The following is an 85,704-nucleotide window of genomic DNA, read 5'->3' as shown; positions in this document are numbered from 1 at the left end:
TTATTCCGGCAGTCGTCAATCCGATCCTGGAAAACATCACCCAAAGCATGAATCACCAGGTTAGGACCGGCATTTAAAAAGTCGAGTGCAGCACCCGAGCCACGGCCACCACAGCCAATAACTCCGGCTTTAAGGGGTTTGCCATCCGGTGCCTGATCAAGCAAAGGAGGTAAGTTCAGTTCAACCGCTTTCTTCTTTTCGGAACACGATACCAGTGCATTCGCTCCTATCACACCTACAGCGCCTAGCGCTGCGGCATTGGTTAAAAATTTACGTCTTGAGAAATTCGATTTTTCTGTCATGATTCTTTAGATTTAGTTATGGATTTCCAGTATTTTCATCAAACTCACACACCACCCGGAAGCCAACCATGTTGGCATCAGAGTACCACCAGATACTTTTAGGCATTTGTGGATCGGTCTTCATCCAGGCTTCGGTTTTGGTAAAATCGCGATCAGCCGAACGTACATCTTCAGCCGAACTTTTGAATGAGCCTCCACGAACAACCCGCTCGGTGCCACTTGCCGGTCCTTTCGGGTCCTCAACACCATCGCGAAGTGCATTGTAAGCATCCGGAGCATACCAGTCCAGGCAAAATTCAGCGGCATTCCCCAACATGTTTTTCAAGCCAAACGGATTGGCCTTTACAGCTGAAGGTGGTTGGGTTTTTGCCATGCTGTTAACATCATAAATCACATAAGAACTAATATTGGTGGTGTCTGCTCCAAAAATCTTATTCCAGAATTTGGCTTGCGAGAAATCTGTTGGATCCCCTTCAAAGAAGTAAGGGGTTTGCGTGCCACCACGACAGGCATATTCCCATTCTGCCTCGGTGGGTAAGCGGTAGGTTTTTCCGGTTACTTGAGAAAGCCATTCACAATACACCATGGCTGCCCGATGCCGCATGGTAATAGCCGGACGATCGCCCAAGCCCCAGTTTTGGTCTGGTTGGCCATACGGTGGCGTTGGTCCGGTAATGGCATCCACATCACCTTCAGTACGCGAGCCTTCTGTATCGGTGCTTCTGCCTTCGGCGCCTGTCTGGCTATAGAAAGCCAAAAACTCGTTCCAGGTCACCTCAACTTTTCCCATAAAGAAAGGACTGATCTTCACTTCTTTTTGAGGCCCTTCATCTTCATCGCGGTATGGTTCGTCAGCCGGGCTACCAATCTTGAAGGTTCCACCTGGAATAGCAACCATTTCGAAGGAAACCGGAGTCTCCGGAATCTTTTCTTCAAAATCTTCGTGTTGATCTACCGGGGTGGGTTCATCATAAATCTCAATATTGGCCTGCATATCCTTTCCAAAGCCAATGTTGCTTTCGTGTGTCGCATTCGGGTCGAAATGACCGACATGCAGGTGACAGTTAATACAGCGCAATTCTTCTTCATTCTGAGAATAATAAAGGTGCGCATCCTGTCCTTCTTTCGATAAAGTTAAAGGGAATAAGTTGACATGACACTGAATACACGAAGCTTTGTACGTAAAATGCTGTGCCTGCTCAACGGTTGACTTGGCTTCCCAGTTAAAACTTTCGTGGTCTTTAAATAAATACCCGTAAATGTCTTTTGCTCCCAATCGGGCTTTTTCAATCAAATAGCCTTCGCCTTTGGGAGGCAGGTGGCAATCCACACATTTCACCTGAATCCCGCTTTTGTTGTCATAATGCGTTGACAGTTTCCAGGATTCTGTCACATGCGGATGAACATGACATGATTCACAAAACTCGTTCGTTGAAGTATATTCTACCGACTTGTTGAAACTGATAAGCGCCAACAAACCAAAGACAAATCCGATAAAAAGTACAAGGAGAATTTTTTCCTGAAAGAATTTTCGAAGTTTCCCAGCCATTGCTGTAATCATTTAGTTGGTTTGAATTAAGAGTAGTTTGCACCCAAATTTAGCAAAAACAAGTTCAAAAATAGTTTTTTTGTAAAAATTAAGTGAAAAAGGCCGCCTGAGAGCAACCTTCTTTTAGGAAAAAATGAAAGAGGTAATCAGAAAACCAAATGGTGATCCAGAAAAGACCTCCGGGAGCACTCCATGAAGACCTTCTGGGATGGTGGTGTCTTCATCATCTGCTTTCTGTTTCATGTTATTTAAAACTACCACAAGATAAGCACTCCCCTGCAAGCTAAGTTTAGCCATGGCTTATCTTCCTGTGAGTGAATTGTTAAAACAGAGTGCCCGATTGATCAATTTGCGTTATCTTTTCTTAAAAATTAGTTGTTCATGTTGAATCGGTCAAATTACCTAAATGCTTTTTTGGAGCTGTTTTATCCCCGTTTGTGCCTGGTCTGTGGCGACAAGCTGATTGCTACCGAAACTTACCTGTGCCTGAAATGCCAGCTTCATCTGCCCCGTACTAATTTCCACAACGAACCAGACAACCCCATGGAACAGCTTTTTTACGGGCGGCTGCCCATTGAACGAGCCTGTGCTTATTTCGATTTTAAAAAAGGAAGTCCGTACCAAAAAATACTGCATCAACTCAAATACCGTGGGCTGAAACAACTTGGAGAATACATGGGCGCTCAATTTGCTTTGGAAATTCAGGATACCAAATGGATTCAATCTGTCGATTTTCTTTGCCCGGTTCCCCTCCATCCTCGAAAAGAACGCAAAAGAGGCTATAACCAAAGCTATCATTTGGCCAAAGGCTTGTCGGATAAACTTGGCATCCCGGTTGAACAGGAAGCACTCATTCGCAAAAAGTTTTCGAGTACCCAAACCAAAAAAGGACGCTACGAACGATGGGAAAATGTGGAAACCATTTTCGAGCTCCGACATCCAGAACGGTTCGAAGGCAAGCACCTGTTACTGATTGATGATGTGGTTACAACCGGAGCAACGCTGGAAGCCTGTGGAGCAACCATTTTGAGGGACTGTTCGGCAAAAATCAGCATTCTGACCCTGGCTATAGCCTGATTTATAAGCTGACCAAAGCTCAATCGCTAATCGTAGCGCCTGTAAAAATAGTGGATGCCCGTTCAACCTCCATTACCGCAAAAAAACCAAGAGCTCCATTGCTGATATTTCCCTTAACATTGGCTGGCGGACCACTAAATAGCGGCACTTTTGTCCCGGTCTCCCGGTCAACCCCAACAAGAAATTCATAATAAGCCTTCGTAATTCCAGCCATTTCCAGAGTAATGGTGTCGCCTTTGGCAACATACTCCCCTTTCTCCTCATCAAAATACTGCACAAAGGCTCCTTGAAGTTCATTGCCATTAAAAAAACGATCATCCACAGCCCGGTAATTATGCAGCGAGTCGGTAGCAAGAACGCCGTTTTGATAAACTTTAAACAAATAATAGTCCTCAGTAGCCGGATTATCTTTACTGAACACCCCAACTTCCCAACCTTCCCAGCTCACATTATAAACCACGGCCGCTCCATAAACCGGCGCCGTTGGTTTCATCACCGTTTCGGCCCGGTAGGTTTCCCACTCCCCGTCTGAATTCACATCCACATTCGAAATGTCAAGCCGGTACTGCCGACCAACCACCCCAAAATAATTGGCCGGTGTTTGGTAAATGCCCGGCCGCATGGGATCTTCAGTCAGCTGAATGGTTTGTACTCCATCATTCAGGCTTAGCTGTGCATCCGACACCATTTCTACTTCCTGGTTCGAAAAATAAGGAGCCGATTTACTCAAGCTCACTTCATGAGCCAGGGTATCACTGGTTATTTCGCCAAAAACAACCAACAGCGGCTCGCCGGCTTCATCCAACTCAAAGTCAACCCGCTCGGTACAGGCCAGCAACAACATCAGCATTGAAATCAAGTATTTTGCGTTCATGGTGAATTAAAATTTGAAGTTATAGGTAACAGCCGGAATTATCGGAAACAAATAGGTCTTTTCAGCATAGGTTTGCGTCGGATTCTCGGTATCCTGAACGAAATTCAAGGCCCATGTGTTCTTGCGGTTATAAGCATTGTAGATCGAGAATACCCACTCCCCTTTCCAGGCTCGACTGTTGTTTTTTCGGTTTTGCAGGGTCAGCGACAAATCCAACCGATGATAATCATCGTAACGCGCCCCGTTTCGCTCTGAATAATGTGGAACAATGGTGCCATTTATTTCATAGCGCTGAACAGGTAAAGTTACGGGCTGCCCGGTGGAATAAACCCAGTTGGCCGAAAGCGAAACACGCTGGCTCAACTCGTAATTCAGGACCGAACTAAAGTCATGGGTTTTATCAAAAGGAGCCGCATAGCTGTTTCCATCATTGATGCCCGGAATCGTACGTTCGGCCCGCGACAGGGTGTACCCAAGCCATCCGGTCAATCTGCCTTCGGTCTTTTTCATCAACAACTCCAGCCCATACGCTTTGGAGTTGCCCACGCGTAATTCCCCTTCAAGGTATTTATTCAACAACAAATCTGCATGATCCGCAAAATCAACCGTATTCTTCATATCCTTGTAATAGGCTTCCATGGAAAGCTGATAACGGTTCTGCTGAAGGTTGTGAAACACTCCCAGCGCAAATTGGTCGGCAAGCTGCGGTTTCACATTGGGGCTGGCCGGAAACCAGATATCAAGCGGACTGCCTGCCGCCGTATTGGAAGCCTGCTGAATGGTTTGGCGTGAGCGGTTGTAGTTGAATTTCAGTGACCAATCCGGGGCCAGAAGGTAGTTTACGCCAAAGCGCGGCTCCATTCCCCAGTAGTTTTGGTAGACTTCGCCCGATGCGTAGCTGGTCGAATCAACTGGTTCATAATTTTCACCATACTCATAAACAGTCCCTTCGCCAATATTCTGAAAAAGGGATAGCCTTAGCCCGTACTTCAACACCAGTTTCTCGCCAATATGGTGCTGGTGCGAAAGGTAGCCGGCGTGCTCCAAGGCATAATTTTCACCCACTTGGTACTCACCAAAGATCGATTGCTCGCCAATCCCCATCGCCATTCCCGGATTAAAGGCATGGTGAAAACTCTGCAATCCAAATTTCAGCGAATGCCGCGGGGTGATGTAATAGCCAAAATCCACCTTTATGCCCAGATCTTCCAGGTCTGATTCCCAAAGCCATGATTCCGGGTCTTCTTCATCGGTTCCCAATTCATAGTCGTAGCGACTCCAGACCGCCGTTAAGTTCATAAACAGTTTGTTGGAAAAGATATGATTCCAACGCGTAGTCAAAGTTTTATTTCCAAACCCCATCCTGAAGAAATTGCTTTTCATGATATCGCGTCCGAGGTAGGAACTCACATATAAGCGATTATTTTCGTTGAAGCGATGCGAAAGTTTCAGGCTGGCATCGTAAAAATAGAGCCGGCTGTTTTTTACATCCTCATCCGACGAGAGCGGCAAAAACAGATCCAGGTAAGTTCGGCGTCCCGATAAAAGCACGGTTGTTTGGTCCTCTTTAAGCGGGCCTTCCAGCGTCAGTCGGCTCGAAATGGTGCCAATGCCACCTGCTCCCGCAAACGTTTTGGAGTTCCCATCCTTCATCCGCACATCAAGCAGCGATGAAAGGCGTCCCCCGTATTGGGCAGGCACATCTCCCTTGTATAGTTTGAGGTCCTTGACCGCATCGTTGTTAAATACTGAAAAGAAGCCCATCAGGTGAGAGGCATTGTAAACCGTTGCTTCATCCAGCAAAATCAGGTTCTGGTCAGGGCTTCCGCCACGCACACTAAAGCCCGAACCACCTTCAGCCGTCGAATGCACGCCCGGCAAAAGCTGAATCGCTTTAATTAAATCCACCTCCCCCATCAACGCTGGAATGGATTTTATGGTTTTCGTTTGCAGCCGCTCCACCCCCATTTCCACCCGGGTGATGTTTTGATCTTTTCGTTCGCCAAACACCTGAATCTCCTTCAGTTCTTCCGACTCCGGGGTCAAACCGATTTCCAGTCGCTGATCTTCCTTCAATACAAGCTGTTGCACCAAGTCTTCGTAACCGATATAACTGCATACCAGCGTATAAGTTCCGGGGGCAACAGCCAGTGAATAAAACCCATAGCTATTGCTGACAGTACCCATCCCAAGCTCCTGAATCATAACTGATGCACCAATCAGGCTTTCACCACTGCTGGCATCCACAACGTGACCACTTAAGGTTTTCCGGTTAAGTTTCTCCTTATCATTCCGGGCGTGCATCGAACCAACGGTACAGGCACATACAAGCAACAGGAAAATTAGTTTTCTGAGCATTGTTCAGGTTCTTTCAAATGGTTTGTATTTGTTTTCTGGCTTTCAATAAGACTCCCGTTCCCTGCAATCGTTTCACTTTTTTTGAAAAAATTGATCTTTTATTTTAAAAATCGAAAAGTGTTCGGGGAAGCAGCAGGAATTGTTAAACGGGGTTAAGCATGCAAACCACTAGAAATTTCGAAAATTCTGCAGCCTTTCATGCAACAGGCGAACGCCCAGCCCCGCCTTTTCTTCGATGAATTGCACCTTCTTCATGCTAACCGGAGGACGCTCCGGATCAACCACAAACACCGGGGTATCCTTGTGGGTATAATGCATGAGTCCTGCTGCCGGATAAACATTGAGCGAGGTTCCTACCACCACAAAAATATCGGCTTGCTCAACCATGGGAACAGCTTGCTCCATCGCCGGAACTTCCTCGCCAAACCAAACAATGTGTGGACGGAGCTGGTGTCCTTTCTCACACAAATCGCCAAATTTGAGTTCCCAACCATCCAGTTCGTAAATTAAATCGGGATACCGGGTGCTGCGTACTTTTTTCAATTCGCCATGCAAGTGAAGCACCTTGGAACTTCCGGCCCGTTCGTGCAGGTCATCCACATTCTGCGTGATAATTTGCACATCAAAATCCTGCTCCAACTCGGCTAGGCCAAGGTGCCCGGCATTGGGGCTACACTCATAAAGCTGCTTGCGCCGGTCGTTGTAAAATTGCATGACCAGCTCCGGATTCCGCTCCCAAGCCTCGGGTGTGGCCACCTCGCTAATATCATATTCTTCCCACAGTCCACCCATATCCCGAAAAGTACGAATACCACTCTCCTGACTCATTCCTGCCCCTGTGAGAACCACCAATTTCTTTTTCATTCCGCTGCGTTTTTTTGTTTTTAAAGATAAGCTGAAATGCCAGGACTTGCAATCATCTGTCCGAAACTCAAACGCCACGGCATGGCAAATCTGCTCTCTCTTCAAAAGCCTTGATCAATTTGTCGGGGCAATAGGCCCTCAGGTAGTTGTTCGCTAAAAGAGGAGAACTCCACACAGTAGCCGATTACTTTTCAACAGCCCAGTCCAATTAAGGACTATTTTCCTACTTTTGTGGGTATGATTGACCAGGCAACAATTGACCGAATAATGGATGCAGCCGAGATTTCAGATGTGGTCTCGGAATTTGTGACACTGAAGCGAAGGGGAGTCAACCAGCTTGGGTTATGTCCGTTTCATAATGAAAAGACACCATCGTTTATCGTGTCGCCCGCAAAAGGTATTTTTAAGTGTTTTGGCTGTGGAAAAGGAGGCAATGCCGTTAACTTCATCATGGAGCATGAGGCGCTGTCGTATCCCGAAGCCCTGAAATGGTTGGCCAAAAAATACCATATCGATGTTCAGGAAGAAGAGGAAACAGAACATCAAAAACAACTGAAAGACGACCGCGAAAGCATGATGATCGCATCGGCTTACGCACAAAAATATTTCACTCGTTACATCTGGGAAGAAAATGAAGGCCGCACCATTGGCCTTAGCTACTTCCGTGAGCGGGGCCTCCAGGACACCATCATCAAAAAGTTTGAATTGGGGTACTGTCCTGAGGGTAAAGACATTTTTACCCAGGCCGCACAAAAGCAAGGCTACAAAATGGAATACCTGGAAAAAACCGGGCTGACCATTAAACGCGATGACTGGGTACGCGACCGGTTTTCCGGACGGGTTATGTTTCCCATTCACAATGTGGCGGGACGGGTGACTGCTTTTGGAGGACGAACGCTGAAAAACGATAAAAATATTGCCAAGTACCTGAATTCGCCCGAATCGGAAATTTACCACAAAAGCCGGGTACTTTATGGCATTTTCCAGGCTAAACGCGAGATTACACGGCAAGACAAGTGCTACCTGGTAGAAGGATATACCGATGTGCTGGCCTTTCACCAGGCAGGCATCGAAAATGTAGTAGCTTCCTCGGGAACAGCTCTCACCCCGGATCAAATCCGACTAATCAAGCGATTCTCGCCCAACATCACCATTATTTATGATGGCGACGAGGCTGGAATCAAAGCCTCGCTGCGCGGAATTGACCTGGTGCTTGAAGAAGGCATGAATGTCAAAGTACTGCTCCTTCCGCAAGGAGAAGACCCCGACTCGTTTGCCCGTTCCATGAGCTCGACGCAACTGCAGGAGTACATCGAGGAACACCAAACCGATTTCATCCGGTTTAAAACCAAGCTGCTGCTCGAAAAGTCGGAAAACGATCCGGTAAGCAGAGCCCGCATGATCAGCAACATTGTGCGCTCCATATCGGTAGTTCCCGATACCATCACCCGCTCAATGTACATCAAAGAATGCAGCACGCTGATGGATGTGGGAGAAGATATTCTGTACACCGAGATCCGAAAAATTATGATGAAAGAGTCAGAGGATCATCGTCGGAAAGAGTACCGGGCAAAAGCTGTTCAACAGCAACAGCCAGCGACTCCTCAGCCGGTAAATACGGTGAAGAACCTCTGCGAAATTGAAGAACGCGAAATTCTGCGTGTCTTACTTAAATATTTTCACACCGAAGTTTTTGAGGAGGAAGGCGAAAATCCCGATGAAACGATTTCCATCTCGGTTGGGCGTTTTGTGTTGGAGGAAATTGAAAATGATGGGCTGAATTCCGACAATGCGCTGATCAACCAGTTCCTGGATTTTTTCCGCGAAAACCTGGACAATACCGATTTCAAGCCCATGCCGTTTTTCACCAATCACTCCGACCAGCGCATTAGCCAGCTTGCCAGCGACCTGCTTTCTGAAAAGTACACCGAGAGCAAACGTTGGACCCGTGGCGGCGCCTTTGTAGAGGCTGAAGATGAAATTCTGGATTTGATCGTTCCCAAGGTTGTGCAGGAATACAAACTCCGAAAAGTAAAAAACATGCTTGCCGAGTTGGAAAAAAGCATCCAGCAGGCTGCCTCCGACATCGAAAAGGTGATGAGCCTTCAAAACCAATACCTCAACCTGAAAAAAGTAGAAAAACACCTGTCGATCCAGCTGGGAAACCGGACCATTACCCGCTAAAAAAATAGAATCACATGAGAACTTTTTTTATTGAGAATCGTGAAGAAATAGACGACATTATCCGAGCTTGCAAAACCTGTTTTGTGGCCATGTCAGACGGTGATGTTCCCTACGTTTTACCCATGAACTTTGGCTATGATGGCGACACGATTGTCCTGCATTCGGCCCAGGAAGGGCGCCTTTGGGAAACCATCCGAAAAAACCCCAACGTATGCATTAACTGGACCCTAGGCGAAGAACTGGCCTGGCAGGATGTCCGGGTAGGCTGCAGCTACCGCGTCAAATCAAAATCGGTGCTTGTTGAAGGTGAAGTTGAAATTATTGATGACTATGACGAAAAGTACCGCATGCTTCAGCAAACCATGGCTCAGTACAGCGACCGCGAGTTTAAATTCGGTAAACCTGCTGTACTCAACGTTGGCATCATGAAAGTTCACATCAAAAAGATTACCGCCAAAGAATTTGGAGCCAAGGCCGTGACTCCCTGGAACCAGCATAAAGAATAAGAATAGCCGTTGGCCGGCTCGCAGGTTCTTGTTACTTTTAAACGCTTACTTTTGAATTGTAAACTATGATTTTTGTTACCGGAGGCACAGGGTTAGTTGGTTCACATTTGCTATTCAATTTATTAAGTTCAGGCAAACAGGTGCGCGTTTTAAAGCGATCCACCAGCAATGTGAAAGGGGTGAAAAAAGTGTTTGCCTACTACACCGACCAAGCCGACCAGCTTTATGAGCAAATTGAATGGGTGGAAGGTGATATTTTGGACAACCACAGCATGGAAGAGCTCCTTGTCGGAGTTTCTGAAGTCTATCATTGTGCGGCCATTGTATCGTTTCATGCCAACGACCGCGACAGCATGCTTAACAACAATGTGAAAGGAACAGCCAATATCATTGATGCGGCTCTTCATCATAACGTAAAGAAGTTTTGCCATGTTAGCTCCATTGCGGCCTTGGGAAAAACCCAGGACGGCAGCGAAATTAACGAAGAAACCTATTGGATTCCATCCAAGCGAAAATCGGGCTACAGCCTGAGTAAGTTCTTTTCTGAAATGGAAGTGTGGCGCGGCATTGAAGAAGGACTGGAAGCTGTTATTGTCAATCCATCCATTATTTTGGGGCCGGGCAACTGGGATATTGGGAGTCCCAAGCTTTTCCAGGCTATTGCCAAAGGCCTAAAGTATTACACCAAAGGCGAAACCGGTTTTGTGGATGTGCGAGATGTCGCTTCGGCTATGGTTCAACTGATGGATGAGCAGAACTTTATGAAGACTAAAAACCAGCGTTTTATATTGAACGCAGGCAACATGAGCTATCAGAATTTCTTCAATAAAATAGCTGATTCACTGCAGAAGCCACGCCCCCGAACCTTTGCTTCCGACCTTGTTTTACAAATGGCTTGGCGGGCTGCGCGTTTAGCCAGCTTTTTCTCAGGGAAACGTCCTCAAATCACGCGGGAAGCTGTTTCCGGCTCCAACCTGATTCATCGGTACAATGGAGAGAAAATTCAGAAAACAATTGATTTTCACTACCGCAACCTGGACGAAACCATTCGCGACATCGCTCATTTGTTTCAAAAAGATATTAGCTAAAAAAAAACGGGAGTTCTTTCGAATTCCCGTTTTTTATGGATCAAATTGACCTTATTTTTCAATTTCTTTCCAAACCAAAGCACTGGCACCTACAATAGCGGCATCTCCTTGTTTTAGTTCTGAAGGAAGAATTTTGATCTTATTTTTGAAGATTGGCAGCAAGTACTCTTCCATGCTAGCCTTAGTTGGCTTGAAGATATAATCGCCGGCAGCTGTTGGGCCACCAAACAGGAAGATTGCTTCCGGACTCAGGTGATGAACCGTATCAGCCAATCCTTGTCCCAGCCACTTACCAGTCAGCTCAAACACTTCCAACGCCACTTTATCTCCTTTTTCAGCAGCATCAAAAATCATTTTCGAATCCAATTCTTTAAATGATTTATCAGCCAACAAGCTGTCAACGGCATTGTCGCGTACCATAATTTCAAAAGCAGTACGTTTCATTCCCGGAGCTGAACAATAGGCTTCAAGGTGACCTTTCGTTCCACATCCGCAAGTACGACCTCCCGGAATCAGAACGGTGTGTCCGCATTCGCCGGCAAAGCCATCCGCACCATAAACCAAGTCTCCATTAACTACAACACCACTTCCTACTCCTGTTCCCAGTGTGTACATTACGAAGTTTTTCATACCTTTGGCGCCACCGTAAATCATCTCACCGATGGCAGCAGCATTTGCATCATTGGTCAAGGCCAAAGCATCCAAATTAGGGAAACTCTTTTTCAACAACTCAACCAATGGCACAACACCCCTAAATGAAAGGTTTGGTGCATATTCAATTGTTCCGCTGTAATAGTTTCCGTTGGGAGCTCCAATTCCAATTCCCAAAACTTCAATATCACTGTTCACCAATTTTACTGATTTGATCAGCTCTTTAATGGCTACAGTCAGTTCTTCAATATATTTTTCAAGGTTACCATGCGAAGGCGTAGGAATTGAATCTTTAACCATCACATTGCCCGCCTCGTCAACAACACCAATTGCAGTATTGGTACCGCCGATATCGACTCCTATTGCTACTTTTTTCATATAATTAAATTTATTAACTAACAAATTCTTATTAACTCTTCATGACCCTTTAATTGATTAGAGGGCCATGAAGTTAGTTCTGTATGTCAATTAGCCTTTTTGGTGCACTTTAGAACCAATCAAAGCGTAATATAAGATATAAAGCTCACCAATAACAACAAGCGTCCAGGTCCAAGCCCAGTTACCACCCAAAGCGTCAGCCATCATACCTTGCATCAGTGGAAGAATCGCACCACCAATTACTCCAATCATCAATGCTCCTGATGCTTTAGAAGTATATTTTCCAAGATCAGCTACTGCCAAAGAGAAAATACCACCCCACATAATTGAGTGTAATAGTCCGATACCAACCAAGAACCAAGGGTTACCTGTAATCATCGAAATCAAAACCAATACCGTTGCTCCTACCGAAGTAACCACTAACTGTACCTTGGCCGAAATCTTACTTAAAGTACTTCCTACCAAACGTCCAACAAGCATACCTCCCCAGTATAACATGGCCATGCGTGAAGCTCTTTCAGCAAAGCTTCCACCCAGCCAGTCAGCATACATGTTAATGTTAGCACCAATAGCTACTTCAACACCAACGTAAAAGAAGATACCAATAACACCCAATTTTAGGTGAGAGAATGACCAGATACTTTTTTCTAGTTTTACACCTTCGTCGTTTGTTGTTCCTTCAATATGAGGAAGTGTTAGTTTGCTTACAATAAAAACAACAACTGCAATCGTTACTGCTAACAGCACGAATGGTAATAATACCTGGTCGATTTTAACATCGGCAATAGATACACCACCAAACACAATACCTGCCACAAAATAAGGAGCGATAGTTGTACCAATAGAGTTTGAAGAACCTCCAATAGTAATACGCTGAATAGCACTTGTTCCTTTTACATCACAAGCAGTTAGGTAAGGGTTAATTACAACTTGCATTACCGTTGCTGCTGATCCGACAACAAATGAACCTAACAGGAATACAAAGAATCCAACAGGAATACCGGCAACTGCGGGTGAATTTTCCATTGAACCAATCCATGCTGAACCAGCACTGACTAACAAACCAAAAACCATTAAGATCAAGGCTCTGATCAAGGTTTTCTTATAACCATAGTTGTCAACCCACTTACTTCCAGTTCCACCCATTACCGGATATGCCAGGAACCAAGTAAAGGTTACTAATATTGACAAAGTGTTTTTGATCCCTTGGATACTATCAGCACCAAGGAATGCTGACTCTAAAGGTTTTTGAAACTGTTGAAAGACTACCGTCAAAAATCCAACGATAAAAAATAAAAATACCATTGTAAGAAATGGCCCTAAATAACTCTTCTGCTGATTCATAATTTGATTATTAATTCTTATAAAGTTGATTTATTGTTATAGTTTTCGTCTTAAACTCGATTGTTATCTTTTGATTAATAATTCCATTTTCAGTAACGAGTCCGAAAATACCAAAATGATTTTAATCTGCTCTTATAATTGTTCTAAATAAGTCAAAATATTAGTGATTCGACCTGAATCTGAGAAGTTTTTTAGATGCAAACCGCAAACCATCAAACGGTTTCATGGATTAAGCGAAAAAGAAAGGAGCCAATATTCCTGATTTAAAGAATCGCATGAAGTCCATACCAAAACACACACAGACAGCCAATTAGCAAGAACAATCGCCAAATCATTAACACTTTTCATTTCTGGTAATATTTCCGAAAAAGTAAGCTTACCAAGCCCTGTCTGTTGAGAAATCACCTTCACTGATCATAACAAGAAACTCATTTATCCTTGTTGTTGTCATCTTGTTTGCTTTCCTCACCAACTCCGGCCGGATTGATGGTATTCTGGTAGGGCGAAGTGATGCGCCGCCCACCATACTCGAAGCGTTCATTCATAATATTCAGAATTTCGTTGGCCGTAGACTCCACCGGCTTGTTCGACACATGCACCACCGTAAACCCTCCTTTTTTAAAGATGAAGGAGGCGTTGCGGATTTCATTTCTCACTTTTGCTTCATCGGTATAGTTTGAACTGTCGTGCCGTGGCAAACTCCGCAAACGCTTGATGCGATGGGCAATTAAATGTTGGTAACCAATGTGAAGTCCAAAAACCCGTTGCGGATCAACCTCAAACAATTCGCGCGGAGGACGAATGCCATTCACCAAAGGAACATTGGCCACCTTCCAGCCATACATCGCCAGGTAAACACTCAGCGGAGTTTTGCCCGATCGGGAAACACCACACAAAATGATTTCAGCCTTGTGCAAGCGCTCAGGACTCATGCCATCATCATGGTTCAAAGTAAACTCAATGGCTTCAATACGATCGAAATAGCGCTGGTTGATTTCCCGAAAAAGCCCGGGGGATTTTAACGATGGAATACCCAGTTCCTCATCGAGGTAATCGGCCAATTTCCCCATGAAATCCACCTGTTTCACCTGATGTTTTTGAGCCAGGGCAATCAATTTTTTACGCAGTTCCGAATTAACCATGGTATGGGTAATCAACCCGTTGTCTTTCTGAGCACGAAGCACCACCTCTTCTATTTTTTGCTCATCCGAAACATCGGAAACAATAATTACCGGCACTTTATTATCAGGATACTGAATGAGTAACGATTGAACCATATTATTCCCGGCAAGGCCTTTCCCTCCGGAAACAACATAAATCGGCTTTGTTTTTTTTCTTTTGTTTGAATCGGGCATGGCAAACAAGTTAGATTCCTGTATTATAGAAAACAAAGTAGCACTTAAAATGATCAGGCACAAAAAAAGGCCCCTAAAAAAGAGGCCTTTAAATCAAATTTCAATGCGATTTAAAATAATTTCTCTGCGCCCCTTTTGGGCAATGGCATCAAAGTAAAGCCGTAACTGTAGCTTTTCTCCAGCAAACGATAGGAGTTAATCGGCCGGGCACGCAATGACCAGCTATCAATTCCCCCAACTCCAGCCTGAGTCAGATCAATATTCAGGGTGAAGAAACCAGCCTCTTTCAGCTCATTGGTATGCCGTGCTTTATTCAACATATCTGCCGTATAAGGCCATACCGAAGTTCCCAACGGCTGATCACCAAAAACCATGATCCCCTGCCCTTTGGCATTCGACAGGTTCAACCAACGCACATCTGTGCGGTTACCATTTTCCTGAGGAACAATGTAGTCGAAGATGAAATCACTTACCTTGCCGCGATAAACATCCACTTCAGCTCCCTGATTCCGGTCAATGTAATTTTCATGCTGACCTTTTCCATAAAAAACCATGTTATTCATTGACTGAGGCACCGTGGTTGTCATTCCAATGCGAATGGGCTCCGAAACTTCTTCCGGAATCTGGATGGCATAAGCCACATGAACCCGTGCATCAGCCGTTACTTCGTAAGCCAATTGCAGCTGAACACCTTCGTTTTCCAAAGTGGTTTGAATACGAATTTTTGAATCCGTTGCATCGGTAGTGAAGTCAGTCAGGCTAAAGTTTTCAGCCAGCTCGGGCCACTTCGACAAACGCTCCTGAACACGCCAGCCCCGGCTGTCATTATCCGTCAGTGGACGCCAGAAGTTGGGTTTCAACGGAGAAGCAATTAAGGTTTCCCCATTCGCCTTATAGGATGTCAGGTAGCCCGATTGCTTATCAAACTGTACTTCAAAATTCTTGCTCCCAATCACCAGCTGTTGCGCATCATCCGTCAAAATACGAACTGTTTCACGTCCTTTTGAAGGTGCTAAAGCCATTGGTTTTGATCCAGGAAGCAGCATTTGCTCCTTGGCAATTTCGTAACCCGCTTTTTCCCATTTGGTATCCGATTTCAGGTGAGCACTCAAACGCAACCAGTATTCAGCATCATCAGACGCTTTGGTATAAGGTACCCGAATAACTTTCGACTCACCCGGCAGCAAGTTGATGTCTTCAAGAACACCACTTTCAATCTCAGTGCCGTATTTTGAAACCGACCAGCGAAGTTCATAATTACTCAGACTGGTAAAGTTGAAGCGGTTTTTTACAATCACCTGCTTATCTTCGAGTTTATAAGCTTCCCAGGCAACTGGTTGAAACACGTATTTACACTCATACATCTGTGGTTTCAAGGTTTGATCAGGATTAATCACCCCGTTCAGGCAGAAGTTATTGTCGTTCGGTGTATCGCCAAAATCGCCGCCATAAGCAAAATACTCCGTGCCATCTTCATCGGTTTTGGTGATTCCCTGGTCCACCCAATCCCAAATATGACCACCCATCAGGTTGTCGTGCTTACGGACCAGATCCCAGTATTCTTTCAGGTTACCCAATGAATTACCCATTGAGTGGGCATACTCGCACATCAAAATAGGCCGGTGAATATACGGACTGGTGGCCATTCCTTCCAGCTCCTCAAGTGTTGGGTACATCCGGCTCAACATATCCACAAAAGCCGGATCGGTTGGGTTGGATGAGTTGGTGATCGACCAGTACTCTTTACTTCCCACTTTCTTGTATTCAGGATGGTTAGGGGCTCCCTGCGCGCCTTCGTAATGAATGGGTCGGCTTGGATCGAAATCCTTCAGCCAGCCTGCTGCTGCAGCATGGTTGGGCCCTGTTCCCGACTCATTTCCTAACGACCAAATCACAATAGAGGCATGGTTTTTATCGCGTTCAACCATGCGGATTACCCGTTCGTTGAACGACTGGAGCCACTCGGGCTGGTTGGTAAGGAATCCGCCAGCATGGTGAGTTTCAATGTTGGCCTCGTCAACCACATACAAGCCATATTCATCGCACAAATCGTAGAAATAAGGATCGTTCGGATAATGGCTGGTTCGTACCGAATTGAAATTAAACTGCTTCATCAGCAAAACATCTTTCAGCATTTCCTCGCGGGTAACCGTTTTTCCTCCCTTCGGGCTATGATCATGGCGGTTGACTCCATACAGCTTCACACCTTTGCCATTAACCCGGAAGACGCCTCCATCCGTAGAAACATGTCGAAATCCTACTTTGGTGCTTCTGGCTTCCACCACTTCACCCTGCTCGTTTTTAAGTGTCAGAACAGCAGTGTACAAAGCCGGCGATTCGGCCGACCATTTTTGCGGACTTTTCACTTCTGCCTCCAACAGGCCAAAATACACATTGTCGCGTTGCGGATACCCTTCAAAGCGTACCCGGTTAACCGGTATTGAAAGCGGGTCTGCAAAAGTGGCTTCCTGATTCGGACCATACAACTGGGTTTCAAGCGTCCAGTCTTTGGTATCGATATCGCCAGCCACCGAAATTTCGGGACGCACCATAAACAAAGCGTCTTCGAACTGCTGGTCAAACTTTGTGCGCACAAAAAAGTCATTGATGCTTACTTTGGGTTGAGCCAAAAGCAGCACTTCCCGGTGTAAGCCGCTCATGCGCCAATGATCCTGATCTTCGAGGTAACTGCCATCGCTCCAGCGAAACACCTGAACCGCCAAACTATTTTCGCCTGCCTGAACCAGTGAGGTAATATCAAACTCTGCCGGCAAACGGCTTCCCTGCGTGTAGCCCACCAATTCGCCATTCAGCCACACATAAGCAGCCGAGCTTATTCCGCCAAAATGCAGGATGATCTGGTTGTCCTCCCAGGTTTCCGGCAAAGTGAATTTTTTGAGGTATGAACCCACCGGGTTTTCGCGCTCAATGGTTGGTGGCGTGTTAGGAAACGGATACGTTACGTTCGTGTAGATCGGGGTTCCGTAGCCCTGCATCTCCCAGCAAGAGGGAACAGTAATGTCATCCCATTCGCTGTAAAGCTGATCTTGCTGATAGAAATCCGTTGGCCGGTCTTTGGAATCAGCTGTAAAATGAAATTTCCAGCTGCCGTTCAGTGACAACATACGTGCCTGCTCCCGGTTTCCAGTCAAAGCCTCATCAGGCGTAGAAAATGAATAGGAAGTAGCCCGGGCCGGCAATTTGTTAATCCCAATCACCTGCTCGTTCTCCCAATCCTGTTGCTGCGCAGAAACTGCCCAGGAACACATGAAAAAAGTAATTAATGTTAATACAATTCGATTCATAGTATGAGTAGTTATTAATGTTGAATATTTTGAATGGACCTGAAAAATGTCCCCCTGTTGACAACCAGCCTGCCTAAGGTCTGGTTCAGGCTTTTCGTAGAAAAGGCCAACAAAATGGGGTCACCTCCAAATCCAGGATCAGTTCCTGTTAACTTTTCTCACCCAAAGCCATTGAAATTGAGCCGGCAGCTTTTTACGGGCTTCCACCTGCATCGAAATTTCATAAACTCCGGCCCGAGGAAAATACAGTATCCCCAAATCGTGTGAGCTGAAGTTGGGAATATGCCAATCGCTGTTGGGTTCCCCCACGGTCAGCCCTGTAGGGGCAAAAGGTTGCTCCAAACTACTTTCGGCTCCCAGTACCTTCAACCGTCCGGCTGATTTCTTTCCTTGAAAACTGTACGAAGCATCCACCCGATAGTTTCCCGGTTCATCAATAAATAGCTTCCAGCGCAGCTGGTAAGTATCCTCCACCAGCACATGTGGTGGAATGGTTCCTCCCCGTTCGTAATCAAACCGACTCACTTGCCCTTCTTCTGCAAAAGCGTTCTCCGCCTTCAACGAGAAACCGCCATCCACTGTTTTAGCAACCAGGTTTTCCTGAATCTCCGGCTTTTGATCATACTCCAGCACAATCACCGAAATCAGATTATCCGGTTGTTCTGCCGGAAGCTCAATGCTTGTCAGCACCTCTTGATGCTTCATTTTTAAAGGCATTTGCAATTTATCGCTCAATACGAAAGCTTTTTGTGCCTGAGTCGTCACTCCGGTAAGCGGAAGTTGGGAATTGTAAGGCCAGTTATACACATGCAGATAAAGCCGATGAATGCCATGGGCAATCTCCTTGTAGGTAATTTTTCCCCAATCATGCTGATTTTCGGGCAAATCAAAAGCTTCCGCCTTGTAAATTGATTCTCCGTTGACCTCCAGCCACTGCCCCACTTCAAGCAGGCGTTGGCTAATTTCATAAGGCACCTTACCGTTTGCCTTTGGTCCGATGTTTAGCATATAATTTCCATTCAGGCTCACATTCCCAATCAGCGCCTGCAACAAGCTGGTGGTTGATTTCCATTCGGTATCCAGCTGATGAAAGCCCCAGGAGTGCGCAACCGTTCCGGGTGATTGCCAGGGATAATCCAGTTTTTGTGTACCCAACTGGTTGTCGCCTAAGGTGCGATAGTCAATATCACTGTCTTCCTCCATGGAAAGGCCCAAGCGGGAGTTTACCAGGCAGTCGGGTTGTAAGGTTCGAATGAGGCTCTTAAGCTGAAGCAGTTGTTCCTTGCTGATAATGGATTCGGAATGGTTGATCCACATGTCAAACCAAATCATCCCAATGGGCCCGTAGTTGGATAAAAGCTCCCGCATCTGCGGCATCACTTTCTCCTGCCAATACTGGTCATATTGTTCCGCGGTAATGGGGTAAATTTCTTTGGTGTGATCCCAACCATAAGGATGCTCCCAATCCACCCAATGCGAGTAATAAAGCCCCAGCTTCAGCCCATGTTTCTGGCAAGCCTCGGCCAGTTCCTTCACAATGTCGCGTTTGGGCTGTGTGTATTCTGCAATATCATAATCTGACACCTGGCTATCCCAAAGCGCAAAGCCATCGTGATGCTTGGCCGTCAGGGTTACGTATTTCATGCCCGCCCGTTTGGCCAGCAACACCCATTCTTCCGGGTCAATGGATTCCCAATCGAAGCGATCCATTAATTCCAGGTATTCATCTTTTTCAATCCGGTTACGGTAGTAAATCCACTCCGCGTAATTGTTCGCATTCCGCAAAGGCTCTCCTTTCCATATTCCTTCGGTAGCGCTATACAGGCCCCAGTGAATAAACATGCCATAACGGGCATCAACGAACCACCGGGCCCGCTCATTGGTTTGCGACTGGCCATGTAGTTGTGTAAAGCCAATAAGGGATAACAGCAGAAAAAGTATGCTTCTGCGAAGTTCAATAAAAGGTTTTAGTTGGCTCATTTCATATAGTTTAGCAGAATAGAACAATCAGTGACAAGGTGCTTTTTCATTAAACTCCTGGGCTATAATGCAAGGTACGCTCCTTGCCAGCCCATGAAATTCTATCGAAAACTCAAATGTAGTACTTTCCTCGAAATCTGTAAAACAAGTCAAAAGCGTCCGATCACATTCATTTTCAGTTTTCGTCAAGCAGAAGTCAGGTCCTTAAAAAAACCTCATTCACGCCAGCGAATGAGGTTTTCAATATCTTACTTAAAAATGATTAGTCAATCACAGCTACCCAACCATAAGGGTCTGGCGCATCGCCATCCTGAATGGCACGCAGTTTTTCGTAAAGTTTCGTGCTCCAGGGCCCTGGCTCAGTACCATAGTTATATTCCTTATCCAAGTCGTCGTCGTAAATCCGCTTGATCGGCGAAATAACGGCAGCAGTACCGCAGGCACCAACTTCTTCAAAAGTTTCCAGTTCTTCCACGGGCACTTTGCGGCATTCTACTTTCAAACCCAAATCTTTAGCAATCTGCATCAGGCTTTTATTGGTAATGGATGGCAAAATAGAGTCCGATTCCGGCGTAATGTAGGTTTCATTTTTGATTCCGAAAAAGTTCGCCGGACCACATTCGTCAATAAATTTTTTCTCACGCGAGTCCAAATAAAGCACCGCTGAATATCCTTCGGATTTCGCTTTTTTACCGGCAGTCAAACTGGCAGCGTAATTACCTCCCACCTTGTATTTTCCGGTTCCTTGTGGAGCAGCGCGGTCAAACTTGCGCATAATCAGCAAATCAGTTGGTTTGAAGCCTTCCGGGAAGTAAGGGCCTACGGGCATTACAAAAATAATGAACAAGTATTCTCCGGCAGGTTTTACCCCAATTTCAGGCCCGGTTCCAATCAGCAAAGGTCGAATGTATAAAGAGGCACCAGAGCCATAAGGAGGGACAAAATCCTTGTTTTTTTCCACCGCTAATTTAACGGCTTCCTGGAATTTTTCAATTGGCAAACGTGGCATCAAAATCCCATCACAAGAGCTTTGCATGCGTTTGGCATTTTCATCCATTCTAAAAATTCGGATTTTACCATCTTTCCCCATAAAAGCCTTAAGCCCTTCGAAGGCCTCCTGACCATAATGAAGTGACGTAGCAGCCATATGCATGTTGATGTATTCAGAGTCATTCAACTCCAGGTCGCCCCATTCGCCATTTTTATAAGTGCAACGAACGTTAAAGTTTGCTTTACGATAGCCGAAGCCTATCTTCTTCCAATCTTGATTTTCCATAGTGTATGTTATTTGCTGAACCGCTTTTTTTGAATCCCTAAAATTAACGAAAAAAAAGACCAATTATACCGAAGAACCCTTCTAATTAGCGTCTTAAAAACGTGTTCTATAAACATATTCAAAAACAAGCAATTAGAAGACTAAAAGCGAAACACCAATAACACCTACGATTTAAAACAGAACAAAAGATACGAGCTACGAATTCGTAGAAAGGGTCAAAAAGTACCCATTATGCTTACGCATGTTCAACACTTGGTTTTTATCAAGCAGAAGATATTGTCCTTTGATCCCTTTCAGGGTTCCCTCAATCACCGGCTTTTTATCAAAACTAACGCTGCTCACCTTGGTCGGGTACTCAGTTACCGGATAGTGCAGATCAAGCACCTCGTTTTCATCCGAAAAGTATTGCTGCAACTCCAGTGGCATCAACTGAAGTGCTTTTTGCTTTTCCGTTACCAGATCAATCGAATTATCTACCTTATTGGTTAGCATGGCCCGCCAGTTGGTTTTATCGGTAAAATGCCTTTTCAGAAGTACCTCAATAATGCCGGCAATATGGCGGTTGGGCGTTTTAGCCAGTCTAATAGCGCGGCTGGCGCCCTGATCAATCCAACGGGTGGGCACCTGATGATGACGCGTCACTCCGATCTTCAGCTCACTGGAAACCGCAAAATAGACATAATGGTCAATCAGGTCGTGTTGCTCGGCCCATTCCAGGTCGCGGGCAAGCCCATACTGGGCTTTGGATAGTTCTGGACGCACAACCGATTCGTCGGCTTCCGGAACCGTCTGAAAGCAGGCATAACAAAAACCTTGTCCGAAGGATGTTTTTGTTTTCTTACCGCAGGAGATGCAGTTAATTTGTCCGTCAAATTTGAAATGAATATGCTGACCGATCAGCTCATTCATTGGAACAAGCTGGTCGCCAATTGGCAACTGGTACTGAATGGGCTCGCCCAATTCGGTCTTCATTTTAAGTATATTCCCTTGGTATTCCATTGGTTTTTCAGGTAAAGTTAAGCCTCTTCAAATAAAGTCAAAACATCATGAATTTCCTTTAGTTCAAAAAAGCGATCACTTTTAATCTCGGCCGGGTCCATCTGCTCAAATTCCCAGGTGGTGTGATACGGAACATGCACTCCGTAACCTCCGAGATTAACAACGGGCAACACATCTGATTTCAGGGAATTTCCAATCATCATAAACTTCCCGGCCTCCAAATCGAGGTGCCTGAGCAATTCGCAGTAGTTTTCTTCCCGCTTGTTCGACATCACTTCGATGTGGTGAAAATACTTCAGCAAGCCCGACTTAGCCAGCTTGCGTTCCTGGTCGAGCAAGTCGCCTTTGGTGGCAACCACCAACCGATAATGGGGAGCCAGTTTCTCCAGCAAATCACGGATGCCATCCAGCAAAACTACATCTTTGTGCAGCATGCTTTTGCCAATGGCAATGATTGCCTCCATTTGGTCGGGCCGTACCTGCTTATCCGACACCAGCAAAGCGGTTTCCATCATGGAAAGGATAAATGCTTTAATCCCAAATCCGTACATCTCCATGTTCTGGCCTTCAACACGGTATAGCTCAGCCATCATGTTTTCGGTGGACTGATATTCTTCCATGATGTGGCAAAACTCCTTTTCGGCATCACGAAAAAAGTTTTCGTTTTCCCACAAGGTATCATCGGCATCAAAAGCAATAACATCAATCTCTTTTAAACTCATAATATCAGGGGTTCAATCAGGCTAAGAATCTGCACAAAAACGATAAGCAACACCATAGCGATTGGATATACCGTGGCATAAGCAACTGAAGGCGCATCGGTGTCGGTCATTCCATCAATGGCAGCAAGCCCGGGGGTACTGGTCATACTTCCTGTCAGTGTTCCTAACAAAGTTAAAATATTCATCTTCAAAAACACCCGAGCGACCAAACTCGTAATTATCATCGGAACCAGGGTGATCAAAATTCCATAAATAAACAACTCGATCCCATATTCCTGGAACGTGTCAACCAGGCTGGAACCTGCACTGGAACCAACAGCTGCCAGGAAAAACAGCAGGCCAAACTGTCGTAATAACTGGTTGGCAGCCCCGGTCATGGTCCACATTACAGGGCCAGTCTTTCCGGTTCGTCCAAGTACCAAAGCTGTAAGTAGAATACCACCGGTCAGCCCCAAACTAAATGAGAAAGACCCAAAGTTAATGCTCAGCTTGCCAACTAAAATTCCAAGAATAATCCCTGTTGCAATGGGTAAAAAATCGGTATCAGACAGGCGGCGGTCGTCATCGCCAAAAATACGGTTAACCTGTTCCATATTTTCTTTGTTACAGGCAACAACCAATTTATCTCCAAACTGCAACTTAGACGAAGGGGTTGGAGACAAGTCGATACCCGACCGGCGAATACGGGTAATGGTTGCGTTATAGGTACTGAGCATATTAAGCTGGCCCAGTGTTTTATTGACCACCTCTTTGTTGGTTACCAGCACTGAACGTACATCGTACTGATTGCTCAATGGAATTTCAACATCCACCTCCGGGCCAATCAACAGTTTTACTCGGCCAAGCGCTTCAGCTGTTCCCACTGCTTTAATCACATCTCCTTTACGCAAAACGGTTTCCGGAGCAGGAGTGATGGCTTCCTCCCCCTGCATCACGCGCGACACAACAGCTTTGGTCATATAACGGATTCGTAGTTCGCGAATGGTTTTGCCCACCACATTCTCGTTTTCAACCAGGAAATTCTTTTTCATGATTTCCGGAAATCCGGCTGACATTTCCTTTTTATATTGTTCCTCAGCATCTTTAACATTTACACGCAGCAATCGTGGTAGGAAACTCACAAACAAAATAACGCCAATCACACCAAACGGGTAGCCGATACCATAGCCAATGGACGCCAGCGGCGAACCTGTTGTATCAATGGCGGCAGCCAAGCCTGGCGTACTGGTTAAAGCGCCGGTTAGCAAACCAATGCAAAGGCTTTTATCAATACCACCAAGTTGAAAAACTAGGTAGGTGATAACACTCGAACTTAGGATAAGCAAACTCGCTAGAATGGCCAGTTCCCGTCCATTCTTTTTGAATGAACTGAAGAACCCGGGACCGGCCTGAATGCCAATTGTAAAAATAAACAGGACCAGTCCAAGATATTGAAAATCTTTGGGGATGATAACTCCAAAATGGCCAAATACCAAGGCAACAAAAATGACTGCAGAAACATCCAATGATATTCCCTTGATTTTAATACGACCCAAAATGAAACCGATCAAAATGATCAAAAACAGGGCAAAATAGCTATTCCTCAACAATTCCATGACAATGTTTTTTTAGGCCGACAAAAGTACAAACTTTATGCTGTAAAGCATCTAATAGTCTCGGAATTGTCCAGAAGTCGCTATTCTTTTAACAGAAAAGAAAAGTCATCGCCCGCAGCCTTCTCACAAGGTGCTTCTCCTTTTAAAAACAGACGTGCTGAACGTTCTCCGATTAAGCTTAACTGACCATCTTCCAACTTCAACATTGTTCCTTCACGCAAACCAACCACATAAGTGTCTGGATTAATCTCCAAAAACTCCGAGATACGCTGTTCGCGGGTCTCTCCTCCATGCCCTTCCGGATTAGCATCCAAGTAGTGTGGGTTAATTTGAAACGGAACCAGGTTGATGGTGTTAAAACTTTTAGGATCGATAATTGGCATGTCATTAGTTGTGCGCAAGGTCGGACAGGCCACGTTTGAGCCAGCGCTCCATCCAATGTAAGGGGTTCCCTGCTGCACTTTCCGACGAATAGCCTCCATCAAATCCTGATCATGCAGCATACGCACCAGCTGCCAGGTGTTTCCACCACCAATAACAATGGCTTCAGCCTCTTCCACCGCCTTTACGGGGTCCTTAAACCGATGAATACTGGTAACCTCATGCCCAATTTCCTGCAAACTCTCATTCACTTTACGCTCATATTCCTCAAAGGAAAAAGTAACCGCTGCAAACGGAATAAACAAAGCCTTCACCTTTTGAGGGCCTAAAAATTGCTGAATTTCTTTCTTGGGATAAGCCAGGTAGTCTTCACCAGGCATGGTTGAGTTACTCAGAAGTAATAATTTCATGGTTCATCTATTTTGTGACCGACATCGGTCATTAAATCAGTTTTAAATCGGGGGACTAAAATACACAATGTCCTCCACAAAAACAGGAAATTTCTCAGCCAGCAACTTCTCATTAAAAGGATAACAAAGCCACCCCAACAGAAAAAGGATAAAGCTCAGGCCCTTTACCTTCTTTAAACAAAGGCTGAAGATCGTAGCTGGCGTAAAGATTGATCCATCGGTACCCCAAACGCACCTGCCCCGAGAAACGAAAATCATGCATGTGGAAGTCGTCGGGTGTTTTCAGCTTTTCCTTTTTTCCATTCTCCCGGTATTTCACCTTAGTATGGGTACTCAACCGCTTGCTGGCAACAACACCTGCTGACAGATGAATGCGGTTGCCATAATGTTTCACGGGTATCTGAAACTCAACCAACAAAGGAACAGTCAGGTAAAACGACGATAATTTTGATTTTTGCTTCGAATCATACAAGCGTTCAATGGGTTCAATCCGGTCGGGAGTTTGCTCAATACTGGTTTTCTTATCCAGAAAATAGGTCTGAAATTCCATCCCTACGCCGGTGACCAATCCAATGGTATTTCGGGTGTGCTGTAAACTTTGAGAAATCTGAATAAGATTGAGGTTCAATACGGTTGACCGTAAAAAGTTGACATCCAAAAAACCGGCTTCGTCTTCCGGATAAAGAGAGTAATCTTTATCCATAAAGCCATTCAATCCCAGGTAAATGCCCGACCAATGCCCCGTAAATTTATCTTCCCAGTAATTAAAGCCATCCGTAACAACACCTTCGAACTGAATAATGTTAGGTTGATTACCCCAGCCAGGTTGACTTACAGGAATGCTATCGTTCAACTGAGCGCTGGCACCCAAGCTCAACAAGGAAGATAAGACTATGGCGAAAAATTGTTTCATGACTCTAATCATCCAACAAAGTTACGCATGATTATTGAAAAAAGAAGCCTGCACCAGGCAGGCTATTTTGTTTTCTGAAAGTTGGTTTTAGAAATTAACGATACTGATTCCTACACTAAAGGGAAAAAACTCCGGGCCTCCCCCATCTTTAAAAATGGACGACAGGTTATAGGTCGCATACACACCAATGTCTTTCAAACCCACACGCCCGGTAACCGCATACTTGAAAGGATTGATATTGAAGTTGCCGTGATCTTTACTTTTCGAGCGATCTGTCTTTACTTTGGTGTGCGATCCCAGGTTGAATCCACCAATTAAACCGCCCGATATATAAACTTCATTGGAATGATCGTTCACTGGAATCTGGAATTCAAGCAACAGGGGAATGGTCAGGTAAGAAACCGTCAGTTTTGACTTTTTCAGGCCATCATGCTCCAATTCCAGAGGAACAATCTGCCCATCCACCTTCTGAAGAGTGATGGCATTATCAAAACGGTAGTTATTCATCGTCCAGCCCATACCAGTAACCAGACCAACACGCTGATCGCTCAAAACAATATTGTATTCTAGAAAGTTAATATTCACTTCCATGGACTTGGATTGGTTTAGCGACATAAAGCCGGTACCACCAAAGTGCCCGTCATCATAAAAGGTATTGATTCCCAATTCAAAACCACCCCAGTGACCATCAAAGCCTTTGTGCCGCCAGTTGTCTTTTTTCTTATCCCGGAAACCATCGCGATGCATGTTGACAGTGGTACGACCCTCTTTCTCGATCACTTCAACATTCCGATTTCCAATCCGGATGTGCGTTGTATCGTTGCTATAATCATCTTCAATATGAATACGGTCATTTAAAATTCCCACCTCGGTTCGGCCACTACCTTCCTTTACATCAACCAGGTTTCCCACCTTCGTTGAATCCTGAGCATAAGTCAGGGTCAGGCAAAAAATCATCAGACTAAGTAAAACTGTTGTTTTCATCTTTTTCAATTTAGCGTGTTACATGGTGTTTGTTTTCTTCCTGGCCAGGAGTAGTCAACCACTAATCATTGTTTAATTGCTTTCAGGAGTAGGACGGCCAACTGTTAAAAAAAGTTACAGCTTAGCGCTCTTTTTTCAGCGGAATGGAAAAGGCCAGCAATCGGGTATTCAAACTGATCTCTGAAAGTTTTCCCTTTTCATTGGTTTCGTAGTCCAACCGCTCGCTACTCACCGAAGAAACGACATTCAGTCCGGCATTAACCAGGTCCGAAAACTTCAGGGGTTCATCTTTGGCCTTGTGCAATACTTTTTGAGCCAGGTATTCGTCAACCGTAAGATAGTCGGGGGACAACGGTTCGGCCTGCTTGGTCGTCCCTGCCAAGGCAACAGGCGCACTACTGTCTGGTAGTTCCAACCGGCTTGAAATCGGAGTCAACTTTTGAGGAACTTCTTCCCGCTTAGGCTGTAGCCGATCCGTTGCTACAGGTTCCTGTCTGGCTAATTGAGGCTGAATGGGTGCTACTGGCTCCTTTGGCATTACGGTTTGTCCCTTTGATTCTGCAGCTGTTTCTTCAGGAGTTGTTGCCGGACGACTTGCCAGCTGTTCCTTTTCTTTCGAAGTTGTTGGCTCCATTGCTGGCGTAACCTGATCGGTGTATTGAATTGTCTGTTCCTTCTTAAACTCCGTATCCCAAACAGCCCATACCGCAAAAAGCAGAACCAGGGCAGCAGCCACCAGGCTTCCCCATAACAAAACAACTTTTCGCGCCGGCTTTTTATACAGAGACTTTTTATTGCTGAACTGAATGGAATTGTCTGGCTTCAGCTGGGTTTTCAAAAGCAAATCGAATTGCTGCTCCTTTTGGGGATCAGTGGTCAACTCCCTTAAAAAAGCGAGTTTATCGTCTTCTTCCAAATCGTTTTCCAAAAAGGCAACCGCCCGGTAATCGAACGAAGATTCTTCCGTAATTTCCTTTTTCAAAAGGGCCTTCTTATTCGGGAACATGCGCTCATCAACCGGAACCCGAATCGACGAAACCGCTTTCAGCTCTTCGTTCAAGTCGGGATTATTCGCCAAAAAGTCCAGGAAATCATCGACCTGACTATCCGGCAGATTACCATCCAGATAATCCAGAAAATAAATTTCGTAATTGGATCGGTTAATATTCATGGTTCAAACAAGCACATCTAATTTCCCAATATAATTTTTCAGAAACACCCGGGCCCGGTAAATGTATACCTTAACCTGAGCTTCGCTAAGCGCGGTTATGTCGCTGATTTCTTTGTACGAATAGCCTTCATAATCACGCAAGAGTAGCACCGCACGCTGATCATCGGATAACTGTTTAATGGCATGCTCCAGCACTTCTCCAACATCAGAGTAATGGGTGGAATGCCCCTCTTCGGGAAGCTGCGACTCCTCGCAACTCACCTGGCGCTGGTCTTTCCGAATCACATCGATGGTACGATGATAAGCCGTTGAAAACAAATACGACTTAACCTTAGCGGCATCTACCGAATACAAATGCATCCATAGTTTCTCGAAACTGTCCTGAACAATATCCCGGGCTTTCTCTTCATCCTTGATATTCTTCAGTACAAATCGAAAAACAGCATCGGCATGCCAATTTACGGCTTGATTATAATCGTCAACGGTCATTCTTTCATAAGGTCATTACAACCTTAGGACGACCAAACGACTAATTTGTTACAGCCAGCAACTGACTTAATTGTTTTTTTGAATGCGAAAGGCGAATAGCCTCCTTCAGTGTTTCATCAATATCCTTAATAATTGGGAAGAAGCCTTCCTCGCCGATGATATTTCGGGCAATGTAGGCTTTAATCTGGGTTTCGATAATTTTACCGCTGGCTTTAAGGCCTTTCGAATCGCGCTTGACACCTTCCTTCTCGGCATAGGCCACAAATTGATTCATAATCTGTTTTTTGTCGAGGTAGTCAACAAATTCGGCGGCCGTTTTCAACATGTTGAGCTGCTCTCGGTGTTCATCGCTGTATTGGAACGCAAAATGGTAAACCAAGGCTTTTTGAGTAATCTTCGAAAAGTAACCGGAATAGCCCGTGGTATCGGCCGAAACAAAGTAATCGGGCATAATGCCACCACCACCGTAAACGATTCGACCTCCAGCAGTTTCATACTTCAGCGAATCGGCAAAATGAATGCTGTCCGCCACCTGAAACTCGCCATGCTCGGCCCGGTTAATGATGTCGTGATAATAGTCCATATTGCCTTCTTCGTAAGGTTTCTGAATACTTCTACCACTTGGCGTGTAGTAACGGGCAACCGTTAGGCGAAGCGCTGAACCGTCGCGGAAAGGAATCTGTTCCTGCACCAGACCTTTACCAAACGAACGACGTCCAACCACAATTCCGCGGTCATTATCCTGAATAGCACCGGCAAAAATCTCGCTGGCCGATGCCGAATATTCATCAATAAGTACAATGACTTCTTTATCCTTAACGATTCCACTTTCGGTTGACGTGTATGTTTTTCGCGGTTGCGATTTCCCTTCGGTATAAACAATCAACTTCCCTTCCGATAAAAATTCGTTAACCATACTTACCACAGAAGCCAGGTAACCTCCTGGGTTTCCACGTAAATCAATAATAAACTTCTCGGCCCCTTCGGCTTTTAGTTTGGAAATACCATTGATGAACTCATCATAAGTTTTCTCTGCAAAACGGTTCACTTTAATAAATCCGGTGCTGTCATCAATCATATAACTCACGTCGATGCTGTAAATTGGAATGTCGCCGCGGGTAATTTCAAATTCAATTAACTCATCAATCGACCGACGTTTTATGCCAATCCGCACCTTTGTGCCTTTTTCGCCCCGAAGCACGGTAAGCACATCCTGGTTTTTAATATCAATGCCGGCAATCACCGAGTCGTTGACCGTAACAATGCGGTCGCCCGGCAAAATGCCGAGTTTAGAAGAAGGTCCGCCCGAAACCACATCAATAACCTGAACAGTATCGTTATGAATAGAAAACTGCACACCAATCCCCCCAAAGTTTCCCTGCATCTCTTCATGCACTTCCTGCATGTCGCGGGCCGGAATATAAGCCGTGTGCGGATCCAGGTTTTTCAGCAACTCCGGAATGGTTTTCTCTACCAATTCATCGGTTTCTACAGAATCAACATAGGCCTGATTGATCAGCTCAACAATGGTGCTCAGCTTGTTTCCCCGGGGAGGCGTCAAGTTCTGAAGCGATGGTTGGTGAAGCTGACTCAGGTTGTTGCCCAGAATGATTCCAATAATCACTGAAACAGCAATTAGAATGGGTAAGTATATGCTTATCTGTTTTCTGTTCATGACTTTTCTATTCTTCTATTTCAACCTGAACCACATCGATATCGGCTCGTTTCAACAGGGTTATTCCATCCTCCAGACGATAGTTATCGGTAAAAACAACCCGCTTAATACCAGCCTGAATGATCAACTTGGAACATTCAAGACAAGGAGACGAAGTAACATACATGGTCGCGCCCTCACTGCTGTTGTTCGATTTGGCGACTTTGCTTATCGCATTGGCTTCGGCATGCAGCACATAGGGTTTGGTCAGATTATTTTCGTCTTCACAAACATTCTCAAAACCAGAAGGAGTTCCATTGTATCCATCCGATATGATCATCTTATCTTTAACTAAAAGTGCACCGACCTGGCGCCGCTTGCAATACGAATTCTTGGCCCAGATTGAAGCCATTTTCAAATATCGTTGATCAAGTAAAAATTGTTTCTTTTCCATCAGATGAATTAATTAATTGTCCAAAAGTAATAAATCATCAGTCGCAAATTGCTGAATCAATTACAAAAAAACGTTCATTCCTGATTTCGAAATGAACGCTTCATCTTTAATTTCAGCTAAAATTATCAAACGTGAATAAATTTTTCCACCGTATTTAAAAGATCTTTGGATTTAATGGGTTTGGCCAGGTAATCGTCACATCCGGCTTCCAGGGCTTTCTCCCGGTCATCGGACATAGCAAAGGCGGTTTGTGCCACAATAGGCAAGTCCGGATCAATGGACTTCATGATTTTTGTTGCCTCATAACCATTCATTTCAGGCATCTGAAGATCCATCAACACCAAATCAATAGCTTCCTTCTTGAAGATATCGACAGCCTCTTTACCATTCTTTGCCCAATAAATCGTTGCTTTAATTTTGCTCAATACAGCACTTAAGTACAGGTAATTCGACTCAACATCTTCGGCGATAAGAATTTTAGGGTTGTCAACTATTGTCATTGCTTCGTGATTAATCTCCTTTATTTAATCAAAGATATTGAAAGATTTATTTAAATACCATAGTTGTATTTATTTTTTGAAAATCGAAGAACACCTCCATTTTCAGTCAGCCTATACGCTCAGCTCCCTTAAAGAACCTTGCGTGCAGCACACCCTTAGCCAGTACATTCACAGCCTAATCCGTTCACAATTCACGAAGCCGGTTCAACTCTGAGCCTCTTTCATCGCTCCATCATACTTTCTGCCTTGTCTTATTCTTCAAGTGCATCGTGATGAATCCTGTTAAATAGTTGCTGCATTCTGGTATCGGTATTCGCAATAACGTCAGCACATTCTTTCAACTCTTCAGAAACATCTTCCGGCTTATTATTCAAGAACTTATAGGCCAATTCGTGTTCCAGCGAGGCCCAAAAATCCATCGCAATCGTCCGTATCTGAACTTCAACACTTACCATCTCTGTGCGCTCCGATAGAAAGACAGGAATTGTAACAATCAGATGCAGACTCCGATAACCATTGGGCTTGGGGTTTTCAATGTAATCAGACTTCCGGATCAACTCAATATCGGACTGTGAAGACAACAGATTGGCAATAAGATAAATATCATGAATATAAGGACAAATCACCCGCACTCCGGCAATGTCTGTCAGGTTCTTTCGGGCCGATTCAACACTCATTTCCAGCCCTCGCTTGTGCAATTTTTTCATAATGCTTCGGGGCGACTTCACACGCGATTTAATTTCATGAATGGGGTTCCTGTCCTTGGTGTACTTAAACTCATCGTTCAGGTTCTCAAGTTTGGTTCTTATTTCACGAATAGCGGCTGCATATAAATTTTGAGTTTCAATTAATGAGCGGATAACTTGAAGGTCTTTAGACGTGAAGTGCATTTCAGTCAAACCTTCAAACAAGTAGGCTTCATCTGACAATTTATTGTTTTCCATTTCTAACTAGTGTTTAACTTTGGTGGAAATAAGTGAATTTGAAAGATCAAAGCAAGAACATCGGGCTTAAAAAAGGTTAAAAAGGAGGCGTTATAAAAACGCGGGGAGAGCTGACAAAGGCAGTTTCAAGTTTAACTCACTGGATCTTTGCACCTTAAAGCAAAAACGCCCGACTATCGTTAAATAGTCAGGCGTTTGTTGTACCCGGGGCGGGAATCGAACCCGCACTCTGTTGCCAGAACTGGATTTTGAATCCAGCGCGTCTACCAATTCCGCCACCCGGGCTTGAATTAGCGTTGCAAAAGTAATGGATTTTTTTTGAGCTCAAAGCAAAAATCGAAAAAATTTTCACTTAAAACGTATAACGGATTGAAAATGCTCCTCCATCACCCCAAAACCCGGAGTGCCCAAATACGTTCCATGCCGGTTTCCAGTCCAAACTTAAGGCAAACGGAACTTCTACAAAACTATATTCCAACCCTAAAATTCCGTCAATACCAATCACCGTATAGGTTTTATCATGATGTCCCCAATTAACATGGTCGCCATCCCAAAACCCGAGATGTCCACCAAAACCATAATACCAGCTCAAACCATCAACGGCAAAAGGATGGTTATGCACTTCATACAAGCCAGTCAGATTAAAGCCCTGCCAGCGGGTTGACAAAATTCCTTCCAATGCTGAATTGTTACTCAGAAAGTGCTTCACAGTTACCCCACTCGAGAAACCGCCTCGCAGACCAATCCCGGTGTTGTAATCATGCGCCCAGGCAGCTCCGGACAATAATAAGCTAAGTGCAAATCCTAAAATTATCTTTCTCATTCGATCTCTTTTTATAATTCGTAATTTCTTCTCAAATATTTTTTCTTGCAGAAATTGCAAGCAACGCATCAAAAATAATGGTTCTAAATCCAATCGCCAATTTCACCTCCCCTACCATAAAACCTGTACTTCATGTAAAAAACACGGCTTCTACCCTATCCCCGCATTCTTTTATTCCAAAGAATATTTTCTTTGCATAACATCTGTATTTTTTGATACCTTAGCCTGAAATCAGATGGACTGAAGGTAAAAAGCATGATGCTAGTCAACGAGAAAGCCCTCTTTAACAAGCTAACACAAGGCGACGAAAAAGCGTTTGAAACCCTATTCAATGCTTACTATGCGCCACTTTGCCTTTACGCCAGCCATGTTTTATCCAACGACGAAAAAGCCGAAGAAATTGTTCAGGAATTGTTTGTTTATCTGTGGAGCCAACGTAACAGTCTGACGATAAACAGCTCCTTGAGAAGCTATTTGTTTCGCTCAGTAAAAAACCAGTGCATTAACTGGATCCAGCACCTCAAAATCCGGGAAAAACATGCTTCAAAAATGAAAGAAACAGCACTTCGCGAATACCAGGAGGCCGACTATTTTCTGGAAGTTGGACTGGCGGAAAAGATCGAAGAAAGCATCAACTCCCTTCCAGAGAAACGCCGACAAATTTTTAAACTTAGCCGCGAACAAGGATTAAAATACCAGGAAATTGCCGACCAAATGGGCCTGTCGGTTAAAACTGTTGAAACCCACATGGGCCTTGCCTTAAAACAACTTCGCGAAAAGCTTAGCGACTACAAAGACTACTTCATCGGACTAGCCCTGTTTAAAATAAACAAACGATAAATTCAGGGTATCTTACTTCTGGCTTGTCTTTAAGGTGATGAAAACAAACAAAGACATCAGGCAAAAGGATTGGGAATTATTGGCCCGGGAACTTTTTGATGCACCCGGTGAGCCCTTCCAACAAGCTGAAATTGACGAAGCCGAAAAGGAAAAACTGAGTCGATTGGCACAGAAAATTGATCTGCATCTTCAGCTCAAAAAATACGACACCTCCCGGGCTTTCAGCCAGGTAAAGACACACATCCACACCGAACGCGCCAAACCAGTTAGCCGGCTCATACCGCTGCGGTTGCTTAAAATTGCTGCAGCAGTCCTTCTGGCCATCCTCATTGGCGGTTCGGCCTACTGGGTTGGCCAACAAAAGCACAGCGAGGCACACATGGCCGAAGTTGTGGTTGACGATTCAGGACTTTCTCAAATTGAACTGTCGGATGGCACATTAGTCACCCTGAACCGGGATACAAAAATTAATTATCCCGACAAATTTGGCAACGAAAACCGGGAAGTCTCTATTGAAGGTGAAGCCTTTTTCGAAGTGACACCTAATCCCAACAAACCATTCATCATTCATGCGGGGGAAGCAACCGTCAAGGTTCTGGGAACCAGCTTTACGGTTAATGCCTACCCGCAGAATGATCGGGTTGAAGTGATTGTGGCCTCCGGCAAAGTGCAAGTCTCTAAGCAACAAGCGATGGAGGATATCATTCTCGATCCGGGAGACAAAGGAACGCTTCTAACCGCCAGCAAGCAACTGATCAAAAGCCAAAATGCCGATCCCAACTTTTTAGCCTGGAAAACACGTACGCTGGTGTTTAACGAAAGTTCACTGAACGACGTGATCAAACAATTAAACAAGGTGTACCGGGTTCATATTGAAATTGAAGACCATAGCCTGGACAACCTGCTCTTAAATGCCCATTTTGAAAAAGAGCCCCTCGATTTTATCCTTGAAGTGATTTCAACAACACACGGATTGAAAGTCGACATCCGGAATGGGAACTACCTGTTGAAGAAAGATGCTTAATCAGAAACACTCAAGCCATGAAAACACAAAACATACAAGCCGCCGTTTCATTATTCACTTCCATCCTGCTGTTCTTCGTGATGGCCTTGCCATTGGCAGCTCAGGAAGAAAAACAAGGAGACCCCATCTTGGATCAAAATATCAGCCTCTATGCTGAAAACGAATCCTTGAGTAAGGTCGTGGAACAAATTTGCAACTACCTGGATCTGGATTATTCCTACAACTCGGAACTCCTTCAAGGAAAGAACATTACACTTAACATTTCAAACAAGCCTATCCGCTATGTTTTGGATAAGCTGATGAAAGACTTCTACCTGATTTTTGAAATTGAAAACAACCTACTTGTGGTGCGTGACTATGTCCCGCTAAAAGAAAGCGTTGACTACGAAAAAAAAATGCGCTTCAAGCCCAGCAAGAACCGGTTTGAATTTCAGAATCCGAGGCAGAAATCCATCACCTTCAAATTTAAATCAGCCAGTAACCTCATCATCATTCCGGTGCAGATCAATGAGTCTGACACCTTGAATTTCATTCTGGATACCGGTGTACGCACCCCCATTATTACAGAATTGCCCTACGTAAACAAGCTAAACCTGAACCTGCTGCAACCCGTCAACATCAGAGGGCTGGGCGAAGGCAGCACGCTTACTGCCTACCGATCGGGCAACAACACCATGAAAATTGACGGGCTGGTGGCCTGGAACCAGGAAGTGCACATGGTGATCAACGACAACTTCCAGATTTCGCAAATTCTTGGAATCCCTGTGCATGGTTTAATTGGCTTCGACCTCTTCAAAGACTTTGTTGTGGAAATTGATTATGATGCCCAAAAACTGACGGTAACCAAGCCAAAACATTACCGCGACCGGGTAAGAAACAGGGACATTGTAATGCCTCTGCACTTTGAGCACAACAAACCGTACGTCCGCACAACCATCATGACCGACGACAACAAGGAAGTACCCGTAAAACTGCTGGTTGATACAGGTGCCAGTGATGCCATCTGGCTATCAACCAAGTCCGACGATCGCATTAACATTCCGGAAAACAGCATCGAAACCTTCCTGGGGAAAGGGCTTAGCGGCGACTTACACGGACGAAAAGGCCGGATTGGCGGCATTTGGGTGGGACCACTCATTCTGACCGAACCCATTGTAGCCTTCCCTCACAACGATATGATTGAGGAACTGATTGTTGCCAACGACCGGAACGGAACGCTGGGCGCCGAAATTCTGAAGCGCTTTTACGTCACACTCGACTATCCCAATCACCAAATCAAGCTTCGCCCAACCAGCAAGGTGAAAGATGACTTCAACTACAACATGAGCGGCATGGAAGTATATAATCCCATGCCCGGAGTTCCCATTTACACCATTGACAACATCCGGGAAAATTCGCCTGCCGACCTGGCCGGACTACAGGTTAATGACCAAATTATATCACTCAACAACACCAGTCATAAATCACTATCTTTGAATGACATCAACCTGTTGTTACAAAGCAAGGAAGACCGAAAAATTAAGATGAAAGTACTACGGGATGGAAACGAAATAAAAACGAGTTTTCAACTGGAAAAAATCTTTTAGTGAAACCCAAAAAACTGATAACTAACCTGCTGCTCCTGTTTCTGCCATTTTCAATTTATGCGCAGGAGCAGCAAGTCATTGACCTCCAGGCCAAGGTCAGCGTTCAGGTGGAGCATGCCCCGCTTCTGGATCTTCTCAATCAGATATCAAGCCAAACCGGCATCTACTTTTCCTACGACCCCATGCTTGTCAACACCCACAAGCTCATCTCTATTCACCTGCAAAATCAACCGTTGGAGGCTGTTTTGAAAGCTGTGTTCAACGAAAAATATCACTTCAACCTGCTCAAGAACCAGCTAATCATTACTTCGCGAAAAGCTTCTGCCACCAGCCAGATTTCCACCCAACCACCTTCGATCCGATATAATTTATCCGGCTCCTTACAAGACAGCCAAAGCCGCGAATTGATTCCCTATGGAAGCATCTCGGTGCTGGGACATCCCTTTGGCACCATTTCCAACGTAGATGGCGAATTTAACCTGAAGATACCGCCTGAATATGAATCGGACACCCTAGTGATTTCGTGCATGGGCTATGCCCGCCGCTACCTGTTGCTGGACACCCTTCAGCACAACCCGCTCAACATCCTGCTCGATCCGGTTGAAATTAAACTGCGGGAAGTCAAAGTCACAGCCGTGGATGCGCTTCAAATCATGGATAAGCTGGATGAGAACATTGCGCAAAACTACCCCACCAACAACCAGCTGATGACCTCCTTCTACCGCGAAGTCCTAAAGCAGGACAATGACTACATCAATGTTTCGGAGGCCATTATGGATATTTTGAAGATCGATTACACCAACCGGTTCCGCGAAGACCAAATTCGCTTTTTGAAAGGACGCAAAAGTCCGGAAGTGGAGCCCTCGTTCCACCTGGTTGATTTCAAAATGCAAGGCGGGCCCTATTACATCAACAAGCTGGATGTCATTAAAACCATGGATTCGTTCATCGACAAAGAATTCCGCAACTATTACAGCTATGCCGTTGAGCAAGTCATCAGCTATGAGAACCGCCCAACCTATGTTGTCCTGTTTAAGCCTAACGCCAAGATTGACAACCTGACCTATAAAGGCAAGCTATATGTTGATCAGGAAACCTTTGCCTTGGTTCATGCTGAATTCAGCCTGAGCCGGGACGGGAAAAAAAGTGCCCGTCGATCATTAATCAAGAAAAAGCCCCACGGATTCCGGGTTCGTCCCATCGATCTGGATTATTCGGTCAGCTACAAGCAACATCATAATAAATGGTATTTCAGCACCGCCCAGGCCTCTGTAAAGTTTCATGTCAAAAGCCGGCACGACAAAATCAATTCCGTCTTTCACAGCGTGTCAGACCTTTTGGTAACTGATCATCGTGCAACCAACTTGAGGCGCTTTAAACGACAGGAAAACTTCAATTCTTCGGATATTTTCAGTGAAATTATTTCAGATTATGATGAAAATTTCTGGGGAAATTACAATGTAATCAAACCCAGTGAAGACCTACGAAAAGCATTGAAAAAAGCGCCTCAAACAGGAAGCGTGCCACAGCCCCACCCTCAACCACTAACCACTCAAAACAACCAACCATGAGAACCAGTCTGCTATTCCTTTGCCTGACAATTAGCGCACTAAGTACATCAGCACAAACCAATGTCATTGAAAACATCGCCCAAAAGCTTCGTGCCTATTACCAATTTTACCCCATTGAGAAGGTGCAGCTCACTACCGACAAGGAAGTTTACCAGCCCCGGGAAACCATCTGGTTTTCCACGCTTATTACCGATGCCACCGGGCAAACCAGTACCCCTTTCAGCAACGAGTGCCAGGTAGAACTTTACTCCAGCCAGGGCGAGCGTCTTGCCGGCGATGTTTACCGCACCCACTCCGGGCCCATAACAGGCGACCTACTCCTTCCTGAAAACCTGCAGGAAGGAAGCTACGTTTTGGTAGCCCGAACAACCCTGCTCAATTCGGCCGATGAAGCATTTTACAAGCGAATTGACATCAACTTCAAAAACGAAAATGCGTTCAGACTTCAGGAGATGAAAGTGTCCAACACGGAGCAGGCCAATGCTTACTCCTTCCGGCTTACCAACATGCAGGGCGATCCGGCAAAAAAAGAAAAGCTGGAAGCTACATTGTATAATGGTTCCGAAATGATTCAGAAACAAAAACTCCGAACCGACACTGGAGGCCAAGCCTCAGTAAACCTGAACTTTTCGGATCAAAATTTTGAACGCCCGCTCAGTCTAACGCTCAACTCCAGGAGACAGGAGCTAAACTACACCACAACACTTCCCGTCAAGGATGAAACCCTTGATATTTCTATTTATCCAGAAGGAGGGCAGTTGGTCGCTGGAACACAAAACCTAGGCTTCACCATACACAACCAACTGGGGCAGCCAGTGCTGGCCACAGCAACAATCACGGATGAGCAAGGCAACAAGCTTGCACAAGGCAAGACCTCAACGCCGGGCTTTGGCATTGTTCCGGCAAACTTTGAAAAAGACGGGCAATACAGCCTGGAAGTTACCAGCCAGACTGGAACAAATGAAATCATTGCACTACCTCCGGTTCAGGAGGCCATCGCCTTGTCGGTTATCCGAACCGATGGAGCTTTCATTTATGCGAACCTCATTCCTCCCTCATCTATACAGAATGAACCCATCTACCTGATTGCCAACAAAGGTGAACACATCTTCTGGGCTTCGAAACTCACCCCCTCGGGCCCTACCCGTCTAAAGATTCCGAAGAAAGACTTGCCCAATGGAATCAGCCAGCTAACAGTTTTCAATCAGGAAGAACAGGTGCTGGCCACCCGACTGGTGTATGTTGATCAGGAAGCAGAACAACCTTTTGAACTTAAAGCTCCCCGAGAGGTAAAGGCAGGCGAGGTATTTCACTTTACCTTGAAAACAAACGAAACAGAAGCTTCTCTTCCCGAAGTAAGCCTTGGCATCAGTGCTGCTGAAGAAAGCAAAGACTGGCCGACACAATGGGCTACATGGCTTGCCATCAACGCCGACTTGGAGAAGCCCCTGACTGAAGCCTCCAAGCTCCTGCAATCGCCCAATAGGGAAACCAGCATGAACTACCTGCTCATCGCCAATCGCATGAAAAATGCCTCTTGGTCACGCATTCTGAATTTTGACCGCGAACGGGAACAAAGCAAACACCTGCAATCCGGTGTGTCGGGCCAAATTGTTAACCAAAGCAATGAACCGGTTGCCAATGCCAAAGTCAGTTTCATTCATGCTCAAAACATGCAAATCATCCAGGCATCAACAGATGAAAACGGAACCTTCTTCCAACAAGCGATAGCCGCCAAAGACCTGAAAAACTTCGCCGTAAAAGCTATTGGTCCCGATGGCAATGAAAACCTCACGGTCAAATTTGACTTGTCGCTGACGGAGCAAATTGCAGAGCAGGTGCAGCATTTCATTCAAACCAGGGCACTGGACAAGCAAGCCCAGTTCAGCCCTGAATTCTACCAACAAAATAAAGCGCTTTTCACCCCGATTAAACGACCGGGAAATAACCTGCCGAAAAGCGAACCTTCCTACAAGAAATACCTTATGACCGGCACTCCGGTGCTCGAAGTACTAAAAACCATCAAATCCTACCGACTGGAAGGAGATAAAATTATTTTCCCGGGAGGAACAAATTCCATCAATGCTCAGGACGGAGCACTGATTGTTCTGGACGGTCATAAGCTGGGGACCAGCTCATCGGTGCTGAACACCATCAGCCCACAAGACATTGAGTCCATCAACGTATCGACCAGCCCGGTGGACATCCAACGCTACACCGGCTTAAATTCAGTTGGACTAATTGAAATCAGCACCAAGCGAGGAGAGCCACTCGAAGAACCTACCACCAAAAAAACAGAAAGTTTATATGAAAATGGCTACCGTATTCCACGCGATTTTTGGCAGCAGAAAGCCGAACATCCCAAACAGCAGCCAACGACACTCTTTTGGAATCCCGCCGTAAAACTGTCCCCTCTCGGTCATTCTGAATTTGAGGTGAATGCCGGACATGTTTTGGGCAAATTCATCCTGCGGGCCGATATCATCGATCCCCATGGGGAAATCAAAACTTTAACGCATGTTTTTGAGGTTGTTCCCTGAGCACTAGACCAAAACATCCAACAGTTGATCGACTGAGATTGGGGTCAAGCCGACCTCCACTTTTTTGAGCTTTCCGCTTAGCTCCTCAAAGTCATGCCGTGTACCGAGCAAGGAATTGGTGAGTAAAATAGCTTGTGTATTAGAAATCCGTCCTTGAAAGTCGATGGAGTTGATGATTCCCTTCACCACTTGTAAGGAAAAAGAAATCAACTGACCATCCATTTCTACTTGGTTGGTATAGGTATACTTGGGCGAGTAACCATAAATCCAGTCCCAGGTTGTGTACTTTTCTTCCCGCAATTGCTGAATGGCCTGAAGATCTTCTTCCGAAAACTGATACACACGTTGCTCAGGATATGTTTTCCGGATTCCCTCAAAAATGAAATCCGAAAACTGGCCAACCGTCATCGGTGTTTTCAAATAATCGGAAATGTTGGTCACCTCGCTGCGATTCGACTGAACGGCTTTGTCTTTAAAGCGTGACAGATCAACTTTCAGGGCATTCCGCAGCTGGCTCAATTCGCTATTGAAAAGCAAAGTACCATGATGCAATACCCGCTTTTTAAAAACATGCTCCGCATTGCCCGATATCTTCTTTCCATCCAGCAGCAAATCATTTCGCCCGGTAGTATAAGCTTCAAGCCCAAGCTCCTTCATCACAGCCACAATCGGTTGTGTGAATGTTTTAAAGTTAACCTGATCAATGCGGTCAACCGTTTGAATGAAAGTAAAATTCAGGTTTCCCGGATCATGAAACACGGTCCCTCCACCCGAAATACGGCGTGCAATTTTGATCTTATTGTCAGCCACATACCGATGGTTAATTTCCGCCAAGGCATTCTGGTGTTTGCCCACAACAATCGAACGTTCTCCTTGCCAAAGCATGAAAACATCTTCCGTGGAATTTTTCAGCAAATACTCCTCCGCTGCCAGGTTAAAGTAAGGATCAGTTCCCTTTTGTTGAATACAAATCACACTCATGAAGTAAAGGTAATTAAAATTCCAGAATGATTCCGATGGTTGGCAGCACGGTTCCGGCTGTGTTTTCAACCCTTTCCAGCACATAACGGGTGCCATTGTCGGTCGTTACAAACTGGCCATTGGCATCCTGCTTTCGCACCAAAATATCTTTATCCTGATTCTGGAAATTATACAAATTTTGAATGTCGATATAGAATTTAGCCGTGATCTTATCCAGGTAATAGGCCTTGTCAATCCGCACGTCCAACTGATGAAAAGCATCAAAGCGCCGAGTGTTCCACCGATCCGGATCCAGGTAAGGCCCTCCAGTCTGATTCCAAGCTTCAATCAAGCTTGAGCGATCCAGATCATAAGGCGTGTAAGGCAGCCCACCTACATAGCGCCAGCGAAGGCCTACCTGCCAGTCTCGTTTCAGTTTCTTCGTGCTGGTCAGCACCACTAAGTGCCGACTATCCCAACTCGACACCAGCTTCTCCCCATTTTTATCATCAAACTCGCTGCGTACCCAAGTGTAGGACAAGTTCAGGTTGAAGTTATTGGACGATGCCACCCGGGTTTGAAATTCAGCCCCATAAGCCCTTCCCTCCGAAATGGAACGCACCTCTTCATTGCCCACAACACCATAATCCGCTCCCAGGTTGGCCAAGCTAATGGAATCCCTCATTGAAAACGGATAATCGGAGTACTTCTTCAGAAAACCCTCCACCGAAAACAAAACATTCGGACGCGGCCGGTATTCAACTCCTCCAATCAAATGATCAGCCTGAATGTATTTTAAATCATTGGTTTTATTGATGAACTCACCATTCTCTTGATAACCTAAGGCGGTGTAAGGCGGGAACTGGAAGTACCGGCCCGTGTTGAAATTCAGGCTCCAATGAGGCGCCAGCTGGTAGGAAGCCGACAGCCGGGGCGAAACCTGATCAAGGAGCGAGCTCATACTGGACGAGTAACTGTTGGCGTCCAGACGAATACCCAAAGAAAGGGTCAGCCGATCCCCCAGCACCTTGTTGCTGGCATGCCCAAAAATGCCCCATTTCACCAGGTTCAACTTCGTGTCAAAGTTGACATCCAACACACCCTCCGGATAGTAGCGCTTTTGGGTGGTTGAATTGGTATAGGTTACGAAATCCAGGTTGGCTCCAAAGTTTAACTTCACTTGTCCAAAGCGAGCCGTATTTTCATAGCGAAACTTGTTTTCAATTTCTTCCGATTCATAGTCCAGTGTTTTGTTAGCTTCCGAGCTATCATCGTTGTCCAGGTATTTGTAAGCTGAATTATTGAGGTGGCTGCGGCTGGCGACCAGCGTTTGATAACCATTGTCCCGAAAATGCTTGTAAACCGCGCCTACCGTATAAGTCCACTGCTCATTTTGAGGTAAAAAGGCCAAAATGTAGCGTTGCTGTGCATCCGGCTCTTCCAAATCAAGGTTAAGTGCAAACTTGTCAATAGCTCCCAAGCCAATAAAGGTTAGCTCATTCTTGGCATCAAGCTTGGTTTTCAGTTTGAATTGAAAATCGTTAAAGGTTGGCAAAAACGGAAGCTCCAGCAAGCTAAACAGCAGCTGCAGATAGGATCGGCGGGCAGAAACAATGTAAGTGGTATTGTCGCCTAAAGGCCCATCAATGGTACCTGTCACTTCCGAGGCTCCCACCGAAGCCTGCGCCCGCAGCCGGTCCGCGTTGCCATCAACCTGGTAAAACTCAAACACCCCACTCAGCGCGTTTCCCCGGTTGGCCGGAAATGCTCCGGAAAAATAGTTCACTTCACGCAGCAAATCAGCATTGATAATGCCCACAGGTCCACCCGAAGCTCCTTGCGTTGCAAAGTGGTTGATGTTTGGCACTTCTACCCCATCCAGAAAAAAGCGGCTTTCGGAAGGCCCACCACCTCGGATAATGATGTCGTTGCGAAATGAGGGAGTTGACTGCACCCCGGCAAAAGACTGAATGACCTTGGAGATATCGCGATTGGCTCCGGGGCTGTTCTCAATTTCTGAAATCCCAATATTTTTTAAGGAAAGCGGGCTTTCTTCCGTCTTTCGGAACAAGGACGCCGAAACCGTTACCTCATCAAGTTCGGTGTTGCTTTTTTCCAGTTCAACATCAAAATAGGTTGTTTTCAGGTTACTCACTTCCACCTCCGGCGAGATGACCTCCTCATAGCCAACAAACGAAACCTTCAAACGAATGAAGCCTGGAGTCAGGCCTGTCAGAAAATAACGCCCCTGCTCATCTGTCACCGTCCCCAGAGAAGATCCGGCAACGACCACATTCACAAAAGGCAGGCTTTCATTACTTTCCGCATCATAAATCCGCCCTTGCACAGCGGCCTTCTGCGCCCAGGCAGAATGCACGACAAGCAACAAAGCAAGCGTTAAGATAAAAGTTACTTTATTTCGCATCATTTGTTGAATCATTATCTTTGTTTATCAAAAATCCGGAGCTCTTTAATTGTTTAAACAGCAACCGGAATAATTAAACAAAAATAAGGAAAGCTTGTTCGCAACCAGCTTTCTTTTCAATAAACAGACAAAAAATGAGAGTGGTTATTCAGCGGGTCGCCAAGGCTTCAGTCAGTATTCAGCAAAAAGTAAAATCATCCATCAACCAAGGGGTACTTATTCTACTCGGAATTGAAGACGCAGACCAGGAAGAAGATATTCAGTATTTAGTCCGGAAAATCAGTCAACTGCGCATTTTTGACGATGAAAACGGAGTGATGAACCGGTCGTTAACCGACATTGGCGGACAAGCGCTGGTGGTCAGCCAATTTACCTTGCACGCCAACACCCAAAAAGGAAACCGGCCATCATACATTCGTGCATCAAAACCAGAAACTGCCATTCCGCTTTACAAGCAGTTTGTCGAATCTCTGTCGGCCACCCTTCAACAGGAAGTGCCCACCGGTGAATTTGGTGCCGATATGAAAATTGAACTGCTTAACGACGGGCCGGTAACCATCATAATCGACTCAAAAAACAAAGGCTTATAGCAATCTAAAAGCCCCCTTTTTTGTTTAACCTACATTATCCTTTTTATTCAACCTATGAATACAGAATCGAAGGCAATCAGCTTACCCGAAGCCCAATTGATGGTAGACGAATGGATCAAGACCATTGGCGTACGCTATTTTAGTGAACTGACGAACATGACTATTTTAACCGAAGAAGTAGGTGAATTAGCGCGAATCATGGCTCGAACTTATGGTGATCAATCGTTCAAAAAGAGCGACCAGGAGCATGATCTGGCCGATGAAATGGCCGATGTTCTCTGGGTACTGATTTGTTTAGCCAACCAAACCGGCATTGACCTGAACCAAGCCTTCTTAAATAACGTAAACAAAAAAACAAAACGCGATCAAAACAGGCATCAGAATAATCCAAAACTTAAATAGCATCTCATGGAAGCTCAAAATCGTCTAACTGAAATAAAAGCAATAGCCCGGCAAAACAACAACTCCGATTGGCAAGAACTGGCTTTTTCCTGCATTGACCTAACCACTTTGAACAGCACCGATACCATTAGTCATGTAAAGGCATTCACCGAGCGGGTTAATGATTTTGAGAACGACTATCCCAACCTGCCCAATGTGGCAGCCATTTGCGTGCATCCCAATATGGTTCGTACCGTTAAGGAGAACCTGCAGGACGATCATGTCAACATTGCTGCCGTTGCCGGCGGGTTCCCCTGCTCCATGAGTTTCATTGAGGTCAAGGTGAAGGAAGCCCGGATGGCAGTAGACTATGGTGCCGACGAAATTGACATTGTCTTGCCACTGTGGGCTTTTCTGGATGACGACGATGTGATTTGCCGCGAAGAAATCACCACCATCAAAGAGGCCATTGGTGATGCACACCTGAAAGTGATTCTGGAGACCGGTGCTCTGGCCGAACCCGAAAAAATTCGGCATGCTTCGTTCTTAGCCATGGAATCGGGTGGAGATTTCATCAAAACATCCACCGGAAAGATGAGCCCTGCCGCAACTCCCGAAGCTGCTTTGGAGATGTGTTTAGCCATCAAGGATTTTCACCTCAAAACTGGCAGAAAGATTGGCTTTAAGCCGGCCGGTGGAATTTCAACAACCGAAGATGCTATTCTATACATGACGATTGTGAATGAAATACTGGGCGAAGCGTGGCTCACCCCATCCTTGTTCCGGATTGGCGCCAGTCGACTAGCCAACAACTTATTGAGCGACCTGATTGATGAAAAGATCAAATACTTTTAAGGCCACAAGACATAAAAAAAAGGGGTTTCACTTGAATGTGAAACCCCTTTTTTTTATGATGATTATTGCTGATCAGTTATCGTTTTTGATATTGCCCTTCATAGTATTTCAAGTAATCACCAGACGTTACATTGTCCAACCATTCACTATTGTCCAGGTACCAGTCAATGGTTTTCTCCAGTCCTTCTTCAAACTGAAGGCTGGGCACCCAGCCCAGTTCGTTTTGAAGCTTGGTGCTGTCAATGGCGTAGCGCAAATCGTGGCCGGCACGGTCTTTTACGTAAGTAATCAGCTTTTCAGAAGTACCTGCCTCACGACCCAACTTACGGTCCATTATGGCACACATCAGCTTAATCAAGTCGATGTTGGTCCACTCGTTATGTCCGCCAATGTTGTAGGTTTCGCCTACCTTGCCTTGGTGAAAAATAACATCAATCGCCCGGGCATGGTCTTCTACCCACAACCAGTCGCGAACGTTCTCTCCTTTACCATACACCGGCAAGGCCTTGTTGTTCTTGATGTTGTTGATGAACAGGGGAATCAATTTCTCCGGGAACTGGAACGAGCCATAGTTGTTGGAGCAGTTCGATACCAAAGCCGGCAGACCAAAAGTGTCGTGATAAGCCCGCACAAAATGATCGGAACTGGCTTTCGATGCTGAGTACGGACTGTGTGGATCGTAAGCGGTGGTTTCGGTAAACAAGCCTTCTTCGCCCAGCGAACCATACACTTCATCGGTTGAAATGTGGTAGAACAGCTTGCCCTCGGTATTGTCTTTCCAGATTTCGCGGGCCGCATTCAACAGGTTAACCGTACCAATCACATTGGTGAACACAAACTCCGTTGGGTTGGAGATGGAGCGGTCAACGTGCGACTCGGCCGCCAGGTGAATCACGCCATCAAACTGCTTCTCCCGAAACAGCTTAAGCATCGCTTCACTGTCCACAATATCGGCTTTGACAAACTCGTAGTTGGCCTTGCCCTCCAGGTCTTTCAGGTTCGCCAGGTTTCCGGCATAAGTCAACTTATCCAGGTTCACGATTTGATATTCGGGATATTTGTTGACAAACAAACGGACCACATGCGATCCGATAAAACCGGCACCTCCGGTGATAAGTATTGTTTTCATGATCTATTCAGTTTTTGCAAGGTCAAAATTAGCCATTCTCCCCCGATAAGAAAATGGGATGGCCATGACCACGTTTAATTACTCACTTTTGTAAAGCCAATTTGCTTCCATTCGCCCTTAATCGGGTCATTAGCCTGTGGCTCGCCCGGCGTGCTTCTTCCATTCAGAATATAGTCTGTAAGTAAGGTCTTAAGCTGGGCCACCAACTCCGGATGCTGAGCTTGCAAGTTCTGAGTTTCCGAAGGATCCTCTTTCAGGTTATACAACTGAATTGGCGGCAGCGTGTCAATCACAGCCTTATTTTCGGGTCGTGGAAAGCTCCAGCCCCCTGACCCGGGACACATGATCAGTTTCCAATCCCCCTGACGAATGGCAAAACTTCCGTTGATGGAATGATGAACCGTTGCTTCGCGCAAAGGCTTCTGAAGTGCGGCTTGTTCAAAAACAGGCATCAGGCTGTAGCTGTCTTCGCCTTCATTGTCAGCCAGCTGATAGTCCGTAATCTCAGCACAAGTGGCCATAAGATCTGTGGTACAAATTGTTTCATCCGAAACCAAACCCGCCTTAATTTTGGCAGGCCATTGTGCAATAAACGGCACCCGGTGACCACCTTCAAAAATATCGGCTTTATGTCCGCGGAAAACACCGCTCGGATAATGTCCTTTGGCGGTCAGCTCTTCAATTTTAGCAGCAGGTGAACAGCCATTGTCGGTGGTAAAAATGATTAAGGTATTTTCTTCAATGCCATTCTCCTCAAGGCTTGCCAATAGTTTTCCCATCCAGTCGTCCACCATCATTACAAAGTCGCCATAAGGATTTAAGCCGCTTTTATCTTGCCACTCAGCAGTAGGCAAAATAGGGGTATGCGGCGAAGGCAAAGCCAGGTACAAAAAGAAGGGCTTATCTTCCTGAGCCTGTTGTCCCACATGTGCAATGGCACGTCTGAAAAAATTAGGAGTCACATCTTCATGATCAAAATCACTGGAAGTTGGGCCTTTGCGCCACCACGAATACTTCCCGGTATTCTCCGAAACTGAATCCGGAATAGCAGTTGCCAGTCCATTTTCAACATACACATAGGGCGCCATATCTAGCGATCCCGAATGCCCGTAGGCATAGTCAAAGCCCAGGTCGTTGGGCGAATGGGTAACGGGTTTCGAGAAATCAATGTTATCAAAGTCCTGTGCGTCCCAACCTTCACCTCCAGCTTTTTCCGGGTCTTTCAGCTGCCAGTTCCATCCCAAATGCCATTTCCCAATAAAAGCCGTATGATAGCCTTGCTGCTGCAACAAAGACGCTACGGTAGTCCGTTCAGTTGGAATCAAGGCTTCGGATTTTCCGGTGAGCACACCACTTTTCAATGGGCTGCGCCAATTGTAGCGCCCGGTCAAAATACCATAGCGCGTAGGCGTACAAACCGATGATGAAGTATGTGCATCGGTAAACCGAACTCCTTGTTGAGCCATCCGGTCCAGGTTGGGGGTTTCAATTTTACTGTCTGGATTGTAAGCTGTCACATCGCCATAGCCCATATCATCCGCTAACACATAAATGATGTTGGGTTTTGGTAGTTGGCTTTCTTCAACCGAACAGGAAGTGAGCAGGTAACAGGAACTGATACCCAGCAGGGCAAATTTTTTAGTTACAGTTTGTTTCATGAAGAGTAGCTTAGTCGTTTTTTATTCTATAAAAAGTGAACGAGTAACACGGAAAGTTGAAAGTCCTTTTCCGCGCTACACATGAATTATCTCTATTTAGAATCTGAGGTAAAATGAAGGCTTAAAACAGTTTCAGGAAACTACCAGGGATGGATGTTTCAAACCTCAGGTTCTTGCCCGATACCGGATGCTTGAAAGCCAACACCCAGGCATGTAACCCCAGCCGTCCTATTGGATTGGATTTTGACCCATATTTTTTATCTCCGATAACCGGATGCTTCAGATCTTGTAAATGTACCCGAACCTGGTTCTTTCTTCCCGGCTCCATGTTCACCTTTAGCAACGAATACAACTCGTTACTTTTAATTGTTGAATAATGCGTAACAGCCAAGTCGCCCTTGTCCGGATCCTGGCTGGAGTGCACTTTAAAAATTTTACTTTGGAAAAGATAAGAGCGGTGTGTTCCTTCCGCCGGATCAAGCTTGCCCTCAATAACCGCCAGGTAACTCCGGCTGTCAGCAGACTGCTTCCAGGATTCCTGCAACAGCTCCTGCATTTCCTTGCTTTTGGCGAAGACTATCAGTCCGGAAGTTTCACGGTCCAACCGATGTACAACATAAATGTTGTTGCTCTTGTCTTGCTCTTTCAGATAGTTACTGAGGATGCTAAATACCGTTTCCCTATTCTCTTTGTCAGTAGCAGTGGTAAGCAATCCGGCGTTTTTATTCACCACAATCAGGTCCTTGTCCTCATGCACTACCACAACACCGCGCATTTGCCGGGCAATGGGTGCCGATGCGCTTTCAAGGGTTATTCTCTGTCCCGGTTTTAGTAAATGATTAAATTGAGTGATTGCCTTGCCATCAACCAAGACCTGTCGTTTTTTGAGTAACGACTTGATGTTGTTGCGGTTTTTATGCGGCAGCTGAGCAATCAGAAACTTCATCAGCTCTTCTTGTTCCTTCACCTCTAACACGTTGGCGCGAGGCTTTTTTGACTGGGGGCGTTGACCTCCCGAATGGTGTTTTTTCATGCACGAAATAAATTTAAATGGCAGGTTGATAATGAAATCCCACCGAGGCAAAGATAGGGCTAATCTTTCTTCTTTAGGGACCCCACGAACAGCTTTTTCAGGAAACAGGCATAAGCCAACGAAGTGGGAGAATTAGGAGCAAAAGTAGCCCCAATGAGATGGAAAGTATGAGGTTAAAAATCCTAATTTCCCCGTTTCCAGCTTGTGCTCAATCGATAGGAAGAGCAAAAAACAAAAGGCCTTGCCGGTTGAGACAAAGCCTTTGTAACTGCCTGCAATTCTTCTTTGTAAAAAAGAAACTGCAAATTTCTTATTGGATATTGCGTAGACGCTTTTCCCAGTTCCAGGCCGAAAGCAGCGTTTCTTCCAATCCTTTTTCCGCTTTCCAACCCAGCTCTTCGTTGGCATAAGTGGTGTCGGCCCAAATCTTTTCAATATCTCCGGCACGACGCGGCACAATTTTGTAATTCAATTTTACGCCAGTCGCTTTTTCGAAGCCATTCACAATTTGAAGAACAGAGTAACCATTACCGGTTCCCAGGTTAAAGACCTCGTAGCCAGTCTTATTTTTGTTTTCCAGCAAGCGTGTAATGGCAACCACATGCGCCTTAGCCAGGTCAACCACGTTAATGTAGTCGCGGATTGCCGAACCATCGGGGGTATCGTAATCATCTCCAAAAACGCTAAGTTGCTCGCGCACTCCGGCAGCTGTCTGCGTAATAAACGGCACCAGGTTTTGAGGAACACCTAAAGGCAACTCGCCAATCAAAGCACTCGGGTGTGCCCCAATCGGGTTAAAGTAGCGTAAGGCAATGGTTTTCAACTCAGGATAGGCATTCACACTGTCATGCAAAATATCTTCATTTACCCGTTTGGTATTGCCATAAGGCGACTCAGCATCTTTACGCGGAGTGTTTTCAGTTACTGGCAACTGATCGGGCTGGCCATACACCGTACAAGAAGAAGAAAACACCAGGTTCGCAACGTTGTATTTCCGCTGGCAGTCCAAAATGTTCATCAACGACACCAGGTTGTTGCGGTAGTAGTGCAAAGGCTGTTGTACCGATTCCCCCACAGCTTTGGAAGCTGCAAAGTGAATGATGGCAGCGATGTCCTGATTACGCTTGAAAAAATCATCTGTTTTGGCGGCATCGGCCAGGTTGAATTGCTCAAAAGCAGGTTTCTTCCCACTGATTTCTTCGATCTTATCCAACACGTCAACACTAGAGTTCGACAGATCGTCAACGACCACTACTTCGAAGCCTGCGTCATGCAGCTCAACAACTGTGTGCGAGCCAATGTAACCCGTTCCTCCGGTTACCAATATTTTTTTTGACATAGTAATTGATTGAGTATTTTTTTCAAAACTACAAATTTAAATGTTGTGCTTAATTAATAAGCCCCTGTAAGTTACGCCTGTCTTTTGAAAACTTGCTTAAATTGTTGAGAACTTAGGGTTGCCAGCGTGTTAATTTTTCTTTATTTTTGGGCATAAACAGAGACGAACGTGGAAATTTTAGCCTACATCAAAGAACTCTTATTGTTGAATGACTGTGTCATCATCCCCGGCTTCGGTGGTTTTGTAAGTAATTACAAACCTGCAACGGTCCGGACGGCACAATTCAATCCGCCATCCAAGGCTATCAGCTTTAATGAGAAGCTGACTTTTAATGATGGTTTATTGATCAATCATTTGGTTGAGAAAGAAGGGAGCAATTACCTGGCTGTCAGCAAACAAGTAGAATTGCTGGTTCAGGAGCTCAACTACCGGCTTACCGATGGTGAAACCATCACCATTGACGGAGTTGGCCGGTTAAGTTACGATGAGCATGAAAGCCTGACTTTTACCCCCGAGATGAACGAAAACTTCAACCTCGACTCCTATGGTCTGGCCACATTCAACTACGAAACCATTTATGCCAAAAACCTGGTTCGCAAGGAAATTTCACAAGAAGAGCGCGATGCCGTTCAGGTTTTCTTTCAAAAACGAACACTGAAAAAAGTTTTGGTAGCCATTCCGGTTTTAATTGCCTTAGCCTTGGTTCCTATTAAAAACAACACCTCCAATTTGCAAAGGTCAAACCTGACCAGCATTGCAGAGATGATGAACCGAACAGAAATGGTTCAGGAAATAGAGCCTATCCGGCCCATTGTTACAGAAAACGCTCAACCCGAAGTGCTCACTTTGAAGCATTCGTATTATCTTATTGGTGGCAGTTTCCGAAGCAAAACCAATGCCGGTAAGTTTATCCAGCAAAAGCAGGCTGAAGGATTTAAGGCCCAAAACATCGGGGTAATTAAAGGACTGCATTACATTGCACTTGACAGTTTTGCCAGCCTTCAGGAAGCTAAAACAGCAAAGCAAAAGATACAAACGGAATCCCCCGGTTCGGGAATCTGGATTTACGTTAAACGATAATTGAAGCCCCTCCACAAGGGGCTTTTTTATGCTTCAAACCATCTTAAAACGTCCCTCTTCAACAAGCTTTACAAACCCCGGTTAGATCAAAAAAAAAACCCTGAATTATTGAATTCAGAGTCTTTATGATATTATCGATTATCTTTTTACAATCGCTTAGTAAAATTTGCGGAAACCCACCAGTTTTTTCACCTCATTCAAGGTTACCAAAGCTGACTCACGGGCTTTTTCGGCTCCCATCTTAGCCACTTTGGCCAGGTAAGCATCGTCTTCCAAAATGGTCACAATACGCTCCCGGATTGGCGAAGTAAATTGAATAATATCTTCCGCCAACTGCTTTTTCATATCGCCGTAGCGAATTTCACACTTGTTGTAAGCCTCATCAAATTGGGCAACCACCTCGGGCTTCGAAACAATTTTCATCAGGGTAAACAAGTTTTGAATCGCTTCGGGCTTTTCCGAATTGGGCTCCGTTGGGCCTGAATCGGTTACGGCACGCATCACTTTCTGACGAATTTCCTTTTCCGTGTCGTACAGGTTAATGGCATTCCCTTCTGATTTTCCCATCTTGCCGCTACCATCCAAGCCGGGCACCTTAATCAGGTCGGCCCCATCAAAGGTGAATGGTTTTGGAATAGGAAATACCTTCGATTTATACATGCGGTTGAAACGCTTGGCAAATTTACGCGCCATTTCCAGGTTTTGCTCCTGGTCTTTTCCAACCGGCACATAGTGTGCTTTGTGAATAATGATGTCCGAAGCCATCAGCACCGGATAGGTCAATAAGCCTGCATTCACATTGTCGGGCTGCTGGCGGGCTTTATCCTTAAATGAAGTCGTGCGCTCCAGCTCTCCCAGGTAAGCATTCATGTTCAGAATGGTGTACAACTCGGTAATCTCAGGAACATCACTCTGAATAAAGATGGTTGACTTTTCTGGATCAATGCCACAAGCTAAATACTCGGCTAACACTTGCTTCACACCGGCCTGCAGGTTTTCAGGCGTTGGATGCGTAGTTAACGAATGAATATCGGCAATGAAAAAATAGCAGTTATAGTCTTCCTGCATGCGCAGAAAGTTTTGCACTGCCCCAAAGTAATTGCCTAAATGTAAAAATCCTGTTGGCCTGATGCCACTAACAACGGTTGCTTTATTCATGTGATCGTTCTTCTGTGAAAATGAGCTGCAAAAATAGCTTGAATCCTTGAAAGACAAAAATTTATTTTACCTGTTCAACTCCCTTCATATTCCTTAACCAGCTTAAGCAGCCAAACCCCTAAACCGGAAAACACCTTTTGAAAGAAACTGCGTTCCCTTTTTCAACAGAAAACAGAAGAGAGAGCTCTTCCTACCTCGACAGGTATTTGATAAGGCCAATTTCCGATCGTCGAGTTCTATTCAGAAAGGACAAAAAGAATCTGATCAAAATCTTCTTGAAAGAAACAACTCGGTGGCAGAAGGAAAGTGAAAACTGAAAAATAATAATTAGTTTTACGGAAAATTAAAGAACAGATGTACAAAATGCCTTTATACGGAACCGAATGGCACTGGCGTAACGTGAAAATGGAAACGCTGGACCAAGCTATTGTTTTACGATCATAGAGGCCGTGAAATGGGGTTTGTTGTATATGCAGCAAACCCCATTTTTAGTTTAAAATTTTCATTAAAAACCGATAAACATGGCACGACACAAAAAAATCTATCTGGACGAAGCAGACATGCCCAAACAGTGGTACAACTTAGCGGCTGATCTTCCATCGCCCTTAAACCCACCTTTAGGCCCCGATGGCAAACCAATTACACCGGAAATGCTGGCTCCTGTATTCCCCATGAACCTGATTGAGCAGGAAGTAAGCCAGGAACGCTGGATCGACATTCCGGAAGAAATCCGCCAACACCTTTTCCGCTGGCGTCCAAGTCCCCTGATTCGTGCCTACGAACTGGAAGAAGCGCTGGGAACACCAGCCAAAATTTACTATAAAAATGAAGGCGTTTCGCCTGCAGGAAGCCACAAACCCAATTCTGCAATTCCGCAAGCCTGGTACAACAAACAATTCGGAATTAAAAAATTGACAACCGAAACTGGTGCTGGCCAATGGGGTTCTGCCCTTTCCTTTGCCTGCTCAGTTATTGGCGGTATTGAGTGCAAAGTGTTTATGGTTCGAGTGAGCTTTGAACAAAAGCCTTTCCGCAAAATGCTGATGAACACCTGGGGAGGAAACTGCATAGCCAGCCCAAGTACGGAAACTCAGGCCGGACGTGATATTCTGGCCAAATACCCGGACACACCGGGATCACTAGGGATTGCAATTTCTGAAGCCATTGAAGCAGCTGTAACCGACCCCAAAGGAGAAACACGCTACACGCTGGGCTCGGTGCTTAACCATGTGATGCTGCACCAAACCATTATTGGGTTGGAAGCTAAAAAACAGCTGGCTAAAGTGGGCATCAACAAGCCCGATATTGTTATTGGCTGCTGTGGTGGTGGAAGTAATTTTGCCGGCCTCTCTTTCCCTTTCATCTATGATAAGATTAATGGTGCCGACATTCAGGTGATTGGAGCTGAGCCTTTCTCATGCCCCACCTTAACCAAGGCTCCATTTATTTACGACAACGGTGATGTGGCTCAGATGACCCCAATGATGGCGATGCACAGCCTGGGACACAATTTTGTGCCCGCTCCTATTCACGCCGGCGGACTGCGCTACCACGGCATGGCTCCTTTGGTTAGTGCCGCTTTGCGCGACGGACTGATGGAAGCACAGGCCATCCACCAAAGCGAATGCTTCGAAGCAGGACTGCTGTTCTCGAAAACCGAAGGCATCATTCCGGCTCCGGAAACCACGCATGCCATTGCCGCCACAATTCGCGAAGCTAAAAAAGCCAAAAAAGAAGGTAAAGAGAAAACCATTCTTTTCAACTTCAGCGGACATGGTTTGATGGACCTCGTAGGTTACGACAAATACCTGAACGGAGAGTTGCAGGACTACGAATACCCGGATGCAGAAATTGCCTTAAACCTGGAAAAACTGCAAGGGTATCCGCTACCCAAATAAGTATTCCAACAATTAAAACGCTTATAAAAAGCAACATACCACAAGTCCTGCCTCTCATTGGCAGGACTTTTTTTATGCTGGCAAGCGAAGCTTTCCACCCAAAAGCCATTGGATTTAACAGGCTCATTTTTAAATCTAAGCCGATGTCACAGCAAACTGACAAGCCCGCGAATAGAAGTTCATACCGAATTCGTTTGAAGCATGCAGCTTGGCTGTCGGATTTTTGGTAACTTTGCCGGAAATTCAAATCACATGGAATCAACACGTCAACAAAAAATAAGCCGGTTGTTACAGAAAGAACTGGCAGACATCTTTCAGAAAGAGAGCCGCAACCTGTTCATGGGCAAAATGATTAGCGTAACGGTCGTGCGCGTAAGCCCCGACTTAGCCTTGGCCAAAGCATACATCAGCATCTTCCCTACCGAAGAACGTAAAGAAGTATTGAAGCAAATCCGGATTGCCAATCCGAAAATTCGCGGGCTACTCGGACGAAAAGTGGGTAAACAATTGCGGGTTATCCCTGAATTGGAATTTTATATCGACGACAGTTTGGATTACATCGACAATATTGACCGCCTCTTAAACCAATAAGCATGCAGTACGATCCGATTAAGCGTTCTTTGGGCAAGGTATTTAACCAAAATCCGACCCTGCGGAAACTGTTTTATCTTTTGCTCGACTGGCTTTTATTGCGTTCGTGGCATATCCGGAAAGAGCTTCGTGCCTTGAAAAAAAACGGGCTACAACAGCCCAGTATTTTGGATGCCGGGTCGGGCTTTGGTCAATATACTTACCGCATGTCGAGGCTGTTTCCCCAAGCTAAAATTCTTGCTGCGGACATAAAGCCCGAGCAAATTGCAGATTGCAATCGCTTCTTTGAAAAAATTGATAAAGCCGGCCAGGTTAAGTTTCAATATGCCGATCTGACACAGTACAAAAGCGAGGCAAGCTACGACCTCGTGCTTTCGATTGATGTAATGGAGCACATTGAAGAGGACACCCGGGTGTTTGAGAACTTCTACCAGTCGATGAAAAAAGGAGGGGTTCTTCTAATTTCAACCCCTTCGGACCAGGGAGGTTCAGATGTGCATGACCATGATCATGAAGAAGAAGGCGTGCATGGTTTTGTGGATGAACATGTGCGCGACGGCTATAACATTCAGGACATTGCGGATAAGTTGAAAGCAGCCGGATTTAGCCGGGTCGATGCCCGTTATTCGTACGGTGCCCCCGGAAAAATATCGTGGAAACTATCCATGAAATACCCGATTTTGATGCTAGGAGCCAACAAGTTGTTTTTTGTGCTTCTCCCCTTCTATTACCTGATTGTTTTCCCCCTTGCTGCCCTGTTGAATTATTTTGATGTCAACCTGAAACACCCAACTGGAACCGGATTGATCGTAAAAGCCTATAAATAATTGAAACTCGCATTCTACATAGCACGCCGTTATTTGGTTTCTCCCAAATCAGCCAATATAGTTAACATTATATCGGCCATTTCCGTAGTGGGTGTTGCTATTGGAACCATGGCGCTGATCGTAGTGCTGTCTGCCTTTAATGGCATTGACTCCTTCATTGAGAATATGCTTTCCAGCTTCGACCCAGACCTAAAAATTACCGTGACCGAAGGAAAAAGCTTTACGCTTGAGGATGCCGATTTTGACGCTGTAAAACAGTTGGAAGGGGTAGCCCGTTATGCCGAAGTGGTGGAAGAAAACGCCATGCTGAGTTATGAAGACCGCTTAAAATATGGTGTGGTAAAAGGCGTAGCGCCCGACTATGGCTCTTTTTCGGGACTAGACAGCGTTATCCTTGATGATGGTCAATTCGTCCTGAAAAACGGTTCGCAAAACTTTGCGGTAATTGGCGAAGGCGTACGCTATGAACTCTCGGTTGGTCTCTCCTTTGTCAGCCCCATCTACATCCATGTGCCACGTAAAGATTTTAAAACACGCCTGAACATGGATCAATCACTCAACCGGGCGCATGTTTTTCCGGCTGGTTCTTTTTCGGTTGAACAAGAAATTGACAACAAATACATCCTCGTGCCCATTGATTTGGCCCGGTCGCTTTTTGAGATGGAAGGACGCCTTAGCTCCCTCGAGCTTAAACTTACTGACGGCGCTGATGTAGAAACCGTCAAAACGAAGATCCAGCAAATACTAGGACCTCAGTTTGTTGTGAAAGATCGCTACGAACAGCATGAATTTCTGTACCGGGTAATGAAGTCGGAAAAATGGTCCAGCTTCCTGATTCTGAGTTTCATTCTGGTGATTGCTTCCTTCAACCTTTTAGGCTCCCTAACCATGATTATCATCGACAAAAAGGATGATATTAAAATCCTGGAAAGCATGGGCGCCAACAACAAACTGATCCGGCAAATTTTCCTTTTTGAAGGTTGGCTGGTGTCCTTTTCCGGTGCCATTGGCGGATTAATTTTGGGAATTATTCTGGTCTGGGCACAAACCCAGTTTGAGCTTCTAAAACTCCCCGGCGACGGTTCTTTTGCGCTATCAGCCTACCCCGTCGAACTCCAGCTGATTGATGTGTCAGCCACTTTCCTTATTGTACTTTGCATTGGCTTCTTTGCGGCCTGGTATCCCGTTCGCAACTTGTCCAAAGACTTAGGCTAAGCCTTCTGAAAATCTACGAATCATAGTCATGGCGTTAATTAATTAGCCGATTTAATTTGTCCCAACCAATAGAAACAAGCTTATAGATTAAGAATAATAGGAGGAAGGTCAGCTTACTTCTTAAAAGCGCAGCATGCTACTCTTTCATTTTTGATCCGGCAACTGCTTAGCGTTTCATAATGCCGTAGCACAAAATCTTCAAGATATTGTCGACACTTCGCTCCAGGTTTACCGAGCCGTAGTTTCCGGCCGAAAGGGGCATTTCAAGCCCTTTAATGGCCGTAGTAATACCAATGGCTGCCAGGGTGAAGTCATAAATCTCAAACTCATTTTTACGAACCCCTTCAATCAAAATCCGCTTGATCATCCGGATTTCTTCCTGATCATACTTATCCTTGATGTTGTCAATGAATTCAATGGCTGTCACATCGTTCTCCAGGGCATGGTAAAAATTAGCCAGCCCGCGAAAGGTGGTTAGTTTGGTCAAAATGTAATCGCGTAGTTTTTCTACCGGATCCGTATTCCGAAGCACCACCTTCTCCAGTTCCCGCTTCAATACATCCACCTCTTTCATAATGACAGCCTGGAAAAGGTCTTCCTTGCTGTCAAAATAGTAGTATAATGAACTTTTTCCCTTCCGAACGGCATTGGCAATATCATCAAGCGTGGTTTTTTTATAACCGTATTTGCTGAAAATTTCCTGCGCAATTTTTAAAATATTTTCACGGTTGGCATCTCGTTTATTCCCGCCGTTTTGAGTATTCATTACCATTGGGTTGATTTTTATAAAACAGGGTTAAAGATATTCAATTTTTAGAATAATCAGTTTCTTTTTCTCCCTACAACGAATCTAGAGCTTTTCAATCAACTTAAAATCAAGCTGTTTTCGCTCAAGATTTGCCCGCGAAATTTCGACTTTAACATTCTCGCCCAGTTGGTACATTTTGTTACTATGCTTACCCACCAGGCAATAATTCTTCTCATCAAAAATGTAAAAGTCGTCTCCCAACTCCCGAATCGGAATCATGCCTTCACATTTATTTTCAAGTTCAACATAAATTCCCCAATCGGTAATTCCGGAGATCACTCCCGGGAAAGCTTCGCCGATCTTGTCTTTCATAAATTCAACCTGCTTGTACTTAATGGAAGACCGCTCGGCATTGGCTGCGCGTGATTCCATTTCCGAAGAATGATGACACATGTCTTCATACTTTTGCGCATTGGCCGAGCGCCCGTTGTCGAGGTAACGCTCCAGCAGGCGGTGAACCATGATATCCGGATAACGCCGGATGGGTGAAGTGAAGTGAGAATAATACTCAAACCCAAGTCCGTAATGCCCAATGTTCCGGGTAGAATATACCGCCTTCGCCATGGAGCGAATAGCCAGTGTTTCAATCACATTCTGCTCATTTTTCCCTTTCACATTGTTCATCAAATTATTCATCGATTTCGCAATAGCACGCGAACTGGTTGTTTGAATGCCATAACCAAACTTCTGGATAAAATGATTGAAGTTTTCCAGCTTTTCCGGATCGGGCCGATCGTGAATCCGGTAAACAAAGGTTTTAGCCGGCCGCTTTCCTTTGGCTTTACCAATAAATTCAGCCACTTTTTGATTGGCCAGCAACATGAACTCCTCAATTAGCTTATTACTTTCTTTGGACTCTTTAAAATAGACGGACAGGGGCTTACCGGTTTCCTCTTCGATTTCAAATTTTACCTCCACCCGATCAAATGCCAGCGAACCATGCTTGAAGCGACTGTTCCGAAGCTCCACCGCCAGTTTTTGTAAGGTCAGTACTTCGTCTTTCAAATCTCCCTCGCCGGTTTCAATAATCTCCTGAGCCTCTTCATACGAAAACCGCTTGTTGGAATGAATCACGGTTCGGCCAAACCACTGCCCGCTCACATTGGCCTGATCATCCAGATGGAAAACGGCCGAATAGCAAAGCTTGTCCTCATCGGGGCGAAGCGAACAAACACCATTGGATAACCGCTCCGGCAACATCGGAACCACACGGTCAACCAGATAAACGGATGTGGCTCGGGAGTACGCCTCATCATCCAGGATGGTGTTGGGACGCACGTAATGGCTAACGTCAGCAATGTGAATTCCAACTTCCCACAAACCATTGTCAAGTTTGCGCACCGACAAGGCATCATCAAAGTCCTTGGCGTCGGCCGGATCAATGGTGAACGTAACCACATCCCGCATGTCGCGCCGGTTTTTAATCTCCTCGGGCGTAATTTCTTCCGGAATTCTTTCGGCGGCTTTCAGCACATTTTCAGGGAAGCGAATCGGAAGGTCAAACTCGGCCAAAATCGCATGCATTTCCGTTTGGTGATCACCAACATCGCCGAGCACCTCAATAATTTCGCCAAAAGGATTCTTGGCTTTTTGAGGCCATTCTGTAATCTTGGCAATGGCCTTTTGCCCGTCTTTTGCTCCATTGAGCTTCTCGGCCGGAATGAACAAGTCGAAACCAACTTTACCAACCGGAACCAGAAATGCAAAGTTTTTGGAGCGTTCTACCGTTCCCACAAAGGTGGTCTTGGCGCGTTCCACAATCTCCGACACTTCGCCTTCCAGCTGGTGTTTTTTACGCCGGGCATACAGGTACACCTTTACCTTGTCGCCTTCCATGGCATGGTTCAGGTTGCGCTGCGAAACCAGCACAGGCCGGTCCACTTCATCTGAAATGATGTGTGCAAATCCCTGGGGTTGCAGTTCTACCAGTCCGCAGATATAACCTCCCCGCGATTTTACTTTAAACTTTCCCCGTTGAACCTGCTGCAGGTTTTCATTCTCCGCCAATTCATCAAGAACCACATTGATCAGTTTCTTTGTCTCCTGGTCCTTCACACCCAAAATTCCGGCCAACTGCTTATAGTTGTAGGTCTTTTGCGGGTCGCTGTAAAAAATATCGAGAATGGATTTTTTAAGTTGGGGTTTATTGAAGTTCGAAAGATTTTTCAGTTTCTTCTTTCTGTTTTTCTTTTTTGCCATTGATTTTAATTTTTCCTTGAAGTTAGCCTATTCCATAGAAATAAGAAAGGGGAAAGCATCAATTTGCAATCCCCGTCCTCGATTTATTTTTATCGAAAGCTAATCAAGCTCATACATTGATTTTAAGGGGTAGATTTCCAGTTGCTCGACCAAAAGCTCGCCACCGGTATTGTACAGAATGAGTTGCTGAGCTTCGGGATCAGCAGTGTAACAAGAACTTAAAACGGCTTTGCCATCATTGCCAAAAAGCTCAATGGAAGTTCGGTCAATCAGGATCTCCAGTTGTATTTTGTTGTCTTCCGGGCTAAGTAGCACGCCTTGTCCCATGCAGGATAAAACTTGCTTGGTGGCATCGTATCGAATTTCCACGCCTGTTTCCTTTCGCGAATTACGCACCACAAACCCAAAGCTATTCACCGTTTTCAGATCAAACGTGCCTTTAATATGTAAACAGTCGCCTTTGATTTTCCGTGTCAGGTTCTTATTCAAGCCCGGAATCAGGTTTTCATTTTCCCAGCTATGTCCTTTTTCATGCAGCAGTTCGATTTCCTTCACGGGAGTCCGTACCAGCCGTATTCCTTCCAAGTATTTTTTCAGGGCCAGTTCCGTTGGAAATGTCATTTGACCATTGAACGCCATATCCGGGTACTCTCCACCTCTCATCCAGGCCAATTGAATGGTCCGGTTCTGTTCGTCAGGTAGGTTATTGAAGGTTTGTGTGGCGTAAAAGTTCTTTCCGAAATCCCCTTGCATTTTGGGCGTTTCCGGCTTAAAGCGTTTCCCGTCAAAATCGCCAATCAGGTAAGAGCCGTCACCGTCAAAAATCACCCAGCGCGTATCATCTGCTCGTCGGTTCACCGGCAATTCCACCAGGTCCGGACATTCATAAAAACCGGCCAAGTGACTTTCATGCATCCAGTCGGTTAAATTTTCCGAAGAATAGATGGAAATTCCCTGGTTGCTTTCTTGTCCCTCCGGCATCCGCCACAAAACCATGACGTAACGTTGGCTATCTTCATGCCAGAACACCTTGGGATCGCGGGCATCATCCTCTTCATCAAAGGCAACCACCGGGTTTCCTTCATATTTTTCCCAGCTTCGCCCCTTATCGGTGCTGTAAGCAATGCGCTGCCCATTATCCTTGCTGGTGTAAAATGCCAACAGCGTTGGAAGCTCGCCCTGTTGTTTGCCCAACAGGTTGTTCCTGTCAACAATAGCAGAGCCTGAAAAGGCGGTCGCAAACTCTTTATCGGTCGATTCATTGTCCGGGTAAATAGCCAAGGGCAAATGTTCCCAATGAACAAGGTCCGGACTCACCGCATGCCCCCAGTGCATAAAACCCCACTCTTTTCCGTTGGGATTATGCTGATAAAAAAGATGGTATTCCCCTTCAAAATAGATTAAGCCATTCGGATCGTTCATCCAATTTTCGGCAGGCGTAAAATGAAATTGAGGCCGATAAGGCTCATCAAAACCATCGCTTTTAGCCTTTGCTGTCAAGGTGAAAAAGAATACACTAATTAAAATGAGTAGCTTAAACGAACTTTTCATGTCTTGCTTGTTAAGAAGTATAGAGAAACCACAAATTAACAAAAATAAGACAAGAATTCTTTTAATTTTGACCTTAATATTGAAGATAATCCAATGAGGCGATTTTTACTTTGTATGGTTATTACGGGGCTTGCGTTAAGCTCTTTGGCGCAAAACAAGTGGAAAAAGGAAGGCGTACAAATTCCGGCACCCATCTGCTATGGTTCTTCCCACAGTCACCAAAGCTTCATCAAAGCACCTTCTCAATATCTCAAACGTCTCAAATCCACGCAAGAAAAGAAGTCCTCCATTATCGTCACTTACATCGGCTTCGAGGATGAACCAAAACAGGCTTTTCAATATGCCGTTGAAATCTGGGAACACCTCATTGCCTCTCCGGTACCCATTTACATGACAGCACGCTGGACCGCCCTGGATGAAGGGGTTTTAGGAAGCTGCGGTCCTTACCTTTACTTTGAAAATTTTGAAGCAGCTCCAAAGAAGAACCGCTACTACCCGGTAGCCTTGGTTGAAAAGCTGGAAGCTATGGAAATAACCGATGCAACCGTTCCCGACCTGATTGCCCAGTTCAACAGCGATAATGACAACTGGTACTTCGACACCGATGGGCAAACACCGGACAATCAATATGACTTTGTTTCGGTTGTTTTACATGAAATAGCCCACGGACTGGGTTATACCGGCTTCTTTTATGAACAGGACCAACAGGGGACATACGGCGACATTCTCCCCTATCCCGGTATTTTTGATGAGTTTGTCATTAATGGGTCCGATGAACAACTGATCGACACGGAAATTTTCCCCAACCCATCGGCAGAACTTCTTCAGGCATTTACCTCCAACAATTTATATTTCGAAAGCTCAACAGCAAAACAAGCATCCGGAACAGACACGTATCCCCGGTTATACGCCCCAACCTCCTTTGATGAAGGATCCAGCATTTATCACCTGAACGAACGAACGTATCAGGTTGGAAATGCCAACTCCCTAATGACCCCTTTCTTTGACCAGGCAGAAGCCATTCACGATCCGGGTCCCTTAACCTTAGGCATGCTAGCCGACATGGGCTGGGTTTACACCAGCATTCGGCACCAACCCATTGAAGATCGCGAACTTGCCGGACCAATCACGCTGGAGGCAGGCATCAAGACAGATTCTGAAATCGACAGCACTTCCCTTATTTTCGTGTATTCAAACGATGCCTTTGCCAATGCCGACACCCTGCCATTATCCTATGTCCAGGAAAAGGATTTATTTGCGTTAACGATCAACGACTTAACTGAAGGTAGCTATCAGTATTACCTCGCGGTAACCGACACGAGCCAGCGCAACTATTACTTGCCGGGCACGGCTCCCAGCGACTATTTTGAATTCACCATTGGGGCTGACCTTATTCAACCCGTTGTAACACACACGCCGGTCAAATATATGCTTGAAAGCGAGCTTCGCGCAGAAATTTTAGTGACGGCCACCGACAACATCGGTATTGAGCAAGTAAGTATGACCTATTTAATCAATGACAGTGAAACGCCTAACACCCTTGCGATCCCCCACCAGGAAGGCGACCATTATCAGGCCACCTTGCAGCTGAGTGGACTAATGGATGGAGACTCCATTCGCTATCAGATCATTGCCACAGACAGTTCATCCAACAAGAACCAAACGGTTCTGCCTGCAGACGGATATTACACTTTCCGCGTTGATGGCCTTTACGAAGCAGTAAGAGCCTACACCAACAATTTCAATGCGGACACCCGCGATTTCATCTCTTCGGACTTTTTCATTGGTACTGAACCACGATTTAACGACGGCGCTTTACACAGCCCACATCCTTACCCCAGTCCTGACGAAGATGATTTAACCTATAATCTCACCTGTCTGCTGAAATACCCCATTGTGCTTACAGACCGGACGAAAATGACCTTCAACGAAGTTGTTTTGGTTGAACCCGGTGAAGACGGAAGCCTGTTTGGAGACGACGATTTTTGGGACTATGTCATTGTTGAAGGCTCATTAAATGGTACCGACAAGTGGCTACCTTTAATTGATGGTTATGATTCGCGCGAAAATACCACCTGGCTAAGCAATTACAACAATTTTATTCAAGGGAATAATTCAACGGCAACCGGCAGAAGCAATTACTATATTGCCCGTGAAATCAACCTTACCGACAATGGCAGTTTTGAAAAAGGGGATACCATCTTTATCCGTTTTCGCCTGTTCTCTGACCCCTACGCCCATGGCTGGGGCTGGGCCATTGACGACCTGAGTATTCAGGATCCGCCAACTGCCACCAATGAAATCACTTACTCGCCAGGCGAACTCATGCTTTACCCCAACCCGGTTCGCACCGATTTATTCATAAAGGGCAGTTTCAAATCGAAAGCAGACCGGGTAAAACTGAGCTTATTCAATAGTCACGGACAATTGCTCAATCAGGAGGAGCTTGCCGTAAACAACAAACAACTGACTCATTCCATTCAACTTGAATCGCTGCCTGCGGGGCTCTATTTTGTCAATTTCACTTTTGAAAACGGGCAGCTGATCTCCAGAAAATTTATAAAACACTAAGACCGAACAAAAAAAAAGGACATTTTTATCATTTTCCAAACAGCTCTCCCACTGCGAGTTACAAACACACCTGTTGACAAATAAGAAAAACTGAAACACCTTAAGTTCCAGTTTTAAAAGAAATCTCTATCTTTGCTTTCAAATTCAAAGAGAAAAAAATGGTTTTTAGCAATACATTTTATTACTGGTCTTATTATTTCGGTTCTCAAAACGGGGTCGAACAGTAGTGTATTGCTTAAACTGAAGATATATTACTTGAAAGGTCCCGAGAAATCGGGACCTTTTTTTTTATACCAATTTAGCATGAATGTAACCGTTATCGGATTAGGATTAATTGGAGGATCAATAGCTAAAGATCTTCGTAAGAATGGGTTTGCTACAGCAATTACTGGAGTGGATGCCAATAGCGAACATGCCGGAAAAGCAAAAGAAATTGGCTTGGTTGATCAGGTTCTGCCTTTGGAAGAGGCCTTAAGTGCAGCCGACCTGGTGATTATCGCTATTCCGGTGGATAAAATCAAACTCCTGCTGCCCCAGGTACTCGATCTGATCTCCGACCGGACAACGGTTACCGATATGGGATCAACGAAAAAATCACTGACAGCGGTCGTGGAAAATCATCCGAAGCGAAGAAATTATGTGGCGGCTCACCCCATGTCAGGAACTGAAAACTCCGGGCCTGAAGCTGCATTGGAAGGCCTTTTCAGCAACAAAATCGCCATTATCTGCGATCATGAAAAAAGTGGGCCTCAGCACCTGGCCTTAATCGAAAAAATGTTTCAATCCATGGAAATGAATATTGCATACATGTCATCGGACGAACAGGATCATAGCACGGCTTTCATCTCGCACCTGCCACACGCCGCAGCCTATGCCCTGGCCAACGCCGTGCAAGACAAGGAAGACCGCTCGATTATTCTTGACCTGGCAAGTGGTGGATTTCGCTCCACAGTTCGCCTGGCCAAAAGCACGCCTTCCATGTGGGGGCCAATCTTTCAGCAAAACAAAGAGTATGTAGTCGACTCGCTCGAAGTCTACATAAAACACCTGATCGACTTTAAGGAAAGTATTGAACATGACGAAAAAAGAATGTACGAACTCATGAACAATGCCAACAATATTCGGTCTATACTTGGTGGAGAAAATCCATCATTGATCAAAAACGAAGAGAAGATTGTTAAATTTTACACGAAATAAGATGGGAATTGAATTAGACATCAGACCAATGAAAGATTGGTTACCACAGCTGGACAACCCGCTGTTAATTTCCGGGCCATGCAGCCTGGAAACTGAAGAACAAACACTTGAAACAGCACACCAGCTGGCCAAAGATAAACGGGTTTTTGTTTTCCGCGGCGGCGTATGGAAACCCCGAACACGTCCAGGAAGCTTTGAAGGCGTTGGCTCTATTGGTCTGAAGTGGCTGCAGCAAGTCAAGAAAGAAACCGGCTTGCCGGTAGGTACCGAGGTTGCAAATGCCCAGCACACCGAAGAAGCCCTGAATGCAGGATTGGACGTGCTGTGGATTGGAGCCCGATCAACCGCCAGCCCATTTGTGGTGCAGGAAATTGCCGATGTGGTTAAGGGGACCGATGCCGTAATCATGGTCAAAAACCCAGTTAATCCCGATGTCCAATTGTGGATGGGAGCTCTTGAGCGCTTAAATCAGGCAGGAATTAAAAACCTGGTCGGTATTCACCGTGGCTTTACCCCATTTCGCGAAACAAAGTACCGTAACTACCCCAACTGGAAAACCTTTATCGAGCTGAGACGCTTGCTACCCAACCTACCCGTAATTTGCGACCCCAGCCACATTGCCGGGAAACGCGAATACCTGCAGGAGGTTTCACAGAAAGCCTTTGACATGGGCATGGAAGGACTGATGATTGAATCGCACCGCGATCCAAGTTGCGCCTTAAGTGATAAGGAACAACAGATTACGCCGGCTGAACTGGGCAAACTGCTCGATAAATTGATTATTCGTCAGGCTTCGTCGGACAACAAACAATTTGAAAACCAACTGGAGTTGATGCGTAACCGGATTGATGCCCTCGATGCTGAACTCATGGAAGTTCTTTCATCGCGTATGGAGATTGCCCGTGAAATTGGTCGGTATAAGAAGGAAAACAACGTAACAGCACTTCAAATCAACCGTTGGACGGAGTTAATGAACAACCGCATCAATTTGGGTGAGAAACTCAACTTGAACCGGACTTTTGTACAGATTCTATTCCAGCTGATTCACGAAGACTCAGTTCGGATGCAGACAGAAATTATGGATAAAGATTAGCCAATGGCTACTTAAAATACGGAAGGGATTGCCACGGGCGATCCCTTTTTTATTGCAGTAAATCGCTCAGTTTTCTCAGGGCTCGTTGCATCCCTTTTTCAATGGACTGGTAGTCTTTCACTTCTTTGCAGGTATAAATAAACATGACAGCGACTTGCCTCCCTTCCGGAAGTGATTCGTAAAAAGCGGGTTTATTTAAGCGATAAGCTTCACGCATGCGCCTTTTCAACAGGTTGCGAACCACAGCCAGCTTAAAGTTTCGTTTCGAGACCGAAAAGCTGACTTCAGCCGGATGACTCCCGCTTAAAGGCATAGGTAGATACACCACTTTCAAAGGAAAGATATAAAACGACGATCCTTGTTCAAATAGCTTCCCAATCATTTTGGTGCTGCAAAGTCGTTCCTTTTTGGTGAGTTTGAAAGCGTGCATCCTAAAAACGAAAATACAATAAAAAAAGGGGAAGTTTATTCCCCTTTCTATTCAATTATTTGTTGAAAAAGTCTTTAGTTTCCCTTGTTGTGTTCCTTGATAAACTGCTCCAAAGCCATGGTCATTGAAGGTGCCTGAGAAGTTGGCGCCTGAATATCCAGTCGAAGACCGGCATCAGTAACTGCCTTTGCCGTTGTCGGGCCGAAGGAAGCAATCTTGGTGCTGTTTTGCTCAAAATCAGGAAAATTCTGAATTAGCGATTTAATGCCCGAAGGACTAAAGAAAACCAGGATATCATAGTTTACATCCTTCAAGTCAGATAAATCACTGCTGACGGTTTTGTAAAGAATCGCTTTGGTGTAATTATAGCCTGCTTTATCAAGCAGCAACGGAATTTCTTGTTTGTGAATGTGCGACAAAGGAACAAGAAATTTCTCATTCTTGTGCTTCTTCATCACTTCCACCAAGTCTTCAAAACGACCACCGCCGTAGAAGATTTTCCTTTTGCGGTAAACAATATACTTTTGCAGGTAGTAAGCAGTTGCTTCTGAAATGCAGAAGTACTTCATAGAGTCGGGAACAGTGACCCGGGTTTCCTGACAAATTCGGAAGAAATGATCAATGGCTGTACGACTTGTAAAAACAACAGCGGAGTGATCAAGAATCTGAATTCTCGTTTGTCTGAATTCTTTCCCGGAAACACCTTCTACCTGAATAAATGGCCTGAAGTCTACTTGTACGTTCGTCTTTTCAGCCAAGTCAAAATAAGGTGATTTTGTAGATTCAGGTTTTGGCTGCGAAACTAATATTTTCTTGATTTTCAAGCTATAAAACTTTAAATTATTTAATCCCGTTTTTAACCAATACCAAATTGCAGATAAAAATCAACGGTAAAATTTCAAGGGTACAAAGGTATAAAATCAAATAAAAAATAGAAAAATGTTTTGTAATTAATATTTTAGCGCCACGAAATAACAACAAGAAATAGAAGGCTGCACAAATAAATAGCCCTGTAAATACGGCCAGCCGCGGATTCTGTAAAGCACCAAAAGAAATCACCAAACTCACCGGAATTAAAAATAATCCCAAAATCCGGCTATAAAGATGCATATTATACAGAAATTCTGTTGTTTCCGAGCTGGTTTCACCCACAAATCCAGCGAACAAATAAGCCAATCGCTTGAGGATATAATAGCCAATAACTACGCCTAAAATGATCAGGTAAGTATTAAAACTACTTGAGGCAAGCGACAAGTTAAACTCATCAAAAAACTGGAAGATAAAAACACTAAAGATCAAGTAAAAAATCAGGTCCAACCGAAACGAGGCGTGGGTAACACTTACCGACCGATCGCGAAACAGCCGGCTGGAAGTGGAATAATTGATTACTGCATGGAATAGCTGGCTCAAGTACTTGTTAAAGAACAAACGAACGGTAGCCAGTAAGATAAGTGCCAGAATAAAAACCCCAATAACCCAATCAGGCTTTTCATTCATAAAAGACTTCTCAGGCAAAGATATCCAGGGTTTCGAAGGCTCTTCGGTAAAGGTTTCCACCTTTTGTGCACGAATCGGTTTGGCTAACTGAAGGTCTTCAGCAGCTTTGGCTCCCGAGCGAACTGTTGCCTTATTGGTTGTTGTTTGTGCCGATCCGGCCCCCTGAACTCCAGCCGTAACCGTACTATCTTGTTGATTGATCGAATCCAGTTTACGAATAGCAGCTGGCTGAATCAGTTTTACCGGCACCTGAACCGTTCCGGAAGACTCGGTTTCAACAGGACGATTCAGCTGTTGCAAAAGAGTGTCATTTTGAAGTGCTTGTTCTAACATTTCAGCCAAAGCTAAATTTTCATACAAAAATAGAAATTTCCGAGGTTAAATAAGCGAGCTGACTACCTTTGTAGCAAAATAGTTATTAACCAAACGATGTTATTAGACCATCATTTCTATTTAGCGCCATTACAGGGATTTACCGATTTTGTTTACCGACGCTGCCATCATCAGCTGATTGGTTCCATCGACGAATTTTACATTCCCTATTTGGCTATTGGTCCGGGTAAAAAAATAAGAAACAGCCAGTTGCGCGACTGCTTACCCGAAAATAACATCGACATGCCCGTGGTTCCGCAAATCCTCTGTGCCAATGCTGACGAACTGAAGCTGCTTGCCAGCGAACTCCAACAAATGGGCTATTCCAAGGTCAACCTAAACCTGGGCTGCCCCTACCCCATGGCCACCAAACGCGGTCGGGGAACTGCCCTGCTGGAAAATACTACAGCGCTTAAAGCGGTTTTGGATAATTTGTTTTCAGACTTTAATTTTCAGGTGTCCGTCAAGTTTCGATCGGGAATGACCGATGAGCAAACCATTCTGAACCAGTTTGAGCTTCTGCAAAACTACCCTTTCGAAAAGTTGATTTTCCACCCGCGAACAGCCAAACAGCTGTATAAAGGCCAAGCCAATCGCAAGCTTTTTGCCCAGCTGGTGGCTTTGTCCGACAAGCCGCTGGTATACAATGGCGATATTTCTTCCAAAGCAGATATAGACGAAATTCTTCAACTCGTTCCCAGCCAACGAACCTGGATGATTGGGCGGGGAATTTTAAGCGATCCCCTGTTGATCAACCAATTGAAAGGAGAAACAATAAGCGAGCAGGAAGCGCTACAACTCAAAATGCAATTTCACCAGCAGGTGTTGGACGCTTACCGGGCTTGGTTGCAGGATGACGGTCATGTATTGATGAAGATGAAACAATTCTGGAGTTACTTTGCCAATAGTTTTCCCAATCCGGCCAAAACCTATAAGCCGATTAAAAAGGCATCAAAACTCGATCGTTTTCTTGAAGTTTACCCCTCAATTTTTCAGAAATCAGTCTGATTTTAAGCGTCCAAAGGCGCATAACATAAATTTAACATTCGTACTCCCCAATTCTAATCAGCTTGTCTTCAAAAAAGACAACACACTCTCCTTCAACTACTTCAGCAGCACCCAAAAGTAGAATGGATCACTGAAAATGTTAAAATGATAGCTGAAAAAACAGGCTCAATAATTCACATATCTACATTTCTATATATTTATATGAAAAAATACTATATTTGTCCCATCAGAAATCGATAACGACTGAAAAGTATGAAAAAGAGATTACACCTTTATGTTTTGTTCCTAAGCCTTGGCCTGCCATTGATAAGCATGGCACAAACAAGGTCGCTTAGCTTAGATGAGGCGCTGGAACTGGCTAAAAATAACAACCTGGCCGCAAAAAGCGCCGAAGCCAGACAAAAAGCCGCGCAAGGAACCTACCGAATGACCAACGCTGTCTTTTTACCCGGTTTGTCCGTTAGTCATACCGGCGTAAAAACCAACGATCCGTTGTCGTCATTTGGGTTCAAACTGAAACAGGAGATCGTCAACCAAGCCGATTTTAATCCGGCAACATTGAACGATCCGGATGCTATTGAAAACTACAGTACAAAAATTGAGCTTCAGCAGCCCATCCTCAACGTGGATGGTTTGTACGCCCGCAAGGCTGCCAAAAACCAGTACGAAGCCATGACTTTGCAAAGCAAGCGGACGCATCAACAAATCCGTTACGAAGTCAAAAGAGCTTATTTTCAACTGGAACTGGCGCAATCAGCGGTAAAGGTATTGAAACAATCCGTTGCTGTAGCCGAAGAAGCCCTAAAGCTCACCAAAGACAACGAAGCACAAGGTTTTGTGAAACATGCTGATGTTTTGGAAGCGTCTGTTCGATATGAAGAACGCCGCAACCAACTCAATGAAGCCGAGAACCAGCAGCAAGCAGCCGCTGAGTATTTGGCTCACTTACTGGGCATGGATCTAGGAACCAACATTTTGCTTACCGACTCGATGACCCGCGAACCTGCGCTGTTTAGCTGGAATGTGGGTGCCGAACAACTGGAACAACGCTCTGACCTCAAAGCCATACAGAAACAAATTGAAGCAGGAGAAAACAAACTACGTTCCGAGAAAATGAAATTCATTCCACGCTTAAATGCCTTTGGTGCTTACGAATGGAATGACCGGGAAATTTTAGGCATGTCGGCCAACAATTACATGGTGGGTGCCAGCTTAACCTGGGACTTGTTCAGCGGCTATAAAAACATTGGAAGTGTTCAGCAAGCCAGCTCACAGCTCGACGAAGCCGAATACCAATACCAGGATTACCTGTCTCAAAGCCAAATGCAGCTGAACCAGGCCAAACGGAAGCTGGAGCTAAATTTCAAGCAAGTTCATTCCAGCAAACTGGCCAAGGAACAAGCAGCGGAGTCATTACGCATTCGCACCAACCGCTTTGAGCAAGGCCTGGAAAAAACAACCGATTTATTAATTGCCGAAGCACTGGCATCAAAGAAAAACCTGGACTACATCCAATCCATTTATAATTACAAACAAGCAGTTTTCGAAATGGAATTGCTGCTTGAAAAAGACATAAACGAATAAAAGCCATGACCACAATGAAAACAAATAAGATGAAAAAAGCCACGCTAATAGCAACCCTTGCCTTAGGAATTCTGGTTTCTGCTTGTGGCAATAAAGACCAAAAACAAACCACTTCGCCAACCAAAGTTGAAGCACAACTGGCCGTTGCTGCGTTAAAAGACTATCCCGTCGTTCACAGCTTCTCGGGCAAACTGGAGGCTGAAAAAATAGCCAACCTGAGTACCCGTATGATGGGACAGGTAAGCCGGATATATGTGAAGCCGGGGCAACAGGTAAAACAAGGCGATTTGTTGTTGCAAATCCGCAACCAGGACATTCTGGCTAAAAAAGCCCAGGTGGAAGCCAACATGGTAGAAGCCACAACCGCTTTTGAAAGTGCCGAAAAAGACCTGAAACGCTTTGAAGCCTTGTATGCAGCCAACAGTGCATCAGACAAGGAAATGGATGACATTCGTACCCACTACCGGATGGCCCAAGCGCGCCTGGAAGCTGTTCAGCAGATGAAAAAAGAAGTGGAAGAATCGCTTCGTTATGCGGCCATTCGTGCCCCTTACAGTGGGGTAATTACCGGAAAATATGTACAGGAAGGCGACATGGCCAATCCCGGAATGCCTTTGTTGAGCATCGAAAGCCCCTCGCAATGGAAAGTGATTGCCCGAATTCCGGAAGCCGACATTGCCCGCTTACAGCTCAATGACCCGGTCAAAGTACAGTTTAACGCGCTGAATAACCAGCAGCTGGATGGAGTCATTGCCGAAATCAATCCATCGTCGGCCAACACCGGTAACCAATTCGAAGCCAAAGTAATTATTAACAAACAAGCAGACCAAACCACCAACTTATACAGCGGCATGTACGCCACCGTATTTTACGAAAAAGGAACACAACCACAGATTTTGGTTCCTCAGTCGGCCTTGGTTACCAAAGGACAACTGGTTGGGCTGTATGCCGTGGGACAAACCGGTCAAGCCTTGCTTCGCTGGGTGAAAACCGGTACAAGCGTAGGGGATTCCATCGAAATCCTTTCAGGCCTGGCCGATGGCGAAACATATATTCAATCTTCAAACGGAAAACTGTTTGATGGTGCATTAGTGGTAACCCAATAAGAAAGAAACATGAAGACAGGATTTGCAGGCGGTATCGCCAAACAATTTATAAATTCAAAGCTGACTCCCCTATTGATGATTGCCTTTTTGGCCATTGGGATTTACAGCTCTTACCTTACCCCGCGGGAAGAGGAACCTCAAATTGATGTTCCCATTGCCGATATTTTCTTCCGCTACCCCGGGGCCAGCCCTCAAGAAATTGAATCACGGGTGATGCAACCACTTGAAAAAGTGGTGGCCAATATTCCCGGGGTTGAATACGTCTACTCTACTTCCATGCCCGGACAAGCGATGCTGATCGTTCAGTTTTATGTGGGTGAAGACGTGGAGCGCTCGTTGGTGAAAATGTACAACGAGATTATGAAACACATGGACCAAATGCCTAAAGGAACCAGCCTTCCCTTGGTGAAAACCCGTTCGATTGACGATGTTCCCGTGCTTGGTCTGACGTTCTGGAGTGAAAACTACGACGACTATGAACTGCGCCGCATTGCGCAGGAGGTTAACAATGAAATAGAACAAGTCAGTGATGTTTCGGAAACCAAAATTATTGGTGGACGGTCACGTCAGGTGCGTGTGGTACTGAACAACGAGCAGATGGCCGGTTTTCAGGTGGATGCATTGAGCATTGCCCAGAAAATTCAGCTAGCCAATACCCAGTTCAATGCCGGTTCGTTCAACAGCAACGATCAGGAGTACCTGGTGGAAGCCGGTGAATTTTTGAAAAATGCCGACGATGTGGCCAACCTGGTGGTTGGTATTCACAACGGAAGCCCGGTGTACCTGAAACAGGTCGCTGAAGTGCTGGATGGCCCGCAAGAACCTGTTCAATATGTGAATTTTGGCTTTGGCGATATCCATGAGAAAAAAGACGAATTCCAGGGTGAATATCCTGCCGTTACCATCTCCATTGCCAAGCGTCGTGGTGCGGATGCCATGAAAGTATCGGATGCCATTCTGGAAAAAATTGACCTGCTGGAAAAAAGCCTCATTCCCGAGGATGTGCAGGTGGATGTTACCCGAAACTATGGCGAAACCGCTTCGCACAAAGTAGCCGAGCTGTTGATGCACCTGTTAGGAGCCATTGTTGCAGTAACCTTTGTGGTTATGCTGGCCATGGGATGGCGAGGCGGTCTGGTGGTCTTTCTTTCGGTTCCCATCACCTTTGCCTTAACCATGTTCAGCTACTATTTCCTGGATTACACGCTGAACCGGATTACCTTGTTCGCGCTGGTGTTTGTTACCGGAATTGTGGTGGACGACTCCATCATTATTGCCGAAAATATGCACCGTCACTTTAAAATGAAGAAATTACCGTTCATCCAGGCGGCACTGCGTTCCATTGATGAGGTTGGTAACCCGACCATTTTGGCAACCTTTACCGTAATTGCGGCGGTACTGCCCATGGTATTTGTGTCCGGACTGATGGGACCTTACATGAGCCCGATGCCCATTGGCGCATCCATTGCCATGATATTCTCCCTGCTGGTAGCCCTGACGATTACACCGTACCTGGCTTATCGCTTGCTTCGCACGGATGACAAGGATGACCACGAGAAAAAAGCATTCCGTCTGGAAGACAGCATGATTTACAAGCTTTACGCCAAGACCATGAGACCCATGTTGGAGTCGCCATGGAAACGCTGGACCTTTATCATTGGTGTAACAGTGCTGCTGCTGGGTTCAACAACCTTGGTTTACTTTAAGATGGTGGCTGTAAAAATGCTTCCGTTCGACAACAAAAACGAGTTTCAGGTGATTATTGACATGCCCGAAGGAACTACACTGGAGCGTACGGCTGTGGTTGCCAAAGAGCTGGCAGCCTACATTGCCACGCAGGAAAATGTGGTGAACTACCAAACCTATGTGGGTACGGCTTCGCCCATGAACTTTAACGGTCTGGTTCGTCATTATGACCTGAGAAGCGGATCCAATGTAGCCGATATTCAGGTAAACCTGACCGACAAAGGTGAGCGGAAATTGCAAAGTCATGATATTGCCAAACTGATGCGTCCGGAACTGCACCGCCTGGCAGAGAAATACCAGGCCAATGTAAAGGTTGTGGAAGTTCCACCGGGTCCTCCCGTAATGTCAACCCTGGTTGCTGAAGTGTACGGTCCGGATTACGAAGGACAGATGGAAGTAGCCCGCCAGGTAAAGGATTTGTTTGGCCAAACAGCCGATGTTGTAGACATTGACTGGCACATGGAAGACGACCAGCACGAATACAAATTCAATGTATTGAAAGAAAAAGCGGCCCTGCTTGGCCTTTCAACGCAGCAAGTGGTCCACAGCCTTCAAATGGCTTTGGGTGGTCATGAGGTCGCTCAGCTTTACCAGGAAAAGGAACATGAGCAAATTGGCATTGTTCTTCGCTTTAAGGAGCAGGAACGCTCTGGCATCAACGACCTGAAAAAGGTAAATATCATGAGTCCGACCGGACAAATGGTCGCCTTGGGTGATGTGGTGGAAATTGAAGAAGGCTTACAGGACAAGAGCATTTACCGCAAAAATCAAAAGCGCGTGGTTTATGTAACGGCTGACATTGCCGGAAAACTGGAAAGCCCGGTGTATGGCATCCTGGACATGTCGGAAAATCTGGGTCAGATTCAGCTTCCCGAAGGGTACACGTTGAGTGAGGAATTCACAGAACAGCCCTTTGTTCAGGACGATTACAGTCTGAAATGGGATGGTGAATGGCAAATTACCTACGAAGTGTTCCGTGATTTGGGAACTGCTTTTGCCGTGGTCCTGCTTGTCATTTATTTGTTGATTATTGGTTGGTTCCAAAACTTTAAAGTGCCGTTTGTGATGATGATTTCCATCCCGTTGTCGCTGGTGGGTATCTTAATCGGTCACTGGTTGATGGGTGCTTTCTTTACGGCAACATCCATGATTGGTCTGATCGCACTAGCCGGGATTATGGTCCGAAATGCCATCCTGCTGATCGACTTTATAAACTTGAGGCTGGCCGATGGTGTACCGCTGAAAGAAGCTGTGATTGAAGCCGGAGCAGTACGGACAACGCCGATTTTGTTGACTGCAGGTACGGTAGTGATTGGTGCTGTGGTTATTTTGTTTGACCCTATTTTCCAGGGACTGGCGATTTCACTGATGGGTGGATCCATTGCTTCCACCTTCCTGACCCTGGTGATTGTGCCGCTGATCTATTACATGACCGAGCGTAAAAAATACCCGGTAGCCGAAACGCCCGTCGACAATGGCGACCAAGAGCAAAATCAATCCAATGAACCTTTAAATGAACTGTCATGATGAAATTTGTAATTATTCAATGTGTAAAAGCCTACCATCCGGAGCTGCAGCAAATTCTGAAAAGCATTAAAATTAACGCCTACAGCGAGATGGATGTCGAAGGTTTTATGGAACAGGCAGATGGCAACACCGATTTTTCCAATTGGTTTGCCGCCCAAAAAAATCCTTACAACTACATGGTTTCCTTTATGTTTTTGGCCGACGACAAAGCCAATCAACTGCTGGAACGGATTGATCAGTTCAACCAAAGCATTGAAGAAATGAGTCCGATAAACGCCTACATTGTTGGAGGTGTCGAGAAATTTGTTTAACCCTAAAAGTGAAACACAATGAGAGAACGAATTGTACGGGCCGTAGCCGGCTTGATGATCACAGTAAGTGTTCTGTTGGCGGTATTTGTCAGTGAGTACTGGCTGATTCTAACGGCATTTGTAGGTCTTAACCTGCTACAGTCATCCTTCACCAGGTTCTGTCCGCTGGAGCTTATTCTGGAAAAGAGTGGTGTCGAAAAATAAATGGGAAAAAGGATTGCAGCCAAAGTGTTGCAATCCTTTTTTTTTACTCCAACCATTCTTTCGTAGTTGAAATTTCTGTCCAAAAGCTAAGGAAGGTTAAATTTTTGATGCTCAAAGAACAACCAATAGAAAGCATGCCTATATTTGCACAAAATTTAGCAGGATGATTAAACAACTGATTCGATTGCTGTTTTTTGCTTTGGGTATCTACCTGTTGGCAGTTACCACTTCCGAACATCCCACCCCATCGGTGGCCCGCAATCATATCGCTTTTGTTGAACATCAGGCTGCTATTCAGTTACCGGGCATGCCGCCCTTGTTCCTGTTCAACCAGGAAAGTAGCAGCGGTCAGACGACTGCTGAAAACCTGAAACCCTTTGTTCGTTCCCTGTTTCCAACACAGCGCGTTCCCCGGGGATTCAGCTTTCGAAACACCATCCGTTTAACCTTCTTATTAATTGACTATGAGGCCCCTGTTCCGCTCTTTATTCGCGAACATGCCTTGCGGTGTTAGTCTTTCTTTTCCACATGTACACCCCTGCCTCCTGAGTGGTTATTCAACGTTCAGGAACAAGTAATCTGATCTCCTGAAGAGATCACCCTAAGTTTAATCGTTTAATACAAATTGACATGGAAAAGCAAAATAAAACACCCGAAGTAGAGAAAAAATCAAATAAGGATTTCATCTGGTTTGGAATCGGAATGGTGGGTCTTATTACCGCTCTGGTTCTACTAAAAGTCATCATGCAATACTTTGGCCTGATCGGCTAAAACAAAAACGAGACGATTGCTGCGGCGATCGTCTCGTTTGATTTTATCTAGTGCGCTTCCATCCAGTTTGAAGCGGCATCCATTTCAACTGTGAGTGGCAGCCCAATGTCAACAGCGTGCTCCATTTGCTCTTTTACAATCTTCTTCACTTGCTCCAGCTCGTCTTTCGGAACATCGAAGTTCAATTCATCATGCACCTGTAAGGTCATTTTAGCCTTCAGATTTTGCGCATTCAGCACTTTCCAGATGTTGATCATAGCCAGCTTGATGATATCGGCTGCTGAGCCCTGAATAGGCGCATTGATGGCGTTTCGTTCAGCCACACCACGCACCACGGCATTGGCCGACTCAATATCTTTCAGGTAGCGGCGGCGTCCGCGTATGGTTTCCACATACCCTTTATCACGGGCCAGCTGGATACTTTCATCCATAAATTCCTTCACCCTTGAGAAGTTCTCGAAGTAGCCGTCAATCAGCTCTTTGGCTTCACTACGCGAAATATTCAAGCGTTCAGACAAGCCAAAGGCAGAAATTCCGTAGATAATCCCAAAGTTGGCGGTCTTGGCTTTCCGGCGCATATCCGAAGTCACCTCCTCCAGCGGCACCTTGTAGATTTTGGCAGCCGTAGCCGCATGCACATCCTGCTGGTTCCGGAAAGCTTCCAGCAAATGCTCATCTTTACTGAGGGCGGCCATGATCCGCAATTCAATTTGCGAGTAGTCAGCCGACAAAAACAGGTGATTCTCATCCGAAGCCGTAAAAGCCCGACGAATTTCGCGGCCGTTTTCATCCCGGATCGGAATATTCTGAAGGTTGGGGTTGGTCGAACTCAGGCGTCCGGTAGCTGCAATGGCCTGGTTGTAGCTGGTATGCAGTCTGCCGGTTTTCGGATTGACCAGCAGCGGCAAAGCTTCTACATACGTCGAAAGCAGCTTTTTCAATCCTCTGAACTTCAAAATTTTTGGAACAATCGGGTGTTTATCCACCAGCTTACTCAACACCTCTTCGGAAGTTGAATATTGCTTGGTTTTGGTCTTTTTGGCTTTGCTCACAATGTTCAGTTTCTCAAACAAAATGGGCCCCAGCTGCTTGGGCGACGAAACATTAAATTCTTCGCCAGCCAGTTCAATAATTTCTTTTTCGAGCGCAATGATTTGCGTGCGCAATTGATCTGCAAACACATCCAGCTCTTTCGTATTCAGGCTTACTCCGGTCATTTCCATATCGGCCAAAACCGGAATAAGTGGCATTTCAATTTCTTCGAAAACCGAGCGAACACCCGTTTTATCCAAATCCGGATCGAGGGCCAGCTTCAGCTGCAAGGTCAGGTCAGCATCTTCGCAGGCATAGTCTTTCAGCTTGTCCACCGGTACCTGCCGCATGGTTTGCTGCTTCTTTCCTTTTTTGCCAATCAGGCTTTCGGTTTCCACCTTCTGGTAGCCCAGGTAAGTCTCGCACAGGTAGTCGAGGTTGTGTCGCAGTTCGGGCTGAATAAGGTAATGCGCAATCATGGTATCGTAAAGCGGACCGCGAACCTCTACCCCATAATGTTTCAGCATCAGGATATCGTACTTGATGTTTTGCCCGATTTTACGCACGTTTTCATCTTCAAAAACCAGGCGGAATTCTTCCACCACCTTTTGGGCTTCTTCGCGTTTGCGCGGCAACGTTACACAGTAGGCTTCCCCTTTTTTAAAGGCAAACGACAAGCACACCAACTCGGCCGTATGGGTGTCCAGCCCGGTGGTTTCCGTGTCGAAACAAAACTCTTCCTGCACTGATAGTTCGGCGCGGAGGCTGGCCCGTTGCATCGCATTTTCAACCAGGAAATACTGGTGCGACGTATTCTCAAGATTGTTTAAGTCTTTTCGCATAACCGGTTCGGTGCCTTGGCTTCCGCCAAACAAGGTTCCTTGTTCAAAACTGGCCTGAGCCGGCTTTTCGGGTACCCCCAGCTTTTGAGCCATCGTACGAAACTCCAGCTCGTTGTAGATATCGCGCAGCACCTCCAGGTTAGGAGCATCTTTGGTCAGTGACTTTTCATCAAAGTCAACCGGAACATCCAGCACAATGGTGGCCAGCTTACGCGACAGACGCACCTGCTCTTCATGGTTCTCCAGGTTTTCCTTCTGCTTCCCTTTCAGCTCGTTAATGTGCTCGTAAATGCCGTCGATGGAATGATAGGCCGAAATGAGTTTCATGGCCGTTTTCGGGCCAATACCAGGGCATCCGGGAATGTTATCGGCCGAGTCGCCCATCAGGCCCAGAATATCGATTACCTGCTCCGGTGTTTCAACCTCAAACTTCTCCTTCACTTGCTCCACACCCCACACTTCCACATCGTTACCGGCACGTCCGGGTTTATACATGAAAATATTGTCGGAAACCAGTTGCGCATAATCCTTGTCCGGAGTCATCATAAAAACCTGGTAACCGGCTTTTTCGCCTTTCTTGGCCAGGGTGCCAATCACATCGTCGGCTTCAAAACCTTCTTTTTCCAGAATCGGAATGTTATAGGCTTCAATAATCTTCCGAACCCAGGGAATGGCTTTGCGAATGTCTTCGGGCATCTCATCACGCGTGCCTTTATATTCATCAAACAGCTCGTGCCGGAAAGTGGGTGCATGCACATCGAAAACCACGGCAATGTGCGTGGGGTTTTCCTTGTTCAGCAACTGCTCCAGCGAGTTGACAAACCCCAGCATGGTAGAAGTGTTTAGCCCCTTCGAGTTGAAGCGCGGATTTTTGATGAACGCGAAATACGAGCGGTAAATCAACGCGTAGGCATCGAGTAGAAAAAGTCGGTTATTTTGTTCATTCTGTTCAGGCATGTTGCTATTTTTTAAGGGTTATCGGAAGCGAACCACTCGGCAAACGAGTTCTTGGTTTCATACAGCCGAACACTAAATAATTCAAGATGTTCAGGCAAAATATGCTTAAGCTTATCAGCAATAAAAATAACCATATTTTCCGTTGTTGGCTGAAAATTAACCAAGTGCTGCCGCCTATACAGCTCGCCCAGCTCGCTTAGCTTATTGTGGGCCGCCACATTGTTGAGCATGATGGAGTGATCCAGGGGCTCGACAATATGCTTTTCAACCAGCTTTTTCAACACACTAAAATCCATTACCATCCCGTCTTTTGGGTCGCCTGCCTTGTACAATGGTTCTCCCATAATGGTCACCTGCAGCTTATAAGAATGCCCGTGCAGGTTACTGCACAGCCCATCGTAATTGGTCAGGGCATGAGACATTTCAAACCCAAATTGCTTGCTTACTCTGATTTTTGTCATCGATAAATATTAATGCCGCGAAATTAAGAACTTCCAGTCAATAAACGAAAAAAGCCGGCTTTCCGCCGGCTTTTAAACTATCGTAGTTTTCATCCATTATTCTCCGCAAGTACAGCGTTCCAGGCAATCCACCACCTGGCTTAACACATCATGTTTCAGGTAGTAAAACGTGTTTTTACCTTCACGACGTGAACACAAAACACCTTTATCTTTCAAGATACCCAAATGATGGGAAGTCGTGGATTGTTCAATCCCCAAAAGCTCATGAATTTGCGTAACGGTCAATTTCTTGCCTCCTTCCAGGTGTTTCAATATGGCAATCCGCATGGGATGTGCAATTGCTTTTAGCATATTGGCGGCCATTTCCAACCGGTCGGGGTCTATTTCCTGAATCTTTATCATGTTGTTTTCTAATTACAAATGCAAATATATAAATATTTAATATTCAAGTGAAATAAAAGTTCCGGAATAGCCCCATTTTAGAAAGAATACAAATATCCCCCGGCCGGCCAGCCATGAACAAATCCAGTTGAAATTTGTGTTAGACGGAGACATTCAAGCAAAAACTTAATTAATTTACTATTTTTGAACCGTTCCAAAATCAAACAGATGACTTCTTTGGATATCATTAAAGCCCCCATACAAACTGAGTTGGAAGCCTTTGAAGATTACTTCAAGGCAACAATCCAAAGTGATATCCCCTTTTTATCACTCATCATCAATTACCTTTTGCGAAAGAAGGGCAAGCAAATGCGCCCGATGTTCGTTTTTCTGGCGGCTAAAATGAATGGTGACTTCAATGAATCCACCAACATGGCGGCCTCGTCCATTGAGCTTTTGCACACCGCTACCCTGGTACACGACGACGTGGTGGACGAATCGTATGAGCGACGCGGAAGCTTCTCTATCAATGCGTTGTGGAAGAACAAACTGGCCGTACTGGTGGGCGACTACATCCTGGCCAAAGGCATGTTGCTGAACATTGACAACAAAAAATACAACTTCCTGCATTTAATCAGCCGCTCAGTTAAAGACATGAGCGAAGGCGAGATTTTGCAGATGCGTAAAAGCCGCAAACTCGATATTGATTACGATACCTACTTCGAAATTATTGAAAAGAAAACCGCTTCGCTGATTGCCACCAGTATGGCTATTGGGGCGGCTTCTGTTACCGATGATGAGGCAGTGGTTGAAAAAATGTTCCGGATTGGAATTGACGCGGGAATTGCCTTCCAGATTAAGGATGATATTTTTGACTACCAGGCCAAAGGCTTGCTGGGCAAACCCACCGGAAACGACATCAAGGAGAAGAAGATTACCCTCCCCTTGCTTTATGTGCTGAGCAATTCGGACGAAAAGGAAAAACGCCGGATTTTGCACGAGGTGAAGCGTAAAAACAAGAACACGGCCAAGGTGCAGGAACTGGTTAAGCTGGTGGTGGAACGCGGCGGACTGGATTATGCCACCGAGCAAATGAATTACTACCGCGACCGCGCCATTACGGCCATCAACGAATTCCCCGAGTCGGACTCCCGCACCGCGCTGATCGAGCTGGTAAACTACGTAACTACCCGAAAAAAGTAGGCTCGCACAATTGGATTTTCGGATTGCTGGATGTTCGGATCTTTGGATTGAAGAACCAGGATTCAACGGATGACTTTCCCTATGCCTATGCCTATGCCCTAGCCTTTTTAATTCAAGCCCTCGTTACAAAGACGAATTCCTAAGTTTCACCCCAATGCCCGGCCAGTCATTCAAGACCACCTTCCCATCCACCACCTGAACGCCTACAAAGGGATCGTTGGCGATAAGAAGGTTGCCATCCAGGTCGGCCCAGTCTACCCGAGGCGACAATTGGGCCGCAGCAGATACGGCGCAGGAAGTTTCGGTCATGCAGCCCATCATCACTTTCAAATCGAGTGCTTTGGCCAGGTTAATCATTTTGTGGGCCTCGCGCATTCCCGTGCATTTCATCAGCTTGATGTTAATGCCGGCATACACCCCGTGCGCTTTTTGAACATCATCCAACCGCTGCAAAGCCTCATCGGCAATGGTTGGCAGCGGACTGTGCTGCGTTAGCCAGGCCATATCGTCCAGCGCCGTCTTGGGCATCGGCTGCTCAACAAAGACCACCCCTTTTTCCTTCAGCCAATAAATCATATCCAGGGCAGCTTGCCGGTCGTGCCAGCCTTGGTTCACATCCACACACAAGGGCACGTCCGTCACTTCGCGGATGGTTTCAATCATCGCCTTATCGTTGTCGCGCCCCAGCTTCACTTTCAGAATTTTATAGGGTGCCGCCTCCTTCACTTTTTGAAGAACCACCTCGCGGCTGTCAATCCCAATGGTGAAGGAAGTATTGGGTGTCAGCGCCGGATCGTACCCCCATATTTTATACCAGGGCCGCCCCATCAACTTCCCGAGCAGGTCGTGCAAGGCAATGTCCACCGAGGCTTTGGCGGCACAATTTCCGGCTGCTGCCTCATCCACATAGTCCAGTATCTTTTCCACCTGAAAAGGGTCCTTAAACTGCGCCAAATCGAGCGAGGCCAAAAAGCGGGCAGCTGTTTCATGACTTTCACCCAAATACGGGGGCATGGAGGCTTCGCCATAGCCTGTAACACCGTCATACTCCAGCTCGGTCAGCATTACCGGTGTGGTGGTGCGCGAACTCCCTGCCAGGGTAAACGCATGCTTCAGCGTCAACTCAAAAGGCTTAAAGCGCAATTGCAAGCCCCGGGCAACTGGTTGGTTCTTCGTTGGATTCATGGCCGCTGCTGTTTTAATTCCGGACAGCCCAAAAATGCTAGCCAATCCGGTGGTACGAATAAAATTCCGTCGGTTGTGTTTCATAATCGTTCAGTTATACCAGGGATGATCCCTGGCAAGGGTGATTTGCGTTGTTCCCAAGGCATTGAATACCCGGCATGCGGAAACCAGATCATCTTTTCGCGCCGCATCAAAACTGGCATGCTCCGGGTTCAGGCTATTGATTTTTACCCTTCCGGAAGCATGAATATAATGATCGTTCTCCAGGTACAAAGCGACATGGGTAATCCGCTCTTTACTGCCCCCAAAAAACAACAAATCGCCCGGCTCAAAACGCGTGGAATCCGTCAGAGGCAGAACTTGGCCATAGCGGGCTTGTTGCGAAGCATCGCGGGCCAGAATAAGGCCTTGCGACAAGTAGGCGGTCTTGATCAGTCCCGAGCAATCGACGCCTTTAGCGGAGGTGCCGCCCCATAGATAAGGCCGCCCCAACAGACTTTTGGCGGTAGCTATAACCGCCTCAACCTGCGGCTGATCAACGGCCCATTGTTCAAAAGTCATCCAGTCAGCTATTTTGACAAAGCCCTTGCGTCTATCGGGCAACTCAACCTGCCAATAGCCGTTTTGCTTGCCAAGGCCCTTCACCATACATCCCAGCGCCAAGTCAGACACCGGGTCGCTCAATTCATCCGCATCGCTATAAACCGTTCCGCTAATTTCAGTAAAAACGAGGCGGTTACTCTTATTCCAGGCCTTTAATTCCTTGTTTGTTAGTCGTTGTAAGCTGCTTCCCGTTATCCAGCCCACATACTGGTCAGGTGTTTGAATCAGGTACCAGCTACCCTTCCGGTCGAGCAAGGCAACCGGGGTGCCCATAATTGCCTGCGAAACCATTTCAGAAGCAAAAGAAGGTCGTTTCCGAATGGGGCTAACCGACAGGCTTGTTAACGCCCAGGTGTGCTCGCCCAATTCAGCAGCCGGAAGCTGCTTCAGCGAGTCAATCACCGAGAGTCCCAGCACTTCCAGACTGTCCAGAAGCGCCCGATGCGCCTCAACAACATTGGTTTTACCACGAAGGACCACCTGCCCCGCTTCCTGCCGGGCTTCTACCTCGAACACCGCCACCCGATGATCAGGCACAATGTGCTTGTCCACATTCAGCACTATCCGGTTAACCGGCTCCTTTAACGGCTCAACCATGCAACCTGATCCAATGCCCAGGCTGACAATCCAAAGAAAAACGAAACGCAGCTTCTTAGTCATTCCAAATTCTTAAGTTATTCTCAGACTCCCCTAAAGTTACACCCTCTGCTTTAAGAAAACAAAACCTTTGCAGCCCCAGCGGTGCATAAGGTACGTACTCGGTGTCAGCTTAGCCTAATCGTATTCTAAACAAGCGACCTTGCCGTCAAGCACCGAAACCAATACCCGGTTTTTTCCCACAGGCAGCACATGGTTAATCAAGGCATGCGACACTTTGTACTTCCAAAGCACCTGGTGGCTCGTTTTATCGATGGCGCAAACCACTCCTTCCGTAGTAGGCACAAACACCACATTTCCATCCTCCGTGATAGGTGAAGGGGCTATTTCGTAGCCCAAATCTGCCTGGCATTCCCAAGCCAGCTCCTGGGTATCAGCAGCCGTATAAAAAGCATTCACATTGCCTTCGTACATGTTTTTGATGTATACCCACTGGCCATCCTCCGAAATCCCAATAGACTCGCGACAACTGTATTCGCCCGAGTCCCAGATTTCCTCACCTGTTTCGGCATTCAGGGCAGTCATGCGGCGGTCGGGAGCCACAATAAAGATTTTATTGTTGGCTGCAACAGGCCATA

The 85,704-nt window shown here is 45.6% G+C and carries 72 protein-coding genes and 1 tRNA gene (1 of these 73 running past the window's edge); 29 read left to right on the top strand and 44 right to left on the bottom strand.

Annotated elements, in window-relative coordinates; translation table 11 throughout:
- The coding region (locus tag Q1A18_RS08985) for a twin-arginine translocation signal domain-containing protein (RefSeq protein ID WP_299578658.1) at positions 1-302 on the bottom strand (302 nt) is incomplete at its 3' end.
- Between the two features lie 16 nt (positions 303-318).
- On the bottom strand, positions 319-1,851 hold the full coding sequence (locus Q1A18_RS08980; RefSeq protein WP_299578656.1) for an SUMF1/EgtB/PvdO family nonheme iron enzyme: 1,533 nt from the start codon (positions 1,849-1,851) through the stop codon (positions 319-321).
- Positions 1,852-2,232: 381 nt separating this feature from the next.
- Here Q1A18_RS08980 and Q1A18_RS08975 point away from each other — a divergent pair, with 381 nt between their 5' ends.
- Positions 2,233-2,928 carry a ComF family protein gene (locus Q1A18_RS08975; protein ID WP_299578654.1) on the top strand — a complete coding sequence of 232 codons (696 nt, stop codon included), beginning with the start codon at positions 2,233-2,235 and terminating at the stop codon, positions 2,926-2,928.
- 19 nt (positions 2,929-2,947) lie between these two features.
- On the opposite strand, the gene Q1A18_RS08970 is transcribed toward Q1A18_RS08975, so the two are convergent.
- From Q1A18_RS08970 to Q1A18_RS08960, 3 genes are all read right to left on the bottom strand, one after another.
- The gene (locus Q1A18_RS08970) at positions 2,948-3,802 is read right to left on the bottom strand and encodes a DUF4249 domain-containing protein (protein WP_299578652.1); all 855 of its coding nucleotides are present in this window, start codon (positions 3,800-3,802) and stop codon (positions 2,948-2,950) included.
- Positions 3,803-3,808: 6 nt separating this feature from the next.
- Entirely contained in the window at positions 3,809-6,160 is a 2,352-nt protein-coding gene (locus tag Q1A18_RS08965; protein ID WP_299578650.1) for a TonB-dependent receptor, read from the bottom strand.
- Positions 6,161-6,328: 168 nt separating this feature from the next.
- Positions 6,329-7,024 carry an NAD-dependent deacylase gene (locus tag Q1A18_RS08960; protein WP_299578648.1) on the bottom strand — a complete coding sequence of 232 codons (696 nt, stop codon included), beginning with the start codon at positions 7,022-7,024 and terminating at the stop codon, positions 6,329-6,331.
- A 237-nt stretch (positions 7,025-7,261) separates the two neighbouring features.
- Here Q1A18_RS08960 and dnaG point away from each other — a divergent pair, with 237 nt between their 5' ends.
- The 3 genes from dnaG (at position 7,262) to Q1A18_RS08945 (ending at position 10,802) form a co-directional block, all read left to right on the top strand.
- Positions 7,262-9,208: a DNA primase gene (dnaG, locus tag Q1A18_RS08955; RefSeq protein WP_299578646.1), complete on the top strand. Its 1,947-nt coding sequence runs from the start codon at positions 7,262-7,264 to the stop codon at positions 9,206-9,208.
- Positions 9,209-9,222: 14 nt separating this feature from the next.
- Positions 9,223-9,714, top strand: a complete 492-nt coding sequence (locus Q1A18_RS08950; RefSeq protein ID WP_299578644.1) for a pyridoxamine 5'-phosphate oxidase family protein — start codon at positions 9,223-9,225, stop codon at positions 9,712-9,714.
- 65 nt (positions 9,715-9,779) lie between these two features.
- Positions 9,780-10,802, top strand: coding sequence for an NAD-dependent epimerase/dehydratase family protein (locus Q1A18_RS08945; protein WP_299578642.1), 1,023 nt, complete (start codon positions 9,780-9,782; stop codon positions 10,800-10,802).
- 51 nt (positions 10,803-10,853) lie between these two features.
- Here the strand turns inward: Q1A18_RS08945 and Q1A18_RS08940 are convergent, their stop codons facing one another.
- From Q1A18_RS08940 to Q1A18_RS08845, 20 genes are all read right to left on the bottom strand, one after another.
- Positions 10,854-11,831: an ROK family protein gene (locus Q1A18_RS08940; RefSeq protein ID WP_299578640.1), complete on the bottom strand. Its 978-nt coding sequence runs from the start codon at positions 11,829-11,831 to the stop codon at positions 10,854-10,856.
- A 90-nt stretch (positions 11,832-11,921) separates the two neighbouring features.
- Positions 11,922-13,175, bottom strand: a complete 1,254-nt coding sequence (locus tag Q1A18_RS08935; protein WP_299578638.1) for a hypothetical protein — start codon at positions 13,173-13,175, stop codon at positions 11,922-11,924.
- A gap of 428 nt (positions 13,176-13,603) precedes the next feature.
- Positions 13,604-14,530 (bottom strand): pyruvate, water dikinase regulatory protein, encoded by a 927-nt coding sequence (locus tag Q1A18_RS08930; RefSeq protein WP_299578636.1) that lies wholly within the window; start codon positions 14,528-14,530, stop codon positions 13,604-13,606.
- A gap of 110 nt (positions 14,531-14,640) precedes the next feature.
- Positions 14,641-17,835 carry a glycoside hydrolase family 2 TIM barrel-domain containing protein gene (locus Q1A18_RS08925; RefSeq protein WP_299578635.1) on the bottom strand — a complete coding sequence of 1,065 codons (3,195 nt, stop codon included), beginning with the start codon at positions 17,833-17,835 and terminating at the stop codon, positions 14,641-14,643.
- A gap of 138 nt (positions 17,836-17,973) precedes the next feature.
- Entirely contained in the window at positions 17,974-19,815 is a 1,842-nt protein-coding gene (locus Q1A18_RS08920; protein ID WP_299578633.1) for an alpha-L-fucosidase, read from the bottom strand.
- A 262-nt stretch (positions 19,816-20,077) separates the two neighbouring features.
- The gene (locus tag Q1A18_RS08915; RefSeq protein ID WP_299578631.1) at positions 20,078-21,154 is read right to left on the bottom strand and encodes a branched-chain amino acid aminotransferase; all 1,077 of its coding nucleotides are present in this window, start codon (positions 21,152-21,154) and stop codon (positions 20,078-20,080) included.
- A gap of 132 nt (positions 21,155-21,286) precedes the next feature.
- Positions 21,287-22,063, bottom strand: coding sequence for a DUF2797 domain-containing protein (locus Q1A18_RS08910; RefSeq protein WP_299578629.1), 777 nt, complete (start codon positions 22,061-22,063; stop codon positions 21,287-21,289).
- Positions 22,064-22,107: 44 nt separating this feature from the next.
- Positions 22,108-22,812 carry an HAD family hydrolase gene (locus tag Q1A18_RS08905; protein ID WP_299578627.1) on the bottom strand — a complete coding sequence of 235 codons (705 nt, stop codon included), beginning with the start codon at positions 22,810-22,812 and terminating at the stop codon, positions 22,108-22,110.
- Positions 22,809-24,407, bottom strand: coding sequence for a TrkA C-terminal domain-containing protein (locus Q1A18_RS08900; protein ID WP_299578625.1), 1,599 nt, complete (start codon positions 24,405-24,407; stop codon positions 22,809-22,811). Before Q1A18_RS08900 ends, Q1A18_RS08905 begins: the two co-directional genes overlap by 4 nt.
- A gap of 80 nt (positions 24,408-24,487) precedes the next feature.
- A complete protein-coding gene (gene pepE, locus Q1A18_RS08895; protein ID WP_299578623.1) occupies positions 24,488-25,198 on the bottom strand; it encodes a dipeptidase PepE in 711 nt (236 codons plus the stop codon).
- A 112-nt stretch (positions 25,199-25,310) separates the two neighbouring features.
- Positions 25,311-26,111 (bottom strand): outer membrane beta-barrel protein, encoded by an 801-nt coding sequence (locus Q1A18_RS08890; protein WP_299578621.1) that lies wholly within the window; start codon positions 26,109-26,111, stop codon positions 25,311-25,313.
- A gap of 87 nt (positions 26,112-26,198) precedes the next feature.
- Positions 26,199-27,095: an outer membrane beta-barrel protein gene (locus tag Q1A18_RS08885; RefSeq protein ID WP_299578619.1), complete on the bottom strand. Its 897-nt coding sequence runs from the start codon at positions 27,093-27,095 to the stop codon at positions 26,199-26,201.
- Between the two features lie 121 nt (positions 27,096-27,216).
- Positions 27,217-28,266 (bottom strand): hypothetical protein, encoded by a 1,050-nt coding sequence (locus Q1A18_RS08880; RefSeq protein WP_299578617.1) that lies wholly within the window; start codon positions 28,264-28,266, stop codon positions 27,217-27,219.
- A 3-nt stretch (positions 28,267-28,269) separates the two neighbouring features.
- Positions 28,270-28,755: an RNA polymerase sigma factor gene (locus Q1A18_RS08875; protein WP_299578615.1), complete on the bottom strand. Its 486-nt coding sequence runs from the start codon at positions 28,753-28,755 to the stop codon at positions 28,270-28,272.
- A gap of 40 nt (positions 28,756-28,795) precedes the next feature.
- On the bottom strand, positions 28,796-30,430 hold the full coding sequence (locus Q1A18_RS08870; RefSeq protein ID WP_299578613.1) for a S41 family peptidase: 1,635 nt from the start codon (positions 30,428-30,430) through the stop codon (positions 28,796-28,798).
- 7 nt (positions 30,431-30,437) lie between these two features.
- Positions 30,438-30,863 (bottom strand): dCMP deaminase family protein, encoded by a 426-nt coding sequence (locus Q1A18_RS08865; RefSeq protein ID WP_299578611.1) that lies wholly within the window; start codon positions 30,861-30,863, stop codon positions 30,438-30,440.
- Positions 30,864-30,988: 125 nt separating this feature from the next.
- The gene (locus Q1A18_RS08860) at positions 30,989-31,363 is read right to left on the bottom strand and encodes a response regulator (RefSeq protein ID WP_299578609.1); all 375 of its coding nucleotides are present in this window, start codon (positions 31,361-31,363) and stop codon (positions 30,989-30,991) included.
- 251 nt (positions 31,364-31,614) lie between these two features.
- Positions 31,615-32,307 (bottom strand): GTP pyrophosphokinase family protein, encoded by a 693-nt coding sequence (locus tag Q1A18_RS08855; RefSeq protein ID WP_299578607.1) that lies wholly within the window; start codon positions 32,305-32,307, stop codon positions 31,615-31,617.
- A gap of 201 nt (positions 32,308-32,508) precedes the next feature.
- Positions 32,509-32,592, bottom strand: a tRNA-Leu gene (locus Q1A18_RS08850).
- 67 nt (positions 32,593-32,659) lie between these two features.
- On the bottom strand, positions 32,660-33,130 hold the full coding sequence (locus tag Q1A18_RS08845; RefSeq protein ID WP_299578605.1) for a hypothetical protein: 471 nt from the start codon (positions 33,128-33,130) through the stop codon (positions 32,660-32,662).
- A gap of 255 nt (positions 33,131-33,385) precedes the next feature.
- On the opposite strand from Q1A18_RS08845, the gene Q1A18_RS08840 reads away from it, so the two are divergent.
- The 5 genes from Q1A18_RS08840 to Q1A18_RS08820 are packed head-to-tail and all read left to right on the top strand — an operon-like array spanning position 33,386 to position 40,691.
- Positions 33,386-33,970, top strand: a complete 585-nt coding sequence (locus tag Q1A18_RS08840) for an RNA polymerase sigma-70 factor (protein WP_299578603.1) — start codon at positions 33,386-33,388, stop codon at positions 33,968-33,970.
- 37 nt (positions 33,971-34,007) lie between these two features.
- Positions 34,008-34,994 carry a FecR domain-containing protein gene (locus tag Q1A18_RS08835; RefSeq protein ID WP_299578601.1) on the top strand — a complete coding sequence of 329 codons (987 nt, stop codon included), beginning with the start codon at positions 34,008-34,010 and terminating at the stop codon, positions 34,992-34,994.
- A 17-nt stretch (positions 34,995-35,011) separates the two neighbouring features.
- Complete coding sequence (locus tag Q1A18_RS08830; RefSeq protein ID WP_299578599.1) at positions 35,012-36,580, top strand: PDZ domain-containing protein; 1,569 nt, start codon at positions 35,012-35,014, stop codon at positions 36,578-36,580.
- A complete protein-coding gene (locus Q1A18_RS08825) occupies positions 36,580-38,151 on the top strand; it encodes a carboxypeptidase-like regulatory domain-containing protein (protein ID WP_299578597.1) in 1,572 nt (523 codons plus the stop codon). Before Q1A18_RS08830 ends, Q1A18_RS08825 begins: the two co-directional genes overlap by 1 nt.
- Positions 38,148-40,691, top strand: coding sequence for a hypothetical protein (locus tag Q1A18_RS08820; protein ID WP_299578595.1), 2,544 nt, complete (start codon positions 38,148-38,150; stop codon positions 40,689-40,691). The genes Q1A18_RS08825 and Q1A18_RS08820 overlap by 4 nt, the downstream gene beginning before the upstream one ends.
- Positions 40,692-40,694: 3 nt before the next feature.
- On the opposite strand, the gene Q1A18_RS08815 is transcribed toward Q1A18_RS08820, so the two are convergent.
- Together Q1A18_RS08815 and Q1A18_RS08810 are read right to left on the bottom strand one after the other, a co-directional pair.
- Positions 40,695-41,672, bottom strand: a complete 978-nt coding sequence (locus tag Q1A18_RS08815; RefSeq protein WP_299578593.1) for a lipoate--protein ligase — start codon at positions 41,670-41,672, stop codon at positions 40,695-40,697.
- Positions 41,673-41,685: 13 nt separating this feature from the next.
- Complete coding sequence (locus tag Q1A18_RS08810; protein WP_299578591.1) at positions 41,686-44,079, bottom strand: TonB-dependent receptor; 2,394 nt, start codon at positions 44,077-44,079, stop codon at positions 41,686-41,688.
- Between the two features lie 131 nt (positions 44,080-44,210).
- Here Q1A18_RS08810 and dtd point away from each other — a divergent pair, with 131 nt between their 5' ends.
- The 3 genes from dtd to deoC are packed head-to-tail and all read left to right on the top strand — an operon-like array spanning position 44,211 to position 45,902.
- Positions 44,211-44,666 (top strand): D-aminoacyl-tRNA deacylase, encoded by a 456-nt coding sequence (gene dtd, locus Q1A18_RS08805; protein WP_299578589.1) that lies wholly within the window; start codon positions 44,211-44,213, stop codon positions 44,664-44,666.
- Between the two features lie 54 nt (positions 44,667-44,720).
- The gene (locus Q1A18_RS08800) at positions 44,721-45,068 is read left to right on the top strand and encodes a nucleotide pyrophosphohydrolase (RefSeq protein ID WP_299578587.1); all 348 of its coding nucleotides are present in this window, start codon (positions 44,721-44,723) and stop codon (positions 45,066-45,068) included.
- A 6-nt stretch (positions 45,069-45,074) separates the two neighbouring features.
- Complete coding sequence (gene deoC, locus Q1A18_RS08795) at positions 45,075-45,902, top strand: deoxyribose-phosphate aldolase (protein ID WP_299578585.1); 828 nt, start codon at positions 45,075-45,077, stop codon at positions 45,900-45,902.
- A gap of 76 nt (positions 45,903-45,978) precedes the next feature.
- Here the strand turns inward: deoC and rfbB are convergent, their stop codons facing one another.
- The 4 genes from rfbB to galE all read right to left on the bottom strand — a co-directional run bounded on the left by rfbB (position 45,979) and on the right by galE (position 51,061).
- Entirely contained in the window at positions 45,979-47,031 is a 1,053-nt protein-coding gene (rfbB, locus tag Q1A18_RS08790; RefSeq protein WP_299578583.1) for a dTDP-glucose 4,6-dehydratase, read from the bottom strand.
- Positions 47,032-47,105: 74 nt separating this feature from the next.
- On the bottom strand, positions 47,106-48,689 hold the full coding sequence (locus Q1A18_RS08785) for an arylsulfatase (RefSeq protein ID WP_299578581.1): 1,584 nt from the start codon (positions 48,687-48,689) through the stop codon (positions 47,106-47,108).
- A gap of 121 nt (positions 48,690-48,810) precedes the next feature.
- Positions 48,811-49,722 (bottom strand): RluA family pseudouridine synthase, encoded by a 912-nt coding sequence (locus tag Q1A18_RS08780; RefSeq protein WP_299578579.1) that lies wholly within the window; start codon positions 49,720-49,722, stop codon positions 48,811-48,813.
- Positions 49,723-50,032: 310 nt separating this feature from the next.
- On the bottom strand, positions 50,033-51,061 hold the full coding sequence (gene galE, locus Q1A18_RS08775; RefSeq protein WP_299578577.1) for a UDP-glucose 4-epimerase GalE: 1,029 nt from the start codon (positions 51,059-51,061) through the stop codon (positions 50,033-50,035).
- A gap of 168 nt (positions 51,062-51,229) precedes the next feature.
- Here galE and Q1A18_RS08770 point away from each other — a divergent pair, with 168 nt between their 5' ends.
- Positions 51,230-52,141, top strand: a complete 912-nt coding sequence (locus tag Q1A18_RS08770; protein WP_299578575.1) for an SPOR domain-containing protein — start codon at positions 51,230-51,232, stop codon at positions 52,139-52,141.
- A 156-nt stretch (positions 52,142-52,297) separates the two neighbouring features.
- Here the strand turns inward: Q1A18_RS08770 and trpS are convergent, their stop codons facing one another.
- Complete coding sequence (gene trpS, locus Q1A18_RS08765; RefSeq protein ID WP_299578573.1) at positions 52,298-53,299, bottom strand: tryptophan--tRNA ligase; 1,002 nt, start codon at positions 53,297-53,299, stop codon at positions 52,298-52,300.
- 521 nt (positions 53,300-53,820) lie between these two features.
- On the opposite strand from trpS, the gene Q1A18_RS08760 reads away from it, so the two are divergent.
- From Q1A18_RS08760 to Q1A18_RS08745, 4 genes are all read left to right on the top strand, one after another.
- Positions 53,821-55,197, top strand: coding sequence for a TrpB-like pyridoxal phosphate-dependent enzyme (locus Q1A18_RS08760; RefSeq protein ID WP_299578572.1), 1,377 nt, complete (start codon positions 53,821-53,823; stop codon positions 55,195-55,197).
- 252 nt (positions 55,198-55,449) lie between these two features.
- Entirely contained in the window at positions 55,450-55,788 is a 339-nt protein-coding gene (gene rbfA / locus Q1A18_RS08755) for a 30S ribosome-binding factor RbfA (protein WP_299578571.1), read from the top strand.
- A 2-nt stretch (positions 55,789-55,790) separates the two neighbouring features.
- A complete protein-coding gene (locus tag Q1A18_RS08750; protein WP_299578570.1) occupies positions 55,791-56,615 on the top strand; it encodes a class I SAM-dependent methyltransferase in 825 nt (274 codons plus the stop codon).
- A complete protein-coding gene (locus Q1A18_RS08745; protein ID WP_299578569.1) occupies positions 56,616-57,830 on the top strand; it encodes an FtsX-like permease family protein in 1,215 nt (404 codons plus the stop codon). It abuts the gene before it with no gap.
- 166 nt (positions 57,831-57,996) lie between these two features.
- Here the strand turns inward: Q1A18_RS08745 and Q1A18_RS08740 are convergent, their stop codons facing one another.
- From Q1A18_RS08740 to Q1A18_RS08730, 3 genes are all read right to left on the bottom strand, one after another.
- Positions 57,997-58,596, bottom strand: coding sequence for a TetR/AcrR family transcriptional regulator (locus Q1A18_RS08740; RefSeq protein WP_299578568.1), 600 nt, complete (start codon positions 58,594-58,596; stop codon positions 57,997-57,999).
- An 84-nt stretch (positions 58,597-58,680) separates the two neighbouring features.
- On the bottom strand, positions 58,681-60,837 hold the full coding sequence (gene rnr, locus Q1A18_RS08735; RefSeq protein ID WP_299578567.1) for a ribonuclease R: 2,157 nt from the start codon (positions 60,835-60,837) through the stop codon (positions 58,681-58,683).
- 99 nt (positions 60,838-60,936) lie between these two features.
- Positions 60,937-62,388 carry a glycoside hydrolase family 32 protein gene (locus tag Q1A18_RS08730; protein WP_299578566.1) on the bottom strand — a complete coding sequence of 484 codons (1,452 nt, stop codon included), beginning with the start codon at positions 62,386-62,388 and terminating at the stop codon, positions 60,937-60,939.
- Positions 62,389-62,481: 93 nt separating this feature from the next.
- On the opposite strand from Q1A18_RS08730, the gene Q1A18_RS08725 reads away from it, so the two are divergent.
- From Q1A18_RS08725 to Q1A18_RS08715, 3 genes are all read left to right on the top strand, one after another.
- A complete protein-coding gene (locus Q1A18_RS08725) occupies positions 62,482-64,959 on the top strand; it encodes a T9SS type A sorting domain-containing protein (protein WP_299578565.1) in 2,478 nt (825 codons plus the stop codon).
- 303 nt (positions 64,960-65,262) lie between these two features.
- Positions 65,263-66,156, top strand: a complete 894-nt coding sequence (locus Q1A18_RS08720) for a prephenate dehydrogenase (protein WP_299578564.1) — start codon at positions 65,263-65,265, stop codon at positions 66,154-66,156.
- A 1-nt stretch (position 66,157) separates the two neighbouring features.
- The gene (locus Q1A18_RS08715; protein WP_299578563.1) at positions 66,158-67,249 is read left to right on the top strand and encodes a chorismate mutase; all 1,092 of its coding nucleotides are present in this window, start codon (positions 66,158-66,160) and stop codon (positions 67,247-67,249) included.
- Positions 67,250-67,298: 49 nt separating this feature from the next.
- Here the strand turns inward: Q1A18_RS08715 and Q1A18_RS08710 are convergent, their stop codons facing one another.
- The 3 genes from Q1A18_RS08710 to Q1A18_RS08700 all read right to left on the bottom strand — a co-directional run bounded on the left by Q1A18_RS08710 (position 67,299) and on the right by Q1A18_RS08700 (position 69,509).
- Entirely contained in the window at positions 67,299-67,679 is a 381-nt protein-coding gene (locus Q1A18_RS08710) for a ribonuclease P protein component (RefSeq protein ID WP_299578562.1), read from the bottom strand.
- Positions 67,680-67,753: 74 nt separating this feature from the next.
- Positions 67,754-68,503, bottom strand: a complete 750-nt coding sequence (locus Q1A18_RS08705) for a uroporphyrinogen-III synthase (protein WP_299578561.1) — start codon at positions 68,501-68,503, stop codon at positions 67,754-67,756.
- A gap of 16 nt (positions 68,504-68,519) precedes the next feature.
- Entirely contained in the window at positions 68,520-69,509 is a 990-nt protein-coding gene (locus tag Q1A18_RS08700; RefSeq protein WP_299578560.1) for a DUF4271 domain-containing protein, read from the bottom strand.
- Positions 69,510-69,605: 96 nt separating this feature from the next.
- Between Q1A18_RS08700 and Q1A18_RS08695 the strand changes: the two genes are divergently transcribed.
- From Q1A18_RS08695 to Q1A18_RS08660, 8 genes are all read left to right on the top strand, one after another.
- Positions 69,606-70,556, top strand: coding sequence for a tRNA-dihydrouridine synthase family protein (locus Q1A18_RS08695; protein WP_299578559.1), 951 nt, complete (start codon positions 69,606-69,608; stop codon positions 70,554-70,556).
- A gap of 252 nt (positions 70,557-70,808) precedes the next feature.
- Positions 70,809-72,140, top strand: coding sequence for a TolC family protein (locus tag Q1A18_RS08690; RefSeq protein WP_299578558.1), 1,332 nt, complete (start codon positions 70,809-70,811; stop codon positions 72,138-72,140).
- Positions 72,141-72,154: 14 nt separating this feature from the next.
- Positions 72,155-73,246 carry an efflux RND transporter periplasmic adaptor subunit gene (locus tag Q1A18_RS08685; RefSeq protein ID WP_299578557.1) on the top strand — a complete coding sequence of 364 codons (1,092 nt, stop codon included), beginning with the start codon at positions 72,155-72,157 and terminating at the stop codon, positions 73,244-73,246.
- A 9-nt stretch (positions 73,247-73,255) separates the two neighbouring features.
- A complete protein-coding gene (locus Q1A18_RS08680) occupies positions 73,256-76,519 on the top strand; it encodes an efflux RND transporter permease subunit (protein ID WP_299578556.1) in 3,264 nt (1,087 codons plus the stop codon).
- Positions 76,516-76,830 carry a hypothetical protein gene (locus Q1A18_RS08675; RefSeq protein ID WP_299578555.1) on the top strand — a complete coding sequence of 105 codons (315 nt, stop codon included), beginning with the start codon at positions 76,516-76,518 and terminating at the stop codon, positions 76,828-76,830. The genes Q1A18_RS08680 and Q1A18_RS08675 overlap by 4 nt, the downstream gene beginning before the upstream one ends.
- A gap of 18 nt (positions 76,831-76,848) precedes the next feature.
- Positions 76,849-77,034 (top strand): DUF2892 domain-containing protein, encoded by a 186-nt coding sequence (locus Q1A18_RS08670; RefSeq protein WP_299578554.1) that lies wholly within the window; start codon positions 76,849-76,851, stop codon positions 77,032-77,034.
- A 163-nt stretch (positions 77,035-77,197) separates the two neighbouring features.
- Positions 77,198-77,548 carry a hypothetical protein gene (locus Q1A18_RS08665; RefSeq protein ID WP_299578553.1) on the top strand — a complete coding sequence of 117 codons (351 nt, stop codon included), beginning with the start codon at positions 77,198-77,200 and terminating at the stop codon, positions 77,546-77,548.
- Between the two features lie 116 nt (positions 77,549-77,664).
- Positions 77,665-77,805: a hypothetical protein gene (locus Q1A18_RS08660; RefSeq protein WP_299578552.1), complete on the top strand. Its 141-nt coding sequence runs from the start codon at positions 77,665-77,667 to the stop codon at positions 77,803-77,805.
- 47 nt (positions 77,806-77,852) lie between these two features.
- Here the strand turns inward: Q1A18_RS08660 and polA are convergent, their stop codons facing one another.
- The 3 genes from polA to Q1A18_RS08645 form a co-directional block, all read right to left on the bottom strand.
- Complete coding sequence (gene polA, locus Q1A18_RS08655; RefSeq protein ID WP_299578551.1) at positions 77,853-80,636, bottom strand: DNA polymerase I; 2,784 nt, start codon at positions 80,634-80,636, stop codon at positions 77,853-77,855.
- A gap of 11 nt (positions 80,637-80,647) precedes the next feature.
- Positions 80,648-81,097 (bottom strand): 6-carboxytetrahydropterin synthase, encoded by a 450-nt coding sequence (locus Q1A18_RS08650; RefSeq protein ID WP_299578550.1) that lies wholly within the window; start codon positions 81,095-81,097, stop codon positions 80,648-80,650.
- A gap of 96 nt (positions 81,098-81,193) precedes the next feature.
- Positions 81,194-81,499 (bottom strand): metalloregulator ArsR/SmtB family transcription factor, encoded by a 306-nt coding sequence (locus tag Q1A18_RS08645; protein ID WP_299578549.1) that lies wholly within the window; start codon positions 81,497-81,499, stop codon positions 81,194-81,196.
- A gap of 207 nt (positions 81,500-81,706) precedes the next feature.
- On the opposite strand from Q1A18_RS08645, the gene Q1A18_RS08640 reads away from it, so the two are divergent.
- The gene (locus tag Q1A18_RS08640) at positions 81,707-82,681 is read left to right on the top strand and encodes a polyprenyl synthetase family protein (protein ID WP_299578548.1); all 975 of its coding nucleotides are present in this window, start codon (positions 81,707-81,709) and stop codon (positions 82,679-82,681) included.
- Positions 82,682-82,804: 123 nt separating this feature from the next.
- Here Q1A18_RS08640 and Q1A18_RS08635 read toward each other — a convergent pair whose 3' ends face one another.
- From Q1A18_RS08635 to Q1A18_RS08625, 3 genes are all read right to left on the bottom strand, one after another.
- Positions 82,805-83,950, bottom strand: a complete 1,146-nt coding sequence (locus Q1A18_RS08635; RefSeq protein WP_299578547.1) for a dipeptide epimerase — start codon at positions 83,948-83,950, stop codon at positions 82,805-82,807.
- A 6-nt stretch (positions 83,951-83,956) separates the two neighbouring features.
- Positions 83,957-85,129: a C40 family peptidase gene (locus Q1A18_RS08630; RefSeq protein WP_299578546.1), complete on the bottom strand. Its 1,173-nt coding sequence runs from the start codon at positions 85,127-85,129 to the stop codon at positions 83,957-83,959.
- Positions 85,130-85,243: 114 nt separating this feature from the next.
- Positions 85,244-85,704 carry the end of a PQQ-binding-like beta-propeller repeat protein gene (locus tag Q1A18_RS08625; protein ID WP_299578545.1) on the bottom strand. It continues 1,384 nt past the right edge of the window, so only the last 461 of its 1,845 coding nucleotides appear in the window; the start codon falls outside the window, past its right edge; it ends in the stop codon at positions 85,244-85,246.

Source organism: uncultured Sunxiuqinia sp. (assembly GCF_947495665.1).
Lineage (GTDB): Bacteria > Bacteroidota > Bacteroidia > Bacteroidales > Prolixibacteraceae > Sunxiuqinia > Sunxiuqinia rutila.
This window is presented reverse-complemented; position numbering and strand designations above follow the sequence as displayed.

Coding starts and splice junctions, on each gene's coding strand:
- Q1A18_RS08980 (WP_299578656.1), bottom strand. CDS start 1,851: ATGGCTGGGAAACTTCGAAAATTCTTTCAGGAAAAAATTCTCCTTGTA.
- Q1A18_RS08680 (WP_299578556.1), top strand. CDS start 73,256: ATGAAGACAGGATTTGCAGGCGGTATCGCCAAACAATTTATAAATTCA.
- Q1A18_RS08935 (WP_299578638.1), bottom strand. CDS start 13,175: ATGAATCAGCAGAAGAGTTATTTAGGGCCATTTCTTACAATGGTATTT.
- Q1A18_RS08875 (WP_299578615.1), bottom strand. CDS start 28,755: ATGACCGTTGACGATTATAATCAAGCCGTAAATTGGCATGCCGATGCT.
- Q1A18_RS08675 (WP_299578555.1), top strand. CDS start 76,516: ATGATGAAATTTGTAATTATTCAATGTGTAAAAGCCTACCATCCGGAG.
- Q1A18_RS08670 (WP_299578554.1), top strand. CDS start 76,849: ATGAGAGAACGAATTGTACGGGCCGTAGCCGGCTTGATGATCACAGTA.
- dtd (WP_299578589.1), top strand. CDS start 44,211: ATGAGAGTGGTTATTCAGCGGGTCGCCAAGGCTTCAGTCAGTATTCAG.
- Q1A18_RS08710 (WP_299578562.1), bottom strand. CDS start 67,679: ATGCACGCTTTCAAACTCACCAAAAAGGAACGACTTTGCAGCACCAAA.
- Q1A18_RS08945 (WP_299578642.1), top strand. CDS start 9,780: ATGATTTTTGTTACCGGAGGCACAGGGTTAGTTGGTTCACATTTGCTA.
- Q1A18_RS08885 (WP_299578619.1), bottom strand. CDS start 27,095: ATGAAAACAACAGTTTTACTTAGTCTGATGATTTTTTGCCTGACCCTG.
- Q1A18_RS08835 (WP_299578601.1), top strand. CDS start 34,008: ATGAAAACAAACAAAGACATCAGGCAAAAGGATTGGGAATTATTGGCC.
- Q1A18_RS08930 (WP_299578636.1), bottom strand. CDS start 14,530: ATGCCCGATTCAAACAAAAGAAAAAAAACAAAGCCGATTTATGTTGTT.
- Q1A18_RS08815 (WP_299578593.1), bottom strand. CDS start 41,672: ATGAGTGTGATTTGTATTCAACAAAAGGGAACTGATCCTTACTTTAAC.
- Q1A18_RS08970 (WP_299578652.1), bottom strand. CDS start 3,802: ATGAACGCAAAATACTTGATTTCAATGCTGATGTTGTTGCTGGCCTGT.
- Q1A18_RS08860 (WP_299578609.1), bottom strand. CDS start 31,363: ATGACAATAGTTGACAACCCTAAAATTCTTATCGCCGAAGATGTTGAG.
- Q1A18_RS08780 (WP_299578579.1), bottom strand. CDS start 49,722: ATGAAAAAACACCATTCGGGAGGTCAACGCCCCCAGTCAAAAAAGCCT.
- Q1A18_RS08720 (WP_299578564.1), top strand. CDS start 65,263: ATGAATGTAACCGTTATCGGATTAGGATTAATTGGAGGATCAATAGCT.
- trpS (WP_299578573.1), bottom strand. CDS start 53,299: ATGAATAAAGCAACCGTTGTTAGTGGCATCAGGCCAACAGGATTTTTA.
- Q1A18_RS08640 (WP_299578548.1), top strand. CDS start 81,707: ATGACTTCTTTGGATATCATTAAAGCCCCCATACAAACTGAGTTGGAA.
- pepE (WP_299578623.1), bottom strand. CDS start 25,198: ATGAAATTATTACTTCTGAGTAACTCAACCATGCCTGGTGAAGACTAC.
- Q1A18_RS08635 (WP_299578547.1), bottom strand. CDS start 83,950: ATGAAACACAACCGACGGAATTTTATTCGTACCACCGGATTGGCTAGC.
- polA (WP_299578551.1), bottom strand. CDS start 80,636: ATGCCTGAACAGAATGAACAAAATAACCGACTTTTTCTACTCGATGCC.
- Q1A18_RS08840 (WP_299578603.1), top strand. CDS start 33,386: ATGATGCTAGTCAACGAGAAAGCCCTCTTTAACAAGCTAACACAAGGC.
- Q1A18_RS08820 (WP_299578595.1), top strand. CDS start 38,148: ATGAGAACCAGTCTGCTATTCCTTTGCCTGACAATTAGCGCACTAAGT.
- Q1A18_RS08965 (WP_299578650.1), bottom strand. CDS start 6,160: ATGCTCAGAAAACTAATTTTCCTGTTGCTTGTATGTGCCTGTACCGTT.
- Q1A18_RS08785 (WP_299578581.1), bottom strand. CDS start 48,689: ATGAAACAAACTGTAACTAAAAAATTTGCCCTGCTGGGTATCAGTTCC.
- Q1A18_RS08645 (WP_299578549.1), bottom strand. CDS start 81,499: ATGATAAAGATTCAGGAAATAGACCCCGACCGGTTGGAAATGGCCGCC.
- Q1A18_RS08830 (WP_299578599.1), top strand. CDS start 35,012: ATGAAAACACAAAACATACAAGCCGCCGTTTCATTATTCACTTCCATC.
- Q1A18_RS08665 (WP_299578553.1), top strand. CDS start 77,198: ATGATTAAACAACTGATTCGATTGCTGTTTTTTGCTTTGGGTATCTAC.
- Q1A18_RS08855 (WP_299578607.1), bottom strand. CDS start 32,307: ATGGAAAACAATAAATTGTCAGATGAAGCCTACTTGTTTGAAGGTTTG.
- Q1A18_RS08950 (WP_299578644.1), top strand. CDS start 9,223: ATGAGAACTTTTTTTATTGAGAATCGTGAAGAAATAGACGACATTATC.
- Q1A18_RS08725 (WP_299578565.1), top strand. CDS start 62,482: ATGAGGCGATTTTTACTTTGTATGGTTATTACGGGGCTTGCGTTAAGC.
- Q1A18_RS08920 (WP_299578633.1), bottom strand. CDS start 19,815: ATGAGCCAACTAAAACCTTTTATTGAACTTCGCAGAAGCATACTTTTT.
- rfbB (WP_299578583.1), bottom strand. CDS start 47,031: ATGAAAACAATACTTATCACCGGAGGTGCCGGTTTTATCGGATCGCAT.
- Q1A18_RS08685 (WP_299578557.1), top strand. CDS start 72,155: ATGAAAACAAATAAGATGAAAAAAGCCACGCTAATAGCAACCCTTGCC.
- Q1A18_RS08730 (WP_299578566.1), bottom strand. CDS start 62,388: ATGAAAAGTTCGTTTAAGCTACTCATTTTAATTAGTGTATTCTTTTTC.
- Q1A18_RS08800 (WP_299578587.1), top strand. CDS start 44,721: ATGAATACAGAATCGAAGGCAATCAGCTTACCCGAAGCCCAATTGATG.
- Q1A18_RS08890 (WP_299578621.1), bottom strand. CDS start 26,111: ATGAAACAATTTTTCGCCATAGTCTTATCTTCCTTGTTGAGCTTGGGT.
- Q1A18_RS08975 (WP_299578654.1), top strand. CDS start 2,233: ATGTTGAATCGGTCAAATTACCTAAATGCTTTTTTGGAGCTGTTTTAT.
- Q1A18_RS08870 (WP_299578613.1), bottom strand. CDS start 30,430: ATGAACAGAAAACAGATAAGCATATACTTACCCATTCTAATTGCTGTT.
- dnaG (WP_299578646.1), top strand. CDS start 7,262: ATGATTGACCAGGCAACAATTGACCGAATAATGGATGCAGCCGAGATT.
- Q1A18_RS08880 (WP_299578617.1), bottom strand. CDS start 28,266: ATGAATATTAACCGATCCAATTACGAAATTTATTTTCTGGATTATCTG.
- Q1A18_RS08760 (WP_299578572.1), top strand. CDS start 53,821: ATGGCACGACACAAAAAAATCTATCTGGACGAAGCAGACATGCCCAAA.
- Q1A18_RS08750 (WP_299578570.1), top strand. CDS start 55,791: ATGCAGTACGATCCGATTAAGCGTTCTTTGGGCAAGGTATTTAACCAA.
- Q1A18_RS08690 (WP_299578558.1), top strand. CDS start 70,809: ATGAAAAAGAGATTACACCTTTATGTTTTGTTCCTAAGCCTTGGCCTG.
- Q1A18_RS08910 (WP_299578629.1), bottom strand. CDS start 22,063: ATGAAGACCGAATTGGGCGAGCCCATTCAGTACCAGTTGCCAATTGGC.
- Q1A18_RS08960 (WP_299578648.1), bottom strand. CDS start 7,024: ATGAAAAAGAAATTGGTGGTTCTCACAGGGGCAGGAATGAGTCAGGAG.
- Q1A18_RS08695 (WP_299578559.1), top strand. CDS start 69,606: ATGTTATTAGACCATCATTTCTATTTAGCGCCATTACAGGGATTTACC.
- Q1A18_RS08900 (WP_299578625.1), bottom strand. CDS start 24,407: ATGGAATTGTTGAGGAATAGCTATTTTGCCCTGTTTTTGATCATTTTG.
- deoC (WP_299578585.1), top strand. CDS start 45,075: ATGGAAGCTCAAAATCGTCTAACTGAAATAAAAGCAATAGCCCGGCAA.
- Q1A18_RS08905 (WP_299578627.1), bottom strand. CDS start 22,812: ATGAGTTTAAAAGAGATTGATGTTATTGCTTTTGATGCCGATGATACC.
- Q1A18_RS08630 (WP_299578546.1), bottom strand. CDS start 85,129: ATGACTAAGAAGCTGCGTTTCGTTTTTCTTTGGATTGTCAGCCTGGGC.
- Q1A18_RS08810 (WP_299578591.1), bottom strand. CDS start 44,079: ATGATGCGAAATAAAGTAACTTTTATCTTAACGCTTGCTTTGTTGCTT.
- Q1A18_RS08715 (WP_299578563.1), top strand. CDS start 66,158: ATGGGAATTGAATTAGACATCAGACCAATGAAAGATTGGTTACCACAG.
- Q1A18_RS08925 (WP_299578635.1), bottom strand. CDS start 17,835: ATGAATCGAATTGTATTAACATTAATTACTTTTTTCATGTGTTCCTGG.
- Q1A18_RS08700 (WP_299578560.1), bottom strand. CDS start 69,509: ATGTTAGAACAAGCACTTCAAAATGACACTCTTTTGCAACAGCTGAAT.
- Q1A18_RS08865 (WP_299578611.1), bottom strand. CDS start 30,863: ATGGAAAAGAAACAATTTTTACTTGATCAACGATATTTGAAAATGGCT.
- rnr (WP_299578567.1), bottom strand. CDS start 60,837: ATGGCAAAAAAGAAAAACAGAAAGAAGAAACTGAAAAATCTTTCGAAC.
- Q1A18_RS08660 (WP_299578552.1), top strand. CDS start 77,665: ATGGAAAAGCAAAATAAAACACCCGAAGTAGAGAAAAAATCAAATAAG.
- rbfA (WP_299578571.1), top strand. CDS start 55,450: ATGGAATCAACACGTCAACAAAAAATAAGCCGGTTGTTACAGAAAGAA.
- Q1A18_RS08940 (WP_299578640.1), bottom strand. CDS start 11,831: ATGAAAAAAGTAGCAATAGGAGTCGATATCGGCGGTACCAATACTGCA.
- galE (WP_299578577.1), bottom strand. CDS start 51,061: ATGTCAAAAAAAATATTGGTAACCGGAGGAACGGGTTACATTGGCTCG.
- Q1A18_RS08845 (WP_299578605.1), bottom strand. CDS start 33,130: ATGAGAAAGATAATTTTAGGATTTGCACTTAGCTTATTATTGTCCGGA.
- Q1A18_RS08740 (WP_299578568.1), bottom strand. CDS start 58,596: ATGAATACTCAAAACGGCGGGAATAAACGAGATGCCAACCGTGAAAAT.
- Q1A18_RS08650 (WP_299578550.1), bottom strand. CDS start 81,097: ATGACAAAAATCAGAGTAAGCAAGCAATTTGGGTTTGAAATGTCTCAT.